The organism is Vibrio proteolyticus NBRC 13287, from assembly GCF_000467125.1.
GTDB classification, from domain to species: domain Bacteria; phylum Pseudomonadota; class Gammaproteobacteria; order Enterobacterales; family Vibrionaceae; genus Vibrio; species Vibrio proteolyticus.
On the sequence record NZ_BATJ01000003.1, the window covers coordinates 57,672 to 173,014 of the forward strand.

The 115,343-nt window shown below is 49.8% G+C and carries 105 protein-coding genes, 1 other RNA gene and 1 riboswitch (2 of these 107 cut by a window edge); of the genes, 52 read left to right on the forward strand and 54 right to left on the reverse strand.

Translation table 11 applies throughout. From position 1 onward, the window contains the following. From VPR01S_RS04560 to VPR01S_RS04570, 3 genes are all read left to right on the forward strand, one after another. A protein-coding gene (locus tag VPR01S_RS04560) for a PrkA family serine protein kinase (protein ID WP_021704135.1) crosses the window boundary here: on the forward strand, positions 1 to 627 show its end. It extends 1,308 nt beyond the left edge of the window; only the last 627 of its 1,935 coding nucleotides appear in the window; its start codon lies beyond the left edge, outside the window; the stop codon is at positions 625 to 627. Between the two features lie 95 nt (positions 628 to 722). Further along, positions 723 to 1,994 (forward strand): YeaH/YhbH family protein, encoded by a 1,272-nt coding sequence (locus VPR01S_RS04565; RefSeq protein WP_021704136.1) that lies wholly within the window; start codon positions 723 to 725, stop codon positions 1,992 to 1,994. Between the two features lie 10 nt (positions 1,995 to 2,004). Further along, positions 2,005 to 3,549 carry a SpoVR family protein gene (locus VPR01S_RS04570; RefSeq protein ID WP_021704137.1) on the forward strand — a complete coding sequence of 515 codons (1,545 nt, stop codon included), beginning with the start codon at positions 2,005 to 2,007 and terminating at the stop codon, positions 3,547 to 3,549. A gap of 79 nt (positions 3,550 to 3,628) precedes the next feature. Here VPR01S_RS04570 and kdsB read toward each other — a convergent pair whose 3' ends face one another. Genes kdsB through VPR01S_RS04595 form a run of 5 tightly spaced genes read right to left on the reverse strand, consistent with a single transcriptional unit; the run spans position 3,629 to position 9,270 of the window. Further along, positions 3,629 to 4,381 (reverse strand): 3-deoxy-manno-octulosonate cytidylyltransferase, encoded by a 753-nt coding sequence (kdsB, locus tag VPR01S_RS04575; protein WP_021704138.1) that lies wholly within the window; start codon positions 4,379 to 4,381, stop codon positions 3,629 to 3,631. Continuing rightward, positions 4,381 to 4,560 carry a Trm112 family protein gene (locus VPR01S_RS04580; protein WP_021704139.1) on the reverse strand — a complete coding sequence of 60 codons (180 nt, stop codon included), beginning with the start codon at positions 4,558 to 4,560 and terminating at the stop codon, positions 4,381 to 4,383. The genes kdsB and VPR01S_RS04580 overlap by 1 nt, the downstream gene beginning before the upstream one ends. Continuing rightward, positions 4,541 to 5,548: a tetraacyldisaccharide 4'-kinase gene (gene lpxK, locus VPR01S_RS04585; RefSeq protein ID WP_021704140.1), complete on the reverse strand. Its 1,008-nt coding sequence runs from the start codon at positions 5,546 to 5,548 to the stop codon at positions 4,541 to 4,543. Before lpxK ends, VPR01S_RS04580 begins: the two co-directional genes overlap by 20 nt. Positions 5,549 to 5,550: 2 nt before the next feature. Further along, on the reverse strand, positions 5,551 to 7,299 hold the full coding sequence (gene msbA, locus VPR01S_RS04590) for a lipid A ABC transporter ATP-binding protein/permease MsbA (RefSeq protein WP_021704141.1): 1,749 nt from the start codon (positions 7,297 to 7,299) through the stop codon (positions 5,551 to 5,553). Between the two features lie 33 nt (positions 7,300 to 7,332). Beyond that, on the reverse strand, positions 7,333 to 9,270 hold the full coding sequence (locus tag VPR01S_RS04595) for a DNA internalization-related competence protein ComEC/Rec2 (protein ID WP_052035728.1): 1,938 nt from the start codon (positions 9,268 to 9,270) through the stop codon (positions 7,333 to 7,335). Positions 9,271 to 9,585: 315 nt separating this feature from the next. Between VPR01S_RS04595 and VPR01S_RS04600 the strand changes: the two genes are divergently transcribed. Next, positions 9,586 to 10,095 (forward strand): DUF2062 domain-containing protein, encoded by a 510-nt coding sequence (locus tag VPR01S_RS04600; RefSeq protein ID WP_021704143.1) that lies wholly within the window; start codon positions 9,586 to 9,588, stop codon positions 10,093 to 10,095. Positions 10,096 to 10,210: 115 nt separating this feature from the next. Here the strand turns inward: VPR01S_RS04600 and lolE are convergent, their stop codons facing one another. The 3 genes from lolE to lolC are packed head-to-tail and all read right to left on the reverse strand — an operon-like array spanning position 10,211 to position 13,343. After that, positions 10,211 to 11,455, reverse strand: coding sequence for a lipoprotein-releasing ABC transporter permease subunit LolE (lolE, locus tag VPR01S_RS04605; protein ID WP_021704144.1), 1,245 nt, complete (start codon positions 11,453 to 11,455; stop codon positions 10,211 to 10,213). Further along, a complete protein-coding gene (gene lolD / locus VPR01S_RS04610; RefSeq protein WP_021704145.1) occupies positions 11,456 to 12,142 on the reverse strand; it encodes a lipoprotein-releasing ABC transporter ATP-binding protein LolD in 687 nt (228 codons plus the stop codon). It lies immediately after the preceding gene. Further along, positions 12,135 to 13,343, reverse strand: coding sequence for a lipoprotein-releasing ABC transporter permease subunit LolC (gene lolC, locus VPR01S_RS04615; RefSeq protein WP_021704146.1), 1,209 nt, complete (start codon positions 13,341 to 13,343; stop codon positions 12,135 to 12,137). Before lolC ends, lolD begins: the two co-directional genes overlap by 8 nt. Before the next feature lie 177 nt (positions 13,344 to 13,520). On the opposite strand from lolC, the gene VPR01S_RS04620 reads away from it, so the two are divergent. The 4 genes from VPR01S_RS04620 to VPR01S_RS04635 are packed head-to-tail and all read left to right on the forward strand — an operon-like array spanning position 13,521 to position 18,942. Next, positions 13,521 to 14,090, forward strand: a complete 570-nt coding sequence (locus VPR01S_RS04620) for a hypothetical protein (protein ID WP_021704147.1) — start codon at positions 13,521 to 13,523, stop codon at positions 14,088 to 14,090. Between the two features lie 8 nt (positions 14,091 to 14,098). Further along, entirely contained in the window at positions 14,099 to 17,560 is a 3,462-nt protein-coding gene (mfd, locus tag VPR01S_RS04625; protein ID WP_021704148.1) for a transcription-repair coupling factor, read from the forward strand. 54 nt (positions 17,561 to 17,614) lie between these two features. Then, positions 17,615 to 18,364, forward strand: a complete 750-nt coding sequence (locus VPR01S_RS04630) for a peptidoglycan binding protein CsiV (protein WP_021704149.1) — start codon at positions 17,615 to 17,617, stop codon at positions 18,362 to 18,364. Positions 18,365 to 18,405: 41 nt separating this feature from the next. Beyond that, a complete protein-coding gene (locus VPR01S_RS04635; RefSeq protein ID WP_021704150.1) occupies positions 18,406 to 18,942 on the forward strand; it encodes a GNAT family N-acetyltransferase in 537 nt (178 codons plus the stop codon). Between the two features lie 46 nt (positions 18,943 to 18,988). Here VPR01S_RS04635 and VPR01S_RS04640 read toward each other — a convergent pair whose 3' ends face one another. The 7 genes from VPR01S_RS04640 to hinT form a co-directional block, all read right to left on the reverse strand. Further along, positions 18,989 to 20,278: an NAD(P)/FAD-dependent oxidoreductase gene (locus VPR01S_RS04640; protein ID WP_021704151.1), complete on the reverse strand. Its 1,290-nt coding sequence runs from the start codon at positions 20,276 to 20,278 to the stop codon at positions 18,989 to 18,991. A gap of 426 nt (positions 20,279 to 20,704) precedes the next feature. After that, entirely contained in the window at positions 20,705 to 21,244 is a 540-nt protein-coding gene (ycfP, locus tag VPR01S_RS04645; RefSeq protein ID WP_021704152.1) for an alpha/beta hydrolase YcfP, read from the reverse strand. A 97-nt stretch (positions 21,245 to 21,341) separates the two neighbouring features. Beyond that, the gene (locus VPR01S_RS04650) at positions 21,342 to 22,196 is read right to left on the reverse strand and encodes a phosphotransferase (RefSeq protein ID WP_021704153.1); all 855 of its coding nucleotides are present in this window, start codon (positions 22,194 to 22,196) and stop codon (positions 21,342 to 21,344) included. A gap of 20 nt (positions 22,197 to 22,216) precedes the next feature. Further along, the gene (gene lpoB, locus VPR01S_RS04655; protein WP_021704154.1) at positions 22,217 to 22,807 is read right to left on the reverse strand and encodes a penicillin-binding protein activator LpoB; all 591 of its coding nucleotides are present in this window, start codon (positions 22,805 to 22,807) and stop codon (positions 22,217 to 22,219) included. Between the two features lie 91 nt (positions 22,808 to 22,898). Continuing rightward, complete coding sequence (locus VPR01S_RS04660) at positions 22,899 to 23,288, reverse strand: YcfL family putative periplasmic lipoprotein (protein ID WP_021704155.1); 390 nt, start codon at positions 23,286 to 23,288, stop codon at positions 22,899 to 22,901. Further along, positions 23,288 to 24,682 (reverse strand): COG3014 family protein, encoded by a 1,395-nt coding sequence (locus VPR01S_RS04665; RefSeq protein WP_021704156.1) that lies wholly within the window; start codon positions 24,680 to 24,682, stop codon positions 23,288 to 23,290. The genes VPR01S_RS04660 and VPR01S_RS04665 overlap by 1 nt, the downstream gene beginning before the upstream one ends. An 85-nt stretch (positions 24,683 to 24,767) precedes the next feature. Continuing rightward, entirely contained in the window at positions 24,768 to 25,118 is a 351-nt protein-coding gene (hinT, locus tag VPR01S_RS04670; protein WP_021704157.1) for a purine nucleoside phosphoramidase, read from the reverse strand. Between the two features lie 234 nt (positions 25,119 to 25,352). On the opposite strand from hinT, the gene VPR01S_RS04675 reads away from it, so the two are divergent. Next, positions 25,353 to 27,344, forward strand: a complete 1,992-nt coding sequence (locus VPR01S_RS04675) for a methyl-accepting chemotaxis protein (RefSeq protein WP_021704158.1) — start codon at positions 25,353 to 25,355, stop codon at positions 27,342 to 27,344. 189 nt (positions 27,345 to 27,533) lie between these two features. Then, on the forward strand, positions 27,534 to 28,700 hold the full coding sequence (locus VPR01S_RS04680) for a DUF1887 family protein (RefSeq protein ID WP_021704159.1): 1,167 nt from the start codon (positions 27,534 to 27,536) through the stop codon (positions 28,698 to 28,700). Positions 28,701 to 28,754: 54 nt separating this feature from the next. Here VPR01S_RS04680 and fadR read toward each other — a convergent pair whose 3' ends face one another. Then, a complete protein-coding gene (fadR, locus tag VPR01S_RS04685) occupies positions 28,755 to 29,594 on the reverse strand; it encodes a fatty acid metabolism transcriptional regulator FadR (protein WP_021704160.1) in 840 nt (279 codons plus the stop codon). A gap of 648 nt (positions 29,595 to 30,242) precedes the next feature. On the opposite strand from fadR, the gene nhaB reads away from it, so the two are divergent. Both nhaB and dsbB read left to right on the forward strand, forming a co-directional pair. After that, positions 30,243 to 31,838, forward strand: a complete 1,596-nt coding sequence (gene nhaB / locus VPR01S_RS04690) for a Na(+)/H(+) antiporter NhaB (protein ID WP_021704161.1) — start codon at positions 30,243 to 30,245, stop codon at positions 31,836 to 31,838. An 84-nt stretch (positions 31,839 to 31,922) separates the two neighbouring features. Continuing rightward, positions 31,923 to 32,441 (forward strand): disulfide bond formation protein DsbB, encoded by a 519-nt coding sequence (gene dsbB / locus VPR01S_RS04695; protein ID WP_021704162.1) that lies wholly within the window; start codon positions 31,923 to 31,925, stop codon positions 32,439 to 32,441. A 75-nt stretch (positions 32,442 to 32,516) separates the two neighbouring features. On the opposite strand, the gene VPR01S_RS04700 is transcribed toward dsbB, so the two are convergent. Further along, positions 32,517 to 35,489 (reverse strand): DNA translocase FtsK, encoded by a 2,973-nt coding sequence (locus VPR01S_RS04700; RefSeq protein ID WP_021704163.1) that lies wholly within the window; start codon positions 35,487 to 35,489, stop codon positions 32,517 to 32,519. 138 nt (positions 35,490 to 35,627) lie between these two features. Beyond that, positions 35,628 to 36,122, reverse strand: a complete 495-nt coding sequence (lrp, locus tag VPR01S_RS04705) for a leucine-responsive transcriptional regulator Lrp (RefSeq protein WP_021704164.1) — start codon at positions 36,120 to 36,122, stop codon at positions 35,628 to 35,630. A 156-nt stretch (positions 36,123 to 36,278) separates the two neighbouring features. On the opposite strand from lrp, the gene ald reads away from it, so the two are divergent. Then, positions 36,279 to 37,403, forward strand: a complete 1,125-nt coding sequence (ald, locus tag VPR01S_RS04710) for an alanine dehydrogenase (protein ID WP_021704165.1) — start codon at positions 36,279 to 36,281, stop codon at positions 37,401 to 37,403. A 54-nt stretch (positions 37,404 to 37,457) separates the two neighbouring features. Here ald and yfbV read toward each other — a convergent pair whose 3' ends face one another. Then, positions 37,458 to 37,910, reverse strand: coding sequence for a terminus macrodomain insulation protein YfbV (gene yfbV, locus VPR01S_RS04715; RefSeq protein ID WP_021704166.1), 453 nt, complete (start codon positions 37,908 to 37,910; stop codon positions 37,458 to 37,460). A gap of 344 nt (positions 37,911 to 38,254) precedes the next feature. On the opposite strand from yfbV, the gene VPR01S_RS04720 reads away from it, so the two are divergent. Both VPR01S_RS04720 and pta read left to right on the forward strand, forming a co-directional pair. Next, entirely contained in the window at positions 38,255 to 39,451 is a 1,197-nt protein-coding gene (locus VPR01S_RS04720; RefSeq protein WP_021704167.1) for an acetate kinase, read from the forward strand. Positions 39,452 to 39,618: 167 nt separating this feature from the next. Further along, positions 39,619 to 41,763 (forward strand): phosphate acetyltransferase, encoded by a 2,145-nt coding sequence (gene pta / locus VPR01S_RS04725; protein WP_021704168.1) that lies wholly within the window; start codon positions 39,619 to 39,621, stop codon positions 41,761 to 41,763. Between the two features lie 141 nt (positions 41,764 to 41,904). Here pta and VPR01S_RS04730 read toward each other — a convergent pair whose 3' ends face one another. From VPR01S_RS04730 to VPR01S_RS04765, 8 genes are all read right to left on the reverse strand, one after another. Beyond that, on the reverse strand, positions 41,905 to 42,858 hold the full coding sequence (locus tag VPR01S_RS04730) for a glutathione S-transferase family protein (protein WP_021704169.1): 954 nt from the start codon (positions 42,856 to 42,858) through the stop codon (positions 41,905 to 41,907). 217 nt (positions 42,859 to 43,075) lie between these two features. Continuing rightward, positions 43,076 to 44,068, reverse strand: a complete 993-nt coding sequence (oppF, locus tag VPR01S_RS04735; RefSeq protein ID WP_021704170.1) for a murein tripeptide/oligopeptide ABC transporter ATP binding protein OppF — start codon at positions 44,066 to 44,068, stop codon at positions 43,076 to 43,078. After that, positions 44,065 to 45,036, reverse strand: coding sequence for an ABC transporter ATP-binding protein (locus VPR01S_RS04740; RefSeq protein ID WP_021704171.1), 972 nt, complete (start codon positions 45,034 to 45,036; stop codon positions 44,065 to 44,067). Before VPR01S_RS04740 ends, oppF begins: the two co-directional genes overlap by 4 nt. Positions 45,037 to 45,063: 27 nt before the next feature. Then, positions 45,064 to 45,966 (reverse strand): oligopeptide ABC transporter permease OppC, encoded by a 903-nt coding sequence (oppC, locus tag VPR01S_RS04745; protein ID WP_021704172.1) that lies wholly within the window; start codon positions 45,964 to 45,966, stop codon positions 45,064 to 45,066. 15 nt (positions 45,967 to 45,981) lie between these two features. Continuing rightward, entirely contained in the window at positions 45,982 to 46,902 is a 921-nt protein-coding gene (oppB, locus tag VPR01S_RS04750; RefSeq protein ID WP_021704173.1) for an oligopeptide ABC transporter permease OppB, read from the reverse strand. A 118-nt stretch (positions 46,903 to 47,020) separates the two neighbouring features. Next, positions 47,021 to 48,652, reverse strand: coding sequence for an ABC transporter substrate-binding protein (locus VPR01S_RS04755; protein ID WP_021704174.1), 1,632 nt, complete (start codon positions 48,650 to 48,652; stop codon positions 47,021 to 47,023). Positions 48,653 to 49,214: 562 nt separating this feature from the next. Then, on the reverse strand, positions 49,215 to 50,048 hold the full coding sequence (locus tag VPR01S_RS04760) for a mechanosensitive ion channel domain-containing protein (RefSeq protein WP_021704175.1): 834 nt from the start codon (positions 50,046 to 50,048) through the stop codon (positions 49,215 to 49,217). Between the two features lie 235 nt (positions 50,049 to 50,283). Beyond that, on the reverse strand, positions 50,284 to 51,483 hold the full coding sequence (locus tag VPR01S_RS04765) for a type III PLP-dependent enzyme (protein WP_021704176.1): 1,200 nt from the start codon (positions 51,481 to 51,483) through the stop codon (positions 50,284 to 50,286). 902 nt (positions 51,484 to 52,385) lie between these two features. Next, positions 52,386 to 52,471, forward strand: a riboswitch (cyclic di-GMP riboswitch). Positions 52,472 to 52,551: 80 nt separating this feature from the next. Here VPR01S_RS04765 and VPR01S_RS04770 point away from each other — a divergent pair. From VPR01S_RS04770 to VPR01S_RS04790, 5 genes are all read left to right on the forward strand, one after another. Continuing rightward, positions 52,552 to 54,855, forward strand: a complete 2,304-nt coding sequence (locus VPR01S_RS04770) for a chitinase (protein ID WP_021704177.1) — start codon at positions 52,552 to 52,554, stop codon at positions 54,853 to 54,855. A gap of 214 nt (positions 54,856 to 55,069) precedes the next feature. Beyond that, positions 55,070 to 55,507 (forward strand): MerR family transcriptional regulator, encoded by a 438-nt coding sequence (locus tag VPR01S_RS04775; RefSeq protein ID WP_021704178.1) that lies wholly within the window; start codon positions 55,070 to 55,072, stop codon positions 55,505 to 55,507. Between the two features lie 211 nt (positions 55,508 to 55,718). Then, complete coding sequence (locus VPR01S_RS04780; RefSeq protein WP_021704179.1) at positions 55,719 to 56,675, forward strand: SDR family oxidoreductase; 957 nt, start codon at positions 55,719 to 55,721, stop codon at positions 56,673 to 56,675. A 30-nt stretch (positions 56,676 to 56,705) separates the two neighbouring features. After that, entirely contained in the window at positions 56,706 to 57,791 is a 1,086-nt protein-coding gene (locus VPR01S_RS04785) for a saccharopine dehydrogenase family protein (protein WP_021704180.1), read from the forward strand. Between the two features lie 170 nt (positions 57,792 to 57,961). Beyond that, entirely contained in the window at positions 57,962 to 58,153 is a 192-nt protein-coding gene (locus VPR01S_RS04790; RefSeq protein ID WP_021704181.1) for a hypothetical protein, read from the forward strand. 94 nt (positions 58,154 to 58,247) lie between these two features. On the opposite strand, the gene VPR01S_RS04795 is transcribed toward VPR01S_RS04790, so the two are convergent. From VPR01S_RS04795 to VPR01S_RS04805, 3 genes are all read right to left on the reverse strand, one after another. After that, on the reverse strand, positions 58,248 to 59,276 hold the full coding sequence (locus VPR01S_RS04795) for a methionine synthase (RefSeq protein ID WP_021704182.1): 1,029 nt from the start codon (positions 59,274 to 59,276) through the stop codon (positions 58,248 to 58,250). Between the two features lie 29 nt (positions 59,277 to 59,305). Next, positions 59,306 to 60,280: a DUF1852 domain-containing protein gene (locus VPR01S_RS04800; RefSeq protein WP_021704183.1), complete on the reverse strand. Its 975-nt coding sequence runs from the start codon at positions 60,278 to 60,280 to the stop codon at positions 59,306 to 59,308. Between the two features lie 304 nt (positions 60,281 to 60,584). Beyond that, positions 60,585 to 62,021, reverse strand: a complete 1,437-nt coding sequence (locus VPR01S_RS04805) for an aminotransferase-like domain-containing protein (protein ID WP_040902291.1) — start codon at positions 62,019 to 62,021, stop codon at positions 60,585 to 60,587. A gap of 153 nt (positions 62,022 to 62,174) precedes the next feature. On the opposite strand from VPR01S_RS04805, the gene VPR01S_RS04810 reads away from it, so the two are divergent. The 3 genes from VPR01S_RS04810 to VPR01S_RS22075 are packed head-to-tail and all read left to right on the forward strand — an operon-like array spanning position 62,175 to position 64,727. Continuing rightward, the gene (locus VPR01S_RS04810) at positions 62,175 to 63,539 is read left to right on the forward strand and encodes a cytochrome ubiquinol oxidase subunit I (RefSeq protein WP_021704185.1); all 1,365 of its coding nucleotides are present in this window, start codon (positions 62,175 to 62,177) and stop codon (positions 63,537 to 63,539) included. A gap of 30 nt (positions 63,540 to 63,569) precedes the next feature. After that, positions 63,570 to 64,577, forward strand: coding sequence for a cytochrome d ubiquinol oxidase subunit II (cydB, locus tag VPR01S_RS04815; protein ID WP_021704186.1), 1,008 nt, complete (start codon positions 63,570 to 63,572; stop codon positions 64,575 to 64,577). Between the two features lie 21 nt (positions 64,578 to 64,598). Next, positions 64,599 to 64,727, forward strand: coding sequence for a DUF2474 domain-containing protein (locus VPR01S_RS22075; protein ID WP_081693120.1), 129 nt, complete (start codon positions 64,599 to 64,601; stop codon positions 64,725 to 64,727). Between the two features lie 501 nt (positions 64,728 to 65,228). Here the strand turns inward: VPR01S_RS22075 and VPR01S_RS04820 are convergent. Continuing rightward, the gene (locus tag VPR01S_RS04820; protein ID WP_081693121.1) at positions 65,229 to 65,891 is read right to left on the reverse strand and encodes a TetR/AcrR family transcriptional regulator; all 663 of its coding nucleotides are present in this window, start codon (positions 65,889 to 65,891) and stop codon (positions 65,229 to 65,231) included. 172 nt (positions 65,892 to 66,063) lie between these two features. Here VPR01S_RS04820 and VPR01S_RS04825 point away from each other — a divergent pair, with 172 nt between their 5' ends. The 5 genes from VPR01S_RS04825 to VPR01S_RS04845 all read left to right on the forward strand — a co-directional run bounded on the left by VPR01S_RS04825 (position 66,064) and on the right by VPR01S_RS04845 (position 72,594). Then, complete coding sequence (locus VPR01S_RS04825) at positions 66,064 to 66,846, forward strand: alpha/beta hydrolase family protein (protein ID WP_245580776.1); 783 nt, start codon at positions 66,064 to 66,066, stop codon at positions 66,844 to 66,846. Positions 66,847 to 66,873: 27 nt separating this feature from the next. Next, positions 66,874 to 67,497, forward strand: a complete 624-nt coding sequence (locus VPR01S_RS04830) for a hypothetical protein (RefSeq protein ID WP_021704189.1) — start codon at positions 66,874 to 66,876, stop codon at positions 67,495 to 67,497. 406 nt (positions 67,498 to 67,903) lie between these two features. Beyond that, on the forward strand, positions 67,904 to 71,005 hold the full coding sequence (locus tag VPR01S_RS04835; RefSeq protein ID WP_021704190.1) for a histidine kinase: 3,102 nt from the start codon (positions 67,904 to 67,906) through the stop codon (positions 71,003 to 71,005). Next, complete coding sequence (locus tag VPR01S_RS04840; RefSeq protein WP_021704191.1) at positions 70,989 to 71,435, forward strand: DNA-binding transcriptional response regulator; 447 nt, start codon at positions 70,989 to 70,991, stop codon at positions 71,433 to 71,435. The genes VPR01S_RS04835 and VPR01S_RS04840 overlap by 17 nt, the downstream gene beginning before the upstream one ends. 1 nt (position 71,436) lies before the next feature. Then, positions 71,437 to 72,594: a phosphorylase family protein gene (locus tag VPR01S_RS04845; RefSeq protein ID WP_021704192.1), complete on the forward strand. Its 1,158-nt coding sequence runs from the start codon at positions 71,437 to 71,439 to the stop codon at positions 72,592 to 72,594. Between the two features lie 262 nt (positions 72,595 to 72,856). On the opposite strand, the gene VPR01S_RS04850 is transcribed toward VPR01S_RS04845, so the two are convergent. From VPR01S_RS04850 to VPR01S_RS04860, 4 genes are all read right to left on the reverse strand, one after another. Next, positions 72,857 to 73,492 carry a recombinase family protein gene (locus VPR01S_RS04850; RefSeq protein ID WP_021704193.1) on the reverse strand — a complete coding sequence of 212 codons (636 nt, stop codon included), beginning with the start codon at positions 73,490 to 73,492 and terminating at the stop codon, positions 72,857 to 72,859. 142 nt (positions 73,493 to 73,634) lie between these two features. Continuing rightward, the gene (locus tag VPR01S_RS04855; protein WP_162147557.1) at positions 73,635 to 75,569 is read right to left on the reverse strand and encodes a site-specific integrase; all 1,935 of its coding nucleotides are present in this window, start codon (positions 75,567 to 75,569) and stop codon (positions 73,635 to 73,637) included. Between the two features lie 93 nt (positions 75,570 to 75,662). After that, positions 75,663 to 75,759, reverse strand: an RNA gene (gene ffs, locus VPR01S_RS22080) — signal recognition particle sRNA small type. A 156-nt stretch (positions 75,760 to 75,915) separates the two neighbouring features. Beyond that, positions 75,916 to 76,653 carry a VP0952 family biofilm-associated protein gene (locus tag VPR01S_RS04860; protein ID WP_021704195.1) on the reverse strand — a complete coding sequence of 246 codons (738 nt, stop codon included), beginning with the start codon at positions 76,651 to 76,653 and terminating at the stop codon, positions 75,916 to 75,918. A gap of 51 nt (positions 76,654 to 76,704) precedes the next feature. Here VPR01S_RS04860 and VPR01S_RS04865 point away from each other — a divergent pair, with 51 nt between their 5' ends. Next, positions 76,705 to 77,007, forward strand: coding sequence for a DNA base-flipping protein (locus VPR01S_RS04865; RefSeq protein ID WP_021704196.1), 303 nt, complete (start codon positions 76,705 to 76,707; stop codon positions 77,005 to 77,007). A 30-nt stretch (positions 77,008 to 77,037) separates the two neighbouring features. On the opposite strand, the gene VPR01S_RS04870 is transcribed toward VPR01S_RS04865, so the two are convergent. Further along, positions 77,038 to 77,466, reverse strand: a complete 429-nt coding sequence (locus VPR01S_RS04870) for a YbaY family lipoprotein (RefSeq protein ID WP_021704197.1) — start codon at positions 77,464 to 77,466, stop codon at positions 77,038 to 77,040. A 139-nt stretch (positions 77,467 to 77,605) separates the two neighbouring features. Here VPR01S_RS04870 and tesB point away from each other — a divergent pair, with 139 nt between their 5' ends. Then, positions 77,606 to 78,469, forward strand: coding sequence for an acyl-CoA thioesterase II (tesB, locus tag VPR01S_RS04875; RefSeq protein ID WP_021704198.1), 864 nt, complete (start codon positions 77,606 to 77,608; stop codon positions 78,467 to 78,469). 34 nt (positions 78,470 to 78,503) lie between these two features. On the opposite strand, the gene VPR01S_RS04880 is transcribed toward tesB, so the two are convergent. Further along, positions 78,504 to 78,971, reverse strand: coding sequence for an Lrp/AsnC family transcriptional regulator (locus VPR01S_RS04880; RefSeq protein WP_021704199.1), 468 nt, complete (start codon positions 78,969 to 78,971; stop codon positions 78,504 to 78,506). A 126-nt stretch (positions 78,972 to 79,097) separates the two neighbouring features. On the opposite strand from VPR01S_RS04880, the gene VPR01S_RS04885 reads away from it, so the two are divergent. The 3 genes from VPR01S_RS04885 to VPR01S_RS04895 all read left to right on the forward strand — a co-directional run bounded on the left by VPR01S_RS04885 (position 79,098) and on the right by VPR01S_RS04895 (position 82,883). Continuing rightward, a complete protein-coding gene (locus VPR01S_RS04885) occupies positions 79,098 to 80,165 on the forward strand; it encodes a PLP-dependent cysteine synthase family protein (protein ID WP_021704200.1) in 1,068 nt (355 codons plus the stop codon). Between the two features lie 259 nt (positions 80,166 to 80,424). After that, the gene (locus VPR01S_RS04890; RefSeq protein ID WP_021704201.1) at positions 80,425 to 81,015 is read left to right on the forward strand and encodes a LemA family protein; all 591 of its coding nucleotides are present in this window, start codon (positions 80,425 to 80,427) and stop codon (positions 81,013 to 81,015) included. Continuing rightward, the gene (locus VPR01S_RS04895; protein WP_021704202.1) at positions 81,015 to 82,883 is read left to right on the forward strand and encodes a M48 family metallopeptidase; all 1,869 of its coding nucleotides are present in this window, start codon (positions 81,015 to 81,017) and stop codon (positions 82,881 to 82,883) included. Before VPR01S_RS04890 ends, VPR01S_RS04895 begins: the two co-directional genes overlap by 1 nt. A gap of 30 nt (positions 82,884 to 82,913) precedes the next feature. Here the strand turns inward: VPR01S_RS04895 and fliJ are convergent, their stop codons facing one another. From fliJ to VPR01S_RS04935, 8 genes are read right to left on the reverse strand one after another with little or no spacing between them, the layout of a single operon-like run. Then, the gene (gene fliJ / locus VPR01S_RS04900; protein ID WP_021704203.1) at positions 82,914 to 83,360 is read right to left on the reverse strand and encodes a flagellar export protein FliJ; all 447 of its coding nucleotides are present in this window, start codon (positions 83,358 to 83,360) and stop codon (positions 82,914 to 82,916) included. Between the two features lie 3 nt (positions 83,361 to 83,363). Further along, positions 83,364 to 84,713, reverse strand: coding sequence for a flagellar protein export ATPase FliI (gene fliI / locus VPR01S_RS04905; protein WP_021704204.1), 1,350 nt, complete (start codon positions 84,711 to 84,713; stop codon positions 83,364 to 83,366). Further along, the gene (gene fliH / locus VPR01S_RS04910) at positions 84,706 to 85,458 is read right to left on the reverse strand and encodes a flagellar assembly protein FliH (RefSeq protein ID WP_021704205.1); all 753 of its coding nucleotides are present in this window, start codon (positions 85,456 to 85,458) and stop codon (positions 84,706 to 84,708) included. The genes fliI and fliH overlap by 8 nt, the downstream gene beginning before the upstream one ends. Before the next feature lie 3 nt (positions 85,459 to 85,461). Continuing rightward, positions 85,462 to 86,481 carry a flagellar motor switch protein FliG gene (locus VPR01S_RS04915; protein WP_021704206.1) on the reverse strand — a complete coding sequence of 340 codons (1,020 nt, stop codon included), beginning with the start codon at positions 86,479 to 86,481 and terminating at the stop codon, positions 85,462 to 85,464. Beyond that, complete coding sequence (gene fliF, locus VPR01S_RS04920) at positions 86,444 to 88,192, reverse strand: flagellar basal-body MS-ring/collar protein FliF (protein WP_040902270.1); 1,749 nt, start codon at positions 88,190 to 88,192, stop codon at positions 86,444 to 86,446. The genes VPR01S_RS04915 and fliF overlap by 38 nt, the downstream gene beginning before the upstream one ends. Before the next feature lie 3 nt (positions 88,193 to 88,195). Next, positions 88,196 to 88,552: a flagellar hook-basal body complex protein FliE gene (fliE, locus tag VPR01S_RS04925; protein ID WP_021704208.1), complete on the reverse strand. Its 357-nt coding sequence runs from the start codon at positions 88,550 to 88,552 to the stop codon at positions 88,196 to 88,198. A gap of 15 nt (positions 88,553 to 88,567) precedes the next feature. Next, positions 88,568 to 89,899, reverse strand: a complete 1,332-nt coding sequence (locus VPR01S_RS04930; protein WP_021704209.1) for a sigma-54-dependent transcriptional regulator — start codon at positions 89,897 to 89,899, stop codon at positions 88,568 to 88,570. Then, a complete protein-coding gene (locus VPR01S_RS04935) occupies positions 89,899 to 90,894 on the reverse strand; it encodes a MotY family protein (protein WP_021704210.1) in 996 nt (331 codons plus the stop codon). Before VPR01S_RS04935 ends, VPR01S_RS04930 begins: the two co-directional genes overlap by 1 nt. 392 nt (positions 90,895 to 91,286) lie before the next feature. Here VPR01S_RS04935 and VPR01S_RS04940 point away from each other — a divergent pair, with 392 nt between their 5' ends. From VPR01S_RS04940 to VPR01S_RS05025, 18 genes are all read left to right on the forward strand, one after another. Next, a complete protein-coding gene (locus VPR01S_RS04940) occupies positions 91,287 to 92,105 on the forward strand; it encodes a FliM/FliN family flagellar motor switch protein (protein ID WP_021704211.1) in 819 nt (272 codons plus the stop codon). Continuing rightward, positions 92,102 to 92,470 carry a flagellar motor switch protein FliN gene (gene fliN / locus VPR01S_RS04945; protein WP_021704212.1) on the forward strand — a complete coding sequence of 123 codons (369 nt, stop codon included), beginning with the start codon at positions 92,102 to 92,104 and terminating at the stop codon, positions 92,468 to 92,470. The genes VPR01S_RS04940 and fliN overlap by 4 nt, the downstream gene beginning before the upstream one ends. A gap of 12 nt (positions 92,471 to 92,482) precedes the next feature. After that, positions 92,483 to 93,241 carry a flagellar type III secretion system pore protein FliP gene (gene fliP, locus VPR01S_RS04950; RefSeq protein ID WP_021704213.1) on the forward strand — a complete coding sequence of 253 codons (759 nt, stop codon included), beginning with the start codon at positions 92,483 to 92,485 and terminating at the stop codon, positions 93,239 to 93,241. A gap of 12 nt (positions 93,242 to 93,253) precedes the next feature. After that, positions 93,254 to 93,523 carry a flagellar biosynthesis protein FliQ gene (gene fliQ, locus VPR01S_RS04955; protein WP_021704214.1) on the forward strand — a complete coding sequence of 90 codons (270 nt, stop codon included), beginning with the start codon at positions 93,254 to 93,256 and terminating at the stop codon, positions 93,521 to 93,523. Further along, on the forward strand, positions 93,523 to 94,299 hold the full coding sequence (fliR, locus tag VPR01S_RS04960; protein ID WP_021704215.1) for a flagellar biosynthetic protein FliR: 777 nt from the start codon (positions 93,523 to 93,525) through the stop codon (positions 94,297 to 94,299). The genes fliQ and fliR overlap by 1 nt, the downstream gene beginning before the upstream one ends. Beyond that, a complete protein-coding gene (gene flhB, locus VPR01S_RS04965) occupies positions 94,296 to 95,423 on the forward strand; it encodes a flagellar biosynthesis protein FlhB (protein ID WP_021704216.1) in 1,128 nt (375 codons plus the stop codon). Before fliR ends, flhB begins: the two co-directional genes overlap by 4 nt. A gap of 31 nt (positions 95,424 to 95,454) precedes the next feature. Further along, complete coding sequence (gene flhA, locus VPR01S_RS04970) at positions 95,455 to 97,545, forward strand: flagellar biosynthesis protein FlhA (protein WP_021704217.1); 2,091 nt, start codon at positions 95,455 to 95,457, stop codon at positions 97,543 to 97,545. After that, positions 97,538 to 98,353 (forward strand): EAL domain-containing protein, encoded by an 816-nt coding sequence (locus VPR01S_RS04975; protein ID WP_040902271.1) that lies wholly within the window; start codon positions 97,538 to 97,540, stop codon positions 98,351 to 98,353. The genes flhA and VPR01S_RS04975 overlap by 8 nt, the downstream gene beginning before the upstream one ends. A 175-nt stretch (positions 98,354 to 98,528) precedes the next feature. Continuing rightward, positions 98,529 to 99,395 carry a lateral flagellin LafA gene (gene lafA, locus VPR01S_RS04980; RefSeq protein ID WP_021704219.1) on the forward strand — a complete coding sequence of 289 codons (867 nt, stop codon included), beginning with the start codon at positions 98,529 to 98,531 and terminating at the stop codon, positions 99,393 to 99,395. Positions 99,396 to 99,733: 338 nt separating this feature from the next. Beyond that, positions 99,734 to 101,071: a flagellar filament capping protein FliD gene (gene fliD, locus VPR01S_RS04985; protein WP_021704220.1), complete on the forward strand. Its 1,338-nt coding sequence runs from the start codon at positions 99,734 to 99,736 to the stop codon at positions 101,069 to 101,071. Positions 101,072 to 101,092: 21 nt separating this feature from the next. Next, complete coding sequence (gene fliS, locus VPR01S_RS04990; RefSeq protein WP_021704221.1) at positions 101,093 to 101,479, forward strand: flagellar export chaperone FliS; 387 nt, start codon at positions 101,093 to 101,095, stop codon at positions 101,477 to 101,479. Next, positions 101,463 to 101,774, forward strand: a complete 312-nt coding sequence (locus VPR01S_RS04995) for a hypothetical protein (protein ID WP_021704222.1) — start codon at positions 101,463 to 101,465, stop codon at positions 101,772 to 101,774. The genes fliS and VPR01S_RS04995 overlap by 17 nt, the downstream gene beginning before the upstream one ends. Positions 101,775 to 101,778: 4 nt before the next feature. Continuing rightward, positions 101,779 to 102,804: a flagellar hook-length control protein FliK gene (locus VPR01S_RS05000; protein ID WP_021704223.1), complete on the forward strand. Its 1,026-nt coding sequence runs from the start codon at positions 101,779 to 101,781 to the stop codon at positions 102,802 to 102,804. 20 nt (positions 102,805 to 102,824) lie between these two features. After that, positions 102,825 to 103,319, forward strand: coding sequence for a flagellar basal body-associated FliL family protein (locus VPR01S_RS05005; RefSeq protein WP_021704224.1), 495 nt, complete (start codon positions 102,825 to 102,827; stop codon positions 103,317 to 103,319). Between the two features lie 12 nt (positions 103,320 to 103,331). Then, entirely contained in the window at positions 103,332 to 104,060 is a 729-nt protein-coding gene (locus VPR01S_RS05010) for a FliA/WhiG family RNA polymerase sigma factor (protein WP_021704225.1), read from the forward strand. Positions 104,061 to 104,069: 9 nt separating this feature from the next. Next, a complete protein-coding gene (motA, locus tag VPR01S_RS05015) occupies positions 104,070 to 104,927 on the forward strand; it encodes a flagellar motor stator protein MotA (protein WP_021704226.1) in 858 nt (285 codons plus the stop codon). Continuing rightward, positions 104,927 to 105,919 carry a flagellar motor protein MotB gene (locus VPR01S_RS05020; protein WP_021704227.1) on the forward strand — a complete coding sequence of 331 codons (993 nt, stop codon included), beginning with the start codon at positions 104,927 to 104,929 and terminating at the stop codon, positions 105,917 to 105,919. The genes motA and VPR01S_RS05020 overlap by 1 nt, the downstream gene beginning before the upstream one ends. Positions 105,920 to 106,009: 90 nt before the next feature. Then, positions 106,010 to 106,297, forward strand: a complete 288-nt coding sequence (locus VPR01S_RS05025) for a hypothetical protein (RefSeq protein ID WP_021704228.1) — start codon at positions 106,010 to 106,012, stop codon at positions 106,295 to 106,297. 244 nt (positions 106,298 to 106,541) lie between these two features. Here the strand turns inward: VPR01S_RS05025 and VPR01S_RS05030 are convergent, their stop codons facing one another. Together VPR01S_RS05030 and ycaC are read right to left on the reverse strand one after the other, a co-directional pair. After that, complete coding sequence (locus tag VPR01S_RS05030) at positions 106,542 to 107,456, reverse strand: pirin family protein (RefSeq protein WP_040902273.1); 915 nt, start codon at positions 107,454 to 107,456, stop codon at positions 106,542 to 106,544. A gap of 68 nt (positions 107,457 to 107,524) precedes the next feature. Next, entirely contained in the window at positions 107,525 to 108,148 is a 624-nt protein-coding gene (ycaC, locus tag VPR01S_RS05035) for an isochorismate family cysteine hydrolase YcaC (protein WP_021704230.1), read from the reverse strand. A gap of 367 nt (positions 108,149 to 108,515) precedes the next feature. Between ycaC and VPR01S_RS05040 the strand changes: the two genes are divergently transcribed. Then, a complete protein-coding gene (locus tag VPR01S_RS05040) occupies positions 108,516 to 109,421 on the forward strand; it encodes a LysR family transcriptional regulator (RefSeq protein ID WP_021704231.1) in 906 nt (301 codons plus the stop codon). Positions 109,422 to 109,508: 87 nt separating this feature from the next. Here VPR01S_RS05040 and VPR01S_RS05045 read toward each other — a convergent pair whose 3' ends face one another. The 7 genes in view from VPR01S_RS05045 to flgG are tightly spaced (at most 29 nt apart) and all read right to left on the reverse strand, a layout consistent with a single transcriptional unit that may run on beyond the window. Beyond that, the gene (locus tag VPR01S_RS05045; protein ID WP_021704232.1) at positions 109,509 to 110,552 is read right to left on the reverse strand and encodes a hypothetical protein; all 1,044 of its coding nucleotides are present in this window, start codon (positions 110,550 to 110,552) and stop codon (positions 109,509 to 109,511) included. 17 nt (positions 110,553 to 110,569) lie between these two features. Continuing rightward, positions 110,570 to 111,469: a flagellar hook-associated protein FlgL gene (gene flgL / locus VPR01S_RS05050; protein WP_021704233.1), complete on the reverse strand. Its 900-nt coding sequence runs from the start codon at positions 111,467 to 111,469 to the stop codon at positions 110,570 to 110,572. 16 nt (positions 111,470 to 111,485) lie between these two features. Further along, positions 111,486 to 112,859, reverse strand: coding sequence for a flagellar hook-associated protein FlgK (flgK, locus tag VPR01S_RS05055; RefSeq protein WP_021704234.1), 1,374 nt, complete (start codon positions 112,857 to 112,859; stop codon positions 111,486 to 111,488). Beyond that, a complete protein-coding gene (locus VPR01S_RS05060) occupies positions 112,860 to 113,408 on the reverse strand; it encodes a rod-binding protein (protein ID WP_021704235.1) in 549 nt (182 codons plus the stop codon). Positions 113,409 to 113,417: 9 nt separating this feature from the next. Then, positions 113,418 to 114,539: a flagellar basal body P-ring protein FlgI gene (locus tag VPR01S_RS05065; RefSeq protein WP_021704236.1), complete on the reverse strand. Its 1,122-nt coding sequence runs from the start codon at positions 114,537 to 114,539 to the stop codon at positions 113,418 to 113,420. Beyond that, positions 114,539 to 115,210 carry a flagellar basal body L-ring protein FlgH gene (gene flgH, locus VPR01S_RS05070; protein WP_021704237.1) on the reverse strand — a complete coding sequence of 224 codons (672 nt, stop codon included), beginning with the start codon at positions 115,208 to 115,210 and terminating at the stop codon, positions 114,539 to 114,541. The genes VPR01S_RS05065 and flgH overlap by 1 nt, the downstream gene beginning before the upstream one ends. Positions 115,211 to 115,239: 29 nt before the next feature. Continuing rightward, on the reverse strand, positions 115,240 to 115,343 hold the end of the coding sequence (flgG, locus tag VPR01S_RS05075) for a flagellar basal-body rod protein FlgG (RefSeq protein WP_021704238.1). It continues 682 nt past the right edge of the window; the window shows 104 of its 786 coding nt (coding positions 683-786); its start codon lies beyond the right edge, outside the window; the stop codon is at positions 115,240 to 115,242.

Below are 115,343 nucleotides of genomic sequence, written 5' to 3' on the forward strand. Positions count from 1 at the left end.
ACGGAAGTGGCGGCTAACCCAGTCCACCTGTTTTACGTCATTGAGCAGCAGATAGAGCGAGAGCAATTCCCACAGGAAACCGCTGAGCGCTACCTGGAATTCCTGAAAGGGTATCTGGTACCACGCTACATTGAGTTTATCGGCAAAGAGATTCAGACCGCGTATCTTGAGTCCTACTCCGAATACGGTCAGAACATCTTTGACCGCTACGTTACCTATGCAGACTTCTGGATCCAGGATCAGGAATACCGAGATCCAGAAACCGGACAGTTGTTTGACCGTGCCTCACTCAACAGTGAACTGGAAAAAATCGAGAAAACAGCTGGTATCAGCAACCCTAAAGATTTCCGTAACGAGATCGTTAACTTCGTATTGCGTGCCCGCGCCAACAACAATGGGCAAAATCCGGTGTGGACCAGTTACGAAAAACTGCGCACGGTTATCGAGAAAAAAATGTTCTCCAACACGGAAGAATTGCTGCCTGTTATCTCCTTCAATGCCAAAACCTCTTCGGAAGATCAGAAGAAACACGACGATTTCGTTAATCGTATGATGGAGAAAGGCTACACCGAGAAACAGGTCAGGTTGTTGTCTGAGTGGTATTTGCGCGTACGTAAATCCTCTTAACAGCACCTACAACGCGGAGACATGGTCAGTGTGAGTGCTCGTGGGCACTCGCACCCGCCTCTTTCTAGGTGTATACGGACATTAAGGGGTCACTTATGGCGCAATTCATTGATAGACGTCTGAATGGCAAAAATAAAAGTGCAGTGAACCGGCAACGCTTCCTGCGCCGTCATAAAGACCAGATAAAAGAATCAGTTGCAGACGCAGTCAATCGTCGTTCGATTACGAACACCGAGACCGGCGAAGATGTGTCTATTCCACACCGGGACATCAAAGAACCGACCTTTCACCAGGGCCGCGGCGGCATGCGTGAGCGTGTTCATCCCGGTAACGACCAGTTCATCACTGGCGACAAAATTGAACGCCCCAAAGGAGGCGGCCAAGGCGGTGGAGCTGGAGAAGGCGACGCCAGCCCGGACGGCGAAGGTCAGGACGAATTTGTATTCCAGATTTCAAAAGACGAATACCTCGACATACTCTTCGAGGATTTAGAGCTGCCTAATCTGGAAAAAAACCAAATTAATAAAATCACAGAATGGAAAACCCATCGCTCGGGTTACCAAACCGCAGGCATGCCCTCAAACATTGCTATCGTGCGTTCGCTGCAGCAATCTCTTGCGCGCCGCACGGCTATGACTGCCAGCAAAAAACGTCTGCTCCAGGAGTTAGAGGAAGAACTGGAGCGAATTGAAAATCAAGAACCAGCTCAGGTTCTGGAAGAACGACGCCTGAGAAAAGAGATTCAAGAGCTACGCCAAAAAATCGAAAGCGTACCATTTATCGATACTTTCGACCTGCGCTTCAAGAATTACGAAAAACGCCCGGTTCCGTCCAGCCAGGCAGTGATGTTTTGTCTGATGGATGTGTCTGGCTCAATGGATCAGGCAACCAAAGACATCGCCAAACGTTTTTATGTTCTGCTGTATTTGTTCCTAACCCGGACCTACGAAAACGTCGATGTTGTGTTCATTCGTCACCATACACAAGCCAAAGAAGTCGATGAACATGAATTCTTCTACTCTCAGGAAACCGGGGGCACCATCGTTTCAAGCGCTCTGAAACTGATGAAGGAGATCATTGCGGAACGTTACCCGGTTGGCGAGTGGAACATCTATGCCGCCCAGGCATCCGACGGCGACAACTGGGCAGACGACTCACCACGCTGTAAAGAATTGTTGGTAAATAACTTGCTGCCTAACTGTCAGTACTACTCGTATATTGAAATTACCCGCCGATCCCATCAGACGCTGTGGCATGAATACGAGAAAATAGAAAACCAGTTCGACAACTTTGCAATGAAAAACATCCGCACTGTTGACGACATCTTCCCTGTGTTCAGGGAGCTATTCAGGAAAGAAACCGCTTAGGGAGGCCGTTATGACAGCGACCACAAGAACAAAAGCGAAAAAAAACACTAAGTGCCTGCCGGATGGCCCCGATTGGACGTTCGACCTGCTTGAGCGTTATCACAAAGAGATCAAGCGGGTAGCCGAACACTACCGCCTTGACACCTACCCCAATCAGATTGAGGTGATCACGTCAGAGCAGATGATGGATGCCTATTCCAGTATTGGTATGCCAATCAATTATAATCACTGGTCGTTCGGTAAAAAATTCATTCAAACCGAACAAGGCTACAAACACGGTCAAATGGGACTGGCTTACGAAATAGTCATCAACTCGGACCCGTGTATCGCCTACCTGATGGAAGAGAATTCAGTAACCATGCAGGCGCTGGTTATGGCGCACGCCAGCTATGGACACAACTCCTTCTTTAAGGGTAATTATCTGTTCCAGGCCTGGACTGATGCCAGCTCCATCATTGACTACATGTTATTTGCGAAAAATTATATCGTCGAATGCGAGGAAAAATACGGTGTCACGGAAGTCGAAGCCCTGATCGACTCGTGTCACGCGTTGATGAATTACGGCGTGGACCGCTATAAACGTCCGGAAAAAATCTCCATTGCGGAAGAAAAAGCTCGTCAGGAAGAGCGTGAAGCGTATCTTCAATCTCAAGTCAACGAGCTGTGGCGAACCGTGCCAAAGTCTAAAATTAAAGCGGAAGATCAGAAGCAACGCTTTCCGAGCGAGCCGCAAGAAAACATCCTGTACTTCATTGAAAAACATGCTCCCCTGCTAGAGCCCTGGCAACGTGAGATCGTCCGGATCGTGCGTAAAATCAGTCAGTATTTTTACCCTCAGAAACAGACTCAGGTAATGAACGAAGGCTGGGCCACCTTCTGGCATTACACCATTCTGAACCATCTGTACGATGAGGGCCTGGTATCGGACAAATTCATTCTGGAGTTTCTCCATAGCCACACCAGCGTGGTCGCGCAGCCGCCTTACAACAGCCCGTATTTCAGCGGTATCAACCCTTACGCGCTCGGTTTTGCGATGTTTCGTGATATTAAACGGATTTGTGAAGAGCCGACCGATGAAGACAAAGAGTGGTTCCCGGATCTGGCTGGCAGTGACTGGCTGGAAGCCGTTCACTTTGCGATGCATAATTTCAAAGATGAAAGCTTTATCAGTCAATACCTGTCACCCAAGTTGATCCGCGACTTCAAGCTATTTTCCATTGTCGATGACGACCGGAAAAACTTCATTGAAGTGAGTGCGATCCATGATGAAATGGGTTACCGGCAGATCCGAGAAAAACTCGCTGCCCAATACAATCTCAGCAACCTCGAACCAAACATTCAGGTATATAACGTCGATGTTCGCGGTGACCGTTCTCTTACCCTTCAGTACGTTCCGCATAATCGCGTTCCACTGGATGAGAGCTATAACGAAGTGTTGAAACACCTTTACCGCTTGTGGGGATTTGACGTCATTTTAGAAGAGGTCAAAGATACCGGAAGAAGAGAGATTTTAGCCACGTGTCCGCAGCGCAATGACTACGACACCAAAATTTGAGTTTGTATATTGTCAAACTTAAGGTCACCCTCAAACCAATAAAAAGCTCCCTAGGGGAGCTTTTTATTATTGGATCGAATCACTTGGAGGCTACAATTTTGCGCACTGCATCCAAGTCCTCTGGGGTATCCACGCCCGCTGCTGGCGCTTCTTGCGCAACGGCCACATGGATTTTTTCGCCGTACCACAGCACGCGCAACTGCTCCAGAGACTCAATTTTTTCCAGCGCCGACGGTGCCCAATTCACATACGTGTTAATGAAACCAGCACGGTAAGCGTAAATGCCAATATGCCGCATCAGTGGCTGAGCAATATGTGCCGGCTGCGAAGAAAATTGGTCGCGATCCCATGGGATCGTGGCGCGGCTGAAATACAACGCGTAGCCGTCTTTATCAGTCACGACCTTAACCGCATTGGGATTGAACACTTCCGCTTCATCGCTAATTTCAACCGCCAGCGTTGCCATTGGCGCGTCACTGTTGGCCAAATTGTTGGCCACTTGAGCAATGATCGTTGGTGGGATCAGGGGTTCGTCGCCCTGAACGTTCACGATAATGTGTGAGGCATCGATTTTCAGCCGTTCAATCACTTCCGCCAGACGCTCGGTACCAGATTCGTGTTCGGCTGAGGTCATGCACACTTCACCGCCAAACGCTTCGACGGCTTGTTGTACACGTACGTCATCGGTTGCCACAACCACACGATCCGCCCCGGCTTGTCTCGCCTGCTCATAAACCCACTGCACCATAGGTTTGCCACCGATATCAGCAAGCGGCTTACCTGGTAAACGAGTAGACTGATAGCGTGCAGGGATAACAACGGTAAAAGCCATTATCTTCCCTCATCCATCGACATGGTGCGCGCTTCAGGCTCGAGCAATACCGGGATGCCATCTTTGATCGGATAGGCAAGACGATCCAGTTTACAGATAAGTTCCTGGCTGTCTTTATCGTAAGTCAGTTTGCCTTTACATACCGGGCAGGCAACGATCTCAAGCAGACGGTGATCCATATTGTTCCATAACCTCTTTAATTCGATTTAAGATTCGCAGCTCATCCTGTTCACTAAACCTGGCATCAACTGGTAAATACCACCAGTTATCCGCTGCAAATTCACGACATTTTACTGCGTCTTTTTCTGTCATTATGACGTTCGTCCCCTGGCTTGCAAGTGCTTCCAGCTCAGACGCTTGATATTCCTGATGATCCGCGAACCCTTTGGTTACGACCAGATCAGCGCCCAGCTTTTCCAGCGTGGCAAAAAACCGCGGCGGGTGACCAATACCGGCGAATGCCACCAGCGCTTTCAACTGACTAACCAAAGTTTTGTCGGCGTGCGTTAAGTTCACCGCCAGGCCCGGGCTAAGTGTCATTGCCATTTCACCCGGCTGCGGGTCACCACCGTTGTTGATGATAAAATCAACCTCTTCAAGACGATTGAGCGGCTCACGCAGTGGTCCTAACGGGATCAAAGACTGATTGCCATAACGGCGAGCACCATCCATAACACTGATCTCAATGTCACGCTGCAACGCATAGTGCTGCAGTCCATCGTCGGTAATGATGATATCAACGCCTAATGGCAGCAACGCGTCTACGGCGTCGCTACGTACCGGAGACACTGCAACGGGTGCCCCGGTGCGTTGTGCAATCAACTTAGGCTCATCGCCGCAGTGAATCGCTGGCGTTTCTGGCGTGACAACCAGAGGATACTGGGGCGCTTTAGCGCCATAACCACGGGACACCACACCGGGCGTATAACCTTGCTGTTGCAGACGCTCAACCAGCCACACCACCATCGGCGTTTTCCCATTCCCACCCGCGGTAATATTGCCAACGACCACGACCGGAACCGGTGCCCGATAACTGTGCTTTTTGCCGGATTGATAATCCTGTTTTCGTCCAGCACTGATATGGCGGTACAGCTGACTTAGCGGCCACAATAGTGGCCACAACAGATATTTGAGTGGATGATTTTCGTACCAGATTTTCTCAATCACGCTTACTCACCAAACTGAATACGATGCAACTGAGCATAGGCGCCATCTTTGGCTATCAACTCAGCGTGCGAACCACGCTCGATGATTTCACCCTCATCCACCACCAGAATCTCATCGGCGGCTTCAATGGTTGACAGTCGGTGAGCGATCACCAACACCGTTTTATCTTTTTGCAGCTCATCCAGCGCCATCTGAATCGCTTTTTCGCTTTCTGTATCAAGCGCCGAGGTGGCTTCGTCGAGAATCAGCACCGGCGAATCACGCAACAAGGCACGTGCGATGGCGATACGTTGACGCTGCCCGCCAGACAAGCTGGCGCCGTTTTCACCAATCATGGTGTCTAGGCCTTCGTCCAGATTGTCAATAAACTCCATCGCATGAGCCAGCTTGGCCGCCTGTTCAATTTGTTCACGGCTGTATTGCTCTTTCGCCGCATAGGCGATGTTGTTGGCGATGGTGTCATTGAACAAATGCACGTTCTGCGACACCAGACCAAAATGCTGACGCAGGTTAGTCAACTTGTATTCACGAATATCGTGGCCATCAAGCAGTATCGAACCAGAATCGACGTCATAGAAACGAGTAAACAGATTCGCAATGGTACTCTTACCTGAGCCAGACCGCCCAACCAGAGCCACGGTTTTGCCCGGTGGGATATTGAAACTGACATCTCGCAGCGCCGGTTTTTCTTTACCGCTGTACGTGAACGTCACGTGTTTCACTTCAATATCGCCACGCACTTGCTTGATTTCGTAATCACCGTTGTCCTGCTCCGTATCCAGATCGATCAGAGCAAACAGTGTTTGGCTTGCTGCCATACCGCGCTGGAATGTCGACGTCACGTTGGTTAGCGCTTTCAGCGGGCGCATCAAACCAAACATCGCCGAGAACACGACCGTAAATGTCCCCGGAGTGAGCGTTTCACGGATGGAGTCCACACTCGCCAAGAAAAGTACCGTAACCAGCGCAATAGAGGCGATAATCTGAATCACCGGGTTGGCGATAGCCTGCGCTGACACTAACTTCATTGAGTGCTGGCGCATGCGGTTACTGACTGAGTCAAACCGTGCGCTTTCGACATCCTGACCACCGTAACTCAGCACCACTTTGTGGCCTTTCAGCATTTGTTCAGCGGAAGTTGCAACATGGCCCATCGTGGTTTGCATGTTCTTGGAAATCTTGCGAAAACGCTTAGAAACGATCCCAATCGCCCAAGCGACCAGAGGCGCAACCACCAGCAGAACCAGTGATAACTGCCAACTGTTCCAAAACATCAGGGTCAGCAGACCAATGATGCTGGCACCTTCACGTACAATACTCACCAACGCTTTGCTGGTCGCTCCTGCCAGCTGCTCGGTGTCATAAGTGATGCGTGAAAGCAAGCCTCCGGTGGACTCTCTGTCAAAGAAAGACACAGGCATATGCATGAAATGATTGAATATTTTTCGGCGAAGTAGCATGACCACGTTGCCAGAAACCCAGCTTAGGCAATAGTCAGAAACAAAGCTACTCACACCGCGCACCAACATCATGCCAAAAATGATGAATGGCAGAATTTTGAGAAAATTGGATTGAGTGTCGCCAAACCCTTCATCAAGCAGCGGTTTGAGCAGAGAAACCATGTAAGTATCTGCGATAGCGTTGATCACCAGGGCGACAACCGCCACACCCAGTCCCGCTTTGTATAAGCGGATGTAAGTCCACAAGCGACGGAACGTCTGCCAGGTGGTCTCGTCTTGATTCAATGACATATACGAATGGTACTTTTGATTGTATTAATCTTCCTATTCTACTCGCTTCCGCAAGATATGCCTATACCAAGACTCGCTTTGTCGCAGGCTTTCCACCCGCCACTGGCCTTGCTCAACCAAGAGCGAAATTTGCCCATTGTGACCCGTGTCCAACCAAGTGGTACCCGCCGCCTGATAACGCGATACCACCTGATCCGCAGGCATTCCCCAGCGATTGTCCCGAGCTAAAGAGGCAAAAGCATAATGAGCCCCGACCGCATCGACAAACGGCTGGATTGACGAAGTTTTACTCCCATGATGCGGCACAATCACTATCTCACTGCGCAATAACTGCGGGTGACGGACCAGCATCCACTCGACCAGTGCATCAATGTCACCCGTCAACAACACCCTGACGCCGGAAACAGGATCGCTTAAGCGCAAGACGCACGAGTGCGAATTGTACGCGCGCATCACCCCTCGTTGCGGCCACAATACCTCAAAGTCCAGGTCGTTCCACCGCCAGGTTTGCTTAGCAATGCATGGTGAAAAAACGGGAGAGTCCTGGCTGGCACGAATCCAACCCGGTGACCATGCACGTTGAATCTGTTGCCAGCCACCCGAGTGATCGGAGTCCATGTGACTGAGAATCAGTCCGTCCAGAGAGCGAATATTGCGTTTACGCAGCAACGGCAAAATCACCGCATCGGCCATACTGCCGTTTTCCCACGCCAAACCGGTATCATAAACAATGGCCCGGCGATTTTTATCGATCACCACAGCGAGGCCATGGCCGACATCCAGGACATCCAGACGCCATCGGTTCACGCTTTGCGGCCTGTCGGCTAACCAGCCCGCCATCACACACAGCATCAACAGCCAGAGTCGCGCAGAGCCACTCAGCAAGGGCCACAACAGTGCCACGACAAACATCATCCCGAATCTCAGAATCCAAACCGCGTTGAGTGTCCACCAGAGCTCTCCCACCCAGTCAATCGCGTAGATAACCGGTTTCAGCGTCCAGGCAACGCCGTTCCAAAGCACCGTCGCTGTATCGGGTAGCACCGCACTGAACGTCAGCCCGGCTAAGGTTAAGGGCACAACAAAAAAGGAAAACCAGGGCACAAAAATGAGGTTATACAAAGCGCTGGCCGGGGTAATGCCATCGAAAAACCATAAACTGACTGGCAGCATACAAGTCACCAGCCAGAGTTGCATTTTCGTCAGCCTGATGAATAGGTTGTCAGTCACAGACTGGCGAGCCAGATAAGTGAACACCACCGTGACGGCGAGAAAGGATAACCAAAACGAGACCGCCAGCGAAGCCAGCGGATCCCACAGCAACACCAACGCAAGCGTCGCCAATATCCGCCCGACCAGACTCACCCGTAAGTTCAGCAACGAGAACAAGACATTGAGCAGACACATGATCAGCGCCCGTTCGGTGGGAAGCGAAAACCCCGCCAGCCAGGCATAACAAGCGGCCGCCACGCAGCCCAGGAGCCAGGGCAAGAATAGCGCACGATACGACAACCGCAACAACAGCGTGCCCATCATGAACCCGACGGAGAAAGCGATACCGATGTGCAAACCGGAAATGGCCACCAGATGTGCCAGCCCGCTATTGCGCAGCGACTGCCATAAGTCAGGCTCAATCTCACCTCGGTAACCAAACGTCAGAGCCAACAACAGTGAACGCTCCGGACTGACCGCTAACGATTGTCGAATCAGTGTGAACAGCCGGCTGCGCAGGTGATTGGATGATTCACTGAACCAGGATGAACCTTTAACAATCACTGCACGCGCCAACAAGCGCTGACTGAACGCGTAACGTTCGCGATCAAAACCGACTTCATTTCTGAGCCCGATCATACTCTTCAACGACACTTGCGCCGTCACTACCTCACCTGGCATTAGCGGACGCGGCGCAATCAACTGAACACGTGGCTGCTGAAAGTACGACAAGGGTTGGCCATTGATGGCGGTAATCACCACTTTTCCATCATATCCGTGACTTATTTGCTTAAAAAAGCTGTCAACGTCGGCTTTTATGGTAATATCCTGACCTGCTAGGAACAGAGAATCTGCTTGCCATCGCAGTACGTTGCCTTGAAAGAGGATAACGAGAATTGCAGCTAAACTTCCTGTCAGGCATCTTAACTTTCTGTACTTCAGACTTGTTATCAAGACGATCAGAACAGGGACACACCACAACCCACAGGGCAGGGTCAGCCAGTGTGGTGACGTTAAGAGTGTGAGACTGAACGAAGCTAACGTCCAATAATTTGATAAGAGAGTCATCGCCCCATGCCAAGAAAATTTATCAAGCGTTTCATGCCAGATCACGAGGTCATCAAACGTCAGAAGGCATTGAAAATTTTTGGCAATGTTCTGTACAACCCGAACCTGTGGTGTTTAAACCGCCGCTCTGCCGCCGGCGCATTTGCGGTCGGCTTATTCATGGCGTTTGTTCCGCTCCCCAGTCAGATGATCATGTCAGCCGGACTGGCGATTGCATGCGGTGTCAATCTGCCACTGTCCGTTGCACTGGTCTGGGTCAGCAATCCGATCACCATGCCGGTTCTGTTCTATTTTGCTTACAAACTTGGCGCCTGGGTGATGCATGTCCCGCCACAACCTTTTCATTTCGAACTTTCGTGGGAATTTTTGTTGCACCAGATGCAAACCATCGGACCGCCATTCCTGCTCGGCTGCATGATTTGCGGCGTGGTCAGTGCCATCGTGGGTTACTTTGGCATTAAAGGTTTGTGGCGCTACTCTGTCGTGAGAAGCTGGCAGAAACGTCAGCAACGGTAGTTCACCACCTCACGTGACAGAAGGCCGAAAACAGACAATTGCGATCAGGGATATTTTTCTGACTGCAAAAAGCGTTAAGCAAGTATGAAAAAAGGACCGTATGGTCCTTTTTTTGTTATTTACCACTCAGCACGCTGGCTGGGTTGAGCCGGCTCGCTCGTGACGCGGGATACCAGGTCGCCAGCAGGCTCAGTATGATGGCGGTTCCTGACACCAACACAACGTCGTCCAGATGCACCTGTGAGGGAAGAAAATCCACAAAGTAAATATCACCAGACAGAAACTGATGCCCAATCAGGCTTTCCAGAGCTTTCACCATCGGCGTAAGGTTGAACGCTACAGCCAGACCAATCACACTGCCAACAACACTCCCCAGTACACCGGAGAACACGCCTTGCCAGACAAATATGCGCTTAATTAACCCGTCAGTGGCCCCCATTGTGCGAAGTATCGCGATTTCTGATGCGCGATCTTTAACGGCCATCATCAGAGTCGAGACAATATTGAAGCACGCGACGCCAATCACCAATACCATTACCAGATACATAATGGTACGTACCAGCTGAATATCTCGATACAGGAAACCAAATTTCTGCTGCCAGCTGCGCAGATACACATAGACGTTAAGCGTATTTCCCGCCTCACGCACGATCTGAGTGGCGTTGAGGACATCGGACACTTTGACCGACACCCCGGTAACCGCACTGCCCATATTGGCGTACTGCTGTGCATCGACCAGAGGCACCATCGCCAGGTTATGATCGATCTGACCATTGAGCGCCAATAACCCTGCCACTTGCACCCGAACTCGCTTTGGTGCTTGCACCTGCTTGGTGGTATTGCTGGTCGGGATCATTAAGGTCAGGTAATCCCCCTTTTTCACGCCGAGATAATCGGCTACGCCCTGCCCCAAAATCGCCAGTTTCTGTCCCGGCTTAAATGCCTGCCAGGCAGACGGGTCGACGAACTCAGCAATTTTTGACACAGTCGCTTCACTTTGGGGATCCACGCCACGTACTTCTATCGCTTTGAGTTTTTGGCCTTTTTCTGCCAGTGCGGTAAATTTCACGTAGGGCGCTGCTGCGGTGATCTGTGGATGTTGTTCAGCCTGTTTGATCACCGAAGACCAATCTTCAATCGGGCTACGCACCCCTTCAAATTCGCCGTGAGGAATCACGGAAAGAACCCGATTTTCCAGCTCACGCTCAAAACCGTTCATGGCAGACAAACCAATGATGATCACCGCCACACCAACAGCGATGCCGATGGTGGAAGACAGCGAGATGAACGACACCATTTTGTTACGCTGTTTGGCGCGGCTGAAACGCCCGCCAATAAACAACGACAGGGAGGACAACACTTACGCCACCTCCACGTTCAGCAACAGACCATCTTGCATGTGCAACTGACGATCCATTTTCGCCGCCAGTTCACCGTCATGAGTGACGACAAGAAACGCGGTACCAGATTCCCTGTTCAGCTCACGCATCAGATCATAAATCGCCAGTGCGGTTTTATGGTCCAGGTTACCGGTAGGTTCATCGGCCAGCACCAGATCCGGCTTGTTGACCAAGGCACGGGCTATCGCCACACGCTGACGTTCCCCACCAGACAGCTCTGCCGGGCGGTGTTCCATCCGATGCCCCAGACCAACTTTTTCCAGCAACTCACTGGCCTGCTGTTTCGCATTGCTGACCTTAGCGCCACCGATCAACAGCGGCATCGCCACATTTTCGAGTGCACTAAAATCCGCCAGCAAATGGTGAAACTGATACACAAACCCCAAATGTTGATTGCGGATTTTGGCTTGTTTATTGGAAGACAGCGCCGAGAGATCGTGGCCAAGAAAAGTGACCCCACCCCGGCTCGCATCATCCAATGCGCCCAGAATGTGCAGCAGCGTACTTTTGCCCGATCCGGACGAACCGATGATCGAGACCAGCTCCCCTACTTGGATGTCAAAGCTGACGCCTTTTAAAACCTGTGTGTCCAACCCACCTTCCCGGTAGGTCTTACATACATCGTGACAGTGTAAAAGGTTATTCATATCTCAAAGCCTCAGCGGGTTTAACAGAAGATGCGCGGTAAGAAGGAAACAAGGTAGCCAGTAAGCTCAGTGCAACCGCCAGTAAAACCACGACCGAGATCTGCCATGGACTGATCATCACCGGCAGCTCTCCACCAATGGACAATAGCGCGACGCCCATGGTGTCGAGCAACGTATTCAGATTGGCAGCCAGTGCGACACCGAGGACACCACCGACAACCGCACCAATCACGCCGCTGCTTGCCCCCTGCACCATGAAAATCGTCAGGATTTGATTGCTGGTCATGCCTTGTGTTTTCAAAATAGCCACTTCCGACTGCTTCTCCATCACCACCATGATCAGCGCAGAGATGATGTTAAATGCTGCGACACCGACAATCAGCCCCAGCATCAAACCCATCATATTCTTTTCCATTCGCACGGCCTGAAATAACTCGCCGCGCTGCTCACGCCAGTCACTCCAGTGCCAGCCGTCCGGCAACGATTTGGTTGCCAGCTCACTGACGACAAACGGATCGTTAAAGAACAGGCGCCAGCCAGAAATGGTATCGGATTTTAAGCGCAATAGGCGACCTGCATCATGCAGGTGTGTCACCATTAGCTGGCCATCGACATCAGAGCCGGTATTGAAAATTCCGGCAACGGTAAAGTTACGTTGGCTCGGAATCCGGCCCAACGGGGTAAACTGACTGGCACTGGTAACCATCAGGCGGACTTTATCGCCCAGCGAAACGTTCAGGTTACGCGCCAGGGTATGGCCAAGGAAAACCTGATACTTACCCGGCTGCAACGCCGATATCCGGCCAGCTATCAGATAGTTTTCGATCGGGTCATCATCACCGGGCTCAATCCCAACCATCAAGCCTGCGCTCAACTCTGACGCGCTTTGAATGACCGCTTCACTGCGTACAATAGGCTCTGGCTTCTTTGCCGCTGACAACGAGGTAATAAATGCCGGCGGTTCGGCAGTATAGCTGGTGCGATCATCGCCTTGCGCAATCACAGCCTGAGGCAAGACACCAAGAATCCGGCTTTTAAGCTGTGCTTCAAAGCCATTCATGACCGACAGAACGGTCACCAACGCCATCACACCAATGGTGATGCCTGCGGTGGACATATAAGAAACAAACCGACTGAACCTGTCGCCTGAGCGCCCTCTCAGGTAGCGCAGACCGATAAAAGTCGAAATTGGGTGAAACATAACTAGTCAACCTAGATAAAAATTATCGCTACTGTAACGATTAATCTCGCGCATATGTAGCCCTATTTTGCCAATTCAGCGTTAAATTACGTAATTAAGTCTGTGAATAGTAACGACATACCTTGATAAGTTGACCGGTATGTCGATAATCAGATCATTAGACAAAGGAAGATACGTATGTCCGATCAAGAATATTTCACCGTCCATCATCACATGACCGCCAATGTTGAACCATTGGATGACGGTGTCACGCTTCCTTCCTGTAATGACTTCGACGCTGAAATTCCCGTTCCGTTCAAAGTGGCCAGTGAGTTTTGTCATCTTGAGCAAGCCAATGAACACGCTCGCCTGGATATGCAGAACAAAGATATCCGCCAAATCGTGGAACTGCTGGAAAATCAAAACGCCAAACTGAACCTGCTGCTGACGTACATGCTGTCACAACAGGATGATCCCAGGTATCGTTATACCACCGAGTCATTTGGTGCCAGTCAGTTTACGTTTCGTAGCGCACAAGCGATGCCAACTGACATGCAGGCCCGAGTGAAACTATTTCTGGAACATCCTTCGGCAGCGATCTATTGTTATGGCCGCGTAACGGGCTGTGACGCTCAGGAGAATGACTTCCTGATCACGATGAAATATGAACGCCTCAGAGACAGCGACCAGGATCTGCTGATTAAAGCCGCGCTTTTCCAACAACAAAAACTGTTGCGTCAGCGCTCTTTAACCCGAGAAAAACAATAAGCATTACCATGACTACATCCCACTTACTTGCTTTGGCCAACCCAAGCGGCGCCGGAGACAAAAAACACGTCGGCAATCTTCAGGGCGCCAGTCTGGCACTGGCGATCGCCGAGCTGGCAGCGCAACACAGCAGCCATACGCTGCTGGCGGTCCCGGATCCACAGACCGCCCTCAAATTGCAGCAGGAAATCGAACAGTTCAGTGAGAGTGAAGTCGCACTGTTTCCGGATTGGGAAACGCTGCCATACGACAACTTCTCACCACACCAGGAAATCATTTCAGATCGGATAGCCCGTCTGTATCAGCTGCCGACGCAAACCCGCGGTATCACCATTGTGCCGGTCAGTACATTGTTACAACGTCAGTCGCCGCGCGAATTTTTGATGCAGCATACGCTGATGGTCAAAACCGGCGATCTCTATTCTTTAGAGAAACTGCGCCTGCAACTGGAAAAGTCCGGCTACCGTCATGTCGATCAGGTCTTTGGTCCGGGCGAATACGCCAGTCGCGGTTCCATTCTGGATCTGTTTCCGATGGGATCGAGCGATCCTTACCGAATCGATTTTTTTGATGATGAGATCGATACGATACGGACTTTTGATCCGGAAACGCAGCGCTCCATTGAAGACATCGCGCAGATCCGTCTGCTGCCAGCACACGAGTTCCCCACCAGCGAATCGGCCATTGAAGAATTTCGGATTCGCTGGCGTCAGCGGTTCGAAGCTCGTCGCGAGCCAGAGTCAGTGTATATGCAAGTTTCCAAAGGCACCTGGCCAGCCGGGATTGAATACTGGCAACCGCTGTTCTTTGATCATAGTGAAACCTTATTCGACTACATCGCCGACGACAGCCAATTGATTGCCGTTGGCGATATCGAGTCTGCCATTGATACCTTCCTCAATGATGTCGATTATCGCTACGACCAGCGTAAGGTAGACCCACTCCGCCCTCTATTGCCACCGCATGAATTGTGGCTGAAGAAAGATGAACTGTACGCACAGTTCAAGTCGCTGCCGCAAATTGTGTTGTCCGCGGAGAGCGTCAGTGAAAAGGCCGGGCGAATCAATCCGCCTCTGGAAGCACTGCCGGAGCTGGCCGTACAGCATCAGAACAAAGAGCCTCTCGCAGCGCTGCGCCAGTTCAGTGAGTCCTTTAGCGGCAAACTGATCTTCTCAGTTGAATCGGAAGGACGCCGAGAAGCCCTGCTGGAGTTACTGCAGCGCATTAAACTGCGTCCTGTCGCTTGCGCATCATTGCACGAAGCGCTGCACAGCCCGGAACGTTTTACTCTGGTACTGGGCGCCAGCGAGCACGGCTTCATTCATTCTCTGGCGGACATCGCGTTTATCTGTGAAAGCGATTTACTGGGCGATCGCGTCATTCAACGACGTCGCAAAGACCGCAAAGTAACCAACAGTGACGCGGTTATCCGTAATCTGGCCGAACTCAAACCCGGGCAACCCGTGGTCCACATTGATCATGGTATTGGCCGCTACATTGGCCTGCAAACGCTGGAAGCGGGTGGCATGACCACCGAGTACGTAACGCTTGAGTATCAAAACGACGCCAAATTATATGTCCCGGTTGCGTCACTCAACCTTATCAGCCGTTATTCTGGTGGCGCCGAAGAAGCCGCACCACTGCATAAACTCGGCGGAGAAGCCTGGGCGAAGGCTCGTCGCCGCGCTGCGGAAAAAGTGCGTGATGTGGCGGCAGAGCTGTTGGATGTGTACGCCAAACGCGAGCTGAAACCAGGCTATAAGTTTGCGCTCGACCGCGGCCAGTACGCGACGTTCAAAGCCGGATTCCCGTTTGAGGAAACCGATGATCAGGCAATGGCGATTAACGCGGTAATGTCAGATATGTGCCAACCCAAAGCCATGGATCGTTTGGTGTGTGGCGACGTGGGTTTTGGCAAGACCGAAGTGGCGATGCGGGCGGCGTTTGTGGCCACCGACAATGGCAAACAAGTGGCCGTGTTAGTACCGACCACACTGCTGGCACAACAACATTTTGAAAACTTCCGCGACCGATTTGCTAACTTGCCCATCCGGGTCGAAGTACTGTCACGATTTAAATCGGCCAAAGAGCAGAAACTGATTCTTCAAGACATTGAAGACGGGAAAGTCGATCTGGTGGTTGGCACACACAAGCTGCTTTCGAGCGATATTCGTTTTAAAGACCTCGGCCTGTTGATCGTAGACGAAGAACACCGTTTTGGAGTGCGCCAGAAAGAAAAGATGAAAGCGATGCGCGCTGACGTCGATATTCTGACTCTGACCGCCACCCCTATCCCACGGACCCTCAACATGGCGATGAGTGGCATGCGCGACCTGTCGATTATTGCAACGCCACCGGCGCGGCGTCTGGCCATCAAAACCTTTGTGCGTGAGCGGGACGACAGCATCATCCGCGAAGCGGTTCTGCGTGAGATCATGCGCGGTGGCCAGGTTTACTTCCTGCATAATCAGGTTGACACCATAGAAAAAGTAGCCGCTGACCTGGAAAAACTGATCCCCGAAGCGCGTATTACCACGGCTCACGGTCAGATGCGCGAACGCGAGCTGGAACGCATCATGAATGATTTCTATCACCAGCGCTTTAATCTGCTCGTATGTACCACCATCATTGAAACTGGCATTGATGTGCCGACCGCCAACACGATCATCATGGATCGCGCCGATCACCTCGGCCTGGCTCAGTTGCACCAACTGCGTGGCCGCGTCGGTCGCTCGCACCATCAGGCTTATGCCTATCTGTTGACTCCACACCCGAAAGCCATGACCAAAGACGCGATCAAAAGGCTTGATGCGATCGCCTCTTTGGAAGATTTGGGCGCCGGCTTCACGCTGGCAACACACGATCTTGAAATCCGCGGAGCGGGTGAATTACTGGGCGATGAGCAGAGCGGACAAATCCAGTCGGTCGGCTTCACCCTGTATATGGAGATGCTGGAACAAGCAGTCGACGCTCTGCGTGAAGGCAAAGAGCCCTCTTTGGATGAGTTGCTGCGCGAGCAGACCGAAGTCGAAATGCGCTTACCCGCACTGTTGCCCGATGATTATATTCCGGATGTGAACACGCGCCTGTCGATGTACAAACAAATCGCCAGCGTGTCGAGCAATGAAGAATTGGAAGAGCTGAAAGTAGAACTGATAGATCGCTTTGGCTTGCTGCCGGACGCGACCAAAAATTTGCTTTCTGTCACTGAACTCAAGCTGGACGCGGCCATGCTGAAAGTGAGAAAGATTGAAGCGCACGATAAGGGTGGCTTCATCGAGTTCTATCCGGACGCTGACATAAATCCAGTGTTTTTGGTTAAACTATTGCAATCACAGCCACAAAAATTTGCGATGGAAGGCCCAACCAAGTTTAAGTTTGCGGTACCATTGGTCGACAGACGCAAGCGTATCCAATTTGTTTCAGATATGCTGACTGAGTTTCAACAAAACTTGTTGCCCAGCGCATAACAGATAAGTATCCAAGTTTAAATTCAGGTGCCCTGCACCTACGACGGAGTCGAAATGAAAAAGCTGATCCCACTACTACTCTTTTTTGTCTCTTTGCCGACCATGGCCCGACAATTTGATATAGAAGTGATCATATTTAAGCGTACCGTGAATGCGGAACAGACCACGGAATCCTGGCCTGATCAACTGCCGGTTATCAGCATGGACAACGCTGGCAACTTGAACGATGCCAACTATCGCGCTCAAAAAGGCGTGCAGCTGTTACCAAGCTCTTCGTACCGCCTTAATCCACAAGAGCAAGCTCTGCGCAACCACGCTGGCTTCCAGGTGCTGATGCACACCGCATGGCGCCAGAGCGGTCGGGGTCGCCTATCTGCACCGGTTTTTCATATTCAAGGCGGCAAGAACTACTCTAGCCAGTACAACGTAGATGGTAGCCCGAAAGGCAGCACCGCACTCACCAGTATTGACGGTGTCAGCGAAGAGACTCAAAACGGCCCGGTTTACCAACTGGACGGCAGAATGCAGGTGTATGTGGAACACTATCTGTATGCCGATGTGATGCTGGACGTCAAAGAGCCGGTGGTCAAAGAGATCATGCTACCGCAAAAGCCCATGGCGGAATTTGACAACGGGGACACCGTACAGGTTGGCAACCTGGAAGACGTCACACCAACGGTTGAAGAACTTAAGTTCCTGAAGAGCTACCGCATGGATCAGAAACGTCGCATGCGCAGCGGCGAGATCCACTATCTGGATAACCCATTGATGGGCATGATTATCCAGGTTCGTCGCGCAGGCTAACGTATTCGCCCTCTCTGGAGGGCGATTATTTATCGAATACCATGAGCCCGGATTTCCAAATCATCTCATCCCGTCTGGTTCTCAAGCTAATTGAACCCGACCAGACTCAGACACTTTGCCACGCCATTCAACACTCCCCTTCCCTGCATCAATGGGTTGATTGGTGTCGCGCCGATTTCAGTGCCAAAGAAGCCGAGCGTTTCCTGCTCGCCACCCGACTTAACTGGGTCAAAGGCGAAGCCTATGGGTTTGGTGTTTTCCGCCGCTCTGACGATCAACTGCTTGGCATGGTGGCCATCAACGAGATGTATCATACCTTCAATATGGTCAGTTTAGGTTACTGGATTGCTGACGCCCATCAGGGCAACGGATACGGCAGTGAAGCGCTGCAGGCACTGATTCATTTTTGCTTTGAAAAATTGAAAGTCACCCGAGTCGAAATTGTGTGTGACCCAGCCAACCTGCCCAGTCAGAAACTCGCTCTGGCGTGTGGTGCTCAGTATGAAGTGACAGCCCAAAATCGCTACGTGTTCAATAATCAGCCGAGAGAGGGTATGGTGTTCTCAGTACTGCCTTAATTAAAGGCCTGACCCACAAAAAAGAGCTCCGAAGAGCTCTTTTTTATTAATGCAATTTGAGGGTCGGACGTAGCACCCGGTTGATCCTGCCCATTAGCACAATCAGCGCCGTTTTGAAGAACCCATGCAGCGCCATCTGGTGCAGTCGATACAGTGAAATGTACACTACCCGCGCAATGCGACCTTCAACCATCATCGAGCCTTTGGTCAGGTTGCCCATCAGGCTACCGACCGTTGAGAAACGGCTGAGTGAAACCAAAGAACCTTTATCTTTATAGATATACGGCTTCATCTCACGCCCACTGAGCTTGGCAACAATGTTGCTGAATGCGCGGCTGGCCATTTGGTGCGCAGCCTGAGCTCGCGGTGGTACAAACGAACCATCCGGCTGCGTACACTGAGCCAAATCACCGATCACGAAAATGTCGTCATCACGTGTTGTCTGCAGCGTCTCTTTGACCACCAGTTGGTTGATCCGGTTGGTCTCAAGGCCACCAATATCTTTGATGAAATCCGGTGCCTTAATACCTGCCGCCCAGACCATAATCTGAGCTGGGATCTTCTCGCCGTCTTTTGTCACTAGGCCATCAGCCTCGGCCTGAGTGATCATCGTCGCCGTGCGTACGTTTACGCCCAGCTTAGTCAACTCATGATGCGCCGCGGAAGAGATTCGAGGTGGCAATGCAGGAAGAATACGTTCACCAGCTTCAATCAAATTAACGTTCAGTTTACTGGAGTCCAGATCGCCGAAACCGTAATTGTGCAGCTCTTTGATTGCGTTATGCAGCTCAGCTGACAGCTCTACGCCAGTCGCGCCACCGCCAACAATCGCAATGTCCACGGTGCCATGGCCTTCTTTGGCATGCAACTTAAGGAATTCATTATTCATTTCCGTGCGGAAACGACTTGCCTGCTCTGGGCTGTCGAGGAAGATACAGTGCTCACGTACACCTGGCGTGTTAAAGTCGTTTGACGTCGAGCCAATCGCCATCACCAGAATGTCGTATTCCAATTCACGTCCGGGCATCAGCAATTCATTGTTGCTGTCGCGCAGCTCGCTCAGGGTGATCACTTTTCGTTCACGGTCGATATCGGCCAGACTGCCCAGTTGGAAGTCAAAGCTGTGATTCTTGGCATGCGCCAGATAGCTCAGGGCATCCACGCCTTCATCCAGAGAACCGGTCGCCACTTCGTGCAACAAGGGTTTCCACAAGTGACTGGCTTTTCGATCCACCAGGGTGATTTTTGCTCGTTTTTTGCGCCCTAGGGTTCGCCCCAGTTTGGTTGCCAGTTCCAGGCCACCAGCGCCACCGCCTACAACGATAATTCGCGTCACAGTATTGATCCTCTAAAAATGTCGATAAATGGGTGTCGGCCCGAGGCCAAAGGCTGCATGATGGATAAACAGCAACCGGCGCTCCAACCGATAAAATTTTTAAAATTTGTCTTTCTAGAGATAAGCAACGACACGCAATGGAGTAAAAGCGAGACCCAAGCTCAATTTTCGGCAAGTTTCTGTCTTGCTCTCAAATTTTGTTGATATTTATCAAAATATTTATAGTAAAGTCATTATATAGAGCAAAATTCACTGCGCAACCTTATATTGCATGAAATTCACTAGCCTTGGTAGGGATATAACGGATAAAGAAGTAAATTGCATGAAAGTTCTGCAATTTCTGTCTGAATGGTGTGATGCGTCAGGGAAAACCGGAACGAGCCTGCGAGGGAGCAACCCTCGCTAAGCAATTAATACGACAGGATATTAAGCTTGTTTGAATGCTTTCATTGCCTGAAGATGTTGTGAGATTTTCTTAAATTTATGCGTCTGAGTTTCATCCCAGACGATGTCGTAATACGCCTCAAGCTCACTGGCCGTTTTGCGGTTATCATGCACCTCGTCTTGTTGGGACAATATCACCAGGCAACGGCTTTGATTTTTGTGGCGAAAATCGCTCACACATTTGGTCGCGATGTCTTCATACTCCTCCGGCCGATCAATGCGCCCCTGCATCGTGATCTCAGGATGCAGATTGGGATTAAACATCACCTGTTTGATGCCGCACAAGAAACCAATGCGCTCTGACCAGTATCCCCCCAACCCCACGCCACAGATCATAGGCTCAGTGTCGCCGGACTGCTCAATGACTTTGTGCACTTCTTTCAGCAAATGCTGCATATCATGTTTCGGGTGCAAAGTGCTGTAGTTGATGAACCGGACATCATCATCGATAAATTGCAGTTGCAGTACTTTCTCGTGATTACCCGGACTGGTGGAGTCAAAGCCGTGTAGATAAATAATCATGTGTGTGTCCTCCCTGAACACCCAATTTATCACGAATGTTGTGCGTGAAAAGGCTAAGCCCCTATTTTTTATAAGTCATTAAAGACAAACAGTGATCTCAACTGCAAAACGACGCTTCCAACTGCTGCGCTGCCAGACCATAGCTTTCTTCCCCCCAGAGCTGGTGAGCCAATAGATACCAGAGCATTGCCATCATCTGTGTTCGTGGCTGCCAGGCCATCACGCCTTCTACCCAATCATCCCACTCTTGTATGTCCCGCTGTTGGCAATATAACTGGATGGCTTCCAGCATCGGTAAGTCCGCCGCACCGATGGTCAGGGTAAGATCCAATCTCGGATCGGCCAGTGACGCGTACTCCCAGTCGATTACTCGCGTCCCGGTCTGGGTGGAAACCAAGTTGTAACCGGCCAAATCGAAATGGCACAACACTTTACCTACATCCCGCAGATTTGGCGCGCTGCGCCAACGTTGATAGATATCCGTCACGCGCTCAGTTTTGCGCTCGCTGTCTAGCTGCATCCAGTAATGGTCAACACGTGCTGTAAAGTTAAAAGGCGCAACGGGAATGCGATGAATGTCCAGATCATGCACTGCGGCCAGTGTCTCTACCAAGCTGGCGACCGCCATACCCTGATGTAAGGCTTCGCCGTCAACCCATTCGACCAGCAGTCCCTGGTCATTGACCAGCGAAGGCGCAGGTGCAATGCCCGAGGGCTCAATGGCTTTAAGAATCTGATATTCCTGATGGCGTGAAATGGAAAACGCCTTAGTGATTGGGGTGATAGGCCGCCAGACGTACGCCTGACCAGAGGGAAGCACCACTTTCCAACAACGATTAGTCAGGCCCCCGGTCAGTGTTTGAGCGAACTCAGGGGCCCGATGAAAGAACGAATCTAAACTAACCAGAGACGTGTCGAGCTGACACGCCTCTTTCCATGACATCCTTGCCATCGGCGAGATCCTAGCAATGATTACAGACCCAGCAAACTCTTCGATGCCTGCTTACGAATTTCTGTTTCGTCCGCCCATTCAATCAGACCCGTTTCCAGATCCATCAAACGCATGGTCATTTTGTAGTAGACGTCTTTGTCACTACCTGCAGACTTCACGATGCTGGACAGGTTGCCGTACAACATGTACTGCGCGCCGACCATTTTACCAAACTGAATCGCGGTGCTTTGGTTCACCAGTTGATCGTTGTTCTGGAAGTTCAGTTGCTTACGTACCGATTCCACACGATCCATATCCACAAAACGGAACTTACCCGAATTCAGCATTTTTGTGCTGATGGTGTCTGTGATGGACTCGGTATCAATGTGCTCGCTGGTTTTGTTCTTGATGCTGTCAACAAACGCGATGGGACGAGAGTTGCTGGTGATTGCCGCCACTGAACCGGAAGACAACATACTGTCTACCATCTCACCGGCAATTTTCTGCAGATCCGTCGAACCAAAATCGATGGTGGTTGTTTCTACAGCCTGTGCATCACCATAGCTGACGCGGTTCGAACAACCGCCCAGAATCACGGCCAAACCCAGTAATGCAATTACACTCTTTTTCATGTTGGTTCCTTTCTCTACCAATTCGTACCATTACAGTACGTCTCAAAACAGTTCAGGCATCTCATCAGTGAGTGCCTGGATACAAAATTGATTAATCGTCCGCTTCACGGATCTGAACGCGGAATTGGGTTCCGTTTGGATTCACAGACACTTCTGAGATAGTGACGGTTTCCATACCACGCACAATGGCTTGCTTCCACGGACCAAGCTTGTTGTTAACTTCAAGGCCGTCATTGTCGTACCAGTAGAAACGATATTGAATGTGTTGATCGCCTTTGTACTGGCTTGCCAAACGTACGATGCCACGGGCATGACCATCGACTTGCTTGGTAGTAATGTCTTCTACGTTAAGTCGACCACCCAACACATTGTCACCAAACAGGACCGTCTGAGACGCGCCGTCGACTCTCAACCCGGCCGTATTACTGGCACATCCCATCATCAGCACAGCTGCCAACGCAGCGAAAAGCCATTTTTTCATCATAGTTTTCCTAGTTGCTTATGCCAGATCGTAGCGTTACCGCCCTGGCGTGAAATCCATACCAATGCGGTCTGACCCGCTTCAACATTAAACTGATACTGTTTACCATCCACACTGAGTGTTTGGGTACCCGGTGTCACATATCGACTGCCACTGAGCACCGCTCCCGGCAGGGTCAGCCAACTGCGCGTATCCGGCTGCTCAGTCAACGTATTCCAGACGTTGAAAATCAGATTCCCGACATCATCGCCTTTCTTGGTTGCTTCTTTTCGCAGTCTGTCTTTCGCCCAGACCCGCAGTGCCTGACGAATCACCATGGCCGGAATCCGCTCGGACAGGTCACGCTGCGCCATCAGGTTGACGTCCGTCAGTAAGTGACCACTGACCGATTGACCGTCAATAGTGTAACGACCCAAGGTGGGGATCGGTTGAGCGGGGTAATACGGCAGCGCGAGAGAATACAGCCCCACGTTGTCCCGACTGTCATAAATCGGTAAAGTCAGTCGCCAGCTTTGCATCGCCTCGACAACCCCTTGCTCTTCAATGAATAACACCCGAGATTTTCCGATCGGCATGGCTTTGTGTTTGCCGTAGCGTTTTTCCATCAAAGACACGTCCTGACGCATTCCTAACCGGCGACCAACCCGCATTGCCCCATCAATGACATCGCGATTGTCTGGCATCACCGCCAATGCACGGCGATAGTCAACCCAAGCGTCATTGAGGTTGTTGGCGGTTTCGTACAGCAGCGCCGATAAATACAACAAATAGCCGTTTTGTACCGCCTGAAGCTGCTTACCCGCATCGGGGTAGTTCGACAGTACACTTCCCAGATTAGGAGAAAGCCCCTGAGACTGCATCTCTTTGGCCGCAGATTCGAGTTCTTTTTCACGCTCTTTGCGTGCTTTTTCCTGAACCTGATTACCGCGACGCATTTCCACCAGAGCCCCTTCCAGGCTGTTCTGTTGCAGGTAATTCAACCCCAGATACAGATGTAAAAACCCCAGTTCATAATCGGCAGGCCGATAAATGTTAAGATTATCGTTCACCGCGATAGAGCCGACATTGGTTGCGGTGTCCGAGACCGAAATCACCGCTTTATCCTGTTGCACCTGAACCGCTTTGTCACTGGCCTCCAGGCTGGATTTACTCTGCTCATACTGCGCATTGAGGAAATACACCCGACCTTTCTCCATGTTGTCGAGTATCTCACCCGCCACTTGGTTCAGCAGTTCCTCTTCCGCTTTTTGATACTGGCCACTCTTCACCGCTTGATACATGTCCTGATTTTGTGCGCTGTAGTGGCTGAACAGATTGCCAGCGGACAAATTCGTACACGAAGACAACAACAGTGAAGATGACAGCACCAGAGCGAGTCGAATCTGACTTAGCAATTCAAACTCCGTAACACTTACTTATGGTTCTCATATTGAGCCCGGAAAGACTCCCGAGCTCCGCAACACGGGCATCAGATGCCAATCAGCTCATCAACATCGGCCCCAGCGGGCGTCCACCCAGCAGGTGCATATGGATGTGATACACCTCCTGACCACCATGTGAGTTACAGTTCATAATCAAACGGTAGCCATCCTCGTCAATCCCTTCCTCTTTAGCCAGTTGGCGGGCGACCGTAAACATACGACCGAGCGCCAACTCATCCGCTTCCTCAACTTCATTCACCGTAGGAATCAGTTTGTTTGGGATGATCAGAATGTGACTTGGAGCTCGGGGATTAATATCACGGAAAGCGGTCACCAGATCGTCCTGGTAAACCACATCGGCCGGGATTTCGCGACGAATAATTTTGCTAAAAATGGTTTCTTCAGCCATGAAGCGCTCCATTATGAGTTGGATTGGATATCAGTATGCCGATAAGTATGCTTGAAGGCTTAAAAAAGCTCAATAAAAACAGTGTTCACTTAACAGAATCATCAATCCTTCCGCAAACACAAACTAAAACTGTCTTGTACGTCATAAAACGCGTGAATCGTTCTCAATACAATGTTGATTGTTTTGTTACTTTTTTAAGACAGCGATTGTCTTTTTTAATTCAGGGAGAGTTTTATGAAGGGTTCTGTGATAAGGCGGATGTACGCCGGATTCACGTTGATCATTATTCTGTTTATCATTTCCAGCGCCATGATGATGGCCGGAATGAATCAGATTCAGTCGTACTTCCAGTCGGTCTCTAAGACCTCATTGCCTCTAGTCTCATTGTCCAATCAAACCAGTGTCAGTCTGCTCTCTGCGGACAAATCCTTTAAAGACTTTCTGACCACTCAGAATCCGGAGCGGATGGCGGAACGACGGAACGATTTTCAACAGGCCAGCGACCAGCTAGGCCAGGCGCTGGATCAACTGAAACAAGCCAGTCTCGGAGATAACGAGCTGGAAACCCGTATCGCTCAGTTGGAAGAGATGAAGCAACGTTACGTCACCGAAGCCAACGAAGCCATGGATAACTATCAGGCGATGTTCAAAGCGCAGGAAGACGTGCAGAAATCGACCCGGCGCTTCCAAAGGCTGCACTCTGAACTGAGCGTGGGCATGAAAGACTACGTGGATGATCAGGACAGTATTTCGGTCAAAGTCATGGCCAAGAGCTACTTCATCAAATTAAAAGACGCCGAAGTCGTCACCTCAGATGCGCTGGCGAGTTCCGATCCTGCGTATGTGCTGGAAGCGGTGAACAAAAATAAAAAAGCCGTCACTCACTTGAATTACGCCTATCGTGGCCTGGCGACTCAAATGCCGGAAATCAAGAAGGCCTTCGACGAAGCTGTCCAGCAATTTACTACTGATATCGGTATGAAGGGCGGCGTGCTGGATCAGCACAACGATTATCTGCAAGCCAAAGCTGCGCTGTATGACAACATCGCGAATCTGGCGGTAGAAGTCGACCAGGCTATGACGATTCTGGAATCCTTTAACCAACGAGCCACTGAGCACCTGAATCAATCATTGACTCTGGCCAGCGACATTTACGAGCAAGGCGTAGTTAAAGCCATTGTGATTGGCATTGCAATTGTGCTGTTTGCCGCCGGTATTGGTTATCACATCGCTCACAGCGTCCGTGAGCCGTTGACCCGTATCTTGAAAACACTGGAAGGCCTCACCGATGGTGACATGACCAAGCGTATCGACATTCGCTACAACAACGAATTCAGCCGGGTCAGCGGGCACATCAACTCGTTGGCGGATAACCTGCACGATATTCTGGTCCGGCTCAACGATGCCTCCGACAACCTCACTACAACGGCTAATACCAACCAGCACACATCAACCAGTGCTCAGCAGCAATTGAGCAATCAACGCGAACAAACGGCCAGCGTGGCAACGGCCATGACGGAAATGGCGCACTCGGTGCAAGAAGTGGCTCAGAGCGCACAAAGCTCTCAGCAGATGGTCGAGCAAGTGGAAAACGCGTCGGAATCGGGCCGTCAGGTAATGAGCACCAATATCACGACCATCAATCAGCTCGAGTCCCGCCTCAATGAGTCGGTGCAGGCCGTCGGTGAACTGCAGCGCATGAGCAGTCAAATCGGGTCGATTCTGGACGTTATCCGCAACATTGCTGAGCAAACCAACCTGCTGGCTCTCAATGCGGCTATTGAGGCAGCGCGTGCAGGCGAACAAGGACGAGGGTTTGCCGTGGTGGCAGACGAAGTCCGGGTTCTTGCCCAGCGCACGACAGAGTCCACCAGCGAAATTGAGAGCATGATCAGTAATCTGCAAACCAGCTCAAAAACCGCCGGCCAAGTGATTGAGAGCTGTATGACCGACATGGAGTTGTCGGTTGAACAAGCCTCGAATGCCAACAGTGCCATGGAAGAAATTCAGGCGCTGATCATCGAAATCAGTCACATGAGCAGCTACATTTCACAGGCGGCGGCAGAGCAGAGTCAAACCACATCCGGCATCGCTCGCAGCATTGAAGAAATCAACCTGATCGCCGACAGCAGCTATCAGGCTATGTCCGAAATTGCACAAACCAGCGCAAGCCTTACCTCTCTGGCCAATCAACAGGGTGAATTGGTTCACCGATTTAAACTGTAAACGTACTGTCAATTCTCCTCAAAGAGCGGTTTTTTGTGAAACCGCTCTTGTTTTTTATGGTCTGCAACTTTATATGAGTAGATAGAGCCACAAGCTTTTACACGGATTCCCGACATACTGACTTGTGGCACCCACGGCTTGCTTTCCTTTTCTGCTCAAATTTTTGCAAGCCATGCATGAGGAAAATATATGGCAGTTCATGTTGGCATTATCGATCAAGATCCGATCCGTTTGGTCACGCCCCTTCTTGATAACCGGACCATTAGTAAACACATTGTTTTTATTGGTGAACCCGCTCAAAAAACCATGTACCACCGACTCGCATCGGTACTTGATAAACGCAACATTACCTCAGAATTTTTCGAAATTCCGAATGTGGTCAATACCTCAAAAATCAAACAAGCTGTGCAACGATTAGCGCAACAGTTGCATGAGCGGGGTGAAGACGTCCGCTTGAATGCCAGCTGCGGCCTGCGCCACAGACTGTTATCGGTGTACGAGGTGTTCCGTACATACCACTGGCCAATTTTCGTTGTGGAGCCCAACAGTGATCGTTTGTGTTGGCTTTATCCCGATGGCCGCGAGGATACTCAGGTTGAAGACCTGATCACCATCTCCGATTATTTAACCATTTTTGGTGCGCGTGGCGAATTCAGCGAACATCACCTCCCCCCTCAGCTCGACCAGAAGTTGTATGAGTTGGGTGAACGCTGGGCCGGTAACGCCCTTGAGCTCGGGCCCGGTCTCGCCACACTCAACTATCTCGCCACCACGTGTCGCAAAGAACAGAAACTCGACGTCGAACTGACGGAAAAGCAGCAAGGTTATCGAGAGCTCAATATGCTGATCACCGATCTGGTCGAGGCGCAAATCGCGTCATACCAAAGTGGCATCCTGACGTTTGTGAATGAAGACGCACGACGCTTCTCCAACGGCGAATGGTTAGAGACTCTGGTCCACAGTACCGTGCGCCAGATTCAAGATGACATGCCCACCATTCAGGACCGTTCTTTGAACGTGCAGGTTTATCGAGAAATCGGCGAACGTGAAGTGCGTAACGAACTGGATGTGGCAACTGTCGTAAACAACAAACTGCACATCATTGAATGCAAAACCAAAGGCATGCGCGATGACGGTGATGACACTTTGTATAAACTTGACACCTTACGCGACCTGCTCGGCGGCCTACAGGCCCGCGCAATGCTGGTCAGCTTCCGTCCATTGCGCTACAACGACATCACGCGCGCCGAAGATCTTGGTCTGGCGCTGATTGGGCCGGAAGAGCTGAAGGATCTCAAAACCCACCTGACCAAATGGTTTGAAGAGGCTGGTGGTAAAGAAGACGACCTGGATTGATACGAAAAAACCCGCTAGCAGGCGGGTTTTTTTAATGATGAGTCAACCGTGTGATTAGCTGTCGTCTTCGGTAAAGTTAGTCGGTAAAGTGGTCTTCATCTGGTTCCAGATGTGCGCACTCTCCATACCATAATGGCGGACAACCAGAGGGATCTGTTCACGGTTACCGGTTTCACACACATCAAGCAGTTGACGGTAGAAATCCAGAGCCAGATCTCGGGCCTTCGGATTCGAGAAGTAGTAGCTGCCCACTCGATCATACAATTTGCGTAGGCCGTTAAAGATCAGACCGTAGATCTGATTGCCAGAATGGAACGCAAGACGCTGGAACAACATATAATCGTAGAAGTTGAACGTCTTAGCGATCAGAATTTCCTGGCGCTTCTGTTCGTCTTTTTCACCATCGTCTTTAACTTGCTGAATGATCTTATCCGCATAGGGTGACACTTCGATAAACTTATCCCAGGATTCCGCTTTGAGCAGCGTTTCACACGACTCAATCACGTTACTGATGGTACGCTCAGAACTCTCTTTGTTCACTTTAAAAGCGTAGCGCATAAAGATAGGACTGATGTTGGTACGCGCCGCCAGTAAGTCTTCAACGATATTGGTTGCGTTATCAACATCAAGCGTCATCAGCGTATCGAGTATATGCAAACCGGACGTTTCCATAAACTGATTCACTTTGGTCGGTTTACCGTGTTGAATCGTCAACCAACCATCACGTGCCAAGCGCTGCAGCACCTCACGCAATGTCGTTCGGGTAACCCCGATCAGTTCGGAGAGCTCGCGTTCGGCAGGAAGAATAGAGCCAGGCGGAAAGCGACCATTCCAGATGCTTTCAATAATGTATTTTTCAGCGAATCCTGCTGGGCTTTTTGCCTTAATGACCATTAATTTGTTTCCGGTATTTATCATTTATTGGGTCTAATATAACTCATCATACCACTAGTTTTCACACTACGGAAACCTGTAGCGCGTAAACTGACCTCACGCTGACGATAGAGTATATGCTCTATTAATGAATATTTATTTTATTCGATGTTTCAGTGACCTGAATCTAAACAATTCTAAATTTAACAAATATTAAACATTTATAACTGTTGAATTTACGGGAATTGCTATGCAGTCACACATTCAATTTATGCAATTTAAAGTTGCTATTTACAGAATTATTAAAGCACAAAAGTGTGATCTATCCGCTTTTCAATTGGATAAAGACAACTAGCTGTAATTTTCACAACTCTCAATCTCGACATTCTCAACTGAGATCATGTTTTTAAACAAAATATCACTGAGCCTTATATCAATATAAAGTTTCTTATTGACTAAAGCTATCCAAAGAGTAGAGTGGCGAGCGAAAGTAGGGAGTGCTTGTGTTTCTCAGGGAGTGACTTGGCAAGGTCACAATGGCGAAATGTTACATTGTTGTTTTTCTAAGTCACTGTTGAATAGCCATTATTTCTTGATAACCGCGATTAATGGATGACAGATACAAGCACAGTCGAAATGTCTATTCAGAAAACAGTAAGAGTAATACCCATGCCGATGTCGCTCGGAAATGCTTTTATCAAAAACTTTCTTGGTAAAGCACCAGACTGGTACAAAGTTGCCATTATCGCCTTTCTTATCGTTAACCCGATTGTCTTCTTCCTGATCAACCCGTTTGTCGCTGGTTGGTTGCTGGTCGTTGAGTTCATTTTTACTCTGGCGATGGCGCTGAAGTGTTACCCGCTTCAACCCGGAGGCTTATTGGCCATTGAAGCTATTGCCATTGGCATGACCAGCCCGGAGCAAGTGAAACACGAACTGGTGGCGAACATCGAAGTGTTGCTGCTGCTGGTGTTCATGGTTGCCGGTATCTACTTCATGAAGCACTTGCTTCTATTTATCTTCACCAAGATCTTACTGGGTATCCGCTCAAAAGCCATGTTATCCGCGGCCTTCTGTTTCGCTGCGGCGTTCCTATCGGCTTTCCTTGATGCGCTGACCGTCATTGCGGTCGTCATCAGCGTCGCGGTGGGCTTCTACGCGATCTACCACAAAGTGGCTTCCGGTAAAGGATCCAGCTCCGCGCACGACCATACCATGGATGACCACTTTACTGATTTGACCCGTGACGATCTGGAAAACTACCGTGCGTTTCTGCGCTCTTTGCTGATGCACGCCGGTGTCGGTACCGCATTGGGTGGAGTAACGACCATGGTAGGTGAACCTCAGAACCTGATCATTGCCGACCAAGCCGGTTGGTTATTTGGTGAATTCATTATCCGTATGGCGCCGGTTACCCTACCCGTCTTTATCTGCGGCATGATCACCTGTGTTCTGGTCGAGAAATTCAAAGTCTTTGGTTACGGTGCTGAACTGCCTGACAACGTGCGCCAGATTCTGGTGGATTTTGACAATGAAGAACGCAAAAACCGCACCAACCAGGACGTCGCCAAATTGTGGATTCAAGGTCTGATTGCCGTATGGCTGATCGTGGGCCTGGCACTGCACCTGGCCGCTGTCGGTCTGATCGGTTTGTCAGTGATCATTCTGGCAACGGCATTTACGGGCGTGATAGAAGAGCACTCACTGGGTAAAGCGTTTGAAGAGGCCTTGCCTTTTACTGCGCTGCTGGCGGTCTTTTTCTCGATTGTGGCGGTCATCATCGACCAACAGCTGTTCAAACCAGTGATCGATGCAGTACTGCACGTTGAAGACAGCGGTACTCAGTTGGCACTCTTCTATGTGGCGAACGGCCTGCTCTCAATGGTATCGGATAACGTGTTCGTCGGAACCGTCTACATCAATGAAGTGAAAACAGCTCTGCTTGAAGGCATCATCACCCGTGACCAGTTTGACTTGCTGGCTGTGGCGATCAACACCGGCACCAACCTGCCATCGGTGGCGACACCAAACGGACAGGCAGCTTTCCTGTTCTTGCTGACCTCGGCATTGGCTCCGTTGATTCGTCTGTCCTATGGCCGCATGGTGGTCATGGCATTGCCTTACACCATAGTACTGGCTCTGGTCGGTTTGGCGGGCATTGTGTTCTTGGTTGATCCAATGACGACCTGGTTCTACGACGCGGGCTGGATCACACACAAAGCGGTTGAGGCAGCCGGCGCAGCGGTTTCTGCGGGCCACCACTAATAATTTTTGTTGAACACGAAACTATTACGCGATAAAAAGCTCTGATAACTCAGAGCTTTTTTTATTTCCCCAAGGACTGAATCTGTGAACTTTCTAGCCGCCGTTAAATCATTTTCTCAACAGCGCCTGTCATGGCTGCTGCTGCTGGGCTTTGTCGTGTTCTTTGAAGCCTGCGCCCTCTTCTTCCAGCACGTCATGTTGCTGGCCCCATGCGTGATGTGCATTTACGAGCGGGTCGCCATGTTGGGCATTGGCGCTGCGGCACTGATTGGGATCATCGCACCGACCAACCCTTTGTTCCGATGGCTGGGTCTGGCCGCCTGGGGCATCACAGCGTATAAAGGGCTGACGCTGGCACTGCAGCATGTGGATTACCAGTTTAACCCATCGCCATTTGCAACGTGTGACCTGTTTGTCACCTTTCCGGATTGGGCACCACTGAACCAGTGGGCACCTTGGATGTTCGAAGCTTACGGCGATTGCTCCAAAGTCGTGTGGCAGTTCCTGACGTTATCCATGCCACAATGGTTGGTGGTGATCTTCGCCGCGAACCTACTGGCTCTGGCGATGGTGGTTATCGCCCAATTCGTCAAAAGCAAATAAACTGACAACGCACAGACTGACCATTCAAATAACAAAAGCTTGGCCGGGGCCAAGCTTTTGTTATTGCAGATCGCGTTAGTTCATATCTCGCCCTGGCTTAGGTGCCAGCACTTCCCGGTTACCATTGTGCCCTGGCGCACTGACGATACCTTGTGCTTCGAGCTGTTCAACAATCCGCGCCGCGCGGTTATAACCAATCTTGAAACGACGTTGTACACCAGATACCGAACCTCGGCGGGTTTCGACCACGTGTTCCACCACCTGATCAAACAGTGGATCCATGTCTTCATCACCTTCCGGTTTTTCACCCGGTAGCAAGGCTTCTGGTCCCTGATCACCATTGGTGATTTCATCAATGTAGTTCGGTTTACCACGCGCTTTCCAGTTGTTCACCACCGCATGAACGTCATCATCCGAGGCGAACGCGCCATGAACACGTACCGTATGGCTGGAGCCCGGAGGCAGATACAGCATATCACCCATGCCCAGCAGCGATTCGGCACCGCCCTGATCGAGTATGGTACGCGAGTCCGTTTTGGTTGAGACGGTAAACGCAACGCGGGTCGGAATATTGGCCTTGATCAAACCGGTAATCACATCCACCGACGGACGCTGAGTCGCTAGAATCAAATGAATACCCGCCGCCCGGGCTTTCTGTGCCAGACGCGCGATCAACTCTTCGACTTTCTTACCGACCACCATCATCAGATCGGCAAATTCATCGACAATCACGACAATGTAAGGCAGTTTTTCCAGCAATGGCGGCTCAGGATCCATGCTGTCGCCCGGTTGCCACAATGGATCATGAATAGGGTGTCCGGCTTCTGCGGCCATCTTCAGTTTGTCGTTGAAGCCTTTGATGTTGCGCACACCGAGTGCAGACATCAACTTGTAACGGCGCTCCATTTCGCCAACACACCAGCGCAACGCATTGGAGGCGTCTTTCATGTCAGTCACCACTTCGGACAGGAGATGAGGAATGCCTTCGTAAACCGACAATTCCAGCATTTTCGGGTCGATCATGATGAATCGCACATCTTCCGGGGTCGACTTGTACAACATACTCAGGATCATGACGTTGACCCCGACCGACTTACCGGAGCCTGTGGTGCCCGCCACCAACACGTGTGGCATTTTCGACAGATCAGCCACCACTGCTTCACCTGCGATGTCCTGACCGAGTACCACCGTGGTTGGTGATTTCGCTTCCGTAAACTGAGGGCTGCTGATGACATCAGACAAGTACACCGTCTGACGACTCATGTTCGGCAGTTCCAGTCCCACATACGGTTTACCTGGGATCACTTCGACTACCCGAACCGCCATGGCTGACAGCGAACGAGCCAGGTCCATTGACAACCCGGAAATACGACTGACTTTCACACCTGGCGCAAGATCCAGTTCAAAGCGAGTAATCACCGGGCCTGGGAAGATATCGACCACGCGCGCTTTGATCTTGTAGTCAGCCAGTTTTGACTCCACCAAACGCGCGATCTCTTCCAGTGCGTCACGATCAATGAAGTTTTCACGCTTCTCAGGATGGTACAGCAACTCCAGTGTCGGCATTGGCTCTGCAGGTTTCGGCAGATTTACATCCTGTTGCACCAAGAACGGGTTTTGCTGCGCAACCACTTTGGCTTGCGCTTCTGCAACCATACTCTGGAAGGCGTTGACGTCTTTATCCTGCGCTGAGTCTTCCTCGTATCCCAGGTCTTCAACCTCAGGCTGAGCAGATAGCGGCTCAGGTTGCACATCTTCTTCAACGAATTCGTCATCGGCGACATCAAAGTCAGAAATCACGGGTTCAATATGATGTGCGTCCGGTTCGACCTGTTGAGAGATATGCGCCAGCTCAGACGGGTTAAGCGTCGGCTGAAGTTCATCTTCCTCGTCATCGTTCAGCCAAGGCGGCGTATCGGTTGGCGCAGGTTGCGGCTCTGGGTTCACCACCGGCGTTTCCTGAGCCTCATACTCACTCGCCATATCGTCGTCATCCCAGGCAGCCTGTTCCAGTTCTTCAATCGTTGCACCGAGCTGGCGTGTCCGCTCAACTTTCTGAGCTGTCTCAGCTGTTGATGCTGCTTTCGCGGCAGACTGAGACTCGGATTGCACGGTCGGCGTCACTACTGGACGGCTCGGTACCGCCTGAGGTTGACGTGTTGGCGCTGGTTCAGATTCAACTGGTGTGGCCAGCAGCGGATCGTACTCTGCCGGTTTGGCTTCGGCTTTGTCCGGCATATGGATGTTGTATCGGCGTGATGGCGCACTTGGCGTCTCAATCGAAACATCGTCCTCTGTTTCGGTGTTATTGTCATCAAGTTCGCCGAATGACGGCACTTGACGTGTTGTTTTAACCGGCGCTTGTGGCGTGATCAGTTGTGGTTCGAGAGTTTCCTCTTTTTCGCCGCGCAGACGATTCACCAGACCACTGAAGAGAGAAATGCTGCCTTGCCCAATCCATTCGACGATGCGTAACCAGGAGACGCCGGTCAACAGTGTAAAACCCGCGCCCCACAAAAACAGCAGAACCAGTGTGGTTCCCAATACATTGAGGGTTGGCAGAGCCAAACTGGTCAGGACATCCCCGATCACCCCGCCCGATGAAAAATACCAGATATCATCAAAGTTAATATCAGCAAGGCCACAACTGGTGAGCAGTAACACGACCAACCCCGCAAGACGGGAGCCCCACAACATCAGATCAATCGGTTCGTCTTCGTCACGCTTACGCAGAACAATCCACGCCGCAACGGTGATCAGGATCGGTAGCGGATACGCCAGAGAACCGAAGGTAAAAAACAGCGTGTCGGCCGTCCAGGCGCCAACGATGCCGCCGGCATTTTCAATGTCTACCCCCCAGGCAGTCTGCGACCAGGATGGGTCCGCCGGACTAAACGTGAGTAAGGCAATGGACAGCAGAATGGAAATGAGCACGGCCAGAATCAGCCCACACTCTCTGAGACGTTGTGTACCATTCAATCGGGAAGACTGAGGCTCTTCACCGGTTTTGATGATGGTTTCGACCTTATTCTTGTTCTCTTTGAACATAACCAACTTAAATCTAAGAATGAGTAGAAAAACTCCGAGCGGCACAAAGCCGCTCGGTCTAAAGATTTAACCATATCAAGGTCAAAAACCCAATTGTATAAAGTCAGAATATGGAAAGGAGTACCACTATTCTCACTTTTAACGAGTCTTGATCACCAATTGATTGGTTTGCTTCACTTCTTCCATCACCACGTAGGTTCGGGTGTCATTCACCCCAGGCAGACGTAATAGCGTATCACCCAGTAGTTTACGATACGCACTCATGTCCGACACGCGCGTTTTGAGAAGATAGTCGAAATCACCAGAAACCAGATGGCATTCCTGAATATCATCTAATTTCTGCACTGCTGCATTGAACTGTTCGAAAACGTCAGGCGCACCACGATTCAACGTAATTTCTACGAATACGAGAAGAGAGGCATCTAAAAACTGTGGGTTCAACAGCGCGGTGTAGCCTGTGATGTAGCCCTGGCGTTCCAGACGGCGTACACGTTCAAGACACGGCGTGGGAGAAAGCCCGACACGCTTAGAGAGTTCAACGTTTGAAATACGACCATCTTTCTGCAACTCGTTAAGAATGTTGCGGTCGATACGGTCAAGATCCTTGGACGGCTTTTTATAGTTGTCTGCCATTTTTTATTCCACCTTATTACTTCCTTGCAAAAAAATATACTACAACTTTTTAATATTCAGTATCAAATTTTACTGACTCACATCTATACTAGACTTTAATTCGACAGAATTACCCTACACATAGTCAATACAACCACAATACAATGAGGAGTCAGGATGATCATTGGCGTACCTAAGGAAATCAAAAACCACGAATACCGCGTCGGTATGATTCCAGCAAGTGTCCGTGAGCTAATCTCACATGGTCACCAAGTTTTTGTTGAAACCAATGCCGGCGCAGGCATCGGTTTTTCAGACGATGATTACATCGCTGTAGGCGCATCCATTCTTCCTACTGCTGCTGAGGTTTTCGCTCAAGCAGATATGATTGTTAAGGTCAAAGAACCTCAAGCTGTCGAACGAGCTATGCTCAAAGAAGGGCAAATTTTATTTACTTATTTGCACCTGGCACCAGATTTTCCACAAACTGAAGACCTGATCAAGAGCAAAGCTGTCTGCATAGCCTATGAGACTGTAACAGATAATATGGGTCGCTTGCCACTATTAGCACCAATGTCTGAAGTTGCGGGTCGTATGTCTATCCAGGCAGGCGCACAAACTCTCGAGAAATCTCACGGCGGCCGTGGCCTGCTGCTGGGTGGCGTACCAGGTGTTGAACCAGCGAAAGTTGTGATCGTCGGCGGCGGCGTCGTGGGTGCTAACGCAGCTCGTATGGCAGTTGGCATGCGCGCCGACGTTACTATCTTAGACCGTAACATCGATACACTGCGTAAGCTGGATGAAGAGTTTCAGGGCCGTGCCAAAGTGGTTTACTCAACTGAAGATGCGATTGAAAAACACGTTCTGGCGGCCGATCTGGTTATCGGTGCAGTTCTGATCCCAGGTGCCGCAGCTCCTAAACTGGTGACAAAAGAGCACATCGCTAAAATGAAACCAGGCGCGGCTGTTGTCGACGTTGCTATCGACCAGGGCGGTTGTTTTGAAACTTCTCACGCGACAACGCACGCAGATCCAACTTACATCGTTGATGATGTGGTTCACTACTGTGTAGCAAACATGCCAGGGGCTGTTGCCCGCACTTCCACTTTTGCACTGAACAACGCAACCCTGCCATATATCGTTAAACTGGCAAACAAAGGATACCGTGAAGCTCTGCTGGCTGACCACGGCTTCCTAGAAGGCCTGAATGTTATTCACGGTAAAGTGACGTGCAAAGAAGTCGCAGAAGCGTTTAATCTGGAATACGTAGAGCCGGAAACCGCGATCGCCATGTTCAACTAAGCACTGCTGAACGAATAAAGAAAGCTCTCACCTTGGTGAGAGCTTTTTTGTTTATCAGAACCAGCGCTCTAACGCAGTTTTATCCAACTGCCGGAACGCCCGGTTGAGAATCGCAGCCAACTCTTTATAGCGTGGACGAGATTTGACCGGTTCCAATGCGCAGCCGGTATCAACAATTTTCTGGTGGATTTCACGATACCAACCAGCCAACGCTGGAGGTAACTGGGTATTGGCTCGATTCCCCAGCCACCATATACCTTGTACTGGCAGACTGATGGCAAACAAGGCAATCACCACCGCCTGAGGCATAGCGGAATAATTCTGAAAACTCATCTGAGTGAGCACGCTGATCGCCGCAATGGCAGGCATCACCTTAGTGGCAAAGCGGGTTGCTTTGATGATGCGATGCTCAGGAAACAGCATACTGAGCTCTTTGCGCATCGGCCAGGTATCCATGTACTTCTGACCATCTCTCAAACTGTGTATCAAGCCGACTCTATTACTCATTGGACTCCCTCACTCAATCTGGGGTCTTAACTAAAAAATAGTTGAACAATTCAACTCTCATTGTAAAAAATTGATGAAAGTTAATATTCTTTCAAATTTTTTTTGTTATATTTGCTTATTATCGCTATCCTTTGCACACCCTCAATCTCATTGTTGCTCTTATTTACAATTTAGGCAACTTTGAGACCATCTCTGCAAGGATCGCACTGCTGGCTTTGAAGGTAAAGCAGCAGCTCATTATACGGAAATTGAAGTTTTTTTGACCAGGATTAGTACGCACTCTTGGAGTTCGGCTATTCTTGAGAATGATTTTTATCTAAACCGATTATTACAGGTAGTCACTCATGTCTAAGCTAGTTTTAGTTTTAAACTGCGGTAGTTCTTCTCTTAAGTTCGCGATCGTTGACGCGGAAAATGGCGACGAGCACCTATCAGGTCTTGCTGAATGTCTTCATCTTCCAGAAGCTCGTATCAAGTGGAAACTTGATGGCAAACACGAAGCGCAACTGGGCGAAGGTGCTGCACACGATGAAGCGCTGTCTTTCATCGTCGAAACTATCCTTGCTTCAAAACCAGAACTTGCAGATCAGCTGAAAGCGGTTGGTCACCGTGTCGTACACGGCGGCGAGAAGTTCACTCAGTCTGCACTGATCACAGACGACGTTGTGAAAGGTATCGAAGACTGTGCCACTCTGGCACCACTTCACAACCCAGCGCACATCATCGGTATCAAAGCTGCACAAAAATCATTCCCAGCACTGAAAAACGTGGCTGTGTTTGATACGGCTTTCCACCAAACTATGCCGCAAGAGTCTTACCTATACGCTCTGCCATACAACCTGTACAAAGAGCACGGCATCCGTCGTTACGGCATGCACGGTACTTCACACCTATTCATTACACGTGAAGTGGCAAACCTGCTGAACAAACCAGTAGAAGAAGTTAACATCATCAACTGTCACCTGGGTAACGGCGCATCTGTATGTGCAGTTAAAAATGGCCAGTCTGTTGATACATCAATGGGTCTGACTCCGCTGGAAGGTCTGGTGATGGGCACTCGTTGTGGTGACATCGATCCTGCGATCATCTTCCACCTGCACGACACTCTGGGCTACTCTGTAGACCAAATCAACACCATGCTGACCAAAGAGTCTGGTCTGCAAGGTTTGACTGAAGTAACGTCTGACTGCCGCTTCGTTGAAGACAACTACGGCACTAAAGAAGAAGCGACTCGCGCAATGGACGTATTCTGCCACCGTCTGGCGAAATACGTTGCAGGTTACACTGCGTCTCTGGAAGGTCGTCTGGATGCGATCGTTTTCACTGGCGGTATCGGCGAAAACTCTGCACCTATCCGTGAAATGGTTCTCAACCGTCTGGGCATCTTCGGTATCGAAGTGGATAGCGATGCAAACCTGAAAGCACGTTTCGGCGGCGAAGGCACTATCACTTCAGCAAACAGCCGCATCCCTGCCATGGTTATCTCAACTAACGAAGAGCTAGTCATCGCAGAAGACACAGCACGTCTGGCTGGTCTGTAATTGACCCAAACTGGCTAACTCAAGTTAGCCAGTTTCCGTTTTGGGGCTCAATTTGGTTTGTGCTTTTGTTCCGAGTCGCAAAGAAATTGAGCTTTTCTCCCGAATACCATTCTGACTGAGTTTCTGCTCCGTCGGCTTGGTGTCAAATAGTTAGAGGTTCTTACTCAATGTCCCGTACTATTATGCTTATTCCTGCCAGCGCTGGTGTCGGTCTTACCAGTGTGAGCATGGGCGTACTGCGCGCTATGGAGCGTAAAGGCGTTAAGGTTTCTTTCTACAAGCCTATCTCGCAACCTCGCGCTGGCGGCGATCAACCGGATCTGACGTCGACCATCGTTGCAGCAAACAGCGATATGAAAATCGGCGAGCCAATGGCGATGTCTGTTGCCGACAGCCTGATCGGTAACGACAAAATGGATGAGCTGCTGGAAACAGTAGTAGAGCGTTACAACCAGATCAATAAAGATGCAGACGTAACGCTGATCGAAGGTCTGGTACCGACTCGCAAACACCCGTTTGCTAACCAGGTGAACGCAGAAATCGCTGCGACTCTGGGTGCTGAGATTGTTCTGGTTGCGACCCCTGGCACGGACAACCCTGCACAGCTGAAAGAGCGTATCAAAGTCGCTTGTTCTAACTTCGGTGGCACAAAAAACAAAAACATCTCTGGCGTAATCATCAACAAACTGAATGCACCAGTTGATGAAGCAGGCCGTACTCGCCCTGACCTGTCTGAGATCTTCGATGATGCCGACAGCGCAAAACAGAACGAAATGAAAGTGATGGAGATCTTTAACACCTCTCCTATCCGCGTTCTTGGTTGTGTGCCTTGGAGCATCGATCTGATCGCCACTCGTGCTATCGACATGGCGAAGCACCTGAATGCCGAAGTGGTGAATCAGGGTGACATCCAGACTCGTCGCATCAAGAGCATCACCTTCTGCGCACGTTCTCTGCCACACATGATTGAGCACTTTAAACCAGGTTCACTGCTGGTGACTTCAGCAGACCGCCCAGACGTAATCGTTGCAGCATCTCTGGCCGCAATGAACGGCGTTGAAATCGGCGCAATCCTGCTGACTGGCGGTTACGATATCCCGGCAGAGATCAACAACCTGTGTAAACCTGCGTTTGAGACTGGCCTGCCAATCTTTAAAGCACAAGGCAACACCTGGCAAACATCTTTGAATCTGCAAAGCTTCAGCCTGGAAGTACCAGCAGACGACAAAGAGCGTATTGAATTCATCAACGATCACGTTGCAGGCCACATCGACGGCAACTGGATTGAATCCATGACGGAAGGTACCACGCGTTCACGTCGCCTGAGCCCACCGGCATTCCGTTACCAGTTGACTGAATTTGCCCGTCGCGCAGGCAAACGTATCGTACTGCCAGAAGGTGACGAACCTCGTACCGTTAAAGCTGCTGCTATTTGTGCTGAACGCGGCATAGCAGAGTGTGTCCTGCTGGGTAACCCAGAAGAGATCAAACGTGTTGCAGCTCAGCAAGGTGTTGAACTGGGTGCTGGCGTACAAATCATTGATGCGGATGCCATCCGTGAAAACTACGTAGCCCGTCTGGTTGAGCTACGCGGCGCGAAAGGCATGACTGAAGTGGTTGCTCGTGAGAAACTGCAGGACTCTGTCTTCCTGGGTACCATGATGCTGGAAAATAACGAAGTAGACGGCCTGGTGTCTGGTGCGGTTCACACAACCGCTAACACCATCGTTCCTCCGTTCCAGATCATCAAGACAGCACCAAACGCGTCAATCGTTTCTTCAGTGTTCTTCATGCTGCTGCCTGATCAGGTTCTGGTTTACGGTGACTGTGCAATCAACCCGGATCCAACCGCTGAACAGCTGGCAGAAATCGCAATCCAGTCAGCCGACTCAGCTGCGGCATTTGGTATCGATCCTCGCGTTGCGATGATCTCTTACTCGACTGGTGAGTCAGGTAAAGGTGCGGACGTTGATAAAGTACGTGAAGCGACCAAGCTGGCGCAAGAAAAACGTCCTGATCTGGTTATCGATGGTCCACTGCAGTACGACGCGGCGATCATGGAAAACGTAGCGAAATCAAAAGCACCAAACTCGCCTGTGGCGGGTAAAGCGACTGTCTTCGTATTCCCGGACCTGAACACAGGTAACACTACATACAAAGCCGTACAGCGTTCTGCAGACCTCGTGTCTATCGGTCCTATGCTGCAAGGTATGCGTAAGCCAGTGAATGACTTGTCTCGTGGCGCGCTGGTTGACGACATCGTCTACACCATCGCACTGACCGCGATTCAGGCAGATCAGGATCAAAACTGATTCTGTACCTTAAGCAGAAAAGCCTCCCAACCGGGAGGCTTTTTTATTGGTCAGCGTCCACTCAAACGTGGCTCTGTCGACATGCCGCCCAGATAGCACAAAGGCCAGCTGTTGAGGCTGACCTGCGCAAGATAAACGAAGTTATTTGGCGAAGAGCGTGTCTCGTCCGTGGGGAGCCTCCAGATCCAATTCAGGCCCTTTCGGCACTATTTGGGTCGGATTGATGGTCTTGTGGCTAAAGTAATAGTGCCGCTTGATATGATAAAAATCGACCGTCTCACGAATGCCGTCAATCTGATACAACTCTCTCAGATAACCACTCAGATGCGGGTAATCGGCAATGCGCTGTTTGTTGCATTTGAAGTGGCCGACATACACAGCATCAAAACGGATCAGCGTAGTAAACAAACGCCAGTCCGCTTCGGTGATTTGCTCTCCTGCCAGATAGCGATGCGTCGCCAAATGTGCATCAACGCGGTCCAAAGCAGCAAACAAATTATCGTACGCTTCTTCATAGGCTTCCTGCGACGTCGCAAAACCGCAGCGATAAACCCCATTGTTGATGTTCGGGTAGATGTAATCATTCCACTCATCGATCAGCGGTCGCAGCCCTGCCGGGTAATAATCGTCCTGATTGCCCGTCAGTTGGTTGAACTCCGAGTTGAACATACGGATGATTTCCGAGGATTCATTGCTGACGATGGTGTTGTGCTTCTTGTCCCATAAGACAGGTACCGTTACCCGACCAGTGTAATCAGATTTGGCTTCAGTGTAGATCTGATGTAACCTGCGATGACCAAACAGCGGCTCTGGCAACCCCATCTGCCAGCCTTCGCTGAGCATATCCGGACACACCACCGTGACATCAATGTGTTCTTCCAACTGCTTCAATTTACGCAGGATCAATGTGCGGTGAGCCCACGGACAAGCCAGTGAAACGTACAAATGGTAGCGCCCCGACTCCGGTGCAAACATTGCGTCTGGCTTGTTCTTGATCCAGTGACGAAAACCGGCATCTTCACGGACAAATTCGCCCCCGCTTGCCTTTGTGTCATACCAGACGTCGTGCCACTTACCCTCTATCAGCTTGCCCATATCATTCACCTGTTTCAATCTTGTTTATATCTAATACGGTTTCATTCTATGCCTGACAGCATAGTGGCTAAACCCAACCGAATTGGCTTAGTTGTTCGAAAATTTCGATGGAATTGGCAAAAGTGGTCAGACTCAATGAACTGCAACAAAAACAAAAAAAGCGCGACGCTAAAAAAGCAGCCGCGCTTAAGCCCGTCACAGGCTGAATGGGTGGATATTACACTTCCACGTGCAGGCAGGACACCGCGTGTGTGTCGTTACCTTGAATAGATGGGCGTTGTTGAGCACACACCTCCGTCGCCTGAGGGCAACGGGTACGGAAGACACAACCCGATGGCGGGCTGATTGGTGATGGCAGGTCGCCTTCCAGCATCTCAATTTTCTTCGCGCGTTCCAGCTTCGGATCCGGAATTGGTACCGCAGACATCAACGCACGGGTGTAAGGGTGCTTAGGTTCAGCAAACAGTGCATCGGCCTCCCCCAATTCCACTGCGTTCCCCAAGTACATCACCAGTACACGGTCTGAAATGTGTTTGACGACCGACAGGTCATGGGCAATAAAGACCAAAGACAAGCCCAGCTCTTTTTGCAGCTCTTTCAGTAGGTTCACTACCTGAGCCTGAATCGAAACGTCCAGTGCCGACACTGGCTCGTCACAAATGATCATCTTGGGCTTAAGGATAAGAGCACGGGCAATCCCGATACGCTGACACTGACCACCTGAGAATTCATGCGGGTAACGGTTGATCACGTTTGGCAGCAGGCCGACTTTCGCCATCATCTGCTTGACGCGGCCTTTCACTTCGTCTTTAGACAACTCCGGATAGAACGTCTCCAGCGGCTCGGCGATGATGTCACCCACTGTCATACGTGGGTTCAGTGACGCCAGAGGATCCTGGAAAATCATCTGGATCTCTTTGCGCGTTTCACGGCGCTGGATGTTCTGCATCTTAGTCAGATCCTGACCCAGCCACACCACTTCGCCATCTGTTGCTTCAACCAAACCGATAATAGCGCGAGCAAAAGTGGACTTACCACAACCAGATTCGCCCACAACGCCCAACGTTTCACCTTCATACAAACGGATATTAACGCCGTCGACGGCTTTCAGGTTAGCCGGCTTTGACCATGGCCAGGCGGATTTCGATGCGATGCTGAAGTGAACTTTAAGATCTTTAACATCTAACAATAGTTTTTTGTCTATGCTCATTTTGCCCAAGCCTCCCAATCAGAAAAACATGCACGCTGACGACCGTCACCAAACGGAGTCAGAACCGGTGCTTCACTCTTACAACGTTCAGTCACACGGTGACAACGTTCTTGGTAAGGGCAACCTGGTGGCAAACGCAGCAGGTTTGGCGGGTTGCCTGGAATCGTCGGCAAAATTTCGCCTTCGGTATCCAGACGCGGGATGGCTTTTAGCAGACCTTCCGCATATGGGTGGCTTGGGTTATAGAAGATTTCGTCTACCGTGCCGTATTCCATGGTACGACCGGCGTACATCACCAGTACTTTGTCACATGAACCAGCAACGACGCCCAGATCGTGGGTGATCATGATGATGGCAGTGTTGAACTCGCTCTTCAGCTCATTCAATAGGTCCATGATCTGCGCCTGGACTGTTACGTCCAGTGCCGTTGTCGGCTCATCGGCGATCAGCAGTTTCGGACGACACAGCAAAGCCATGGCGATCATCACACGCTGACGCATACCACCTGAAAACTCGTGCGGGTACATGGTAATACGCTTACGCGCTTCCGGAATTTTCACCGCTTCCAGCATACGCACAGACTCTTCAAACGCTTCTGCTTTGCCCATACCTTTGTGCAGCATCAGTACTTCCATCAGCTGATCGCTGACCTTCATGTACGGATTGAGCGACGTCATCGGGTCCTGGAAGATCATAGCGATCTGTTCAGCACGGACTTTGTTGAGGGCTTTTTCTGGCAGGTTGAGGATCTCGTTACCTTCAAACTTTGCGCTACCAGAGATCTTACCGTTTTTAGCCAGTAAACCCATGATAGAGAAAACGGTCTGGGATTTACCTGAGCCCGATTCACCCACAATACCCAATGTTTCTCCCTGGTTCAGGGAGAAGTTCAAATCGTTGACTGCGGTAACGATACCATCTTGCGTGGTGAATTCGACGCGCAGATCTTTGACATCTAATAAACTCATCATTGCTTCCTTAATCTTGCTCTATTTTTATCTGTCTTTTGGATCCAGCGCATCGCGCAGACCATCACCAACGTAGTTGAAGCAGAACAGCGTCACGACCATAAACAATGCCGGGAAGGCCAACTGCCATACCGCCACTTCCATGGTGTTCGCCCCTTCTTGCAGAAGTGCGCCCCAACTTGTCATTGGCTCTTGAACGCCAAGACCAAGGAATGAAAGGAAAGATTCCGTCAGAATCATGCTTGGGATCAGCAGGGTTGAGTAAACCGCAACGATACCCAATACGTTTGGCACAATATGACGAGTGATGATTTTCCAGTTGCTGACACCACACACGTGCGCCGCTTCGATAAACTCTTTGCTACGCAGGCTCAGTGTCTGACCACGTACAATACGGGCCATATCCAACCAGGCAATTGCACCAATCGCGACGAAAATCAGCACGATATTACGGCCAAAAAACGTCACCAGAACAATCACCAGGAACATAAACGGAATCGCGTACAGGATTTCCAGAATACGCATCATAATACGGTCAACTTTGCCACCGATGAAGCCCGATGCCGCGCCATAAAGCGTACCAATCAGTACCGCAACCAACGCGCCCATCACGCCCACCATCAGTGAGATACGACCACCTACCAGAGTACGGACGTACAAGTCACGTCCCAACGCATCCGTACCAAACAAATGTTCCATCGACGGCGCTGCGTGCATCGCGTACCAGTCAGTGTCTTCATACGTATACGGTGCCAGCATTGGTAGGAAGATGACTGCCAGAGTCATCATCATCAGAATAAACAGACTAACCATCGCCGCTTTGTTACGCATAAAGCGGATACGGGCGTCTTGCCACAAACTGCGACCTTCAATTTCCAGGTTTTCGGAAAACTTTTCGATCGCTTCCAGATTCTCTTTTTTCGTCAACATACTAATACTTCCCTGTTAGTAACGAATTTTCGGGTCAATCGCTGCAAGCAGAATATCCACTACTGCGTTAAACAGAATGAACAGGAAACCAATCAGAATGGTTACACCCATAACCAGTGAGTAGTCACGGTTAAATGCAGCGTTTACAAACAGTTTGCCGATACCTGGCAGACCGAAAATAGTTTCAATAACAACAGAACCGGTAATGATACCGACGAAGGCTGGACCCATGTACGACACAACAGGAAGCAGTGCAGGTTTCAGCGCGTGTTTCAGGATGATGTAACGGTAGCTCAGACCTTTTGCACGTGCAGTACGGATAAAGTTACTGTTCAGCGTTTCAATCATTGAACCACGGGTAATACGTGCGAACGTCGCCACGTATAACAAGGACATCCCTAATACTGGTAACGCCATGTACTTGAAGGAGCCGTCCAGCCAGCCCCCGGCGGGCAGCCAACCAAGGTTGATCGAGAATAGATAGATGAGAACCGGAGCCAACACGAAGGATGGCATCACCACCCCGAGCATGGCGGTCGCCATGATGGTGTAATCAAGCCAGGTATTTTGCCGCAAAGCCGCGATCGTCCCGACGGTGACCCCCATAATAAGGGTGAAGATAAACGCAACGAAGCCCACTTTCGCTGAAACAGGCAGGGCATCAGAAATCAGCTCGTTTACCGTGAAATCTTTGTATTTAAACGAAGGACCAAAATCACCGACCATAATGTTGGTCAAGTAAGTGGTGTACTGCTCGAATACTGGTTTATCAAGACCGTATTTAGCATTGATGTTTGCCATTACCTCAGGAGGCAATGGTCGCTCACTAGAGAACGGGTTACCTGGTGCGAAACGCATCAGAAAGAAAGATATAGTGATCAAAACCAACATGGTTGGGATCGCTTCAAATATCCGTTTTGCAATGAATTTAATCATAAACTCACTCTTTCAGTCTGTGACAATTTAAAATGAAGAAAGACGCTGCATGTGCGTCTCTATCATTCGATAGCACATGCAGTGTCTGGATTATTTATAATTTTTTTGCTGAGTAAGGTTACTTAGCTTTGATGTACAGATCTTTGGAGAAGATCTTGTCTTCCGCGTTGTTCGCTGGGTAACCACCAACGGTTGGCGATACCAGACGCGACTTCACGTATTGGTAGATTGGTGCGATAGGCATATCGCGAGCCAGAAGTTTCTCTGCGTCAGTGTACAGCTTCTCACGCTCAGCTTCAGAGGTTGTCGCCATCGCTTTTTCCATCACGCCATCGTACTCGTTGCTGAAGTACTTAGGATCGTTAGAGCTGTTGTTTGACTGCATCAGAGACAGGAATGAAGACGCTTCGTTGTAGTCGCCACACCAACCAGCACGAGTTACGTCAAAGTTACCCTGACGACGCGTGTCCAGGTAAGTTTTCCACTCTTGGTTTTCCAGTGAAACGTCTACGCCCAGGCTCTTCTTCCACATAGACTGGATAGCGGTCGCAATCTTCTTGTGGTTTTCAGAAGTGTTGTAAAGCAGCGTGAATTTCAGTGGGTTGGCGCTGTCGAAGCCCGCTTCCGCCAGCAGCTTCTTCGCCGCTGCTTCACGCTCTTTCTGAGTCATCTTGCCGTAAGCAGGCATTTCCGGGTGGAAACCTGCAGTGATTTCAGGCGTCAGGAAGTAAGCCGGTTTCTGACCTTGGCCCAGAATCGCTTTTGAAATGATGTCGCGATCGATAGCGTAAGACAGGGCCTTACGGACGCGAACGTCATCAAAAGGTGCTTTCTTGTTGTTGAAACCGTAGTAGTAAGAACACAGGTTACCCTGTACCTGAACAAAATCAGGGTGCTCTTTTTGCAGACGCTTGAAGTGCTCAATTGGCAGTTCGTTTGTGATTTGGATTTCACCGGACAGGAAGCGGTTCATTTCAGCCACTTGGTTCTCGATTGGCAGGTAAGTGACCTTATCAAGCACAGTGTGCTCGTTGTCCCAGTAGAACTTGTTGCGTTTCAGTTCGATACGCTCGTTCACAACCCAGTTGTCCAGTACAAATGCACCGTTCCCAACGAAATGTTCAGGTTTGGTCCATTTGTCGCCGAATTTCTCTACCGTTGCACGGTGAACTGGTTTAACAGTGGTGTGGCCCATCATCTTCACGAAGTAAGGCAGCGCTGTTTCCAGTTTAATCTCCAGTGTGTTCGCGTCCAGTGCTTTAACACCCAGAGTCTCTTTGTCTTTTTTGCCAGCAATAATATCGGCAGCATTTTCCATGGTGGTCATTTCCAGGTACCACGAGTATGGAGAAGCTGTTGCTGGATCCACGGCACGCTTGAAGCTGTACACAAAGTCTTCAGCGGTTACAGGATCGCCGTTAGACCATTTTGCGTCTTTGCGTAGGTGGAAAGTGAAGGTTTTGTTGTCTGTCGTTTCCCAGCTTTCTGCAACACCAGGGATGGTATTGCCGTCCGCGTCCTGGTTTACCAAGCCTTCCAATAGATCACGGATAACGTGCGATTCTGGCACACCCTCAGTTTTTTGAGGATCCAGAGACGCAACTTCAGTACCGTTACCACGGACTAATTCCTGAACATCGGCGAGTTTAGTACCAGCTGGAACATGTGCTGCGAAAGTTGCCGTAGAAGTGGCGGCCACTGCAAGACCGGCACCGAGAAGCAGTGCCTGAGTGATTTTGTTCTTATACATGCGTAAAACTCCAAGTTTTTATTTTGCATCCATGACTTCCTTGTAGAGTTCACCAGAACGGCTAGTGATTTAGATTTCTTTAGCGCAAATACTAAAAATAAAAACCTAAAGGCCCTACAAAGATTGGGGCACACATTAGCAATCATTGAAGCAATTTGCCATAAAAATGTAGCAAAAAGCGGTTTAATATTACGTTTTCGTCAAGTTTCTGGTCAAAAAGTCTGCTAAAAATCTAAACTCCGCATTTTTGGATTATTTAGATAGTACGGCTCAGAGACTCATACCGAATTGACTAAAAAATAACGCTTAATCAGCATTATCATCTGCCCACTTGCAACAAATTTAACATTTTATTTACTCAATTGGCATCCTGCTTTTATCATCGTCCGCCAGTTTAAGCACTAATTGTGAGCATTATCACCGTCTGTATCCTTCCGCACCTATGCCACCGTGCGCTTACTCACACAGTGACATAAAACGCTTCAATATCAAGCGTCTGTTGACGGGACAGCACACATAAAAAAACGCGGGCATTGCCCGCGCTTTTCTTCCACTCAAAGTGCTAGTCGACTTGATGTAAATGCACATCCATCTTACGAAACGGTATTTCGATGCCATTGCTATCCAGAGCTTCTTTGACAGCCAGGTTAAGGTCCCAGAACACAGGCCAGTAGTCAGAACGCTTGACCCAAGGACGCACAATAAGCTGTACCGATGACTCCACCAACGCGTTGACTCCGATCTTAACTTCCGGCTCTTTCAACACGCGAGGATCACTTTCGACCACCTCACGCAGCACCTGTTGAACCTGTCTCAGATCCGCCTTGTAGGAAACCGCAAACACAAAATTGATCCGACGGGTATCGTAACGGGAGACATTGGTGATCGGGCCTTTCATGATCGACGAGTTCGGTACCACAATCATCTTGTTGTCGCCGGTTTTCAGTATGGTTGAGAAAATCTGAATCGCCTGCACCGAACCCGAAACACCAGCAGCCTCAATGAAGTCGCCCGACTTAAACGGACGAAACAGCACAATCAAGACCCCGGACGCGAAGTTGGACAGTGACCCTTTCAGAGCCAAGCCCACCGCCAGACCTGCCGCACCCAGTACCGCAATGATCGACGCCGTCTCAATACCAATCCGGCTCAGCACCGCAACCAGCACAAAGGCCAAAATTCCATAGCGAACAATACTGGAGACAAAGCTGGTAACGGCCTTATCCACCCCCTTTTGACCCAACAACTTTTCAACCGTAGCGGCGATGGTTTTGCTGAGCATACTCCCCACAATCAGGATCAGCAGAGCGGCAATCACATTGACGCCATACTGAACCAACAAGCCTGAATGACTGACCAACCAGTCACTCACCTGATTTACAGACTCAACGGCCATCGTTTTTCTCCAAACAGAGCAATTTATATTGCTGATATTATTAACGATTATTGTTTCTGCTTACATGCAATTTGTTAAGCGCGCAGACAATATAGCAAAGCTTATCGAGCGCAAAGTAAAAAGATGAGACAAGTGGTAAAAATGCATCCCAGCCATCGCTGCAACGTGGAAATAACGTGCAAAAACAACAACGCTCACCGGAGTGAGCGTTGACGAGCAGATACATTGAGTGGCATTAACCAATCAGGCGAGCATTGATCTCCGTCTCTTCATTAAACACCACGGTTTGAGCACGTTTAAAGAAGTTAAAGTCAGTCGCCGTAGCGCTGGTGTAAGCGCCCATCATACGACCAATCACCAAATCACCGTTGTCCAGTTTCGGCAACATCACGTCTTCGGCAATCACATCAATACTGTCACAAGTTGGGCCAGACAACACACTAGGGATCAGCTCACCACCCTGTTTGAGAGTCACCAGTGGGTATTGCGCGTCATCGAACATCAAACCGCTGAACGAACCATAAATGCCATCATCCAAGTAGTACCACATCTGACCTTCTCGCTCCGCTTGCCCCATCACAGATGCAACACTCATGACCGCTCGGGCCACAATAAAACGCCCCGGCTCTGCCAGAACCTGAACGGTTTCAGGTAATTCGCTCAACGCCTGATTGATCGGCATACAAAATTGATCAATGGGCATCACCGCTTCGCTGTAGCTAACCGGAAAACCACCACCTATATCCAGTGTGCTCAGTGCAGGTAAACCACGTGCGACCACTTGCTCCATCACCATTTTACAGGTTCGGATCGCGTCCACGTATTTTTGCGGATTAGTGGTTTGCGATCCCACATGAAAAGACAAGCCTTTCACACGGATATTCCACGCCTGCGCCGTTTCGATAATGGTCAGCGCCTGCTCAGGTGAACAGCCAAATTTTTTCGACAGATCGGCGAACGCTTCTGAATTTCGAAAACTCAGACGCACCAGCAGTTCAACGTCGTCACTGTAAGCCTTGAACTTTTCCAGCTCATTGAGGTTATCAACCACAAAGACATGACAGCCATACGCCAAGGCATCGCGAATATCCGCGTCGCGTTTAATCGGGTGAGTATGAATGGTACGCTCAGCCGGAACCCCTTCCTGTGCCACCAGCTCAACCTCACCTGTGGTGGCCAAGTCAAAACTGGCTCCTTCTTGCATCAGGGTTCTGACCACGGCCGGATGCGGTAGCGGCTTCAAAGCAAAGTGCAGTGTCACAGTTGGCAGCGCGCTATGCAGCGCACGGTATTGCTGACGAATGACATTGCAATCAAGCATTAATAATGGTGCGCCAAATTGCTCCACCGAGGTTTCGATAAGTGCAATGTCATCCGCCGACAGCGTTGGAGAAGTGAAAGATTGAAAATTCAGAACTGAGTGTGCGTGAGCCATGGCAAACCTCTAATATAAAGGCACCTTCCATCGGCAATATGATGAAAAGTGGAGCGTCAAAAAAAGCGCGGATGCGCAGTCAAAGTCACTCTTGGATAGTTGCTCTATCGCCTTGCCACAAAACCAGCTGTGATGTACTCGGATTGGCTATCATCAAGAAGCACGGCGATAGTAAGGTCATCCCTCACCAGGCGCAATAAAAAAGCAGCCATTTGAAAGCAAAACATTTTTATGGTTTTGATAACCATTTTTAATCCTGAGTATACAGGTCGTTGGTCTCAAACATCCCAGAGTGAACATTCCCGAATCGGCATATTTTTTCTCTTGGGCAGAAAACATGAATATACCAAGCAATCCTAATATAAACCGAACAAATAAATTAACCATGTAACATTAAAAATAAAATTAAAATTTTAAAATCAGTAATAAAGACTTAATCGTTAAAAGAAAGAGACGCCAGTTATTATATTAGTATTTGGTAAATATCACGTTATCCTTTTTATTCAAGACAATGGTAAACATTAGAGTAGAAGACGCGTTAGTACACCAGCACTAAAATTAAATACACTGATAAATCTTACTCATAAACAAACACATTGAATCTAAAATACATTAGATAAAACACTCAAACCTAAAATCGAATGAAAATAAGTCAATATTTTTCAGTCAATTAAGAACTCCATTTGTAATAATCTTCAGAAAACTGATTAAAAATAAAGTAATTACTTTAATACCGACCAAAGTATTCAAGAGAAAAATAATTCCAACTGCCTTATTGAAAAAGCACATTTAAAGTTATTGTTTAATATATTATTAGTGCATTTTTATTGAATTACCGTCACATTATTTCATTATCCGGTTTTTATTTACGGTTAAACCAGACAAAGATATCTCCGGGTTGTTTGTGTCAACGGCAAACCTGTTGAAAAACAGGGACGCAAAGCTTCCGGCCTAAGGAATATATTTCTAAGGTAGCGGGGTTACCACAAATATCTGGTTTCACTACGCGTAAACCAAATAGGATTGTTGCACTTACTGCTCGTTTTTTAATAAACGAAGGTAAATACCATGAAACAAAACACCTATCTGTTTGTTGCAGGCACAACGCTTGCGATAACCGGGGCATTCCTGCCCGTTTCCGCACTGGCCAGCGAATTGATCGTCGTCCAGCAGAGTCAAACTCAAGCGCCACAACCGGCACCGGTGCAGACGGAGGTCATCGTCGACAGTGCCTCGGCTAACTGGTCAAATCTATCGATTAAAATCACCAATACATTGGCACAGGATGCTGACATCGACGGCATGGTTGTCACATTTGTCTCTCCACAAGACGTCACTTCCGTGTGGGGGAATTTCGGCGGCATCAGTTATCCGAACAACATAGCGGTCAACTCTACACCCACTGCCGAGGGCAAGTTCCTCATTCAGGTTACCACCACGTACTCAGACGACAGTTGGATCAACAGCATGTTGGCCGTCGGCGGAGCGATCTCGCTGCAATTCGGCTTGGGCGTCAATGCCACCCCAGAGACCATTCAGGACGTCAAAGTTTTTCTTGATGGCGTTGAAACTGGCGATGGCCAAATCACACTCACGGCCCCTACCGCCCCCGGAAGTGACGTCACCGACCAAAAGGCCACTGCAACATTATCTGGCCCCAACGGATACCAGCAATCTTTCTCGCTCGACTGGCAATCGTCTACCACAGTCGACGCACTCACTTACGGTGCCTACATCCTCGATGTCAACCCGGTGGGAGCTTACCCAGCCAAACCCGCTCGTCAGGAGCAGACACTCACCGATGAGAACCACCAAGCTGAGTTGAGTTGGGGGTATGGCGAAGCCATCTACCCGGCCAGCTTCCGTTTGACACTCCCTGCAAACGATCTGGTGGATAGCACAACCCTAACCATGACAAACGCCAGCTCTGGTGAACAAAGCTATTATCAGGCCCCTTACGGCCGTGAAACGCTGGTAGACAGCCTGGCACACGCGACGGCTTACCACGCAGAACTGACCGGTTACCGGCTCAACAACCTCCAGCACACACTGTTGATGAATGGCGAGCAATCCTTTGAATTTGTGGCCGATAAAGATCAGATCGCATCGCCAGATGTGACTGAAACTACTCAGCCCGTCGATACCGCCAATTTTATCGAAACGTACATTCAGCTTCAGGGATTACCGGTCAACCAGAGCACAACTTTGACTTTGGTCCACAGTGAGCAGGATATCTATCAGCACCCGCTACAAAGCGGCGGTCCAGAACGCTTTGATCTGTTGCGTCCAGGCAACTACACCGTATCCGCTCCTGTTGTTGAAGTTGATGGTAAACGCTACCTGTTGGCCACCACTTCACTGGTGAGCAGTGAAGCGGGTATCGCGACCGTGCAGTTTGTCGAACAAACGGACGACCAAGCCAACATTCTGGCCCCATACAAAGACACCAGCATCAATGCTGACTGGGCTAATGGTGGAATGGAAAGCCTAGTGGACTTGGCTAATCAATCCGGCAACAAACACTTTACTCTTGCCTTTGTGCTCGGCAGCGAGTGGAACCCAGACGTCTGCGAAGCGCTGTGGGGAGGCCAACCCGACATGAAAGTTTCACAACAATGGGGCAAGAAACAGATAGACGATCTGCGCGCGGCCGGTGGAGACGTGATCATCTCCTTTGGTGGTGCGAACGGACGTTACCTGTCACAAGCCTGTGCGACGGAAGACTTGCTTTATGCCGAATACAAAAAAGTCATCGATACATATCAGGTGTATCACCTCGATTTTGATGTAGAAATGGGCCGCGAAAACGATGCTGCGGCAATGGCACGTATGGTTGGTGCACTGACACGTTTGCAGGCCGATTACCCGCAGTTGAAAGTGAGTTTCACCCTGGCGGCAGCGCCTGATATCATCCGTGGGTTTGATGAAGTGGTTGTCCCTGCTGCCAAAGCCGGCATCAATATCGACAGCGTCAACCCGATGACCATGAGCTTTGGTCAGTGGTATCACGACACTTACGTTGACGACACAGCAGAGCTGGCGATTCTGACCGTCGAGTTTTTGAAAGATAAAATGGCCGTGCTCTACCCGGAACTCGACGAACAAGCGCTGTATCAAAAACTCGGTATGATACCGATGCAAGGCCTGAACGATCTGACCGTCGATTCGATATCCCTTCAGCAAGCCGAGCGTCTGGCAACCTGGTCCAAAGAGAAGAACCTCAAATACCTATCCTTCTGGTCCATCAACCGTGACCATTCGTGCAATGATGCCTGGGCGTCAGCCACCTGCTCAAGTGCCAAAGACGGCGTGCCGTTCCAAAGTGAATCATGGCAATATTCAGAGGCCTTTCTGAAGTTTATTAAGCCGTGATTTTGTGCGTCACTTTGCCAGCTGGCAGTGATGTCTGACTCTCCGTCCCATCCGGTATCGTGCACGCGATACCGGATTTTTCACCTCGGGGCGACTCCGGCGTCATCCAAACCGAGAAAACGTTGACCGTTGGTCTGCCCACGTCATACTGTCTAGCGGGTCCATCATCATCATCGCGACGCAGCAAATCGTCCACAGACCGGGAAACACAACAATGAAAATTGGGGAACTCGCGCAGCAAACGGGCTTGACGCCATCACGCATTCGCTTCTACGAAAAAATTGGCCTGTTGACCACCGTGAAACGCACCGCCAATGGTTACCGCACTTATCCGCCTGAAGCGATCATGGTGCTCAATATGATCACCAGCGGGCAGCAAGCCGGGTTTACCCTGGATGAACTGCGCGCACTGTTGCCCGCCGATTTGTCACAATGGGATCATCATCAACTACTGACTACACTGCAACAAAAGGTCAAAGATCTGGAAGACATTGAACGCAAAATCGCGACGAGCAAAGCGCGGTTATTGGAGGTACTGCGGGAAGTCGAGGCCAGACCCGAGGACATGGACTGTGCAACCAATACCAAGCGGGTTATGTCTCAGTTTGGTTGGAATATTTTGCCGCATCAGGACGACGATAAAAGCCAGTAACCTGCCGGTTTATCGCATTCGTTCGGTCATTCCCGTATCCCATCGATTTACTTTCGCCCGTGAACAAGGCACTCGCTTCTTTGCACTCAGGCTGAGCTGAAGCTTTACTTACCCACACAACAGACAGTCACAATTTTGCTTGACCTTAAACATAACTTTAACCTTAGGATGCTCGCTAACAGATACAGTGACCACTCGGGAGAAAGACATCATGCAAACCATACTCGGTGCAAACGGACAAATTGGTCGCGAGCTGGCGAACAGCCTTAAACGCGAATTTACCCAGGATATTCGCTTGGTGAGCCGACGACCTCAAAAAGTGAATGAGAGCGATGAGCTTTTTCAAGCCGACCTGCTTGATCCGGTCCAAACACTGCGAGCGGTCGAAGGTTCAGAGATTGTGTATCTGACCGCAGGGCTCCCGATGGACACGCAATTGTGGGTTGATCAGTGGCCAGTCCTGATGCGGAACGTGATCGCAGCTTGCGAAACGGCTGGTGCGAAGCTGGTTTATTTTGACAACACTTACATGTACCCGCAAACCAGCGAACCGCAACGTGAAGACGCAAGGTTTGCCCCAAACGGCGAAAAAGGTAAAGTCCGGACTCAAATTACCGAGATGTTACTCGACGCAATGAATCGCGGCTCTCTGACCGCAGTGATCTGCCGAGCTCCGGAATTTTATGGCCCGGGTATAACCCAGAGCTTCACCAACACCACGATCATAGAGCCACTGTTGAACGCCAAACCGGCCAAAGTATTTCTGCGTGATGATGTCAAACGCAGCCTGATTTATACCCCGGATGCCAGTCGGGCGATGGCTCTGATCGGTAATACGCCTGACGCGTTCGGCCAAACCTGGCACTTACCTTGCGATGATAATCGATTGACGTACAAACAATTTATTTCTCTGGCCGCAGAGACGTTCGGCGCTCAACCGACTTACCGGGTCATCAAACACTGGCAGTTAAGGTTGGCTGGTCTGTTCAATCGTACCGTTCGAGACGCGGCCGAACTCCTGCCCCGTTATGGTAAGGACAATATTTTTGTCTCCGATAAATTTAAAGCTCGATTTCCAGAGTTTCAGTTTACACGCTTTGAACAAGGGCTAAAGCATATCCTCCGTGAGCGACAACAAAAGCAAAGCGCCGAACCAAAGCAAGCCTAAACCCCGTCACAACTTGCAGGAGCAATAACCATGACACAAGCAAACCCCGACCTTCAACACGCCCGTTGGCTGATTTACGGTGCTTACGGTTATACCGGTGAACTGATTGCACGTGAAGCGGTTCGGCAAGGATTGCGCCCCTTGCTGGGGGGAAGAGACAAACAAAAAACACAACGTTTGGCGAACGAGTTGGGATTAACCGCCCTGACTTTTGGCCTGGATGACTCCGACACCGCAGCGCAACAATTAAGTGGAGTGTCGCTGGTGTTAAACTGCGCTGGTCCATTCTCATCGACGGCGCATCCGATGATGCGGGCCTGCCTTGACGCGGGTGCACACTATCTCGATATTACCGGTGAAATCGCCGTATTCGAGTTGGCGCAGCGCCTGAACTCGCAAGCTCAGCATGCCAATGTGGTTCTTTGCCCGGGCGTCGGTTTTGATGTTATTCCAACCGACTGCCTTGCAGCGGCGCTCAAAGAAGCTATGCCAGATGCCACCCATTTGTCGTTGGGGTTTGATTCCCGCTCTGGCTTTTCTCCGGGTACGGCCAAAACCTCGGTCGAAGGCCTGGCCCAGGGCGGGAAAATTCGTCGTCAGGGCGATATCGTGACCGTTCCACTGGCTTATGAAGTCCGCCGGATTGATTTTGGCGACGGTGAGAAGCTTGCCATGACCATTCCCTGGGGTGATGTGTCGACCGCTTACTACAGCACTGAGATCCCCAATATAAACGTCTTTATCCCAGGCTCACCACGCATGATCCGTAACGCTAAAAAAGCCAATTTTGTTCGCCCTCTCCTTGGTTGGCGTTGGCTTCAGGCTCTGATTAAAGCGCGAATTGAAAAGACCGTCACAGGACCGAACGAGCAACAGCGCGCGCAACTGCCCACCTACGTCTGGGGAGAAGTGACCAACGCTAAGGGTGAACGGAAAACCGCACGAATCCAAACAGCAAACGGCTACAGCCTGACCGTTACAGGCGCACTTGCTGTGGTGACGTATCTGATGCAGCACCGTCCTGCTGGCGGCAGCTATACTCCCTCCAAGTTAATGGGGAAATCGTTGGTCAATCAGCTACCCGGCTCCGGGGAAATTAAGATTGGAACGTCATGACCGACAGTCTCACCGGTAGCTAAAAATGACAAGAGTAAATAACCAGGCTTAACGATGAGATACTCATCACAATACGCTCATTTCAGTAAATCTGCATAGAGATTCAGTCGTTATAAATTGTGTATTGCCGCTAGCATTCACATTTATGTTAAGTCAAAACGGAACGCGCAATGAGTAGTAACAGCATCTTCCCTAAAGGGTCGGTCGCTCATGAAAATGAGTTAAAGCCGACCCCTGCCAATAATTCTGACGCAGACGCGGGCAACTTTTTCCCAAAAACGTCCATTGCTTATGAAAATGAAGTACGCGCGAACCGGGTCACGCCAGGTGCGGGGCAAGGCTTTTTACCGTCAAAGAAATAATAACAGCCAAGTAGATTACCTTCAGGCGTCTATTTAAAAAACCAAGACACAAGTTCTTGGTTTTTTCTTCATTTCCGGGTGTATCTCAGCGCAGCTAGGCGGAAAGCTCTCGCCGTACGATTTCGGCCCCCGCGCTTAAAGCGTCAAGCTTGGCGGTGGACACTTCGCGGGGCAACGGAGCCATACCACAGTTAGTACAAGGGTAAAGCTTGTCCGCATCAACGTACTTCAATGCTTCTCGCAATGTGTTCGCGACTTCCTCAGGTGTTTCGATATCATTGCTCGCCACGTCAATCGCACCCACCATCACCTTCTTGCCGCGAATCAACTCCAGCAGTTCGATAGGTACTCGCGAGTTATGGCATTCAAGCGATATGATGTCGATATTCGACTTCTGCAGTTTCGGGAACACTTCTTCATACTGCCGCCACTCTGAACCAAGCGTCTTTTTCCAATCGGTGTTGGCTTTAATGCCGTAGCCATAGCAAATATGCACCGCTGTTTCACACTTAAGTCCTTCGATTGCGCGCTCTAAACACGCAATCCCCCACTCATTGACGTCATCAAAGAAAACGTTAAAAGCGGGCTCGTCGAATTGGATGATATCCACCCCCGCAGCTTCTAACTCTTTGGCTTCTTGATTAAGGATCTTGGCAAACTCCCAAGCCAGCTTTTCGCGACTGCCGTAGTGAGCATCGTAAAGTGTATCGATCATGGTCATCGGGCCAGGCAGCGCCCATTTAATAGGCTGCTGAGTTTGCTGGCGCAAGAACTTCGCATCTTCGACAAACACGGGTTTTGTGCGGCTGACTGGGCCAACGACGGTGGGTACGCTCGCCTCATAACGGTCGCGGATCTTCACCGTTTGACGGTTTTCAAAATCCACGCCGCTTAGGTGTTCAATAAACGTGGTCACAAAGTGCTGGCGGGTTTGCTCACCGTCACTAACGATATCCACCCCGGCCCGCTGCTGTTCTTGCAAAGAGACGCGCAAAGCATCGCGTTTGCCATCAATCAATTCTTCGCCTTGCAGCTTCCAAGGTGACCACAGTGTCTCAGGTTCAGCCAGCCAAGAAGGTTTAGGTAAGCTGCCTGCCGTAGAAGTCGGTAATAGTTTTTTCATCGTCATTTCGTCCAGGTTCGTGTTATCGGTTACGCGTAATTTGCAGACCATTGCTCAAGGAGCGATTGATAAGGTTTGATAAAATACTCCTCGGCAAATTTGCCTTGTTCAATCGCAAGTTGGCTGCGCTCTTCACGGTCATACACGATTTGAGTTAATGAGTGGTCCTGGTTCTTTAAGTTTGGCTGGTAACAGTTACCGGCCACCGCATTGGCATTGTAGATCTCTGGGCGATAAATCTTTTGGAACGTCTCCATAGTGCTAATGGTGCTGATTAGCTCCAGGTTGGAATAATCATTGAGCAGGTCACCCACGAAGTAAAACGCCAGCGGAGCCACGCTGTTCGGTGGCATAAAATAGCGAACCTGCAGGCCCATTTTCTTGAAATACTGCTCGGTCAACGACGACTCGTTGGGCTGATATTCAAAACCCAACACCGGGTGCTGATTGTCGGTGCGACGATAAACTTTATTGTCCGACACACTCAGACAGATCACAGGAGGCTTTTTGAAATGCTGTTTGTACGATTCTGAATTGACGAAAGACTTGAACAGTTTTCCGTGCAAATCGCCAAAGTTATCTGGAATACTGAACTGAGGCTGGTTCTTGTTGTGGTCCAGTAACAGCACACTAAAGTCATAATCACGTACATAAGAAGAGAAGTTGTTCCCGACAATGCCTTCAATGCGCTCGTCGGTCTTGTGATCAACGATGTTGGTTTTCAGTACTTCAATTGATGGGAAGGTTTCACCACTGCCTTGGATATCCATATCCACCGAGATGATCTCTAGCTCGACAGAATAACGGTCACCATTTGGATTATCCCAATGAGCCAACGCATTGAAACGATTGTCGATCATTCGCAGTGCATTGCGTAAGTTCTCCTGGCGGTAATTTCCTCGCGCCAAATTGGCGAAATTCGTCGTGATACGCGTGCTGTCTGATGGCTGATAATGCTCATCAAAGCAAATGCTCTTAATAGCAAAGGTGAAATCGTTCTTCATAGTGAGTTGTATCCTATTTCCTTAGATAAACGCTGACGGGTATCTGACTCTTGTTATGGGATAGTTCTGTTTTTTGATTTTCCCAATCGTTAGCCTGGCTGCATTTATGGTCCATCGCCTACGCAGAAGTGGCCGTAACGCGGCTTAACGCCAGAGCAGTCTTTTACTTATACGTGCTTCACTGATTGAATAACATTGGTTTTGTTTCACATTGAACATGAAAAACATTCATGATTGGCAGGAGGAACTTGAAAGTACACTCCATATGCAGCGTAAGTTGGGACATGAATGTCACGACATCGCTTTAGGCGTTTGGGGGGACTGGGTGTCCGGAGACATGCTCCACGATGAGTGCTGTCAGGGTACTCAATGCGTGCGTGTTTTTAGGAGTAAGTTCAAATGATGCGTTTAAGCGAAGGCAATGGTTATATTGCTCCGTCAGGCTGAACATTTTTCCTGGTGCGATACTGATGTTTTCTTTTAACGCTTGCTTGTATATCGGCAAAGCATCGATATGGGGCGGTAGCTCCAGCCACACAAAATACCCGCCGCGCTGACTGATAATGGTGACGCTGTCCGGCAGTAACGTTCGAAGCAGCTCCGTCATCTTGCTTTTACGTTCGAACAATTTTTTACGCAGCTGCTTAAGATGCGATTCGTAGTTGCGACTGGTCAGATAATGCACCAGCGTCATCTGAATCGGAGTGCTGGTTGCGAGCGTACTCATTAACTGCAGCTTTTGGACATCCAGTGCTCGTTTTCCTGCCGCCACCCAACCAATACGCAGCCCCGCAATCAGTGACTTGGAAAACGATGAGCACAGCAGGGTGTTGCCCGTATTATCGTACATTCTGAGCGGACTCACTGAGTCATTCCCAACGTACAACTCACTGTATACATCGTCTTCAATCACCGGCACATTATAGCGCTGAACAAGCTCAACCAGCGCTTGCTTCTTCTCATTGCAGAGCGTCACCCCCAGCGGATTCTGAAAATTCGACATCAGCCAGCACGCTTTCACATCGTGGGTTTGCAGCGCACGTTCCAACGAATCCAAATCTATCCCCGTGATGGGATCTGTTCTTATCGAAAGGGCTTTTAGCCCTAACCGTTCTAGCGTTTGCAAAGCCCCGTAGAAGGCTGGGGACTCCACCACAACCCAGTCTCCTGGCCTTGTACACACTTGCAGGCTGAGTGTTAAGGCCTCTAATGCGCCTGCGGTAATGACAATTTCATCTGGTGAAATCTCTATCCCTTTTGCGCTGTAACGCTGGGCAATAATGGTGCGTAACTGCTCATTACCCGGAGGTAAGTTATCAAATGTGGCGGAAATTGGCATGTGCCGAGCCGCTGCGCTCATTGCCCGATTGACATGGTAACGCGGGTATAAACCGGGGTCGGGATACGCGAAGCCGAAGTTGGTCATCGCCGGATTCTTGCTGGCTTGCAACACGTCAAATATAAACCCGTTGATATCAACCTGCTCCGTCCACGAGAGTGCAGCAGGGACATGGCTTTCATCTGTCCTTTGCACATTCGGTGCGACCCGGTAACCAGAGCGAGGTTGTGAGACGACCCAACCTTGTGACTCAAGTAATTGATACGCGTGCAATACGGTCATTAAACTCAAACCCGAGTGTTCGGATTGTCGACGCAAAGACGGAAGCTTATCTCCGGCGCTCCAGATCCCGGACTGTATCTGCCTCTTAAGCTGATCAACCAGTTCTTGATACTTCGCCAACACCCACTCTCCATCACAACGTTCAGCACAAAATCATAACACTTAACAAAACCATCTGTTATAGATTTATCGTAAAGCTCTGTATCTACTTCCCTGACTTATCACCTTTTAAAATGGCCCATTCATTACACTTATAAGCCCAAAGGAAGTTTCATGTTTGGCCTAGATGCATTCATGCTGGCAAGGATACAGTTTGCCTTTACCGTCTCCTTTCATATTATTTTCCCCGCCATCACCATAGGCTTGGCCACTTACCTGGCTGTCCTTGAAGGGCTGTGGCTAAAAACCCGGGACCCGGATTATCAAAAGCTCTACCACTTCTGGTCGAAGATTTTTGCTGTGAACTTCGGCATGGGGGTGGTTTCAGGACTGGTGATGGCCTACCAATTCGGTACCAACTGGAGTGGCTTCTCTGATTTTGCCGGTTCCATCACCGGGCCACTATTAACTTACGAAGTCTTAACCGCCTTTTTTCTCGAAGCCGGCTTTCTCGGCGTGATGCTGTTTGGGTGGCATCGTGTGGGTGAGAAACTGCACTTTTTCGCGACCTCAATGGTTGCACTGGGCACCATCATTTCAACCTTCTGGATCCTCGCTTCCAACAGTTGGATGCAAACCCCTCAAGGCCACGAAATTATTGACGGACGCGCAGTGCCGGTCGACTGGTTTGCCATCGTTTTCAATCCTTCATTTCCATACCGTTTAGCCCATATGAGCGTTGCCGCGTTTGTCAGTTCAGCGCTGTTTGTTACCGCCGCCGCCGCATGGCACCTGCTAAAAGGTAACCGCTCTTCTGCCGTAAAGAAGATGTTTTCTATGTCACTGAGTGTGCTTGTGCTACTGGCACCGCTACAGGCTGTTATCGGCGATCTGCATGGACTCAACACCTTAGAGCACCAACCTGCCAAAATCGCCGCCATCGAAGGGCACTGGGACAACAGTGATGGAGAAGCGACTCCGCTCATTCTATTTGGCATGCCAAACATGGCAGCAGAAAGAACAGACTACGCCATCGAAATTCCACTGTTGGGCAGTCTGATCCTCCGTCACAGTCTGACTGACCCCATCCCGGCACTGAAAGAGTTCCCTGTAGACGAACGACCAAACTCTCCGATCGTGTTTTGGTCTTTCAGAATCATGGTCGGGCTTGGCCTGTTGATGATATTTCAAGGGCTCTACAGCATGTGGTTACGCAAAAAACACATCCTTTATACCTCAAACGGGTTCCTCAAATTCTCATTAATGATGGGGCCTTCAGGTCTGGTTGCGATACTCGCCGGCTGGTTCACCACCGAAGTCGGCCGTCAGCCGTGGGTCGTGTATGGGGTACAAAAAACGCGTGATGCCGTGTCGTCCCATGGCGACTTACAGATGAGCATCAGTCTGCTGTGTTTTCTGGTTGTCTACAGCATGGTATTTGGCTTCGGCTACTACTACATGATCCACCAGATCAAGAAAGGCCCTGACGTCATAGAGCACGACGAGCACGACATGGCCACGGTTTCAGGTCGCATTTAGCGTCGCCAGAGAAAAGTAAAGGTAAAGAATATGCATTTTGATTTATCCGTGATTTGGTTTGCGATCATCGTTTTCGCAACCCTGATGTACATCATCATGGACGGATTCGACTTAGGGATTGGCATACTGATGCCTTTCGTTAAAAACGAGCAACAAAAAGACGTCATGGTCAACAGTGTGGCTCCTGTCTGGGATGGCAATGAAACCTGGATTGTGTTGGGAGGCGCGTCTCTGTTTGGCGCTTTTCCGCTCGCGTACGCCATCATTATTGAAGCGTTAACCATTCCTTTAACTCTGATGTTGATCGCGTTGATTTTCCGTGGTGTCGCTTTTGAATTTCGCTTTAAAGCCTTGGAAAACCACCTTAAGTTCTGGGACCGATCTTTTATGGCTGGATCGATTCTGACTACGTTTTTCCAAGGCATTGTGGTTGGTGCTGTGATTCAGGGCTTTGATGTGGAACAACGTGTGTTTGTCGGAGGACAACTGGACTGGATGGCACCCTTCCCGATCTTTTGTGGATTTGGCTTGCTCGCCACTTACGCGCTGTTGGGAAGTACTTGGTTGATCATGAAAACAGAAGGCGAGCTTCAGAAGCGCATGTTTGGCTTCACCAACACAACGTTACTGGCGATGATATCCGCATTGGTCATCGTAAGCGTCTGGACGCCACTGGCGTATCCGTCCATTGCCCAACGCTGGTTCTTGTTGCCAAACTTATACTATCTGATTCCCGTCCCTGTGCTGACCGGACTGGTATGTTTAAAAATTGCCGATTCGGTGAGAAAACGCAAAGAGCGCAGCCCGTTTATGATGGCATTAATCATCGTTATCCTCGGATTCGCGGGGCTTGGTATCAGTATCTGGCCGAATATTGTTCCACCTGGTATTTCTATCTGGGATGCTGCTTCACCCGCCAGCAGTCAGAGCTTTATGCTGGTCGGAGCCATGATCATTATCCCGGTCATTCTGGCTTACACCTTCTGGAGTTACTACGTATTTGCTGGGAAGGTAAAAGAAGGCGAAGCGTATCACTGAACAACTCGTAAGGGACCTTGAATGAAAATGAAGATATGCTTTAGCCAATGGGCTTGGATGATTGGGATTTGGGTGGCAAGCGTTGCCGCACTGGGCATTGTGTCTGCACTATTCCGCCTGATGATGACGGCTGCAGGTCTTAAGTCTTAATACCTATCACATCCCCCAGATTCAAATAGCAAAGCTAGGGGACGGCTAGCGACTTTTTCATCTCAAAGCGAGACTGAGGTAAGCGTTTACTCAACCCCAACCATACGCAAGCAATTGAAAATCACCGATTGAATAAAACTATCCCTATCTTCTGGAGGAGTGGCAATCAGCTCATCCGTGGCGCCATGCACTCCGGCATATATTAATAAAGCGGTAATCCAGGGTTGCTCAACTTACCACTGACCCGCTTTGTTCTCACACTCTATAATAACTCTCAACGGATTAAGGATCACATTTTGCTCATGGTTGTTTATTATTCAGACAATCTACATGCAGATAAAAGCACAATGTATCATTGTTCGACCAAGCAACCAGCTCGACAAGTTATCTTGATAATAAAGTAACTTAGTGGAGCTAATATCAGTACCAAACGTAGAAAAGCTAAATATGTGAGCTAACTTATTTCTGGACAGAAATACGTTTCTGAAAACAGAATATTGGTCATCCATGAGTTAAATCAGATATGGCAAAGTCGCTTAATTCGGTATCACAAATTAGTGATGTAGCACACTCACTACTATTAGGATAGGAGTCGTATTCCATCAACTTAGGGACGCATTCTAAAATTGCATCTAGGGGTTGGATACTTTGATGTGCTCGACACAACACAACGGCCCCTTCAATACTCGCAATGATTCCCAACGCGAGTGTTTGTGCATTAGATAGCGAGTGACCTTGAGAAATCAGGTGATCAGCGATGAGCGACTGCCAGTTGCTAAATACTTGTGATACCGCGTCTTTGACCTTTTCTCCTTCCGGCTCCTGCGGCGCTTCAATAGCAGCCGCTACAATGGGACAACCGGCCCGAAAATCCGATGTTTTGAGGCTCTCCCGCCACTGTGACAGAAACAAGCTAATTCCATTTTTATTATCCACCTCAAGACAGGCTTGCAACTGTGCAGCCGCTTTTTCTCCCGCCCAAACAATGGCCTCGGTCACAATTTGATGCTTTCCTTCCGGGAAGTTGTGGTACGTAGAGCCAAGCGGTGCATTCGCAAATTTCACGACTTCACGAATGCTGATCCCACGTAAACCGTGCTGCGCAAGCATTGTTGCTGCGGCCTCTATTACTTGATGACGGCTCTTCAATGAATTTTTAGCCACTTGTTAGTCTCTTGTTATAACAAACGTCATAAGATAGCATGAAGCACGCAATTAAGACACTCGTTATAATATTGAGGCCATCATGATATCGACGTCGTTTTACACCGAAGATAACTACTTAATTCGCGGGCAATTACACACTGCGAGAAATCTAATACAAGGCAGAGTCATCGTGGCTGGCGCGACAGGCGTACCTCAGGGTTTTTACCGACGCTTCGCTCAGTTTGCCAGCCAGCAGGGGTTTGAAACCTTAACGTTTGACTACCGGGGAATCGGTGAGTCCAAACCAGATACGCTGAAAGGATTCGATATGGATCTTCTGGATTGGGGAAAACGGGACTTAGCGGCGGCAATCGATTTCATGAGCAAGGATGATGTCCCAGTCTTTGTTGTCGGCCATTCCTATGGTGGACATGCCTTTGGATTATTACCCAACCATAATAAGGTTTCCGGTTTCTACGTTTATGGCACAGGCGCTGGGTGGCATGGCTATATGCCTTACTTCGAGCAGATTAAAGTGTTAACCATGTGGAATGTTGTCTTACCAGTCTTAACCTGGTGGAAGGGATATTGTGCCTGGAAAATGCTTGGTATGGGAGAGGATTTGCCGAAACAAGCCTTTAACCAATGGCGTCAGTGGTGTCGCTTTCGTCATTACTTTTTTGATGACCCAAACATGGCAGGCATAGAAAAGCTGTATCAAGCAGTCAAAACCCCCATCGTTGCAGCCAACGCGTTAGATGATCTCTGGGCAATGCCAGAGTCACGTGATGCTTTCGTTCAGCATTACAGTAATGCGCCTTTAACACGTCTTGATCTGTCGCCAGAAGCCTTAGGAGGCAAGATTGGTCACATGGGATATTTCCGCAAGAACGCCGAACCACTTTGGCAAACAAGTTTAGACTGGTTCAAAACGGTGAATACGGGAAATAAAGCAATAAGCAATAAGCAATAAGCAATAAGCAATGAGACATGACAATCTATGGGTTTTAAAAGGACAGCTTATGTTTTGGGGATGGAATTTTGCTTAACCCTTCCAAAGCCTTACCGACCAAGTAAAGATCAGTGGCGCGCTATTTTAGGAGATTGCTGTAAAGCACTAGCTGATCATCTCAAACTCAAAGGTGCTGAGAGGAAGGAGTTTTTCTCTTTAATTCGAGGGGTCTGCCATCAACAAAACCAACAAGGAAATGGGTCGGGTGATCACTGTCATTTGCTGATATCAAAAATCGTTGGTGGTAAGGTGCTTGGTGATCTTCAACGCAAAAAAGCCACTTCACTCCTCAAACAAGCCTTTAATACTGCTGTTGCAACACATATGGGTATTTCGGTTAATGACTATACGCCCCTCGAACTGGATAGGGGTAGACGACTCGAAAAATGGCAGTATGAATCTCGCAAGCTAAAAGAGATTCAAGAACAAAACAACAGACTTCTAAAAAAATTGGAGAAACAAATTGAGAGATGGGAATTAGCTCTGGAAAACAGTGACATTAAGCAAATTCGCCGCCAGCGTAATAGAATTGCAAAATCACTAGATGAATTGGGAAGCGATTTAGGAGATTCAGAACTGTTGTCACGAGTTGAACATGTTCTCAAGTATTAAATTGCTTTAGCAGCCAAACGTACTGACTGAATTCTAACACCCTTTTATGCTGAGCTTTACAAAGTAGCTGGGGCTTCGCACTTCTAATGAAACTTTGCCTCATTCCTACCTAAGTAGTCAGGGCAACCGCATGAATAGATATTTTGTAAACGGTAACTACTTTTTTGTTAAATAGTTAAGCGTAGAGTTCTGTAAGATCTAATCCATACACTTAAAAAACAAACAGAGCTAAGCGAAACGCATTTTCTAACAAGCATCTCTTGGTTGAGGAAATGTGAAATTTAACATTAATTCAACTCATGCGGTCGCCCAGCCTGAGTAGTTGCTCTTTACTACACAAGTATTTTCAGAATAACCAACTTTTTCTAATAGTTAGGAGCTTCCTAACTCATGTCGGTTATCAAGTATGAAATCAAAAACTTATGTATTAAAAACGGAACTGGCGACAAAAATCATTAAATTTCAATTAATTAAAAAACAATATGCCACCTATTCCTATGAAATAAGTATTGTATTAAAATGCAATAAAGTATGTAGTCACAGTGAGCATCCTATGCTGCAAAGCATCAATGATTTGAGTATCAAGCACCTTTTACTAGGAATAAATAATGTCGGTTCGGTTCATCTAATCGATATTCCATCGAAGAGAGCGCGGAATTATTTGAGAGGTACAGACCCTACGAGCTTCAAGCAAACTCGTCGAGCTTTAGAAAAGATCAAGCACAGTTGCACCAACTCCGAGTTCAAAAAGTCTGTCTTATTTGTTAGATCCAGTTCCATTTTTGATGGAACAGAAATTGGTCAGTTACTTTCGGAACGGTGCCCTAACGAGTCGAATAACTTAATTGTGAAGTATTCACTACCTGAGATTGTGACATACATTAACAAGCATGCTTTCGAACTAGAAGAGTTGGCTGACTGTGCTGTGAAGATACTGGAATCGCTAAATGTAGGTGATATTAATACTGCTTTAGACTATTGTAGTGATTTGGCTGATATGAAGGGGGCATCCGTATTTTTAATTCGTCAATTGTCTTATATTACAAATAGATATCAACTTTTAGAGTTAGACGACAACGAGATTCTCAGAAAAATTGATTACATGAAGCAACGAATAAGTGTATCACGTTGCCCATTTATTGATGGCGCTGTTACTCAATTGAGTAACCTAAGGACTTCTTATATTGCGACATCGAAAAGAATCTATGAGATTGATAAAATATTCAATGGGATACACATAGCTAAATCTTTTATCAACCCTATCCCAAATGACAAATCAGAGTTTGAATCAGTTTTAAGTGATTACTTCTCATTCTCTCTTTTTGATTCTTACCTATATTTGATGAAATTGCTTAAGTTTAACCTTTCGTTCATTCCTCCGACTACCGTTGAACGAAGCTTAGAGGAAGCATATGAAAGAATCTCTGGTATTCGATTTAACCCAGAAGGGATGTACAAAAAAGTCGACGAAGATGTTGGTTACTATTTTTTAAGAGAGAGTTTTCTATTTTCTGAACAACCAAATGCTCTACAGTTCCAAATAGTTCATGGCTATTATTACGTGAAGGCTCTGAATTCAAAGCGCACGAATCAAATAGTAACTCCTATTGTTGAAGAGTATTTTTCAGATATCACTGAGCTAGAACAACTGAATCACATCACTCCCGCTATGTATGAAATTAGAAGTGACAAGTATAATTCTTCTACTTGTGGGATGTTAGAAAACTCAACTGCACTAGTATATGTATTAGGCCGAAAGCAAGGTCAACTGTCGCCGAATGAGCAAGACTTGTTTGTAGAATTAATGTCTTATACGCGCGAGATTGGCGAAATATGTCCTAAGGAATATTTAGCATCAATAGCATCTTCAGCTAAATGTCAGCGGCTTCAATTGGTAGTTAACTGTTTAATCACCCTGAATCATAAATCTCAACTGTCAGAGCATCAACTTCGGTCAGTAATTCAAGATTACTGTATACAACAGTTCAATGGTGATTTGAACGCCCTAGTCCAGCACCTGTATAATATTTCTCCTGCGGTAGCAGAACATCTACTCTTGACCTGTGATGAAACATTCCTAGCAACACTTTTTAGGATAGTAGATCGCCCTGTGGATGCTATACAGGTTCGTGCGGACATGCTCAACTGGTACGGGAAGATGAGTGGTGAAGAACGCTATCTAGACCGAGCCAAAACATTAAAAATCGATATTCAAATTAACAAAGAAAAGGGAACTATTGATGACTCCCGTATTTATGTAGACCCATTTAAATACACTCAATGGTTTGAGGATCAAATGGTTGGTAAGCTAACCATGGCTCTTGATAACGTTATGATTAGTGAACACCCCGTTGTAAATCTTAATTGGAAAAATGCAGGTGTTGGCAGCACAGATGAGGTCATCAATCTATTACTAGCATGCTACAAAGAGTTTTGTGACAACCGTTCGTTTGGTATAGCTTCATACCTTGGAAGACGGATAAGACACGGCACCTTCGAAGGGACTGCTAGTACAGAGTTGCGAGCTCTATCTTCCAATGAAGAGTACGCCCGCTTGTTCGAAGATAAGGAGTTTAGCTCTAGATTTGGCGAATGGATGAGACGCTACGAAGAAATGATAGACGCTCTGAAAAACAATGTCTTGCAGATCAAGAGTAAACGGAAACCTAAAGGGTGCTTTTCTACAGATATTGATTCTCCAGCTAAAAATGTCGTTGCTGATCAACTGATATACGAAATCCTTCGAATTTATTCCAAGAGAACTGGTGTTGTTAGACTACCGAGCTTAATTATTGATTACTGTTGGCGACTCGCCGAGTTTGACCTTGTTACAACTAAGAAGTTACTTAGTGAGAGAAAATCTTCACATGGTGTATTCTCTTATAGTCCCAAATATGGTTCATCAACACATAAGAGACAATACTCAAAATTTTCTCAAGAAGTTAATTCCCTAACCAGTCAAAAGTTTGGATTGATGGCATCTTGGTTTAATAAACCAACTTATGCCTCGCCAAGTACCGATATTTACTTATTGTTTAACGCCGTGATATCCGAGGTAAAAGATAGCTTTCCAGAGTTTGAGCCTAAAATAGACTTAGGGGATAAAATTTTCACCATAAATGGTGGTACGTACTATGTTATTTATGATGCTTTATTTGTACTAATCCATAATGCTGCTAAGCATGGTAAACCTGACGGTAGAATACACTTTAAAGTGTCCATACTTGAAGAAAGAATAAATGCGATTCGAATCGAGTTATATACAGAACTCGATAGCTATGAAGCAGTAATAAAAGCATTAGAAAACATAGAAGAAGCTCAGCTTTTAGCTATAGGTGATGCTGACGACTATGAGAATAAAAGCGGGATTCGAAAACTCAAAAAACTAGAGAATGAAGGAAGTATAAGCGAGCTAAATTTTTCTCCTAGTAAAGAAGGAAATATGCTCTGTTTTGAATTTCATTTTGAACTTGATAGTAGAGGTAAGTACGATGATATTGATAGTTGAAGATGATGCACATAAATCGTCACAGATCATGGAAGTTTTTAACTCTGTATTAGGTAACGAGACAGAAGTAACGCTAGTTGATAATGTCATGGATGCCGTCAGATTTTTAATTGATCATACTCCAGAAAAAATCATACTGGATATGTCTTTACCTAGCCATAAAGCTCTACCGGGGCAAGGAACTCCTGTTCCTCTTCCGACTGGTGGTATCGAGGTTTTGTTTGAACTAAAAATGAAAAATTTGATGGACTTACCAGTTTTGATTCTCACTCAATATCCTGAAATCGAGATTGAAAAAGACCTAATACCTGTTCAAGAATCTGCTGCGACCTTTGAAGAAGAATACGGGTTCATGGCGATTGAAGCCTGTTACTACGACCACAGCAATAATGAACCGTGGAAGAAAAAAACAATGGAATTCTTAAAGTAAAATGAAAATACTAATTATCGAAGACAACCCAAGTAAGAAAGAATCTATTGAAGAAGTTATAAATACTTCTGTGCAAAACCTAGCAAATCACTACAGTATTAATTGGGCAGAAGATTTAACTAGTGCTAGACGTTACCTTTATACAGAGCAATTTGACCTTGTTATCTTTGATATGTATCTTCCAGACATAAAAGGACGTGGTCAAGAAATAGATTGCTCTTTTGAGCTTATTTCTGAATTTTCTCACAGCAAGAATTACCAATCTGAAGCAATAGCTTTAACCCAATTTGAAGTCAATGAGATAGAAAACATACAGCTTTTCAACAAAGCAGGTATAACACTAGTTAGTTATGACGAGTCCAAAGGCTGGAAAACTGCCCTAGAATTGAAATTAAGTAGAGTCGCTCAAAAAATTAAATGTGACTTTTTGATCTTTTGTGCGTTGGCTAAAGAACGCTCTGCTTTTTCAGACACAGTCGCTATGCTTGGAGAGTCTCAAAATATTTCAGGGATGGATTGTCAAGAAATTAAAATTGGTGATAAACACGGTTTAATCATAAAGCCAAATGAAATGGGTTTAGTTAGTATGGCTATCGTTTCATCTAAAGCCATAGAGTTATTTCAACCCAAAATAGTGGCAATGAGTGGTATTTGCGCCGGAGTTTCAGGAGAGTCAAATTATCTAGACATCATTGTTGGAAAAATATGCTGGGAATATCAAACAGGAAAATGGAAAGATGGTGAGTTCAAACAAGAGCCCATGCAGACCTCTATAGACTCTAATCTTAAAGTCGATCTTGAGCAATCTAAAAATGATAGCTCTCTCATCAACGAAGTACGTAAAAACCTTTATGCTACGGAATTAGGTAACATGAGCATACATGTTGCTCCTATCTCATCTGGTTCAGCTGTCATAGCTGATGCTTCTATGATGGAAAGAATAGGAACTCAACACCGTAAAATGGCGGGACTTGAAATGGAGATGTATGCTCTTTATGAAGCGGCGTCTCAATCATTATGCAAACCATTATACTTCGGAGCGAAGACGGTTGTAGATTTAGCCGATAGCACTAAAGCAGACAATTTTCACGATATTGGTTGCCTAACTTCAGCACGGTACGTAGCAATTATGCTCCAAAAGCAACTTGATAGATTATAAGGTGCATGAAATCTATACTTATAAAGGCTTGAGATCTAATAGAGAAAAACCTCACTAGCTCAAACTTATCTGACAGCCTCACCAGTGTAACTCGGTGGCTGTCAGATTAAATGTAGTGTGAATTTTGTCTACCTCAGTTCATTTTGTAGTGGATAAATTAATTTATTTACTCAATTAGAGGTCTCGCAATACCTTAGATAATCCTCTTAATGCTAATTTAGCAAAATTGCTGACAAGGTTTTGTCCAAGAACTAGTTCTGATTTAAGTCAATGAAGGTATCAACACATATCGTTTCTTAACACGCTGAACAGTAGACAGAGAAACTCCGACCTTACTCGCCGTTTCACGAATTGAATGACCAGCCGCAAGTAAAGCTAGTATCTGTTCATGCTTGCCCTTCATTTTACCTGTATTTGCTCTACACCCTTGAAAGGCTTGACTCCAACCACCAGATTCTCTCAACGCTCTCCTGCCTGCTTCTGCTGAAGCAAGACGAGTCTCACGTTCAGCGGCTGCCATGGCTGTAATCATAGTTATTTGAACATTGGTGATCATATCCGCCATGGTGTCACCTGTGTACTCAAACGTTCTAGCCTGATTAAGTGTTCTAATGATAACTCCACGGTTCAATAAAGTGCGCATCACGCCTTCAGCATCTTCGTAGTCACGTCCAATCCTATCAACCCACCAGACAATCAAGGTATCGCCTTTACGAAGACCAAGCACTGGGTCAATAAGCCTTGATAACACCTCTCTTTCTACAGCAGGAACCGTTCCACTCGTACCATGTATTTCAGGAATAATTTCAGCGTTTGGGTACTGTTTCTTGATGTCTATTTCTTGTGAAGCGAGGTGCTGGTCTTTCGTTGATACTCTTAAGTAAGCAATTTCTGTCATAGCTGTATTCTTTTAGTTTGTATATTCAAATTAGGATATTCAAAATCCGATTACCAACCAAAAGAACACGCTACTGAGCACATAATGATGCTGGTGGATGTAGTCATTAAGTACTAATCAAAAGACTACCTTTGAAGCAAACCTAAACCTTATACAGCAGTACGTTGATCAAGATATCATCAACATTTAGCTCGTCGATTTTTTCTTTTAGCTTTTTGACAGAAAAACGACCACCATAAGTATCGTCTGTAATGCAACCATTCTCATGACCGACTAATTGAGCCACAATTGGACAACGTTTACCCCGTTTTTGGTAGTCAAAGATGAAGCTATGTCGGAAACTGTAGAAAGACTTGTTCTGTAACGAAAGCCCCATAGGCATTGAAAAAGTCCTTGTAAACCAATCTTCGACTTTGCCGTAAAACCCCGATTTCTCGGTATAAGTTAGATCAGGAAACAGCAAATCTTCTCCTTTGACTGAATCTAAATATGACTGAAAGCCCAGTCTAAATAAGACATCAGGCACTGGTATAATCCTGACTGCATTAGCGTTTTTCACGCTTTGATCTGACTCAGATTCCTGAACTAGAAAACACAATATACCCTCACGAAATTGCACATCCCGCAATCGAAGTTGGCAGATTTCATTTGGTCTCGCTCCAGTGGTAAGAGCGATGAGCATTACCCAGTATTGATAGTTAAGGCGTATCTTGTCTCTTGTATTTATTCCAATTCTAAGTTGCGTATATACTGGATGGGAGAATATCTTCCTTAAATCTCCTGCTGTAAACGGTTCTTTTTTAGATTTATCGTCATCTATTGCATCAACAGTGCGCTTAGCTTTTGACTTCGATTTAGATTTTGAAAGTCCGTTAAACGGGTTGTAAGTTATCTTGTTATGTTCGATTGCCCAGCGATAAACAGAAGAAGCACGTTCGATATCTCTCATCGCTTGTTCTTCTTTTCTTAATGCGCCCCCAACATCTTTGTTTTTTTCAATGATTTGCGTGGCACTTAAACCATCAAAATGTTTCTTATTTGCAAGGCTACGAGCATTTGCTGGGAACTGTTTTATCAAGGGAATGATTCGATTAACATCATCTCGACTAACATTGGCCATATCAGATGAACCTAAAAGGTCATGCACTAGACGACACGCAGTGACTACCGCTTTGACCTCTTTCTTACCCTTGTTCAGATTATCTTTCTCTAGCCTGTAACCCTTAAGAATATCTTCAATGTTTACAGCGCTAACAGGATTCGCTACCTCCAACATATGACTATTATCCGAAAGATCTGGAGTTGGCTTTGAAAGTACTGAACTTCGATTGATATTAACTTGGAAAGCCATTGTGTCTGTGATAGAAGCACTTTCTTGGTAATAGTCGCAAGCGATGAGTGGTTTATTCAGTTTTTGTATATCTATCCATTCGTACCGATGCAATTCATCCAGAATAGCTCTGGCCTTTGGCACATCAAGAACATCGAGGCATTTTTGAAAAGATTCCACAAATTTGCACAATGTAATAGCTACATTGACAATCTCTTCATAGTAATAGGATCTTTCTGCATTCTTAGCCCAAGGTAACTCACTAATATAAGAATTGGCATGTTCAACAGATGACTTAGAACGGTCCCATATCCCTTCAATAAGCTCAATAGACTCAATCCATCCATTTGAACCTTCGTTACGCAAAGCTATTCGACGTTGCTGAGCCCTAAGGAGCTGTGGTTGAGATTCTAGTGTACTGAGACAGTTCGAGAGTACTTCGATGATTTTATTCTTTTCTCCATCAGAGAAACCCCAAACATTCCGTTCTTCTAACTCGAAAAACTTAGGGAGCAAATCAGATAAAGAGGAATTTGAAGTGTTCTTATTAGACTGATGTTCTAACAAAAGTAATTCCTGCCACAATTCTTGCTGTATGTGCGATGCTCGTAATTTAGCAGTAACTCGGCACTTTGTGTGAAGAGATTTCTTCAGTTCCATTTTCCCAAAAAACTGAGGTCGATACTTAGGCGGAATTTGATAGCGGAAGTACCAGATACCGGAGGAGCGTTGAGTAAGATAGCGCATATTTAGTACCACCATTTAGTACCAATTTGCTTTCTTAGCTACGAGATAAGGATTAAGTTATTGAAAATTAAGGATAAAGCAGTAGAAGGGTGGAAGCCCCAGCCACATCCCGGCACACAAGTCACACGCTGCGGCTGCTTCCTTCCGGACCTGACCGAGTTCACGAGCTATTGTTGCGGGAGGACCAGGGCCTCCATAGATTTTGTATCTCAGGTTGTTCACCAGAGAGCGAGAAGGATTATCAGGTATCCGCTTACCTATTGCAACCCATAAACCCGGAAAATCCCCGTCACTGCCGCTAAGTGCCTAGCAATTAATCGATTTATCGGATTACACGGAACCAGGACTACACTTCTTCGTTCTCGTCCAGGCTCTTGAGGATGTAATCCGTCATCCATGCGGTGCCAAGCAGACAAATCCACACCACAAATACCGGGTTGGGCACTTCAATGTCCGGCATGACGACCAAAACCGCAAACCCGACCGTCGGTAGTGTCCAGCACAGCAACTTGCTCCACTGAAACGACGCGCGGTTGAGGCTTTCCAGCGAAGCGATAATGCCTGTTGCGCATAACGCCACCAACGCCGCGTATGGCAGATCGGCCAGCCACAATGGCAGCACCAACCCTAGCGCCCACCAGCTGTGTTGCCCGGACGGTTTCCAATAGCGAGTCGCCCACCAGGCCAGAATGACCGCGAGAGTCTGGACGACCGTCACAGACGCACTGCCGCCCAGTTTTCCGGCCGATTGCGTCACCATGATCCCCACTTGGAGCGTGATCACGATCAGTGCCGTAGTCAGTATCACTCCAATACTGCTGCGTCTCGAAAATACCACCATCATCAACGGGAACAATATCCATACTGAAACCGATAAGGCGATCGGCTGATAAGGCAATGTCAGGCCATAAACTGTCATCACCGCCAGCAGCAATAACCCCGCCACCCCACCCTGTGGCAATACCCATAATGCGGGAATGATCAGTGCCAGTACCGGGATGTCCCCTTCACTCAAGCTGATAGCCCGAGCACAAACAACAGCCAATACCGTTGTGATCAGAAATTGAAAGGTAGAAAATACCATGCCCACTCCTTATACCTATCCGTGGTAACAATGAATTAGGACAATGTCAGTATGGATCAATTCTTGTCTCAAGTCTTTGCGGTAATTCACCAAATTCCGGCCGGAAAAGTGTCGACCTATGGGGACGTTGCTCGAATGGCGGGGTATCCGGGGTATGCCAGGCACGTTGGCAAAGCGCTCGGGAACTTGCCTGAAGGCTCTAAACTCCCCTGGTTCCGGGTCATTAATAGTAAGGGCGAGATCTCGCTGAAAGGACGGGATTTAGAACGACAAAAAGCGCATCTGGAAGCCGACGGGATCGAAGTGAGTCCGACAGGCAAAGTCAAACTCCGTAACTACAAATGGCAGCCCTGAGGCTGCCATTTTTATCAATTCACAAATTTATTACTGCCCAGCGACACTAATTAGACGCAGATCGACTTTTTGTGTGTTATTTTCATCAGTAATGACGGCATTCATCGTATCGGTGATGAAGCGTAGCTTACCGTCAATTTCGATACGAACGCTGATGCTGTAAGTGTGGCCCGGCTTAATTTTGCTGCCGTCATACTCAATATCGAAGTTGAACGGAACCTGAGCACCGTTGGTTTCAAATTGAGTGGTTGAGATAACGTCGGCAGCGACATCCATTAGCGAAACGTCCTGTAGTGAAACCGTTACAACGGCGTTGTCTGGCAAAGCCACGCGCTCACGGTAAGCAATTGTCCCTGTAATGTTTTGCATGGCCGCTTCCTTTTCAGATTCTGATGACTGACAACCGAAAAGAACCGAACCCAATACCACTGACATGACCAACAACAGTGCCTTTTTCATAAAGCCTCGCATAAAGAATTAAAATCCCAAGGATTATAGGTGCTGTTCGGTAAAGAGTCATGGTCCGACCATGGTATTGACAAGATTTTGACTGTGTAAAGTTTTGAATACTTTGACGTTGACACTATAGGCAAGAGTTATGAGTAAACCTTTAAACGAACTATTGAGTCTGTTGCAACTGGAAAAGCTGGAAAAAGGCCTGTTTCGCGGTCAGAGCGAGAACCTCGGCTTACCACAGGTTTACGGAGGTCAGGTGATTGGTCAGGCGCTGTCTGCCGCCCGCTACACGGTTGAGTCCGATCGTACCGTGCACTCGTTTCACAGCTATTTTCTCTATCCGGGCGATCCGGAGAAACCGATCATTTACGACGTCGAAAACCTGCGTGATGGTCGCAGTTTCAGCACTCGCCGGGTCAAAGCGATCCAAAACGGCCGGCCTATCTTCTACCTGACCGCGTCCTACCATGGCGAAGCGCCTGGCTTTGAGCACCAGATCAGCATGCCTGAGGTGCCGGGGCCCGAGAACTTTGCGTCGGAATCAGAACTGGCATCGCGCATCGCGCAGTACCTGCCTGAGAAACTGCGCCACACCTTCTGCGGTGAAAAACCGATTGAAACCCGTCCGGTGGTGGTGGTGAATCCGCTCAAACCCGAGAAGAAAGATCCCAAGCAGTATTTGTGGATCCGTGCCAACGGTGCGGTGCCGGACAATCAACTGATCCATCAATATTTGCTGGGTTACGCTTCGGACTGGGGTTTTTTAGTCACGGCATTGCACCCGCATCAGGTATCGCTGATGACACCTCATTTTCAGGTTGCCACTATTGACCACTCCATCTGGTTTCACCGTCCATTCAAAATGGACGAATGGCTGCTGTATGTGATTGAAAGCCCGACGGCGAGCAACACCCGTGGCCTGGTCCGCGGCGAGATCTACAATCGCAGCGGCGATCTGGTCGCGACAGCGGTTCAGGAAGGTGTGATGCGCTACACCAACAAATAACCACTGGCCCGCTCTCATCTGGAGAGCGGGCGCCTCAACTATGCCGGATTGGTAGTGCCGTGGTGTATTTGAGCGGTTCCATGGCAAAGGTAGACGTAACGTCTGATATCCCATCCACACTGTTGACCAGCTTTTTATAGAATTCATCAAAACATTTCATGTCTTTGACCTGAACTTTCATCATGTAATCGTACTCTCCGGCCATACGGTAGAACTCCATGACTTCAGGAAATTCCACCACCGTTTCGACAAAGCGGTGATACCACTCATGCGAGTGGTCACTGGTTTTGATCAAAACAAAAGCGGTGAAAGAGAGCTCTAGCCTTTCCGGATTCAGCAATGCAACCCGCTTTTCAATCACTCCCGATTCTTCAAGTTTTTTCAATCGCTTCCAGCAGGGGGTGGTCGTCAGGTTGACCGCTTCTGCCAAATCGTTGAGTGACAGCGTCGAGTCTTCCTGCAGCAGCGCCAGAATACGCTTGTCGGTATTATCCAGATTCATTTCTCCACCTCACCAATAAAGAGAATAATTTTCTCCAAATTCTAAAATCCATGCACAAAAAAGCAAAGCATTTCTCCATAGGAAAGGATACCTTATCATCATAATAACTCTTACGGAGAACACCATATGTGTACCGACCATAACTGGATTAACGATGCGATTCGCAAAATTGAAGCGGATTACCAGCGCTCTGCCGACACTCACCTGATCAAGCTGGGTCTACCGGTCCTGGATGGCATCGATATCTATCTGAAAGATGAAAGTACACATCCGACCGGTTCTCTGAAACACCGTCTGGCACGTTCGTTGTTTCTGTATGCGATCTGTAATGGCTGGGTTGGCCCAGACACCACCATCATTGAATCTTCGTCAGGCAGCACTGCCGTGTCTGAAGCCTATTTCGCCCGGTTGCTGGGGCTGCCGTTTATCGCCGTGATGCCTAAATGCACCGCGCGTAAGAAAATTGAACAAATTGAGTTTTATGGCGGCCAGGCTCATCTGGTTGACCGCTCGGATCAGATCTACGCAGAATCACACCGCTTGGCGCAGGAACTGGGAGGGCATTACATTGACCAGTTTACCTACGCCGAACGCGCAACCGACTGGCGCGGCAACAATAATATTGCCAACTCTATTTTCAGCCAGATGACCATGGAGCGCTACCCTATTCCTTCCTGGGTGGTGATGAGCCCGGGAACTGGCGGAACATCCGCCACCATCGGACGCTTTATCCGTTACCAGCAACACGACACCAAACTGTGTGTAGTAGACCCGGAGCATTCGGTGTTCCACGACTTTTATCGCAGTGGTAACCGTCAGTTGACTGGTGAGCGCTTTAGTAAAATCGAAGGCATCGGCCGCCCACGTGTCGAACCCAGCTTTATTCCGGGTGTGATTGATGAAATGCGTACGATTGAAGACGCTGCCAGCATTGCCACCATTCACTGGCTGGAAAACGTGCTTGGCCGTAAAGCCGGCGCCTCGACCGGAACCAATCTGTATGGTGCACTGCAGCTGGCGAGTGAAATGAAACAACGCGGTGAAACCGGCTCGATTGTGACCCTCTTGTGCGACAGTGGCGAACGGTATCTGGATACCTATTATGATCAGGACTGGGTGAGAAATCACATTGGCGATTTGCAGCCCTATCTGGCCAAACTGGAAACTTTCCAAGCTACCGGCCTGTTGGACTGAAGCCCCCAGACAAAAATTTATTATGACAACGTTATGGACAATGCCCGGCTCTCGCCGGGCTTTTTTCTGTCTGGCGCCGTCTCTTGTGCGCTATTGCGCAAACAGACTCAACCTCGGATAAGCCAGGCTTATCCCAGCTTATGTATTACCCTTCTCTTGATATTGCTATTTTAAACAGCACGTTATATAAGCAAAGCTAGTCATTGATGCACATAATGGCATCACTGGATATCTCTATAACCAATAAACAGGACAACTTATGACAACGTCAATCATCGTGCTGGCTGTGATTCTGTTGGTGGTGTTTTACGCCATCGGCATCTACAACAAACTGGTCACACTGCGCAACCGCTTTAAAAACAGCTTTGCCCAGATCGAAGTGCAGCTTAAACGGCGCTACGACCTGATCCCAAATCTGGTGGAAACCGCGAAAGGCTACATGAAACACGAGCAGGAAACCTTTGAACGCGTGATTCAAGCGCGTAACCAAGCTCTGAGCGGGTTAAAAGCCGCCAGCGACGCTCCGGACAGCCAATCGGCCATCAATCAGTTAGCGCAGGCGGAGGGCATGCTGCAAAATGCACTCGGCAAACTCAGTGTAGTGGTTGAGGCCTACCCTGAGCTGAAAGCCAATCAGACCATGATGCAGGTCCAGGAAGAGCTGACCAGTACAGAAAACAAAATCTCATTCGCGCGTCAGGCATTCAACGACGCGGTCACCAGTTACAACACGTACAAACAGACTTTCCCACCGGTGTTGTTCGCCGGCCTGTTTAAGTTTCAGGACGGAAAACTACTCGAGTTTGCCGATTCTGAGCAGATTCAGACAGCGCCTAAGGTGAGCTTCTGATGAATTTTGCTCAACATCAGGATCGTGCCAAAACGCGAACCGGATTGCTGGTAGTGTTGTTCTTTCTCGCCTTACTGTCGATTACGGTCGTTGCCAGTCTACTGATCGTCATCGCGACGTCCTGGGACAACGGACATACCTCCCTCAATCTGAACGAGATCCTGGCCTTTGGTGCCATCAGCTTTGTCTGTGTTGCCGCGATTGTGGGCATCTCTTCCGCTTACCGCCTCCATCAGTTGTCCAAACACGGCGGACAAGCCGTTGCTGAGCAACTGGGCGGAAAACTGATTTCGACCAATACCAGCGATTTCAAACAGCGGCGACTACTGAATGTGGTGGAAGAGATGGCGCTGGCGTCGGGAATGCCAGTACCGCCAGTGTATCTGTTGACAGAGGAACATGGGATCAACGCCTTTGCAGCGGGCATGAGCATTGATGATGCGATTATTGGCGTGACACAAGGGGCGCTTGATACTTTTAACCGAGACGAGCTACAAGGCGTAATGGCGCACGAATTCAGCCATATTCTCAACGGCGACATGCGACTCAATACCCGGCTCATCGGCACCTTGTTTGGCATCACCTGCATGGGGTTATTGGGTCAGGCTCTGATGCGTGGCGCCATGCAGTCGCAACGCCGCGCATCACAGTTTCGCTCTTCCAATGACAAAGACAAAGGCAGCGGCGCTGGCTTGATTTTAGTGATCGCGTTGGTGCTTACCGTATTTGGCTGGCTGGGGACGCAGTTTGGCTCCATGATTAAGGCGGCCATTTCACGTCAACGCGAATTTCTTGCCGATGCCAGCGCGGTGCAGTTCACGCGAAATGATCGTGGTATTGCAAACGCGCTGAAGAAAATTGCCACCCACTCTCAACAGTCGCAATTGCAGGCAGAATCAACCAAAGAAGTCAGTCACATGATGTTTGGTCAGGCGCAGCTGAGCGGTTTATCCGCCATGTTGTACGCTACGCATCCCCCGCTGCACGAACGGATTCTTCGCATTCAACCTGACTGGGACGGAAATTTTACCGAGCACGCTCAAGTCAGTACAACAAACGATGAAGTCGCCGGACTGAGTGGCTTCAGCGCTCCCCACAGCCATGATGCACCGCTGACCTCAGAGCAGAAGAGCCAGGTTGGGCAACGGGTTATGCAGCAATTACCAGATGCGTTGCTCGAATTGGCACGTGAGCCTTACAGTGCACGCTTTATTCCGCTGCTGCTGATATTCGATGGCAGTGACGAACAGCGTGAGCTGATTGACCGCATGCTGCCGGAAGGCTCTCATCAGGAATACATGCCTTGGCTTGATTTTGAGCTCAAAGCCCATTTGCGTCTGCCGCTGCTGGAACTGGCGGTGCCTGCGCTGAAAAGCATGAGTCCAGAGCAAGTCAGCAATTTTTGTCTCGGACTGACGGAGATGGCCAAACTGGATAACCATTACGCCCTTAATGAGTGGTGTGTGATCAACCTGATGGAGAAATTGGTGTCTCCCCCAAAACACCCGGCGCCACAACGTAAGACACTGCAAACGGTAAAAGAGAGCGTAATTTGGGTACTGCGCGAGCTGAGCTGGCTCAGCCAGACCAGCGCACAGGCGTCGGCCACGGCGTATCAACGCGCGTTGCAACACCTGACGCTACCAATGACCGAGCTGGATGCCGCCAATTCGAACTGGTCGTTAACGCGTTCTGCGCTGGAACAACTGGTTCAGTTACGACCGGCAGACAAACAGCGCTTTCTGGAGGCCTGCAAAATGGTGATTGAATCCGACGGGAAGGTGTCTGTCAGTGAAGGGGAACTTTTCAGGGTCATCGCCTGTTTCCTCGAAGTGGCTGTCCCGCCACTGACGATAGATGCTGAATAAAAAATAAAGGCCACATCACTGTGGCCTTATTCATATCACGCGCTTTTTCAGTCTGGCATTGATGAGATCTTCCAGCTGCTTCTGCTCTTTGCAGGCCTGCTCATAACGCTGTTTAGTGCGCCAGCGTTCAAGCACTTTTTCCAGCCCCATCACGCGGGCGTGTTTGTGCTCCAACTGCTTCTGGACAGAAGAACACTGCGCCTGCATGACCGCCTGCTCATGCTCATGGTGACGCAACAGCTTTTGTAACATGGTGTCGACCCGGCTGAGGTTCATCAAGGTCGCGCTATTGAGCACCGGAGTATTAAGCGCAGACTGCCCTGAATGGTTCTTCAGTTTGGCTAACTGCGCCAGTTGAAGCTGGACGTGCGCATGGCGTTGCCGCATCGATTCCAATTGCTGACCGACCTGGTCGCGACGTTTTTCTTCCACCTGCTGAAGGCGACCGACCGCTTTCAGTTTGGCACCGTCATCCATGTGTTACTCCTGTCCCTGGAACAATTGCGCCAATGCACTCAGGCTGGCCGGGAAATCGACCGCTTCATTGGCTGGCTGCTGAAGATAAGCCTTAAGGTGCGGATACATTGCCACCGCCTGATCCAGTTCAGGATCCTGGCCCGGTTGATACCCGCCCAACGGCAGCAACTCTTTGACCTGAAGGTAGTTAGAGTAGAGTTGACGAAACTGATTCGCCACTGTGCTGTGTGCCGTTTGTGTGCACGCGGCCATACAGCGGCTGATCGACGCATTGATGTCGATCGCCGGATAATGCCCTTGCTCTGCGAGCTGACGCGATAACACCACGTGACCGTCGAGAATTGCCCGGGCTGAATCGACAACCGGATCATGCTGGTCGTCCCCTTCCGCCAGAACGGTGTAGATCGCCGTCAGGCTACCGTGCGGGTTTTCACTGTTTCCGGCACGCTCCAACAACTGTGGCAAAATGCTGAAAACCGACGGCGGATAACCACGTGAGGCGGGCGGCTCACCCAGCGACAGAGCAATTTCGCGCTGCGCCATGGCGTAACGGGTCAATGAGTCCATAAGGAGCAAGACGTCTTTGCCCTGATCGCGAAAATACTCCCCAACACGATGGCAAAGTAATGTCGCTCGCAGACGCATCAACGGAGACTCATCGGCCGGCGCCGCAATGATCACCGCTTTTTTACGCGCTTCGGGAGTCAGATTACGCTCGATAAACTCGCGGACTTCCCGTCCCCGTTCACCAATCAAACCAACCACAATCACATCGGCTTCGGTGTTCTGTGTGATCATGCCCATCAGGACACTCTTACCCACACCACTGCCGGCCATCAGGCCAATACGCTGACCTTTGCCGACCGTCAACAGACCATTGATGGCGCGCACACCAACATTTAAAGGGGTGTCGACCGGCCGGCGCTTAAGCGGGTTGATCGGTTTGGGTTCAAGTGAAACACGATCGCCTCCCCTCAGCACCGGCCCATCGTCCAACGCATCGCCCAGACCATTGACGACCCGACCCAGCCACTGCGCACTGATCTGCACCGTGCTGTCCCCTTCCAGTGGCACCACTTTGGCGCCAGCGAACAGCCCACCCAAACGGCGAATGGGCATCAGGTACGCCACACTGTGGTCAAAGCCGACTACCTGAGCTTCAATCATGTCGCCTTCGGCGGTTTCCACCAAACAGCGCTGCTCCAGCTTGAAACGGCAACCGACCGCCTGCAGCATCAGTCCGTTGACTTTCACCAGTCGCCCGGTTACCCGGGCAACCGGAACCGAATCGAGCGAGGCAATGGCCTCGCTCAGACGTTCCGACAGGATTTCGTGCGCCCGGCTGTTACTCATGGCGACCTTCTGTCTGTGTTGGTGCTGGCGCGACCTCATCTAAGAGATGTTGCTTCACGTTATCCATACACGTTTGCAGACGTGAGTCACAGCTGGCGTCGGCTTCGGCCTCTTCCGTGACCAAGTGACAACCGCCGACCGGAAGTTCGTTGTTCGGCACCAGTTTCCAGCTCGCCGGCAAATCCGCATTGATGTGGCTGATGCGTTCCAAATCCTGAGGGTTCAGGTGTACCGTCACTTTCTCTGTTTTGCCTGGCATGGCTTCCAGCGTTTCATCCACCAGCGACAGGATTTGTTGAGGCATCAGGGTCAGTTCAGCACGAATCACCTGCTGCGCGACTTTCTGAACCAGTTCACAGATCATATGACGCTGTTGCTGCTCGCGCTCTGCCTGCCAGCGGGACAAGCTCTTAAACAGTTCACTGACTGGCTTAGTGGCTTCGACAAACATCTGTTTGCCCGACTGTTCGCCAGACACAAAGCCTTTCTGGAAGCCCTCTTTCTGGCCATCCAGTAACCCTTGCTGTTTGCCCTGATCCAATCCCTGACGGAACCCTTCTTCATGTCCCTGCTCCAGCCCTTGCTGAAACCCCTGCTCCAGCTGTTGCTGAATGTCGTGCTGGTTGTCTTGCTGCCAGCCCAGCTCATCGTCAAACTCGTCTGCCACCACTGGCTGAGCCAAAGGCGGAAAACGGTGCAGCCGGTAGCCAGAAGGCGGCAGATTCAATACTTTATTGGTTGGCATGGCTTACTCCACCGTCGGCTCTTCATACAACAACAACTCAATTTCGCCGCCGTCGTCCATCGTACGAACGATCTGCATGATCTCCTGACGGGCCGATTCGACTTTACTGAGAGGCACAGCACCACGCGACTGCATGTTTTCTTCCAGTGCGCTCGCCATACGTTGCGGCATGGAGCGTTTGATCGCCTGTTGCAGCGTGATATCAGCGCCTTTTAATGCCAATGCCCACAGATCCAGCGGGACCTGTTGTACCAACAGATCCATGGTTTCTTCGCGTTGACGACCCAATACCATAAACTCAAACATGTTCTGTTCAATTTCACTCACCACATCTTCATCATGCAGCTTGAGCATTTCCATCAGACCAGCCCGGTCGCCTTCGAAACGGTTGATGATGTCCGCCGCCTGCTTCACGCCCGATAACGGGGCGCTCTGGTTGGCGGAAACTTTCTCAATACAACGCTCGATCAGCTCACTGAGGTCTTTGGCAACCTGATGATCCACATCCTGCAGGCGCGCGATACGGAACAACAGTTCATCGTGATAGTCCTCTGGCAGGAACTTAAGCACTTCTGACGAGCTTTCCGGCGGCAGATAGGCCAGGAAAATGGCTTGCATCTGCGGGTGTTCATTAGTAATAAAACGCGCCAGTGTTTCCGATTCCACCCACTGCAAACGCTGCATATTGTTACGAATCTCATCGCCATACAGGTTGTTCAGCAAGCCTTTGGCCAAATCGTTGCCAAGCGCTTTGCGTAAAGTATTCGACAGATACTCTTTCGACGCGCCGCGAATACCACTGTGCTGGCGGAAATCTTCAAAGAAATTCTGAATCACGTTGCGGGCGCTGTCGCTTTTAATACCGCTCAGTTTTGCCATCGCTTTGGTCACCCGCTGGGTTTCATCGCGGGAGAAATGACGCAGCACTTTAGCCGCTGCGTCCTCACCCATACCCAGCAACACCAACGCGGTTTGCTCAACGTAACTAAGCGTCTGCTTTCGAGTGAATTTTGCTGTGCTCATTGATGTTTACCCATTGTTTCAATACTTCGGCTACGCGCTCAGGCTCTTCGTTAGAGATAAGCTGCAGATGTTTAAGTTGGATTTCCAGCGGCGAGCCCGGAGGCGGCAGCATATCGCTGGTGCTGTCGAGGCCTGAAGAGAACTCAATGCCCTGTTCAGACAGACGACGGTTAAGCGCTTCTTCATGCTCGCGCTCTTCGCGTGTTTGCAGGTTCTCGTAGACCGGTTCTTCCTGCGGCGGCTCGGCAAATTCCAGCTCCTGAGTCATACGATCTGCGCCAGTCAGGTGCATGATCAACGGACGCAGAACAAAGAAAATCATCGCCAGACCCAGCATGCCACCAATCACGTAACGCAATGGTTGCTGAACGGTCGGATCCTGCCACCATGGAATGGATGGCGCTGCATCGATTTCAATCGGCGTAAAGTTAAAGCTCATCAGGCTAAAGCTGTCACCGCGGGTGGCTTCAATGCCTACCGCATCGCGCAGCATCTGCGAGATCTGCTCTTTGTCACCATCACTCCACGCGCTGCCATCCGGGGACGCGGCTGAGTTCAGCAACACAGAAACACTGAGATTTTTCACCTGACCCTGTTGATACTGAGTACGGCGTACACTGCTGCCGACAGCGTATTGACGATTGACTTCCGAACGTGCGTTGGTGTTCTGGCTGTCCTGAGTCGGCACTTCCCCGGTGACGGCCGGTTGGTTGCTCAGCGTGCCCGGAACCCCAAGAGCAATGTTATCAATCGAGTTGTTCTGGATAGTGTGCTCGTTACGTACCACCGGTGCGTTGTCGAGGATTTCCTGCGTCTCTTCAATTTGGCTGAAATCCATATCGGCCGCGACCTGGACACGGAAGTTACTCGGACCGACGATCGGCGTCAGCATGTCGGCGGCGCGCTGGATGATCTGCTTTTCAACGTTCTTCTGATATTCCAGATATTTCGCGTTCACTTTGCCCGCTTCTGCCGATCCCACATCGGCGCTCAACAGACGGCCATATTGGTCAATGACCGAGACAAACTCGGGTTTCATGCCCGTGACACTGCCCACCACCAGATTGATGATCGCCTCAACCTGACCGGTTTTCAGATCTTCACCAGGCTTAAGTTCCAGCATCACCGAGGCTGACGGATTTTCACTGTTCTGGCGCACAAACAGGGTCTGACGAGGAATCGCCAGGTGCACACGTGCGTTCGTCACAGCATTGAGTGAGATGATAGTGCGGACTAACTCACCTTCCAGACCATGACGATAACGGGCCGTCTCCATAAACTGGCTGGTGCCCAGAGAACTGTCTTCTTTCAGAGAATCCAGGCCCGTTGGCAATTGTGCTTTTACGCCTTTGGCCGCCAGCAACATGCGGATACGTGCGACTTCGCCTTCCGGCACCAGCACCTGACCGTTCTGCTCTTGCAGGCGGTAGCTGATCCCTTCGCTTTCCAGTACCGAGACAATCTCACCGGTATCAAAACGTTCCTGCTGGCTGTACAGCGGACGGAAGCTCTGAGTCGAACTCCACAGCGCGACCACGATGATTGCTGCGACAATCGCCGCCAGAACGGCCGACAACACCAGGTTGCGCTGGCTGCTCGACCAAAGCTGTTTCACTTTTGTGGTGAACTCATCCATGCCTTTCGGTGCGGACATACTGCCCGCGCCCGGATTCATAGAGGCTCCTGCTACATGAGTTGAAATGTCTGACATGATTTACACCGGCATCTTCATGATGTCTTCAATAGACGAGACCACTTTGTTGCGCACCTGCATCAAAGCATCGAACGAAAGACTGGCTTTCTGACTGGCGACCATCGCACCGACCAGATCGTCGCTGGCACCGGTTTCTACCGCCGTCATTTTCTGACTGGCGAAAGACTGATGCTGATTCACCACATCCAATACACTGGTCATCGCCTGTGAGAAAGACAGAGGTGCGTTGACCGTTTTCATATCGAGAGGATTCGCGCTGATCACAAAATCAGGCTGAACCTGGTTGGTCATCATGTCCATCTTGGCCAGCATCAGCTGCTCGGCCGATACCGCTTGGTTAATTGGTTGACTTGCCATAATACTTTTTCTCCTTTAGGCAGCCGAGCCCAGCTCCGACTGTAAATCAATACCTTGTTCGCGCATCGCCGCCAGCTTGTATCTCAGCGCGCGGGTTGATACACCAAGGGCATTCGCGGTCTGAGTCCGGTTGCCACCGAACTGACGCAGTTTGTCTAAAATGTACTGGAATTCCGCCTGCTTCTTCGCTTCGATATGACCGAACGCTTCCGAAGGCATCGCCGCAGGCGTGGACGCGGTCACTTCCACCGGCAGCATCAGATCCTGAGCTGTGATGTAATCACCATGACGCATCACCAGCGCACGTTGAATAACGTTTTCCAGTTCTCGGATATTGCCCGGCCAGTGGTACTGACTGAGCGCCGATTTGGCATCATCGGACAGGTGGCATTTGCTGCTGTCCTGATATTTGTTGATGAAGAACTGGCTGATCGGCAGGATGTCTTCCCGTCGCTCGCGCAGCGGCGGCCAGTGCAGCGGCAAAACATCAAGACGGTAATAAAGATCTTCGCGGAACGTGCCCTTTTGCACTTCCTCGCGCAGATCTTTGTTGGTCGCTGCAATCACGCGGATATCCAGTTGGATCGCTTTGTGGCTGCCGACCCGCTCCACTTCACGCTCTTGAAGCACCCGCAGCAATTTGGCCTGAACCGCTGGTGACATCTCACCGATTTCATCCAACAGAATGGTGCCGCCATTGGCCTCTTCGAATTTACCGCTCTGTGAGCCAGTCGCCCCCGTGAACGCGCCTTTTACGTGGCCAAACAGCACCGCTTCCAGCATCGACTCCGGAATCGCGGCGCAGTTAACAGCAATAAAAGGGCCTTCTGCACGAGGTGAATGCTCGTGGACATAACGAGCCAGCACTTCTTTTCCGGTACCGGACTCCCCGGTGATCAGCACACTGGCACTGGTACACGCCGCGCGATGAGCCAGTTGCAATACCTGTTTGCTACGCCAACTTTCAGCAACGATATTGGCCATTGGGCGACCCAGTGCTTCCACCCGACGCAACAAATTAAGTAACTGATTGGACTCAAACGGACGCAATAGATAATCCGTCGCACCCGCTTTCATCGTTTCAGCAGCCAGAATGCCCTGCTCCTGATCCACAATCGCAATGGCAACACCGGCGTTGCGCTGTTTCTGATGGCAAGCCACCCATTCACGTACACACATGTCCGGCAAACTGGAGCTGACCAGAGTAATGGTCGCAGAAACATCGATCAGCGCACTGCGTCCGGTACGGGCATGAGTCACACGGTAGCCCGCGTCTTCCAAGACCTGGATAACCGGCTGAGCGTAATGATCGTTAGGCTCAACCAGCAAAATTTCTGTTTTCAACATCATTGAACCTTAACTGTTTCAGTGGAAGCGGCAGGTACCACACTCTCATTGTCACGAACCAGACGCAGCGTTACCCGACGGTTTTTCGCGCGTCCCTGTTCGGTCTTATTGGTCGCCAGCGGGTAGCGGGCGCCGTGAGCACGCACTTCCAACATCTCCGGTTTCACGCCCAGCGTTTTCAGCTCTGCGGCCACAAGTTCGGCACGCTGACGAGAAATATCCAGATTAGAAACAGTTGAGCCGACGCTATCGGTGTAGCCATCGATCAGGATGCGGGTTACGCGCTTATCCGCTTTAAGGTAGCTAGTCAGTGCTTTAAGGCGACGGGTTTGCGCCGTGGATAAATTGCGCTGACCAAAGGCGAATGACAAAACCACATCCCGAGCTTCGGAATAAGACATGGCGGGCAGATTATCGCGGCAACGGGTAAAGCGACTGATGGCATCAGCAGCCTGCATCGTTGGAATAATCAGTGCCTGAGAGGCGGAAGTTTTATTTCCGCTCAGAGAAAGTTTGATCCAATGACCGGTTTGCATTGCGAGCAATAATTCATCAATGCCCTGAAGAAACCGCGCGGATTGTTTTTCATCCAGTTTTGCGCTGGACAAAGGCACGCTGGAGGAATAAACCGCCCAAGGCGGTGCCTGGTAATATAACTCACCTGAAACAAATTTCTTATTAATATTGCTCAGATCAATTTGAAAAAATAATTTATTATTGGGCAGTGCGCGGAAATAAAACTTCCCTTCCGCTACTTCCGTATGTGTCAGTTTGCATTCAAACTGGTTTCCATTATATATCCACTTCGACAAGTCCATCGGGACTTTTATGTCTTGCTCGGCATAGACAGGGAAAGAAAGGGCAAAGAGCCCTATGCAAGATAAGCCTGAATATATTAAAGCCCTCGAGTGACAGAAATATTTCTTACTTTCCTCTGACTTTTGGTTTTTATAGAAATATGCCAGCGAAAATAAATTTTTGGCATACATAATCATATTGTAATCCTAATCTGACATGGCAACCCAGCGCACAGAACCTTAGAGCAAGGCGGTTCTACAACCTTGTACTCTGGGTAAAAGTTAATAAATCAAAACAAAGATTTAGCTAAAAAACGCTCAATCGGTCCTTTAAGAACCTGTTTTGGAACAATGAGTTATCTATCATCAACTCGTTTGTTCATTTTTTATTCTGACGAATTATTATTATTTGTTATGAAAGCTAACTCCTTTCGATATTTATTTGAAGACCAATTCTTGAAGTTCAAATCAACATGTGAACTAAAGTCACAAACTTAAAATTAGAAACTAAAAAACAATAAAAAAGTCTGTGTAGACTAGCCGCATTAAAACGAAATAGTTCGTAATTGTTAAGAAACGGTAAAATACACATGGAACCACAGATCCATAAATCTATTTCTGAGCCAAAACCACTTAGCGTTGAGTTGCTCGGAAAACCGATTCATATTGTCAGAGATAAACTAGAAAACATTATTCAGGACTCCAGTCACTGTTTAGTGAACGAGTTACAACACTGGCTAAATACGAATCAAGTCGAAGTCGTTTTTAATCAGGTGAGCTTACACACTCTCGCTCCGCTAGAGATGGATAAGTCACTGACGTCGGTATGTCGGCACCAACAAGGCGGTCTCGTGTACGTCTATTGCGACACTCCGCTGCTGATTAAACTGGCTGATCGCTTTTACAACGCTGACCTTGAGCGCAGCAAAGGCACACTGACCAGCAGTGACCTGCGCCTGCAAGAACGCATGACTCGTCACATCATTGACTGGATTGCTCCTGGCGATATGTGGCGTAACAGCGATTTCGAGCTCAGCTACGGGATTGGCCTGAAAACCACACTGGATATTCATTTTGGTGAACACAGCGGCACGCTGACGATGGTTTTTGACAGCCAGTTAATTCAGACCCTGATTGACCAGCTCGATCTGCATCAACAGGACGATCTGCACGATCCGTTCTGTCACGCACTGGAGTCGGCACCGGTAAAACTGAATGTTCTGCTGAGCAAGAAAACCCTGCCACTCAGTGATGTGTTGAATCTGGCTCCCAACGACATTATGCCAATTGAGCTGCTGAGCACGGTGCCAGTCAGCATTGGCAATGAACGCCTGTTTACCGGCCGCGTGGCCGAACAGGAAGGACAACTTGTATTAATTTTGAACGACGATAAGGAATCGCTACGATGAGTGAATCACCTGAAAACAACACCTTTGATGGTGAAGAGCTGAACTTTGATGATTTTCAACTGGAAGACTTCTCCGGCGACGTCGCGACTGAAGCGGCTGAGCGCCCGGAACGCGACCTGAGCTTTTTCAAAAATATTCCAGTGACGGTCACTCTCGAAGTAGCCAGCAAAGAGATTGCACTGGGCGATTTGATGAAAGCGGGCGAAGGCAGTGTCATTGAACTCGACAAACTCAACGGTGAGCCGCTGGACGTCAAAGTCAATGGTTCACTGATGGGGCATGCTGAAGTCGTTGTGGTCAATGAAAAATACGGTCTGCGCCTGATCGATGTGCTGGATTCAGCACTGACGTCGGTTGGTCAGTAAGGTTCAATTCAGATGGAAAAACTGCGTTCCCCATGGGCATGGATGCCTGCCCTGCTGTTGGCGTTGACGCTGGTTGCCATGCCGACGCTGGCAGCCGATAACGGACTGACCATACTCTCCGTCACCGACGGCCAGAGCGAACAGGAATACAGCGTCAAGTTGCAGATTTTGCTGCTGATGACCGCGCTGAGTTTCCTGCCCGCATTCATTCTCATGGCGACCAGTTTTACCCGGATTATCGTCGTACTGGCGATATTGCGCCAGGCACTTGGCTTACAACAGAGCCCGCCCAACCGGGTTCTGGTTGGCATTGCACTGACGCTGACGCTGCTGATCATGCGCCCGGTTTGGAGCGACATTTATCAAAATGCGTTCCAGCCTTACGACAACGGAGAAATCACGCTGATCCAGGCGTTTTCGGTGGCGGAAAAACCCATTCGCCATTTCATGCTGGCACAAACGCAACAGAGTTCACTGGAGCAGATGTTGCGAATTGCCAACGAACCGCTTGATCAGAATGTTGAGGACATCTCGTTTGCGGTGGTACTGCCTGCATTTGTCATCAGCGAGTTGAAAACCGCATTCCAGATTGGTTTTATGCTCTTCATTCCTTTTCTGATCATTGATCTGGTGGTCGCCAGTGTTCTGATGGCAATGGGGATGATGATGCTTTCCCCGCTGATCATTTCGCTGCCGTTTAAGTTGGTGATCTTCGTCCTGGTGGACGGTTGGGCCATGACTGTCGGCACTTTAAGCGCCAGTTTCGGCTAAACGGAGGACCTCATGACCCCTGAGTTAACCGTAACTCTGTTTTCCAATGCCGTGTGGCTGATCATTACCATGGTTGGCGTCCTGGTGGTGCCCGGACTGATTGTCGGTCTGGGCATTGCTATCTTCCAGGCTGCCACACAAATCAACGAACAGACACTCAGCTTCTTGCCGCGTCTGATGGTTACCTTGCTCATGGTGATTTTCGCCGGCCATTGGATGCTGCAAAAAATCATGGACCTGTTCGACTACCTGTTCCATAACATTCCGGGGATGATCGGCTGATGGCACTGACCTTTGCCGAGCTCTCTGCTTGGTTGGGCCAACTTTGGTGGCCGTTTTTTCGCGTTGGTGCGGTGTTTCTTTCGATGCCATTTTTTGGTGACGCGCTGATCCCACTTTGGGTTCGTAGCCTGCTCGCCTTATCTCTGGTGGTGATCACCGCGCCGCTGATGCCCGCCATGCCCGCCGTTGACCTGTTTTCAATGACTTCCCTATACCTGGCCTTTGAACAAGCGGTTTGGGGCCTAATGTTCGGGCTTATCCTGCATATGCTGTTCAGCATTTTCACCACGCTGGGGCAGATTGTTTCGTTACAGATGGGCCTCGGTATGGCAATGATGAACGACCCGGTCAATGGCATGTCGGTGGCGATTCTTGGCCGGATTTTCCTGATTTTCAGCACGCTGCTGTTTCTGGCACTGGAGGGGCACCTGCTGGTCATTGATATTCTGATTCAAAGCTTCACCATCTGGCCGGTCGGATCCGGGATCACCATGCTTTCACTGCAAGGCGTTGTGTCGATCTTCGGCTGGATGTTTGCTTCCTCACTGGCACTGGCCCTGCCGGCGATTGTTTCCATGCTGCTGGCTAACATCAGTTTTGGCGTCATGAACCGCGCAGCACCGGCACTCAACGTCTACGCACTCGGCTTTCCGATGACCATGCTGCTCGGCCTCTTTAGTGTGCTGATCTCTGTGTCCGGAGTGCCGAGCCGGTACACGGCACTGGTGCACGATACACTCAACTATCTGAATACCTTTATGCTGGGGGGCGCATGAGCGAACAATCGTCTCAGGACAAAACCGAAAAGGCTTCCCCCCAGAAGGTCAAAAAAGCCCGCGAACAGGGCCAGATTCCCCGAGCCAAAGAGTTTACCGCTGCGGTCATTTTCCTCGCGGTGGCGATCTACTTCTACAGTCAGTTAGCCACCATTTGGCAGAGTATCTCCGGGGTATTCCGTTTCAATATGGCGCTGACTAAACAAGATCTGGCGACACCGGAAAAAATGGTTGAACAGCTCGGCCACAGCCTCGGCATCGTTCTCGAAATGCTATTGCCGATGTTTGTGGTCATCATCGTGGTGGCGGTCGCCAGTTCGCTGATTCTCGGCGGCTGGATGTTCCGTCCGGCCAACGTGCAACCTAAGCTGAGTAAGCTCAACCCGCTCAATGGCCTCAAGCGGATGTTCTCAACCCGCTCTCTGGTTGAGCTGCTGAAATCTACCCTCAAAGTGAGTGTGATTTTTGCGGTGCTGTACGGCTACCTGGACAATCACCTCCAGCCACTGCTCGGTATGCAACGCCTGCCACTCAGTCAGGGAGTCAGCCTGATCATGACCATTCTGTTCGAAGGTCTGCTGTTGATGGGCGTGGCTCTGCTGATTTTCGGGGTAATAGACATTCCTTATCAGCGCTGGGAGCACCTCAAAGAGCTCAAGATGACCAAACAAGAGCTCAAAGAGGAATACAAAAACAACGAAGGCCGTCCGGAAGTAAAACAACGCATTCGCCAGATCCAACAGCAGTTTGCCCGCCGGCGTATCGACAAAATGGTGCCCACCGCTGACGTAGTGATCACCAACCCGACGCATTACGCAGTGGCACTTAAGTACGACCCATCCCTGTCGGATGCGCCGTTTGTGGTCGCCAAAGGCGTGGATGAAACCGCGATGCACATTCAGCGTATCGCGCGTAAAAATCAGGTGGAAATCATCAACTCGCCGCCGCTGACGCGTTCCATTTATCACACCACCGCGATTGAACAGGCCGTTCCGAGCCAGTTGTACATCGCCGTGGCCCACATTCTGACTTACGTCCTGCAGCTTAAATCGTTTCGCAAAGGCGAAGGTGAGCAACCACTGCCCTTGCCACACTTTTCGATTCCTAAGCACCTGCAGCACTGATTAACCAGCATTAACCCAAGGATAAGAAAGCATGCTTAATCGCTTGAAACAAATTCAGTCGTCGACCAAAGGCTACATCGGGATACCGATTGTGTTGTTGATGGTTCTGGCCATGGTCATCCTGCCATTGCCACCCTTGCTGCTGGATGCGCTGTTTACTTTTAACATCGTCCTGGCCATTCTGGTTCTGCTGGTCAGTACCACAGCTAAACGCCCGCTGGATTTCTCGATATTCCCGACCATTCTGTTGGTTGCAACCCTGCTGCGCTTGACGCTCAACGTCGCGTCGACCCGTATTGTTCTGCTGGAAGGCCACAACGGCGGCGATTCCGCCGGTAAAGTCATTCAGGCGTTCGGTGAAGTGGTGATCGGCGGTAACTATGTGGTTGGTATGGTCATTTTCGTCATCCTGATGATCATTAACTTTGTGGTGATCACCAAAGGTGGCGAACGGATTTCCGAAGTATCGGCACGTTTTACCCTGGATGCCTTACCGGGTAAGCAGATGGCCATCGATGCCGACCTCAACGCTGGTCTTATCGATCAGGAGACGGCCCGCCAACGCCGCCGTGAAGTGGCCAATGAAGCGGACTTCCACGGTTCAATGGATGGTGCGTCCAAATTTGTGCGCGGCGATGCCGTTGCCGGCTTGATGATCCTGTTCATCAACATCATCGGCGGTATCAGCATTGGTGTGTTTGAGCACGGCCTGCCCGCGTCTGAAGCGTTTAAAACTTATGCTTTGCTGACCATCGGTGACGGTCTGGTTGCCCAGATTCCGTCCCTGCTGCTGGCGACAGCTGCTGCTATCATCGTTACCCGCATTAACGACAGCGATAATGGCATGTCGGAGACCATGCACAAGCAACTGCTGGCCACCCCGACCACACTGTTCACTGTTGCAACCATTATGCTGGTAATCGGCCTGGTTCCGGGTATGCCTCACTTGGCATTCTTCACCTTTGCAGCGGCGCTCGCCTTTGCGGGCTGGCGTCAGAGCAAAAAGCCGGTTCACGATCCGCAAATCGAAGAAGTGGAAGCCCTGTCACAGGCGATGCAGGACGACGATGCCCCGCTGACCTGGGAAGACATTCCCCACGTGCATACGCTATCGCTGGCTTTGGGCTACCGATTGGTTCACCTGGTGAACAAAGAGCAAGGTGCCCCGCTGACCCAACGTATCCGCGGTGTCCGACGTAACTTATCGGAACAGGTCGGCTTCCTGCTACCGGAAGTGCGTATTCGCGATAATCTGAGCCTCAAACCGAACCAGTACACACTGTCGCTTAACGGTGAAGTGATTGAGCAGGGCTTTATTGAACCTGAACGTCTGATGGCAATTGCGGTCGGTGACACCTACGGCGAAGTCGACGGCATTCTCGGCAGCGATCCCGCTTATCAGTTGCCGGCAGTCTGGATTGAGCACAACGACAAAGCGAAAGCGCTCAATATGGGTTATCAAGTGGTGGACGACGCCACAGTGATCGCAACGCATATCAGCAAAGTCATGAAGTCGCACCTGGCAGAATTGTTTAATCACGATGACGTAGAAGCCATGAATCAGCGCCTTACTCAACAGGCTCCGAAACTGGCCGAAGCCTTGGGCGCCGCGCTGAATCCGGCGCAGCAGCTCAAAGTTTACCGTCAGCTGCTGCTGGATCAGGTACCACTGAAAGATATCCGTACCATTGCCAACACCATGTTGGAGTCATCGGAAAACACCAAAGACCCCATTCTGCTCGCCGCCGATGTCCGCTGCGCGCTGCGCCGCACTTTGGTCAACCTGATTGCCGGCCAGAAAAACGAAATCAGTGTCTATGCATTGTCGGATGAGCTTGAGCAAATGCTGATGACCTCACTGCAGCAGGCTCAGGCCAGCGGCGCAGTGATGCTGGACAGCTTCCCTATTGAACCGAATATTCTGAGTCAGTTCCAACAGAACCTGCCGTTGATCCGCCAACAGCTCAAACAACAGGGTCTGGCGCCGATTTTGTTGGTTATGCCGCAACTCAGACCTTTAATTGCCCGTTATGCCCGCAGTTTCACACAGGGTCTGGCGGTCTTGTCTTACAATGAAATCCCAGAAAACAAACAAATCAACGTGGTAGGAAACCTTGGCTAGTCTTATATCAAATCAGGCAATGTATCATTACTTGCGCGAACTGATTGAACAATATGTCGTCACGGATGACGACAAAATTATCTTTGAAGCTTTTCTGCAAAATGATGTCCGACACGCCTGTCAGGCGATTCGTGATGCGTACAGCGGTGAAGTGGAGTATCAACACCTCACTCTGCGCTTTGGCAACCGCAGTGAACAGAGTGTGTATCAGTTTGACCTGTCACAGACCATGCAGTACTGCCTGGATCTGTACAGTCTCTACCTGGCGCTGCGCCAGACCCGCTTTCAAATGGAAACGTTTCATCCGGATCTGATCAGTAACGTGGTTGTGCCGATCCGGATGAGTGCTTTGCTGTGGGAGCCGGGGCTGGAATTTCTCCATCAGATTTTCCGTCATCATCAGGATGCGTTTGCCCATGTGATTCCATCCCTGCAGATGACACCGGAAAACTTTACCCAGGCAGACAGCACCGAGCTGGTAGAGCAAATTCGTACTAACGCCTATGCGTTGTGGTTCGAATTGTGCGCGCCCGGCGAACACTTCGAGCCCTACGCCGACTTTAAACCGGACATGATCAAACTCTCCTTTACGCTGGAAAGTAAAGAAGATCGCAGTAGCTTTCTGCCCATTATACGTTTTCTGCGTAAACACCGTTTGAGCTGGACCGCCGGACGCGTTGCCAGTCAGATAGAGCTGAACCAGTGCAAGCTGCTGGGTGCAAGCCACTATTTTGGTTACTTCAGTGATATTCCGACCTCTGTGTCTTTCCGCTCTTTCGATGAAGCCGACAACGAGGAATGTCGCTAACCCCAATAAAAACGCGAATTAATGGAATTGAGATCACCAAAAACCACCTAATTTCATTAATTCGCTATTTTTTTTCAACCCCGATTAAATCCTGCCAAACAAGTAACCGCCTCTAGTTAGTGACCAGGGAAATTCCCAGAGCCTGAAAGACAGTTAGCAAACCAAGGAGACTAAGATGGCTTTATCTATGCACACTAACTACGCTTCACTAGTAACTCAAAACACGCTAAGCAATACAAACAACCTACTGAACACTGCAATGGAGCGTTTGAGTACTGGTTACCGTATTAACTCAGCAGCGGATGACGCAGCGGGTCTACAAATCTCTACCCGTCTTGAGTCTCAAACTCGCGGCATGAGCGTAGCAATGCGTAACGCACAAGACGGCATCTCTATGATGCAAACCGCTGAAGGCGCGATGGATGAGATGACTAATATCGTTTACCGTATGAACGATCTGGCAACTCAAGCATCAAACGGTTCAGCCTCTGCTGCAGATAAAACTGCACTGAACAGCGAATACCAACAGCTGAACGAAGAACTGGCGAACATCATGAGTTCAACCAACTTCGGCGGTCAGAAAATGTTCCAGACCACAGGTTTTGCGGCTGGCGCAGTGAACATCCAAATCGGTACTAACTCAGGTGAACAACTGGCTATCGACGTATCGACAGCAATCGGTGACCTGAACACAGCTGTAGGCGCTGCAGGTGGCTTTGCTCTGGGTAGCATCGCAACAGAAGCTGACGCACAAACTGCACTGGACACGTTGACTGGTGAATTCGGTGACGCAGGCGTTCTGGCTCAAATTGGTACAGTACGTTCAAGCTTTGGTGCGAACATCAACCGTCTAGAGCACACTATCGTTAACCTAGGCAACATGGTTGAGAACACATCTGCTGCGAAAGGCCGTATCACTGATGCAGACTTCGCTGTTGAATCTTCCAACATGACTAAGAACCAGATGCTGATGCAAGCCGGTACTACAGTTCTGTCTCAGACTAACCAGCTGCCAGGCATGGCAATGTCTCTGCTTCGCTAAGACGCCTCCTGATTCTTATCTACTCCAGTTACGCAAAGCCTCCTTCGGGAGGCTTTTTTTATACCTGTGCTTCCCTCTCAGCCCCGGCGGCCCAGCTTAATTCTATGTCCATTCCGGTCGCCCTACTTATAGAGGAAAGTTGTTCAGCCCTTTCAGGAAAAAGCGGAATTGCCCATTAGGAAGCAGCACTTCCGCTTTCGACACAAAAACAACTTAATACATTGAATTTAAAGACTTTAATTACTGGCACACATCTTGCGATTTAGCAATTCAATTACTAACGATTGATGAATCGGCCTGATGATGGGTCATCAGTCTGAGTTACAGGGAGCAACCCGATGAGTTCATTCGATCCAATTAACATGGCCACCCAACTGGCCACGTATGACGTTCAACCATTCCAGAAGCGTTACCAGATGCAGGCGGACAAATACCAGTCGCAGTTGACCGCGCTGGGTAAAGTGGAAAGCGCACTGCGCGACTTCCGCTCTGCCGTCGATGCAATGAACAGCAGTACCAGCAGCATCATCAAAAATACCGCCACCTTGTCTCAGGATGGGTATTTGTCGGCGAACGTTGACGCGAAAGCTCTGGTCGGCAACTACCAGATCTTCGTAGAGCAGATCGCGACCGCGCACCAGGTCTCAACCAGTATGCCGGCTGACTTGGATGCCACAACCGAAATCCCGACCACAGGAACGCTGGAGTTCACCATCAACGGTGAGAGCATGACGCTGGATCTGTCCACGGTCGATAGCGACGGCGATGGTAAAGCCACCATGGCGGATCTGATTTCGACCATCAACAACGACAGCAACAACCCGGGTGTAAACGCCACGCTGGTGCGCTCAAATGGCCAAACCCACTTCATGTTGTCCAGCACAGAAACCGGTGTCGAGAACCAAATCAACGTGTCTGCCTCAGGAACGGGAGCCACTTGGTTTGAAGATGCCTTCACCAACCTCAATGAAATCAGCGCACCTCAGGATGCTGTCATCTGGCTGGGCGCGAAAGACACGGGTCTGAAACTGACTAACGCCAGTAACACGTTCAAGGGTGTGATTGACGGGGTGGATGTCACGGTCAACAAAGCGCAAACGGCTGGCGAGAGCCCAATCGGCATGACCATTGGTGCCGATAACGAAGCGACCAAAGAGCAGGTCAACAAATTCGTCGACGCCTATAACACGCTGATGTCGACCATCGATGAGTACACCTCCATCGGTGGCGAAGACAAAGCGCGTGGCGTTCTGGCGAGCGACCCGACTTTGCGTTCGATCGAAAGCCAACTGACCAGTTTGGTACGTGGTGAATACAACGGCATGCGTCTGAGCGAAGCCGGCATCAGCATCGATCGTAACGGCAAAATGAAACTGGACGCGAAGAAGTTTGAGGCAGCGCAATCCAACAATGGCGCCGCGCTGGAGGCGATGTTTAACGGCGACGGTAACCTGCTTGATTCCATTGATGACATGGTGGAGCCGTTCCTTAAGTTTTCATCTGGCCTGTTCTCTTCTCGCAAAGATGCCCTGAAACAAAACATCAGCCGCATCGACGACAAGCAAGCCAACCTGGAACGCAAATACGACATGGCGTACGACCGCTATCTCAAACAATTCACTCAAATGAACACCCTAATGACACAGATGAACCAAACCATGTCGATGTTTGGGTAAGTCTATTCAGGAGAAGTACTTATGCTAATGGATTCCGGCTACGACTCATATCAGCAGGTGGATCTGGATGCCCAGGCCGCCGCCGCTAACCCTCACCAGTTAGTGGTGATGCTGATTGATGGCCTGCTTGACGAAATCGAACGAACCCGCGGCCATATCGCCGCGGCTCGTCTGGCCGAGAAAGGCACCAGCATCAATAAATGCATGAACATACTGATCGGTCTCGACAGTGCGCTGGACGAAGAGAACGGCGGTGAAATCGCACAGAATCTGCATCAGTTGTATGACTTTTGCCAGATTGAGCTCTACCAGGCCAGCGTCCAGAACGACGTCGACAAACTGGCCAATGTAGAAAAAGTAATGGCGAATATTCGAGAAGGATGGGTAAGTTTTGGCAAGCACGCATAAAGTCTCTCCCGAGCGATTTCGTCATCTGTCAAAGCTGATGCAAATTGCGACCAAAACCGAGGACTGGCATGCCCTGAAGCGCTACGACTTACAGTTGCGCGAATTGCTGACCAGTCATAAAGCGTATTTGAGCGATCCTCAACTGGCACCGGAAATTGCCCGTGCTAAGGCCATTCATCAGGAGGCATTCGACGCCTTGGAAAAGGCCACTGGCGAACTGCGTCAGGAGATGAACAAGGTTAACGCTCAGCAAGAGCGTGCCATGGCATATCAACTGGCGATGACGATGGAGTAACCGCATGATCACTACCTCAACCCTAGCCTCATCTGCGGTGAAATCAGCGGGCGGTGAAACGGGCAAAGTGCATGAAGCGCGAGTGTTCGGCGAATCGACACCAGCAAGCGGCGCATTTCGTCTCGGCCAACCATCGACAGCGATGGATCCCGCATTGTCGTTCACGCAAAACGGTGAGCACTCAACAGGCGAATCGCAGCAAGATGACACGCAACAGGACATTCTGACGCTGCTGCTCAGCGGGCTGACCAGTGCTGCGACTCCAGAACGGAATCCGCTTCACTCCAGTGCACCAGCCAACGAACGTCTCGGCCAGATGAAGATCCACGGCGAGCACGCGGCGGTGAATCAACATCGTGCAGACACGGCGGTCACAGCGCAGACAAGTGAGCTGCGCCAGAGCCACACCCAGACAGCGGCCTCCGTGAGCGAGCTGCCCAGCCAAGTCAAACTGACGTCACTGAGCAATGATGTGTTGTCGTATGGTTCGTCTCAGCCATTGGCGCAACCACTAATGGCCGGTGCCGCATCGGCTCAATCTCACACCCTGCAAAGCGCGGCCACAACCGCAGCCTCAGCAACCAGCACCCCTCAGACCGCAGAATGGGCCAGCATGCGTATTGATACTCAGGCCGGACGCTGGGGCGAGCAGATGATGCAGGTGTTGCACGACAGAGTCTCTTTGCAAGCGCAACAGAACCTGCAAGAAGCCAAAATCCGCCTGGACCCGCCAGAGCTGGGCAAACTCGATCTGCTGGTGCGGGTGGAAGGCGATCGCCTCAGTGTTCACATTAACGCGAATGCCAGTGCTACCCGCGAAGCGCTGATGCAGGTTTCCGAGCGTCTGCGCGCCGAATTGCAGGACCAGAACTTTGTCCATGTCGACGTTAATGTCGGTTCGGATCAAGACGATCAAGCCAGTCCCTATTCACCAACAGACGAGCAGGCCACCATATTTGCCGCGCGCGATCTGCGTGAAAACAACTCTCACACATTTACTTCTGACCACTGGCTGAACACCCAAGCCTGATTGATAACGAGGATAAGGTCATGACCAAACAACAATTGATTGCCGCTTTCATCGCAATGATCGTCACCAGCGCCCTCGTATCGGCCATTACCCTCGTGGGTGGTGTCTGGTATCTGAAAAAAGCCAACCAGGACGATTCCGCTGACTTTTTTGAAGGCTCCTCCCTGTCGTTCCTGACGGAAGAACCTAAGCCCGTCAACACGCCAAGTTTTCACGCACTGGATAAAATTGTCCTGAGTGTCAAAGGTAAGAAACAATCGCACTTCGTGATGTTGGAAGTGGCGGTCGAAACCCGTCGTCCGGAACGCATCAAGGACATTGATGACTACATGCCGGTCGTCCGCAACTCGCTGCTCAAGCTGTTTGCTGATAAATCCTTCGACGATCTGCAGCGTGAAGGCGCGATCGACGATTTGCAAAATGAAGTGAAACAGACTCTGCTGATGGCCTTCGCCAAAACAGACATTGTTCGCGACATCGATGACGTGCTGCTCACCAAATACGTGGTGCAGTAAAGGAGCACCTCTATGTTGGATATGAACTTACAGGAAGGCTACAACGCCACGGAGGAGATCGCTTCACCGTCGGTGCCTATCGATGAAAATCGCCTGTTACAAAAGCATCAGATCCTGGTTAAGCGCGTGGTGAATCAACTGCGTGCCCACGCCAACACGCATTGCGGCGTGGAAGACATGCAGCAAATCGGACTGATTGGCCTGCTCGAAGCGGGACGTCGGTATGGCAACATTGACGACGCCAACTTCCCTGCATTTGCGGTATGCCGTATTCGTGGCGCCATTCTGGATGAGTTGCGTCGCCTGGACTGGCGTTCTCGTAAAACCCGTCAGCAGGCCCACGAACTCAACGACGTGACCCGGGATCTGACCCGTAAACTCGGACGTCAGCCCACCGATGCGGAGATCATCAAAGCACTCGGTACCGACGTCCGAGACTACTACTCGCGTCTGAATGCGTCACTGGCTGGTGAAATGCAAAGCCTGGATCAATTGATTGAGAACGGCGTCGAAAGCCATATTGACAGCCACTATGACGGCATGGCTCACGAGCAAATCCGTCGCAGTCTCGATCAGGCGCTGACCAGGCTACCAAAGCGCGACCAACTGCTGCTGACGCTGTTTTACCAGCACGAACTTAACCTACATGAAATCGCCCTGGTTCTGGAGCTGACGCCACCGCGCATCTGTCAGTTGCACAAGCAGGCGCTGAAACAACTTAACCAATACTTGTCCAGTTAGGAGTCACTGATGCAAAAGTTTTTTGGTGCAATTACAGTCTTGATATGTGTCTTTGGCGGCTACGTCTGGGCAGGCGGCAGCCTGGCCGCGATCTGGCAGCCCGCGGAACTGCTGATCATCGGCGGTGCCGCGCTCGGTTCGTTGATCATCGGTAACCCACCTCAGGTGCTCAAGGAGATGCGCCGTCAGGTGAAAATGATCATCACTCAGCCGAAAGATGAACAGGAGTATTACATGGAGCTGATGGCCGTGCTGAAGATTCTCTTGGAAACCGCACGCAACCAGGGCTTCAAATCACTCGACAGCCACATTGAGACACCGGAACAGAGCTCGATTTTCCTCGCTTACCCGAACATCGCCTCGGATCACCGCCTGATCTCTTTTATTACCGATAATTTGCGTTTAATGGCTATGGGCCAAATGTCGCCTCATGAATTAGAGGGACTGCTGGAACAGGAAATCGACGCCATTCAGACCGATCTGCTGCTGCCATCACGCTCGATGCAGCGCACAGCAGAGGCTCTGCCTGGCTTCGGTATTCTGGCCGCAGTGGGTGGCATCATCATCACCATGCAGGCGATTGATGGGTCGATTGCCATGATTGGCTATCACGTTGCCGCTGCTCTCGTGGGAACCTTTATCGGGATTTTTGGGTGTTACTGCTGTCTGGATCCGGCAAGTAACGCTATGGCCCAGCGCGTTAAGCGCAACATGACAGCGTTTGAATGCGTGCGTGCAACCCTGGTTGCCTACGTCGCGAAAAAACCAACGCTGCTGGCAATTGACGCGGGCCGTAAACATATTCAGCTAGACATCAAACCCACCTTTAACCAAATGGAGAAATGGCTGGCTGAACAGGAGGGATAATGCAAAAACAAGAACATGTGGTGTTCAAACGCAGCAAATCAGAGTCGCACGATGAACTTCACGGTGGCGCATGGAAAGTCGCATTTGCCGATTTTATGATTGCGCTGATGGCCTTGTTTCTTGTGCTGTGGGTCATGCAGGTGGTGGACAAAGAAGAGCGTAAAGCGATCGTCGCTCACCTGCACAGCTCCAGCGTGTTCGACAAGAGCTATGGCAATCCCTTTGATACCTCGCAAAGTATCTCTCCGATTGATCTGGCGGCTGAGTCTTCTGTACCCAGCCGTCATGATTCAAACCACACCGTCACCTCGTTTTTCCGTGGTGATGGTGACGGACCGGAGTCGGACTCGCTGATCCCGGGCAACTTCGATACACAGGAGCGCCTGGCGGTACTGGCGAAAGTTGTGGAAGAGATGGTGCGTCAGATCAATGCTCAGGGTAACGTCAACGTCACTGTGACACCGCAAGGCCTGCGCATTGTGCTTCAGGACGACTACAAACAGAACATGTTTCGTCGTGGCGGCGCTGAGCTGACCCCGTTTTTTGAAGACCTGTTGCTGGCGCTGGCGCCAGTGTTCAAGCGAGTCAGTAACCCACTGATCATCAGTGGCCATACCGACTCCACGCGCTTCAAAAAACATTTCAGCAATCGCTCCAACTGGGAACTCTCCGCCTCCCGTGCAAATGCTGCCCGGCAGACGCTGGTCTCAGGCGGCATGCCGGAAGAACGTGTTTTGCAGGTTGCGGGGATGTCTGACCGTGCTCTGATCAACGAAACTGAGCCGGATGCGAGCGAAAACCGCCGGATTGAACTGTTTGTGCTGACCACGCCTGCAGCCGAGGTTCTGGAAACCTTGTTTGGCCAGCAGTCTGACAGCGAGTTACTCAAAGCCAGGGAAAAGGCGCAGTTTAATCAACCAGTTATTCGTCAAGAGACGATCAACTATCCTATACTCTCTGAGCAATCAGAGGAAACCCTGCAGAATCTCTAAGCAGAGACTCTGACTTTCCTTTACCGCCCTGTCTACAGGGCGGTGAATCTCCCAACCCTGTTCGTTACTAATGGAAGATCCGAGCAAGTTATGTATCAACACTCTGGCGACGCACCAAAAAAAGATGGGTTACAGAAAGCCTTACTCTGGCTAATCGTGATTGATTACTGCCTGCTGACGCTGTTTCTCAGCCAGTTAGCAAACCTGACCCTCAGAGCCGGCACTGGTATCAGCACCTTACTGGTTCTGTACAACGTGCTGTTGTCCTCGCTGTGCTTTCAACGCACCAGTAAGCGGGACTCCTACATTATCTACCCAACCCTTTCAGCCACCTTGTTGGCGTTTACCTTCTTCCTGTACTTTTTCTTTCTGATTTAGTGACAGGCATTCACACCGTCTGTTCAGCAGACAAAGAATGCGCCTCAATACGCCCTGTCATCTCTTCGTTCTGGTTTTAACACACCTTTTTCTCTCCCTTTTATTCACCAGACGGACACGCCAAAACCCGGTCTTCAAGTGACAGGCTTGAACCGGGTGGCAAAGCTTTTGGTTGTCGAACACAACCATTCAGATAAGTACCTGTAGCCACATATTATTGATGGCTGATGGCCGACAAAACCGTCTAGTCTGGAAACGGAATAAACTCATCTTCATCACCAGGCACCGTGGCAAAATGACCGGCTTTCCAATTCTCTTTTGCTCTGTCAATCAGCGCCTTATCTGTAGCAACAAAATTCCACTCCATGTAACGGGGTCCTATGGCCTCGCCGCCAACCAGTGCAATCACACTGTCTTGGGTTGCCATGACTTCCACGCCAGAGGAGCCATCCAAAATGGCCATCGAGTGCGCCTCCAGCTCCGTATCCTTGAAACGAACATGACCACTAACCACGTACACCCCTCGTTCTGGCACATCGGGTAGCACCAGTGTTCTTCCCGCCTCAATGCTCGCTTCGATATAGAGTGTTGGCGAGTACGTCATGACGGGCGAAGTGCGTCCATAAGCCGAACCAATCAGGATCCTGATGGACACACCGTCATTCAGGATGAAGGGAAGCTGTGCCTGATCATAGTGATAAAACGCCGGCGTCGTTTGCTCTTGTTCTTTGGGTAAAGCCAGCCAAAGCTGAAGTCCGTTCAAGGTGTTATTGGCGGTTTTGATTTCCGGTCGTTGCCGCTCCGAGTGCACAATGCCATCACCGGCCACCATCAGATTAATGTCACCGGGAAGAACCCGAGCTTCAGTGCCCAGCGAGTCACGGTGGAGCATCTCCCCTTCAAACAAATAAGTGACCGTGGCTAAACCGATATGAGGGTGAGGTCTGACATCAACGCCCTGTCCGGGCGCAAAGGTTGCAGGCCCCATGTGATCAAAGAAAACCCAAGGTCCAATGCTTCTGCATCCTTTGGTCGGAATCGTTCTACGAACGCAAAATCCACCCAGATCTTTGTCTTTGGGCGTTAATATTTTTTTTACCGCATCACAACCATCAGACACGCCGCAAGGCAGTTCAAGCTCTTGATTCAGGTTACTCATCATCGTTTTCCGTTAACGCAAAAAGGGGATCACTCCCCCTAAAAATAGCTGACTTTCCAGCACTGTGTTTAGTTACCAGCCAGTGTTGTGTAGCTTGTAATAAGATTGCGATAATCCGGGATATGGTTTGAGAACAACGTGCCCAAGCCTTCAATATCGTTGCGCCAGTCTCTGTGAAGCTCACAAGCGGCGCCAAACCAAGTCATCATCTGAGCCCCCGCCTGAGACATGCGCTCCCAAGACGCGTCACGAGTCATCGGATTGAATGTGCCGGACGCATCTGCGATCACAAAGACTTCATACCCTTCTTCCAAAGCCGATAGCACAGGGAACGCGACACATACCTCGGTGACCACACCGGCAACAATCAGCTGCTTCTTACCGGTTGCTTTGACAGCAGAAACAAACTCCTCGTTGTCCCACGCATTGATTTGTCCCGGACGAGCAATATAAGGCGCATCAGGAAACATCTCTTTCAGTTCGGGAACCAATGGTCCGTTTGGACCAGTCTCAAAACTGGTCGTTAAAATGGTGGGCAGATTGAAGTACTTAGCCATATCGGCCAGAGCCAATACATTATTTTTAAACTTATCAGGCTCAATATCCCGTACCAGCGATAACAAACCGGCCTGATGATCAACTAACAATACCGCTGCATTGTTTTTATCCAAACGGTTGTATTTAAAGCCCATATTCGACTCCTTAACTATAAAGTTTTCGCTATTTTGGGCCAGAATTGACACGCACCTAAACGACCATATCTAAGGTCTGCAATCACCTGGATAATGTCAGTTCCTGCCTCATCGATTGCACAGCAAACATACCGTCTTCGCCGATGGCATCGCTGCGTGATAGTTTGCCTTATATACAATAAACAGGATTTCTGCCTCTCAGTAAGAAAGCCATTTCCTATCCGCTGCGATGCTTTTTGGTTGACGATATTCACAACAGCGTTGATGGCCTATTCCATGTACAACGCCTATACAGATAATACATTTGGCACAATAATCCGGTAGACTGCTAAAATGCGAATCAGTGTTCCATATATAGGACAATAAAATGCAAGATCTCAACGATCTGTATTACTTTGTTCAGGCTTGTGAATACGGTGGCTTTGCCCCGGCAAGCCGGGCATTGGGAATCCCAAAATCCAAACTAAGCCGACGAGTCGCCGGACTGGAGGAACGCTTAGAGACCAAATTGATTTATCGCTCTACCCGCAGCTTTCACCTCACGGAAGTGGGACAAACATATTTCCAGCACTGTAAAGCGATGTTGATCGAAGCCGAATCGGCTCAAAATGCCATCGACTCACTCAAATCTGAGCCAAGAGGGACAATCCGGCTAACTTGCCCTATTGCGTTATTACATGCCCATGTTGGCTGCATGCTGGCCGACTTCATGATGAAATACCCAGAGGTTAATATCGTACTGGAAGCAGCCAATCGCCGTGTGGATGTGATCTCAGAAGGCATTGATGTCGCCATTCGAGTCCGGCCAGAGCCCATTGAGAACAGTGAACTGGTGATGAGGGTATTGGCCAGGCGCAGCTTGCGCCTCGTTGCCAGCCCAGCCTTAGTCCGTCAATACGGCGCGCCAGACCAATTGAGTGACTTGGCCAACTGGCCCAGCTTGGGCGTTGGCCAAGCTCAACATCAGTTCGTGTGGCACTGGCAATCTCCCGAAGGCCGCAACATGGAAATCGCCTATAAGCCCCGCTTGATCACCACGGATATGGTGGCATTGAGAAATGCGGCGCTAGCGAGCGTTGGTGTGGTACAGCTACCAACGCTGATGGTGACCGAACAACTGCGCGACAATACTTTGATTTCGTTACTTCCCGACTGGACGGCGCCTGCAGAAATCATCCATGCCGTTTACCCTTCCCGCAGAGGACAGTTGCCCGCGGTCAGAGCTCTAATTGATTACTTAGTGGAGTGTTACAAGAGTTTTGAGGAGCAATAAAAAAGCACCCATTGTCAGTCACAATGGGTGCTTTTTGTTGGTGCGCTAAGCCGTCATTCAGTCCGACGAACACTGGCCTACATTGTACTATTTCAACAACGCAACAACGGTGTGACGCTTGACATTGGCCTGCGCATTCAATGCCTTGAAGGTGGCAGTGAACTGACCCGCTGAAGCGTGCAGTTCGTCCAGTTTCTGATTGACTTCGCGGTTGGAAATCACAGGCGTCTGCTGACGCAGCGTCTGCATATTAGCCGTGAGTTCTGAGTGGAAATCTCTGGCCTGTTCCAGCCCGGTCTGCACCTGGCGCAAATGCTGATTAACTTTGGCGATGCCCTGCTTAACGCCTTCGCGAGTACTCAGATCAAAGCTCAATTCAGCGATGCCATCCGGCTCGGATTTCAGATTCAGCGCGTTGGCCTGCCCGGCAGGAAAACGGTGCCCTTGCCCCGTGACCAGCACTTTTTTCTGCATCTGCTGATACGATTTTTCCGACGCTTCAAATACGATGGTGCCATCTTGCGCCAGTGACGCGCGCATGCCCATTGGGATCAGGCTGCGGTCAAGCATTTTGATGGTCCGCTGACTGTCCGCCTGGCCATCAAACTGAATCATCACCGACTTGCCCTGCGGAAAATCGAGACGAATCTGCTCGCTGCGATCACTTAGGCGATGCACATTCAGGCCAGGGATAGAGAAGCGGCGTAGATCCGCCTGATCCAGCTTAAGCCTCAGCTCATTGTCCACCACGCGTTTGCCATCAAAACGAGACTGGTCCAACACCTGCTCAATATTGTGCTTGGCACGACTGAGATTCTCTTTCAGGTTCGGCGTGTTGTGAGCGCCCTGGTTCATCGCTTGCGTCAGACTGCGTTTGATGGTCGTCAGCTCTTTACCAACGTACTGCAGTGAGCGGCTGGCAATCTGCACCGCTGTTGCGTTCTGCTGGCCTTTGGTCACCAGCACGCCCGACATCGAATACGACGGTGCCGTGGTCACCGTCTGTGGTTTTATATAGCGCTGGGTAATCGCTGTACTGTCGTCCGCAGAGCGCGACGGCGCAATTGAAGCCTGCTCCTGTCCGGTGAGTCTGATACTATGCGGACGGACCTCGACGGTACTCATTGCCATATCTGTGTTCCTTGCCCTTAAATGCGGTCAAATAGATTGAGATCGTTGATTTTTACGTAGCTCGCCTGCGTCGCCTGCAAAGCGGCCATGTAATTGCTCAGACGAACCGACGCTTCGGCGTAATCCAACGCCGATAAATCGCTGGTGACTTTATCGACAAACAGCTTATTTTCAGCATGCGCCCCATCCATCAGATCGAGGTTGTTGTGGCGGCCGCCGATTTCTGTCATCGCAGTCAACGTATTCGCCAACGTACCATCAATCGCATCCAGAGTGTTTGCAACTTCGGTCTGGAAATTTGGACTCGGTGCCTGAAATTCGGCTACCAGTACATCAATCTGGTTGAGTACGTTGGCGCCACCGCCCAGTTCAAGGATTTCCTTGGCCGTCATATTGGATTCCATCGTGACGCCTTTGGCGACTGTCACCACACGCTTGTCGGCATTCCCATCGATCACATAGCTGCCGCCACCGTTAGATACTGCGGGTATATCGGATTTTGTGCCCGAAAACAAAAAGTGGCCTTCTTCGTCCTGAGCATTGAAAGAGGACATCACCGAGTCACGCAGACTTTGCAGCTCAATAATCATACCCGAACGGTCTTCTTCGGTGAGCGTGCCGTTCGCTCCCCACAACACCAGTTCACGCATACTTTTCAAGCTTTCGCTGACGGAATCCAGATACACTTCCTGGCTCGACAGCGTTGTTTTTACGTTGGCGATGTTATCTTTATATTGGCCAATCGCACTGTTTTCCCGGTCAAGGTTGAGCAGTTTGATCGATGACATCGGATCATCCGACAACTTGGTCAGGCGATCACCGGTCGACATTTGCTGGAGTACCTGCCCCAGACCGGCATTGTTGATCTGCAGACTCTGCAGCATCATTTGACTGAATTGAGTATCACTGATTCTCATAGGTTTTTCCTGCTTATCAGAACAGTTGCAGCACAGAGTCGAACAGTTGGTTCGCGGTGCTGATCACTTTCATGTTGGCGTTGTGAGCATTGGCAAAGGTCATCAGGTTGGCCGCCTCTTCGTCGCTGTTCACCGCACTGACGTTGTTGCGTGCTGCTATCGCCTGTTGATTCATGGCATTTTTGGCCTGGTAATCAGAACTGGCCTGACGCGCTTTGATCGCCGTTTCACCAACCATGGAGGTGAATGCATCGTTCAATGTCAGCGAGCCAAAGCCACTGATCGCGACTGGCTTATTGCTAAGCGCAATCAGCGCCGTCAACACGTCACTGTTCCCCGGAGCGCCATCACCTGACAAAGCCAGTTGCTCGGGCTCCAGTTCGGTGATGTTGAGGCTGGTCGCCGGATGAGCCGGGTCATAGCTGAATAGCGGCGCACCGACGTTGCCGTTGAGATCCGTACCTGTGGCCAGCACCGCGTTGAATTCATCTGCCAACGCAGCGGCCATTTCATCAATGGAGACCTGGTAAGGCTTGAGCACTTCTTTTTGGTAATCGTTCATTGCGCCCAGCTCACCACCGACCGAGCCATTGATGGCGAAAGTCTGATTGCCAAAGGCCACCTGCAGATCCGCCATGTAAGCGTCGCTGGGGTCAGGCTGCGCGGTCAGTTGCCCGTATTCCCCGCCCATGACCAGCGGCTGACCAGAGGACAGCGAAACTTGCAGGCTACCGTCCGCCTGAGCGGTGGTTTTGACTTCCAGCACTTGCGACAACTGACCAATCAACAAATCTCGGGTGTCCAGCAACTGAGCAGGGTTACCGCCTGTGCCTTTGAGTTCAACGATTTGCTTGTTCGCATCAGCAATGTTGGCCATCAGGCTGTTGGCGTGCGACAGCGCAGCCACGCGCTGTTCACTCAGATCCCGATGCTGATTGTGCATCGATTCGGTCAGCGTATTGAAACGGCGCGCCAGCGCTTCTGCTTCATTGATGATCTGCTGACGAAAGGGAATCGACTCAGGTTTCACCGTGGCGTCATGCAACGCCGCGTACAGAGTATCCAGACCCGCAGACAGACTAAAACCGTCCGCCCCCAGAGTGTTCTCCAACTGGCTGAAGTTGGAAGTGTAACGGGACGCGTAAGACGACGCGCTGCCGGTTGCCCAGGTCTGCTTGATCAGAAACTCATCGGTGACCCGACGGATGCTGGTGACCTCGACCCCCATACCGGCATCCAGCTTATCGAAACGTGCGCCGGTAACCGAGGCCATCAGTGCTTGCTGACGGCTGTATCCCGGAGTATTGATGTTGGCTACGTTTTGTGCCGTCACATCCAGCGCGACACGGTTGGCGTTAAGGCCTGATAAGGCGATATTGACGATGTTCATTTACAACTCCATTTTTCGGATCAGCGGCTGGGTAAACGCGCTGGTCACGCTCACTTGTTGCAGCAGTTGCTTAACAGAGGCGACCGCTTCAGCGCTGGAGTTAATCAGTTGAGTCAGCTCACTCTGTTCATGCTCATCCAAACGTGAGCTTGCTTCCACTTCATTATGTGGTGGTTCATCGTTCGCCGGTGCTGCAACACGAGTGTCGAACTGCGCTTCTGCCATCGATGGACTCAGTTGCTTCACCAACATGTCAGCAATGCCAGACTGTTGTTTTTTCGCCATTTCGATGGCCAGCTGGCCATCGTACATGTCGCGGAACACCCCGTGCTGTTGGCTGGAGAACGGGCTGTCTTTGTCCGCCAGCACATCGCTGGAACTGCGCATCTGGCGCAGCACCATCTGTAAAAACATGGCTTCAAACTGACCCGCCACCGTTTCCAGAGCCGCTTTGTGGTCGCGACTGTGTTTGATATTGGTTAGTGCGTTGTTATCGTGATAGAGCACGGCGTTCATCTGCGCCTGATCTTTCATCGCATCCAGTTTCATTGCTCCTCCTTAAATCACAACCAGCTCGGCATTCAGCGCTCCGGCCTCATGCAACGCTTGTAAGATCGACATCAAGTCGGTCGGCGTCGCACCCAGGCTGTTCACCGCGCTGACGATCGTGTTCAGTTCCGTGCCCGGTGGCCACACCACCATTTGCGCCTGATCTTCACTGATGTCGATTTTGGACTGATCGACCACGGTCGTGTCACCACCAGCAAACGCATTCGGCTGGCTGACCTGCTGCGACTCGGAAATGCTCACAGTCAGATTCCCGTGACTGACCGCCGCTTCGCTGACTTTGACGCTCTTACCGATCACGACTGTGCCGGTACGAGAGTTGAACACGATACGCGCTGGTTTCCGCCCTTCTGTGACGCTCATCTCTTCGAGCATCGACATCATGGTGACGCGCTGTTGTGAGTCTTGCGGGGCACGCATGTCAATCCGAGCGTTATTCACCGCGACCGCCACATTAGGACCGAACGTCTGGTTAATTTTGCGCGCGATGTTCTTGGCCGTGGTAAAGCTGGATTTGCGCAGGTTCAGTGTGATCTGCTCTCGCTGGTTGAAATCACTGGAGATCTCACGCTCCAGTGTCGCGCCATTAGGAATACGGCCAGACGTCGGCGTGTTCACGGCCACTTTAGAGCCACTACGGCCTTCAGCGGACAATCCACCCACCACGACGTTACCTTGCGCCACAGCATAAACTTCGCCGTCAATACCCCGCAGAGGCGTCAACAGCAGCGTACCGCCACGCAGGCTTTTGGCATCACCAATCGATGACACCACCACATTGAGTGTCTGACCGGGGCCGGCCATCGGATCCACCGTTGCCGTCACACTGACCGACGCCACATTGCGCAGTTTCGGGTTCATACTGTCATCAATCTGCACGCCGAACTGGCGCAACATATTGGTGACCGACTGAGCGGTAAATTTAACCTGGTTGCGGTCACCCTGACCGTCCAGGCCAACCACCAGACCATAACCCACCAGTTGGTTTTCGCGGATGCCCTGAACATCCACCAAATCCATGATTGGAATTTCGACCTCAGCCTGAGCCGTCGCCGGTGTTCCCAGACTCAACACCATGAGAAAAGTGGCGAAAAATACGTGAATTCGTTGCATTAGAATGGCACCCATGGACTGTTAAAGAATTGAGTCAGCCAACCGGAGGCATTGCTGTCTGCAAGTGCGCCACGGCCGGAATACGTAATGCGCGCATCACCGATACGCTGTGAAGAGACTTGGTTATTACGGCTGATGTCATCCACTCGCACAATCCCGTTGAGGCGAATAAATTCATCCCCTTGGTTGAGGCGAATCCATTTTTCGCCACGAATCCGCAATACACCGTTAGGCAGCACTTCGTGCACGGTCACCGTGATGGCACCTTTGAGCTTATTGCCTTGCGAGCTCGAGGCACTGCCATCGAAACCACGATCAGCATCAACACTCACACCCAGATCATCAATGGTTTTGGCACCAAATACCGGCGCGGTAAAATTCACGTTGGACGATTTGCCGTATTTGGTGCCGGCTTTTTTGCTCGATTGCGTCTCTTCTGATAACACCACCGTCAGGATATCGCCGACCCGGTAGGCACGACGATCCTGAAACAGAGTCATGGTGTACTGATGACGATAAAGGCTGCCATGTTGGGCTTCGGGCAAAGAGTAATCCAGCGTGGGTGGCGCGTACTCTTGCGTATCCGGCTCCGGCGGTAAAAATTCCTGACGTCCGGCACAGCCGGCCAGCAGTATGACCGCGACTGTCCAACTTTTAGAAAGCCATTTCATTGCATTATCCTTCATCATCACCACTTTACTTACACTGACTGAGCGACGAACTTAAGCATGTCGTCCGCTGCTGATACTACTTTGGCGTTCATTTCGTAGGCACGCTGAGTGGTGATCATGTCCACCATTTCTT

What these genes read in the sequence shown, in the direction of transcription:
- VPR01S_RS04730 (WP_021704169.1), bottom strand. Translation starts at nt 42,858, where the DNA reads ATGGGCAAGCTGATAGAGGGTAAGTGGCACGACGTCTGGTATGACACA.
- VPR01S_RS04885 (WP_021704200.1), top strand. Translation starts at nt 79,098, where the DNA reads ATGTGTACCGACCATAACTGGATTAACGATGCGATTCGCAAAATTGAA.
- VPR01S_RS05030 (WP_040902273.1), bottom strand. Translation starts at nt 107,456, where the DNA reads ATGAGTAACCTGAATCAAGAGCTTGAACTGCCTTGCGGCGTGTCTGAT.
- mfd (WP_021704148.1), top strand. Translation starts at nt 14,099, where the DNA reads ATGACTACATCCCACTTACTTGCTTTGGCCAACCCAAGCGGCGCCGGA.
- VPR01S_RS04915 (WP_021704206.1), bottom strand. Translation starts at nt 86,481, where the DNA reads ATGAGCACAGCAAAATTCACTCGAAAGCAGACGCTTAGTTACGTTGAG.
- lafA (WP_021704219.1), top strand. Translation starts at nt 98,529, where the DNA reads ATGGCTTTATCTATGCACACTAACTACGCTTCACTAGTAACTCAAAAC.
- VPR01S_RS04860 (WP_021704195.1), bottom strand. Translation starts at nt 76,653, where the DNA reads ATGGTATTTTCTACCTTTCAATTTCTGATCACAACGGTATTGGCTGTT.
- oppB (WP_021704173.1), bottom strand. Translation starts at nt 46,902, where the DNA reads ATGATTAAATTCATTGCAAAACGGATATTTGAAGCGATCCCAACCATG.
- VPR01S_RS04630 (WP_021704149.1), top strand. Translation starts at nt 17,615, where the DNA reads ATGAAAAAGCTGATCCCACTACTACTCTTTTTTGTCTCTTTGCCGACC.
- VPR01S_RS04935 (WP_021704210.1), bottom strand. Translation starts at nt 90,894, where the DNA reads ATGATTATGTATGCCAAAAATTTATTTTCGCTGGCATATTTCTATAAA.
- lpoB (WP_021704154.1), bottom strand. Translation starts at nt 22,807, where the DNA reads ATGAAAAAGAGTGTAATTGCATTACTGGGTTTGGCCGTGATTCTGGGC.
- VPR01S_RS05060 (WP_021704235.1), bottom strand. Translation starts at nt 113,408, where the DNA reads ATGAAACTGGATGCGATGAAAGATCAGGCGCAGATGAACGCCGTGCTC.
- VPR01S_RS04765 (WP_021704176.1), bottom strand. Translation starts at nt 51,483, where the DNA reads ATGGCTCACGCACACTCAGTTCTGAATTTTCAATCTTTCACTTCTCCA.
- VPR01S_RS04795 (WP_021704182.1), bottom strand. Translation starts at nt 59,276, where the DNA reads ATGAAAAAACTATTACCGACTTCTACGGCAGGCAGCTTACCTAAACCT.
- VPR01S_RS05010 (WP_021704225.1), top strand. Translation starts at nt 103,332, where the DNA reads ATGTTGGATATGAACTTACAGGAAGGCTACAACGCCACGGAGGAGATC.
- VPR01S_RS04675 (WP_021704158.1), top strand. Translation starts at nt 25,353, where the DNA reads ATGAAGGGTTCTGTGATAAGGCGGATGTACGCCGGATTCACGTTGATC.
- VPR01S_RS04890 (WP_021704201.1), top strand. Translation starts at nt 80,425, where the DNA reads ATGACAACGTCAATCATCGTGCTGGCTGTGATTCTGTTGGTGGTGTTT.
- fliR (WP_021704215.1), top strand. Translation starts at nt 93,523, where the DNA reads ATGGCACTGACCTTTGCCGAGCTCTCTGCTTGGTTGGGCCAACTTTGG.
- fliI (WP_021704204.1), bottom strand. Translation starts at nt 84,713, where the DNA reads ATGAGTAACAGCCGGGCGCACGAAATCCTGTCGGAACGTCTGAGCGAG.
- VPR01S_RS04840 (WP_021704191.1), top strand. Translation starts at nt 70,989, where the DNA reads ATGATATTGATAGTTGAAGATGATGCACATAAATCGTCACAGATCATG.
- VPR01S_RS04865 (WP_021704196.1), top strand. Translation starts at nt 76,705, where the DNA reads ATGGATCAATTCTTGTCTCAAGTCTTTGCGGTAATTCACCAAATTCCG.
- VPR01S_RS04770 (WP_021704177.1), top strand. Translation starts at nt 52,552, where the DNA reads ATGAAACAAAACACCTATCTGTTTGTTGCAGGCACAACGCTTGCGATA.
- VPR01S_RS04790 (WP_021704181.1), top strand. Translation starts at nt 57,962, where the DNA reads ATGAGTAGTAACAGCATCTTCCCTAAAGGGTCGGTCGCTCATGAAAAT.
- VPR01S_RS05040 (WP_021704231.1), top strand. Translation starts at nt 108,516, where the DNA reads ATGCAAGATCTCAACGATCTGTATTACTTTGTTCAGGCTTGTGAATAC.
- VPR01S_RS04650 (WP_021704153.1), bottom strand. Translation starts at nt 22,196, where the DNA reads ATGGCAAGGATGTCATGGAAAGAGGCGTGTCAGCTCGACACGTCTCTG.
- flgH (WP_021704237.1), bottom strand. Translation starts at nt 115,210, where the DNA reads ATGAAATGGCTTTCTAAAAGTTGGACAGTCGCGGTCATACTGCTGGCC.
- pta (WP_021704168.1), top strand. Translation starts at nt 39,619, where the DNA reads ATGTCCCGTACTATTATGCTTATTCCTGCCAGCGCTGGTGTCGGTCTT.
- VPR01S_RS04700 (WP_021704163.1), bottom strand. Translation starts at nt 35,489, where the DNA reads ATGTTCAAAGAGAACAAGAATAAGGTCGAAACCATCATCAAAACCGGT.
- VPR01S_RS04810 (WP_021704185.1), top strand. Translation starts at nt 62,175, where the DNA reads ATGTTTGGCCTAGATGCATTCATGCTGGCAAGGATACAGTTTGCCTTT.
- hinT (WP_021704157.1), bottom strand. Translation starts at nt 25,118, where the DNA reads ATGGCTGAAGAAACCATTTTTAGCAAAATTATTCGTCGCGAAATCCCG.
- VPR01S_RS04755 (WP_021704174.1), bottom strand. Translation starts at nt 48,652, where the DNA reads ATGTATAAGAACAAAATCACTCAGGCACTGCTTCTCGGTGCCGGTCTT.
- flhA (WP_021704217.1), top strand. Translation starts at nt 95,455, where the DNA reads ATGCTTAATCGCTTGAAACAAATTCAGTCGTCGACCAAAGGCTACATC.
- VPR01S_RS04850 (WP_021704193.1), bottom strand. Translation starts at nt 73,492, where the DNA reads ATGACAGAAATTGCTTACTTAAGAGTATCAACGAAAGACCAGCACCTC.
- VPR01S_RS04680 (WP_021704159.1), top strand. Translation starts at nt 27,534, where the DNA reads ATGGCAGTTCATGTTGGCATTATCGATCAAGATCCGATCCGTTTGGTC.
- VPR01S_RS04760 (WP_021704175.1), bottom strand. Translation starts at nt 50,048, where the DNA reads ATGGCCGTTGAGTCTGTAAATCAGGTGAGTGACTGGTTGGTCAGTCAT.
- VPR01S_RS04895 (WP_021704202.1), top strand. Translation starts at nt 81,015, where the DNA reads ATGAATTTTGCTCAACATCAGGATCGTGCCAAAACGCGAACCGGATTG.
- flgL (WP_021704233.1), bottom strand. Translation starts at nt 111,469, where the DNA reads ATGAGAATCAGTGATACTCAATTCAGTCAAATGATGCTGCAGAGTCTG.
- fliF (WP_040902270.1), bottom strand. Translation starts at nt 88,192, where the DNA reads ATGTCAGACATTTCAACTCATGTAGCAGGAGCCTCTATGAATCCGGGC.
- VPR01S_RS04830 (WP_021704189.1), top strand. Translation starts at nt 66,874, where the DNA reads ATGGGTTTTAAAAGGACAGCTTATGTTTTGGGGATGGAATTTTGCTTA.
- VPR01S_RS04880 (WP_021704199.1), bottom strand. Translation starts at nt 78,971, where the DNA reads ATGAATCTGGATAATACCGACAAGCGTATTCTGGCGCTGCTGCAGGAA.
- VPR01S_RS04620 (WP_021704147.1), top strand. Translation starts at nt 13,521, where the DNA reads ATGTCCGATCAAGAATATTTCACCGTCCATCATCACATGACCGCCAAT.
- fliE (WP_021704208.1), bottom strand. Translation starts at nt 88,552, where the DNA reads ATGGCAAGTCAACCAATTAACCAAGCGGTATCGGCCGAGCAGCTGATG.
- flhB (WP_021704216.1), top strand. Translation starts at nt 94,296, where the DNA reads ATGAGCGAACAATCGTCTCAGGACAAAACCGAAAAGGCTTCCCCCCAG.
- VPR01S_RS04845 (WP_021704192.1), top strand. Translation starts at nt 71,437, where the DNA reads ATGAAAATACTAATTATCGAAGACAACCCAAGTAAGAAAGAATCTATT.
- oppF (WP_021704170.1), bottom strand. Translation starts at nt 44,068, where the DNA reads ATGAGCATAGACAAAAAACTATTGTTAGATGTTAAAGATCTTAAAGTT.
- VPR01S_RS05045 (WP_021704232.1), bottom strand. Translation starts at nt 110,552, where the DNA reads ATGGCAATGAGTACCGTCGAGGTCCGTCCGCATAGTATCAGACTCACC.
- cydB (WP_021704186.1), top strand. Translation starts at nt 63,570, where the DNA reads ATGCATTTTGATTTATCCGTGATTTGGTTTGCGATCATCGTTTTCGCA.
- ald (WP_021704165.1), top strand. Translation starts at nt 36,279, where the DNA reads ATGATCATTGGCGTACCTAAGGAAATCAAAAACCACGAATACCGCGTC.
- VPR01S_RS04600 (WP_021704143.1), top strand. Translation starts at nt 9,586, where the DNA reads ATGCCAAGAAAATTTATCAAGCGTTTCATGCCAGATCACGAGGTCATC.
- fliQ (WP_021704214.1), top strand. Translation starts at nt 93,254, where the DNA reads ATGACCCCTGAGTTAACCGTAACTCTGTTTTCCAATGCCGTGTGGCTG.
- VPR01S_RS04785 (WP_021704180.1), top strand. Translation starts at nt 56,706, where the DNA reads ATGACACAAGCAAACCCCGACCTTCAACACGCCCGTTGGCTGATTTAC.
- ycaC (WP_021704230.1), bottom strand. Translation starts at nt 108,148, where the DNA reads ATGGGCTTTAAATACAACCGTTTGGATAAAAACAATGCAGCGGTATTG.
- fliH (WP_021704205.1), bottom strand. Translation starts at nt 85,458, where the DNA reads ATGCCAACCAATAAAGTATTGAATCTGCCGCCTTCTGGCTACCGGCTG.
- VPR01S_RS04570 (WP_021704137.1), top strand. Translation starts at nt 2,005, where the DNA reads ATGACAGCGACCACAAGAACAAAAGCGAAAAAAAACACTAAGTGCCTG.
- fliS (WP_021704221.1), top strand. Translation starts at nt 101,093, where the DNA reads ATGCTAATGGATTCCGGCTACGACTCATATCAGCAGGTGGATCTGGAT.
- VPR01S_RS05020 (WP_021704227.1), top strand. Translation starts at nt 104,927, where the DNA reads ATGCAAAAACAAGAACATGTGGTGTTCAAACGCAGCAAATCAGAGTCG.
- motA (WP_021704226.1), top strand. Translation starts at nt 104,070, where the DNA reads ATGCAAAAGTTTTTTGGTGCAATTACAGTCTTGATATGTGTCTTTGGC.
- ycfP (WP_021704152.1), bottom strand. Translation starts at nt 21,244, where the DNA reads ATGATTATTTATCTACACGGCTTTGACTCCACCAGTCCGGGTAATCAC.
- VPR01S_RS04635 (WP_021704150.1), top strand. Translation starts at nt 18,406, where the DNA reads ATGAGCCCGGATTTCCAAATCATCTCATCCCGTCTGGTTCTCAAGCTA.
- msbA (WP_021704141.1), bottom strand. Translation starts at nt 7,299, where the DNA reads ATGTCATTGAATCAAGACGAGACCACCTGGCAGACGTTCCGTCGCTTG.
- VPR01S_RS04940 (WP_021704211.1), top strand. Translation starts at nt 91,287, where the DNA reads ATGGAACCACAGATCCATAAATCTATTTCTGAGCCAAAACCACTTAGC.
- VPR01S_RS04870 (WP_021704197.1), bottom strand. Translation starts at nt 77,466, where the DNA reads ATGAAAAAGGCACTGTTGTTGGTCATGTCAGTGGTATTGGGTTCGGTT.
- VPR01S_RS04580 (WP_021704139.1), bottom strand. Translation starts at nt 4,560, where the DNA reads ATGGATCACCGTCTGCTTGAGATCGTTGCCTGCCCGGTATGTAAAGGC.
- lolD (WP_021704145.1), bottom strand. Translation starts at nt 12,142, where the DNA reads ATGAATAACCTTTTACACTGTCACGATGTATGTAAGACCTACCGGGAA.
- fadR (WP_021704160.1), bottom strand. Translation starts at nt 29,594, where the DNA reads ATGGTCATTAAGGCAAAAAGCCCAGCAGGATTCGCTGAAAAATACATT.
- VPR01S_RS04660 (WP_021704155.1), bottom strand. Translation starts at nt 23,288, where the DNA reads ATGAAAAAATGGCTTTTCGCTGCGTTGGCAGCTGTGCTGATGATGGGA.
- VPR01S_RS04740 (WP_021704171.1), bottom strand. Translation starts at nt 45,036, where the DNA reads ATGAGTTTATTAGATGTCAAAGATCTGCGCGTCGAATTCACCACGCAA.
- VPR01S_RS22075 (WP_081693120.1), top strand. Translation starts at nt 64,599, where the DNA reads ATGAAAATGAAGATATGCTTTAGCCAATGGGCTTGGATGATTGGGATT.
- VPR01S_RS04835 (WP_021704190.1), top strand. Translation starts at nt 67,904, where the DNA reads ATGAAATCAAAAACTTATGTATTAAAAACGGAACTGGCGACAAAAATC.
- VPR01S_RS04720 (WP_021704167.1), top strand. Translation starts at nt 38,255, where the DNA reads ATGTCTAAGCTAGTTTTAGTTTTAAACTGCGGTAGTTCTTCTCTTAAG.
- VPR01S_RS05005 (WP_021704224.1), top strand. Translation starts at nt 102,825, where the DNA reads ATGACCAAACAACAATTGATTGCCGCTTTCATCGCAATGATCGTCACC.
- fliJ (WP_021704203.1), bottom strand. Translation starts at nt 83,360, where the DNA reads ATGGATGACGGTGCCAAACTGAAAGCGGTCGGTCGCCTTCAGCAGGTG.
- VPR01S_RS04855 (WP_162147557.1), bottom strand. Translation starts at nt 75,569, where the DNA reads ATGCGCTATCTTACTCAACGCTCCTCCGGTATCTGGTACTTCCGCTAT.
- VPR01S_RS04775 (WP_021704178.1), top strand. Translation starts at nt 55,070, where the DNA reads ATGAAAATTGGGGAACTCGCGCAGCAAACGGGCTTGACGCCATCACGC.
- oppC (WP_021704172.1), bottom strand. Translation starts at nt 45,966, where the DNA reads ATGTTGACGAAAAAAGAGAATCTGGAAGCGATCGAAAAGTTTTCCGAA.
- VPR01S_RS05000 (WP_021704223.1), top strand. Translation starts at nt 101,779, where the DNA reads ATGATCACTACCTCAACCCTAGCCTCATCTGCGGTGAAATCAGCGGGC.
- fliD (WP_021704220.1), top strand. Translation starts at nt 99,734, where the DNA reads ATGAGTTCATTCGATCCAATTAACATGGCCACCCAACTGGCCACGTAT.
- nhaB (WP_021704161.1), top strand. Translation starts at nt 30,243, where the DNA reads ATGCCGATGTCGCTCGGAAATGCTTTTATCAAAAACTTTCTTGGTAAA.
- flgK (WP_021704234.1), bottom strand. Translation starts at nt 112,859, where the DNA reads ATGAACATCGTCAATATCGCCTTATCAGGCCTTAACGCCAACCGTGTC.
- VPR01S_RS04565 (WP_021704136.1), top strand. Translation starts at nt 723, where the DNA reads ATGGCGCAATTCATTGATAGACGTCTGAATGGCAAAAATAAAAGTGCA.
- fliN (WP_021704212.1), top strand. Translation starts at nt 92,102, where the DNA reads ATGAGTGAATCACCTGAAAACAACACCTTTGATGGTGAAGAGCTGAAC.
- VPR01S_RS05065 (WP_021704236.1), bottom strand. Translation starts at nt 114,539, where the DNA reads ATGCAACGAATTCACGTATTTTTCGCCACTTTTCTCATGGTGTTGAGT.
- fliP (WP_021704213.1), top strand. Translation starts at nt 92,483, where the DNA reads ATGGAAAAACTGCGTTCCCCATGGGCATGGATGCCTGCCCTGCTGTTG.
- yfbV (WP_021704166.1), bottom strand. Translation starts at nt 37,910, where the DNA reads ATGAGTAATAGAGTCGGCTTGATACACAGTTTGAGAGATGGTCAGAAG.
- VPR01S_RS04930 (WP_021704209.1), bottom strand. Translation starts at nt 89,899, where the DNA reads ATGTTGAAAACAGAAATTTTGCTGGTTGAGCCTAACGATCATTACGCT.
- lolC (WP_021704146.1), bottom strand. Translation starts at nt 13,343, where the DNA reads ATGTTTCACCCAATTTCGACTTTTATCGGTCTGCGCTACCTGAGAGGG.
- lrp (WP_021704164.1), bottom strand. Translation starts at nt 36,122, where the DNA reads ATGGCAGACAACTATAAAAAGCCGTCCAAGGATCTTGACCGTATCGAC.
- VPR01S_RS04780 (WP_021704179.1), top strand. Translation starts at nt 55,719, where the DNA reads ATGCAAACCATACTCGGTGCAAACGGACAAATTGGTCGCGAGCTGGCG.
- VPR01S_RS05025 (WP_021704228.1), top strand. Translation starts at nt 106,010, where the DNA reads ATGTATCAACACTCTGGCGACGCACCAAAAAAAGATGGGTTACAGAAA.
- kdsB (WP_021704138.1), bottom strand. Translation starts at nt 4,381, where the DNA reads ATGGCTTTTACCGTTGTTATCCCTGCACGCTATCAGTCTACTCGTTTA.
- VPR01S_RS04800 (WP_021704183.1), bottom strand. Translation starts at nt 60,280, where the DNA reads ATGAAGAACGATTTCACCTTTGCTATTAAGAGCATTTGCTTTGATGAG.
- tesB (WP_021704198.1), top strand. Translation starts at nt 77,606, where the DNA reads ATGAGTAAACCTTTAAACGAACTATTGAGTCTGTTGCAACTGGAAAAG.